We start from the raw sequence: 115,343 nt of genomic DNA on the forward strand, positions 1-115,343 counted from the left end.
AAGCAAGAATTGGTCTACTGGCCCAATGGAAGGGACTTGGAAAGTCCCCCTTTTATGAGGCCGCGTCCTATGATATACAAGAATAATTTTAACCTATTTAAATAACCAAATGATGTTATATCTAATGAAAACCCTCGCTAAAACTGTCCTTGCAGGAGTTCTGTTCTTTGGTGTGAAAGCTACCATGGCGCAGGATGGCACGATGTATCCACTTGACAACCCAGAGGAACCCAATGCCATCCCACTGGGTACAGGAGGTGTAGAAGACCAACCTGCTCCGGAGAGCTGGTTTCGTCAATGGGGCGACCCGATGGCCAGAAATATCAGTACCGCCACCCTGACCCCTTTCTTACCCGAACCCGGCAAGGCTAACGGTACTACAGTGATCGTAGCCCCGGGGGGAGGCTTTAGATGGCTTTCCTTGGGTAATGAAGGCTGGGAAGTGGCAGAAGCCCTTGCTGAGCAGGGGATCACGGCATTTGTGCTCAAATACAGGCTGCACCCGACCCCAGAGTCTTTGGAGGATTTCAGCAATTCCATGAATAGCACCTTTGACGAAGCATCCAAATCGACACAAGACGGAGAAGATCGTCCCCGACCTCGCAGGGGCCTGTCTGATCAACTCGAAGATGCAGAAGCCGCCTATGCCATGATTGTTGAGCGCGCCGAAGAGTGGGGAGTAGACACAGACAGGATAGGCATGATCGGCTTTTCGGCAGGAGCCGGACTTACCATGCACAGCACACTCAACTCAGAGACCATGGATTTGGCATTTATCGGCCCGATCTATGGGGGGATGGGAGAAGTAGAGGTGCCAAAGAATGCACCACCCATGTTCAATGTAATTGCCAGTGATGATTTTCTGTTCAACGGGCAATTTGGTGTGATCCGCTCCTGGTATGAAGCGGGTATACCGGTAGAATTTCACCTTTACCAAAATGGAGGTCATGGTTTTGGGCTAGGAAACCCCGATCGTACCAGCAACCGTTGGTTTGAGGCTTTTATATACTGGTTGGATGTGAATGGCTTTCTGAAGGGGGAGGACAGGTGAAAACTGAAAACCAGAGACGGAGACTTGTTTTTGGCTGGAAAAAGGAGAAGTTATTTGAATTGGTCAAAAGGCTAAAAAGAGAACAATATCCTTATCAATAGCATCGGGATGCAGGGGCATTGGTTTGTAGGAACTTTTGAGGAAGGCATCCGTAACACGCTGGATTTGTAGAGACAGTTGAGTGGGTGGAATTCAGATAACACATATAACAGGATAATTTACCGTTCGCATCAGTAAAAAGTAAAGTCTCCTTTCCGAATAAATAAAACTTGATCAATAACTAATAAATGAGTTAAAATGTGGACAAAAACTAAATTTATATTTGCACTTTTAATGGCTCTTTTGTTTTCGGTGTCTTTTCTTTTGGCAAAAGAAAAGACACCGAAAACAAAGGGAAAATTCAGAGTAATGGTGCTGTCGGACTTTCCTCCAATAGGTGTGGTAAAAGGTGGCGATGATGTTCCTAACACCCAGAAAAGTGATCCAGATGATATGCAGTCTATTGTTCGTTTTCTACTTTATTCCAATGAATTCGACGTAGAGGGTTTGGCTGTAACGGCGGGAACCTTTGCCATGATAGCGGACAAAAACAATATGTTGGAGGTCATTGATGAGTATGAAAAGGTTTATGATAACCTGAAATCATATGACCCAGATTACCCCACCGCTGACTATCTACGCTCTGTTACATACGAGGGTAAGGGGAATAACCACGGACTTAATATTAAATGGGGATGTGGAAAACAAGATTATACAGATATTATCGGGGAAGGGTTGGATAGTGAAGCTTCCAATGCGATTATAACTGCTGTCGATAAGCCTGATAAACGTCCGTTGTGGATTGGTGTTTGGGGTGGTCCAAGGGAGGTCGCTCAGGCGGTTTGGAAGGTGAAGAATACGCGCAGTGAAGAAGAGTTAGAGGTTTTTATCAGTAAGCTTAGGGTTTTTCTGATTGGATGTCAAGACGCCACGCATAAATGGCTAATGAATGAATTTCCAGATTTGTTCATTATAGCGTCTGAAAAAACCTATCAGGGAATGTTCGGTGGAAATGACCCATTGTCAGATCTTGCTTGGGTGAACCAACATATCCGTTTTAATCACGGTCCACTTTGCGATGTTTACCCTCATGAAGGAATAGGAAGTACCGGTGTTTGTGAAGGAGACTCTCCAGCTTTCCTTTATTTGGTTAGTGCAAATCGGGGCATCAATAATCCCGAAGATCCGACACAGCCTAGTTGGGGGGGACAATACGTTCGCAAAGAAGATTCCAACCATTTCGTGGATGGCCCTGGAAAAAACAGTATATCAATATGGCGCAGAGATTTTCAAAGGGAATTTAAAGAACGGGCAGACAGGTGTACTGTTTTAAAATCAGAAAAAAGTATGATGAAGCCACGTATTATCAATACCACAGACCTGGGAGCCGATCCCGATGATGAGCAATCAATGGTGAGGCAATTGATTTGTTCCAACGAGTTTGATATAGAGGGGTTAATTGTTTCAACTGGTTGTTGGAAGAAAACACAGAGCAACACCAAAATGCTGGACAAGATTATAGAGGCTTATGGTGAGGTCTATTCAAACCTTACTGTTCATGCTGAAGGATACCCACAACCTAAATATTTAAAATCCATTTCAGTTATGGGGCAAACGGGGTATGGAATGAGTGATGTAGGAACAGGGAAAGACAGTCCAGGGTCTGAACTGATTATTGCATCCGTAGATAAAGATGATCCTCGCCCTGTTTGGGTAATGGGATGGGGTGGAATGAATAATGTCGCTCAGGCTATTCGGAAAGTGCGTGAGACACGTTCATCTGAAGAACTGACAAAATTCTTAAGTAAACTAAGGTTATTCGATATTTTAGGACAGGATGATGCCGGAGCATGGATTGCAAAGAACTTCCCTGGTGTTTTCTATATCCGAGCAACGGGTGTGTATGGCTGGCTACCCCAAAAAAACAGTGATTATTATCGCGAACAAATCCAGAAAAAAGGTGCCTTAGGCGCTGTGTATCCCGATACGAAATATGCTCCAGAAGGAGATACGCCGGCTTTCATGCATGTTTATCCCAATGGATTAAACGACCCTGAAATAATTGACCAAGGAGGGTGGGGAGGCCGTTTTAGCTTTGATAAAGTGGAAGGGATACGAAGCATGTCGGAAGTGGCTAAAATTGATGAACATGCAGAATCAACATTTGACCCATATTATATGTATGGAAATACAGAAGAAGGTGTTCAGGCCATAAAGAGATGGAGCAATGGCTACAATAACGATTTTGCTGCACGCATGGATTGGAGTATTACCAGTAACTACCAAGATGCAAACCACCATCCCATTGTCGTGCTGGATGGCGATAAGACCAGAAAGGTACTTTATAGGACAGTTGCCGCAGGTACAACCATAACATTGAATGCAGCTGGTTCCAGTGATCCTGATGGTGACGGTCTGCATTATAAATGGTCCTTTTATAAGGAAGCAGGCTCCTACAAAGGGGCTCTAACCATAAAAAATCATACTTCTTTAAAAACTGATTTGGAAATCCCCCTAGATGCAAAAGGAAAAAGTATTCATATTATTTTGGAAGTATATGATGAAGGAGAACCAAACCTGTATGCCTATCGCCGATTGATTTTAAATGTAAAGCCAAGTAAATGACGAATAGCTATAATAAATTGACTTAATTTAAATAGCGTCCTAAATAAAAAATGAGAGGTTCTATTTTTTGCCCAAAATAGTTATTTGGGTTTGCACCAAAAAACACGAACCTCTCATGTTTAATATTACATTGTTTTCACAGATTATTAAAAAGATAGACCTATCAATTTTCAAGAAGTTGGTCAAGGAAAAGCAAACCGATAAGGGCTGCAAGGGATTTGACAGCTGGACGCACCTTTTCTCGATGTTGTTCTGCCATTTTGCCAAGAGCACCTCGGTAAGGGAGATTTCCAACGGACTCCGGTCTGCCACTGGGAACCTTAACCATCTTGGCATGGCCAGAGCCCCCTCCAAATCAAGTATCAGCTATCAGAACAAAGGAAGGGATTGGGACCTGTTCAGGGACATTTGCTATTCCCTGCTGGGAAGTTTAGTACATCATTGTCCCAATTAAATTTGGAGGGGACAATGATGTATGGCACCCAGCGTTTTAGTAGAAATCCCTAGAATGCAAGGAAGAGGTACCGGTGCTATTACTCCAGATGGACCAAAGCCAGGGTTTCCCAACCGCTGAGTTCTTTATTGTGCCCAACTTTATCCATGGCCAGGGCAATTTTGTTCTTGAATGCCCAACAGGTTTCCCTCCTTAGGTCCAAGATTCCCGATAGTTCGTTTAGGGTAAGCTCTACATCCTTTCTATTGGAGAGATAAAGGATATAAAAGGCCTTTTCGATCGGAAATTTTAGTTTATGGAACAAGGTGTCTGCGGTAGGGGATTCATAATAATTACAGTTTTTGCACCTGCGTCCATGGTTCCTGCTTTCGGTGGATTTATTGTAGCCACACTTTTTGCAGATGAATTTTTGTTGCCATTTTAGTTCGGATAGGAACTTCAGACAAGTCTCTTTGTCTGGAAAAACTTTTTTGAAATCCTCAAATTCAAAACCTTTCATCAAGGCCATGTCCTTGGTGATTTCTTCCACATTGTTACGAAGCTTATCGTTGTTTTCTTTTAAGTATTGGTTGATATTCGAAATCTGTGTATTCAGTTCTTCAAGCTTGAGGTTGGTGGTCTGGAGGGTGACATTCTTTTGGGCAAGGTCAGAGGCCATGTTCTCGATTTCTTCTGTTCGCTCTTTTACCTTTTGATGGAGCTTGTTGTTCATTTCATAAGTAACCCGGTTTTTTTCTTCCAGAGCAGTCGTTTTTTCCAAGTTGGCCTTTTTATACTCCTCCTGTAAATACTTGATCTGGTTAAGGATGGAAAGTGAAAAAAGGACCATTTCAACAATGATGACCGGGTGGACAAAATACCAGTTCAATATGGGGTCATTAAACAGGGCGAAGGCACGGGTATAACTATGGGCAATGATCAGGAAAAGGCAAACATAGGCCAACGTGTAGGACAGTGAAAACCTGCCTATGGAAAGAAGTGATCTTAGGCCAACGGTGAACGGTACCAATAAAATCAAAAAGGAAATGATCATATACGGTATGGCATCCATGACCAGTCCGTAGTTTTGGTTTAAGAACATGCCCACCATGATGGCAATGGCCGCCAACGTCAGCGATCTGAGTTTTGGGTTTTCCTTGTATTTTTTGACAAAGAAATAAGAGAACAGCAAGGTGGAGATAATGACAAATAACTCAGTTAGGCTACTGAAATTGGTGATAGTGTTTATACTAGGGACTGATGGCCAGAGGTATTGAAAACCTAAGCCGTCCCTGCCCAGAGAAAACCAAATGCTGGAAAAAATCAAAATAGAGGAGAACAGGTAGAGGTTCTTCTTTAACTTTACCACCAGGTATAGGTGAAGGGTGAGAATGAGCAGCAAAATGCCATAATAGAGCCCCAAAAAGAAGTATTCATTAAGGGAATGGGTAATAAATTCATCATTGGTGCGAAGATGAAACGAAAAGGTCAATGGGTAGCTTCTCCGGATTTTTATATAGTAGGTTTTAGTCTCCCCGGGACGGATGTTGAGAAAATAATTGAAGTTTTTATGCAGGATATCCCGGTCTCCAAAGGGGTAGTCGTAGCCTGCTTTCATCGGGAAATAGCCCTTGTCCCCTTGTGGAGAAAAAAAGGTGATCTCATCAAGGTCGTATCCCCATGATTCGAAATACCAACTGTAATGGTCGTTCTGTTGGTGATTGGCCACTGTCATCCGTATCCAAATAAAATCAGCAATGTTCTCATAGACAATATGGGGATCCGATATTTGCCTGAACTTTTCTTGAAAAGCAGCAGAGGCTACCTTTTTGATATCCAGGGTATTGGTGGTGTCGACGAAAAAATCAAGACGTTGAATGATTTCAGGAATCCATTTGGAATCCTCTTGCAAATCAATCACTGATGGTTCTTGGGCAACTGCATTTGCGGATACCAGTGAAAACGATAGTAGAAATATCCATAGAAAATGAGTGAGTAGTCTAATCACGGTTATTGTGCTGGGTTGATTAAAGAAATTGGTATTGAATATAATGATATCTACTATTTCTACCTATGTTATTTTGCCTTTAGGTAAAAAAATCCTAGCAACTAAGCTTAAAAAGGCAATTTGGAGCCGGGTGAAAAAGGCAGCTCAGTTTGAGCGGATCGGTTTTATTGAGGTGGTTCTATTTTTAAAGTGTTAATAATCAGTTGTTTGATTTATCCGCAATGGCGATGGGTCGCTTTATCTGTCTTATCCGTGGTCTTTATTCACATTTTTCCTTTTTAGGGCTAGGCCAGAGCGGCCAATGATAGCATGATAGAAGGCTATTTTTCCTTCATGTAAACGATTTTAAAATTGTAAAATACTGGAAATGAGTGTTTTGTAACGGTTTAGTGGGTTTTATTATAAGCTGGCGAGAAAGTATATTTGATCATGCTTAAGAAGGGCTATCCTGATTAAAAGAGCATATGCCCGAAACAACCTATTTTGATAATGAAAATATATACTATCCCTATCTCGATGTCCGTCATATGGTATGGCATCTTTTTGTCCCTGTTCAATTTAGACCATCCACCTGGGATCAAGGATTTGTTTACCAGTGATTTTTATATCGGAGCGGCATTATCCGGTCGTGATGTCCAAAGTCAAACCAAAGAGCTGATGGTACCACTCAGAAGTAATTTCAATAGCCTCAGTCCTGAGAATTTATTGAAATGGCAAAGCATCCACCCAGAACCTGAACGATTCAATTTTGATCTTGCTGACCGATACGTGGAAATGGGAGAAGGGCTGGATTGCCATTTGGTAGGCCATACGCTGGTGTGGCACAAACAAACACCTCAGTGGGTTTTTCAGCATGAAGATGGGACGGTCAGGTCAAAAGAGGAGCTGTCTTCCCTCATGGAAAACCATATCCAAGTGGTGATGGGCCGCTATAAAGGAAGGATTGACACATGGGATGTGGTCAATGAGGCATTTACAGATGATGGTCAATTTAGACAATCCACCTGGTTCAATGTTTTGGGGGAAGACTTTATCAAATTGGCCTTCCAAACTGCACATGAAACAGATCCGAAGGCGGAATTGTACTATAATGATTATAATGTTTGGAAACCAAAGAAGACTGATGGCATCTTGGCTTTTACTTCGAAAATGCGTGATGAGGGAATCAACATTCATGGTATTGGCATGCAATGCCATTTGGGCTTGGAGTACCCAACCTTGGATCAGCTGAAGGAGACTATCGAGAAAATTGTGGATCATGGATTTAACATTTCCATAACAGAACTTGATATCGACGTATTGCCCAACCCCAGTGGTCGCCAAGGTGCTGATATAGATGCCAACTTTCCCTATGAAGCCCAATATGACCCCTATAAAAATGGTTTACCCAATGAGTTGAAAGAAAAGTTGGCCAATAGGTACCGGGATATTTTCAGGTTGTTCTTGAAATATAGAGACCATATAGACAGGGTGACCTTTTGGGGCGTAAGGGACCAGGACAGTTGGCTGAACAATTGGCCAATTCCAGGCAGGACGGCTTATCCGTTGCTTTTTGATGAAGACTACGGGTTGAAAAATTACCTTTTAGATATATTGGTAGACCTGAAGGAAAACCCCTAAAAAAGTGCCAATCCAACAGGTTTTTCAATCCCATTGCTCTTTTCAGGAGAACAAAAAAATCAGTTTGATTAAGCAGGGAACTTATGCTGGACAATTGGTCCGCAATAGATCCATTGAAATAATTTCCGCAAGCGCAATTTTAATAATAAGTGATTTAAGAGTGGAATTTAAAATTTATTATAATATATCATGATAAAATCAAATTATTGTTTCATTCCCAGTAAGCCTTTTATACTTAAAATTCTATTTAAACAGGTTCCATACATTGGCGTGATAGCTGCCACGGTGATGGCTTGCAATAACAAACCTGTCAAACAGGGTACACAGAATAAAGTGGATTCTACGGAGGTGACCTACCTTAATGAACCGCTGATACATTCGTCTTATACTGCGGATCCATCCGCTCACGTATTTGAAGGTAAACTATTCATCTATCCTTCTCACGATGTCGCTTCAGAAGTAGAAGAAGACGATACTGGCGGGCATTTTAACATGCAAGATTACCATGTTTATTCTATGGAAAGTCCCTCAGCAGCGGTAGTGGATCATGGTAAGGTGCTGGATGTGAAGGAGGTAAAATGGGCCAAAAGGCAAATGTGGGCTCCGGATGCAGCCGAAAAGGACGGGAAGTATTTCCTGTATTTTCCCGCTAAGGATACGGCCGATATTTTTAGAATTGGTGTTGCTGTCTCCACCAGCCCTAGTGGCCCTTTTGAGCCTATGGACAAGCCTATATCAGGTAGCTTTAGTATTGATCCTGCCGTATTTATGGATGACCAAGGGGAGCATTATATGTATTGGGGAGGAATTTGGGGAGGTCAGCTCCAAAAATGGAGAACAGGGAAATATCTCTCCACCAGTGACAGCCCCTATGCAGATGAACCTGAAGATCATCAGCCAGCGATTGCTCCTAAGGTGGCTAGACTGGCCAATAACATGGTGGAGTTTTCTGAAGAACCACGAGATGTGATTATTTTGGACAAAAGCGGAGAACCTATTGTGGCGGGAGACCATGATCGGAGGTTTTTTGAAGCAGCATGGGTGCACAAGCATGCTGGAACCTATTATTTTTCCTATTCTACAGGAGATACGCATAATATCGTTTATGCAACAGGAAGCAGTCCTTATGGTCCATTTACCTATCAAGGAGTATTATTGGAGCCCGTCCAGGGATGGACCAATCACCATTCCATAGTGAAAGTAGAAGGTCAGTGGTACCTGTTCTATCATGACACCCAATTGTCTGGAAAGACCCATTTGAGGAATATCAAAATGACACCGTTGGAGCATCAGGATGATGGAAGTATTGCGACAATAGACCCTATGGGTGGATAACGTTTGTCATGGATGATTTACCGAGGTAGGGTAAGTGTGTCGAACAAAATTAATATGGAGCGCACCCGCTAAAGTGCTACGTTCATATTAGGGGTTTATTAATCACGAAAGCCAGGAGGGAGTCCTTCCTGGTTTTTTTACTTGGTCGTCGAAAAAGTTTTCAAATGAGTTGGAGTGGCAGATTATATCCTTCCCGGCCAGTGGGACCAGCTATGGAATCGGTATCATGGACAAGGAGACAGCACCGGCAATATCGGCCGGATGGCGACTGACATGCCGGGATTGGAGGGGGACGAGCGCATACAGGCCATCGTGAACAGCTATGACCAGCTTCACCACATCGTGCAGGCGCATGGCCTGACCTCGTAAATAGTAAAGCGCTAGGAAAGTAATGGAGCTAAAACAATGAGATTATTTTTGATGTTTATCATGGGCGTTGCCCATGGGTGTTACGCCCTTTCAAGGCTTTTTTTGCTACTTGTCTATTCCAATATAAACGAAAAATCAGCGCAAATCATAATCATCTGCGTCATCAGCGTTCCATCAGTCCCCCAGCTCTTCTGCTTGATCTCGAATAGGTCCCATTTTCTTTGGAATTGCATGAGGTTTTTTGCTATATAAAAAACAAAAAACCCTTCAAATCATACGATCTGAAGGGTTTTGGTGGTAATTGTATCCACTTTTGTCGGGGTGGCAGGATTCGAACCTGCGACCTCCTCGTCCCAAACGAGGCGCGATGACCGGGCTACGCTACACCCCGAGATATTAAAAAAAGGATCCTATTCAGAATCCTTTGTAGAGAGTGGGGGATTCGAACCCCCGGTACGGTTTGACCCGTACGACAGTTTAGCAAACTGCTGGTTTAAGCCACTCACCCAACTCTCTAAATTGCCCTTAAAACATGTGCTGTTTTCCCTAAAGGCGTTGCAAATATAAAGGATAATTTCTCACTAAAGCAAACCCCATAATCCAAAATAATGGGATATTTTGAATGTTTTTATACCTTGAAGACTTAAGTTTCTGTCATTCAATAAGAAAAAATTATAATCTTTTTTATGAAAAAAATGCATATCGATTTTTTTTAACCCAGATTATGCATTAGGAATCGTAGTGAGAGCTGAAATTGCAAGAAAATCAGTTAGTTTGGAGGCATTAGCGTAGCACCGCTACGGTTATGCCGAAAACTAAAGTGAAACGGCTGATTTTGAAGCAGTTTAAGGTCGCAACAGATAGGCTAATGCATATTCCGGGTTTAATGGAAGTAGAGAAGGTTCTTTTTTTACTATGGATGTTTTTTCCTTTTTCGCAGAAAGGAGAATGGTCGGATTTTACAAAAATCCCTAGCCTCCAGAGAGAGGAAGGTTTTGTCTGTAGCCCACATCCTTTACAACTTATGGTTTAATCATTGACATGAATTTACTTACGCCTGAACTGGCAATATCTTCAATGGTAATTAAATTGTGGACATGGCCTATATCTGGGATTTTGACGTCTATGATATACTTTGGAATGTCTTTGGAGGTGTATTGAATCAGGCCGGCAGCAGGGTATACTAGCATGGATGTACCTATTACCGCAAAAATATCAGCTTCCTGAGCTGCTCTTGTGGCGGTATCCATCATCGGCACCATCTCTCCAAACCAAACGATAAAGGGTCTTAATTGGCTCCCTTTTTCACATTTATCGCCTATCTTTATTTCCCAGTGGTCAACATCATAGATCAATGAAGGGTCAAAGGTACTTTGGGATTTGAACAGTTCACCATGCAGGTGGATGACATTGGATGATCCGGCACGTTCGTGCAAGTTGTCCACATTTTGGGTGACGATGGTGACATCAAAATCTTTTTCGAGCTTTGCTAATCCATAATGGGCTCCATTTGGCTTTACTTCCATGGCTTGTTTTCTTCGCTGGTTATAAAAATCAAGTACCAGTTCTTTGTTCTTTTGCCAACCTTCCTGAGTAGCGACTTCCATCACATCATGTCCCTCCCAAAGCCCGTTACTGTCCCTAAAGGTCTTGATACCGCTTTCTGCGGATATACCAGCTCCTGTCAATACTACCAATTTCTTTTTTGCCATAAATAATACGTCTTCCGTGGTTCTTTTATTCATCCATTAGAATAGCTACTCTATTCAGCTTATTCATTAGGTTATTGGGCTTCCTTAAGAAATGGACTATCTGCCATCAAAAACTGAGGCTTTTACCCGATTTATGGCTAATACATATTTCGGGTTTAACCCGGATTATGCGTTAGGAATCGTAGTGAGAGCTGAAATTGCAAGAAAATCAGTTAGTTTGGAGGCATTAGCGTAGCACCGCTACGGTTATGCCGAAAACCAAAGTGAAACGGCTGATTTTGAAGCAGTTTAAGGTCGCAACACCTGTGCGCCGTGGCGTAGATAGGCTAATGCATATTCCGGGTTTAACATCCTCATGGCTTTTTAAGTTACTTATTTTGGTGATAAAGCACCAAAAAATAACACGGCAAACTTGCATAAAACAAGCTGTTGACCCTCGGCCAATGTTAAGATCCAACTCAGGTGGTTTTTGGTACAGAAATGAAAGGGGGGCGAAATAATATGGACTTAACCCGGGTTAAAACAAAAAAGCCGGATCGAGACTGATCCGGCTTTTTTTACTTTTTCTTTTTAGCGTACCTGCCTTTTTTCTTTTCAGGCTGGTTTTCTATGATTTCAATAGTTTCTTCATAGCTGAGATCTTCCGCTACCTTATCCTTGGGGATCTTAAAATTATTCTTGGCAAATTTGATATATGGTCCCCACCGTCCATTGAGGATTTGAATCTCTGGGTTTTCCTCAAATGTCTTGATGTGCTTCTTGGCATCGGCTTCCCGCTTGTCCTTGATGAGCAGGATAGCCTCTTCTTCGGTGATACTTAGCGGATCATATTCTTTGCCTAAAGATACAAATTTACCGTCATGGCGTACATAAGGCCCAAAACGACCAATGGCCGCTACAATCTTTTTGTCTTCAAACATCCCAACGTCCCTAGGCAATTTGAACAGTTCCAAGGCATCTTCTAGGGTGATATTTTCAATGAATTGCCCTTTCCTGAGACTTGCAAATTGCTTTTCCTCATCATCTTGTTCGCCAATCTGCACAAGAGGACCAAATTTACCCAATCTGGCAATGATCGGCTTGCCGGTTTTGGGGTCCTTTCCGAGTTCCCTGGATGAACTTACATTGGCGCGTTCTACGGTTTCGGCTTCTTCGACCGTGTTATGGAATTTGCTATAGAAGTTTTCGATCATATTGTCCCATTGCTGGGCACCATGCGCTATATCATCAAATTCCTTCTCTACCTTGGCTGTAAATTTATAGTCAATTACATTAGGAAAATGCTCCACTAAGAAGTCGTTGACTACCATGGCGATATTGGTAGGGAATAGCTTGTTTTTATCGGAGCCGTAGTTTTCAGTTTTTTCGGCTTTGCTAAATTCTCCGTCCTTGATCACCATCTCCGTGTAGTTCCTGGGTTTGCCATCTCTTGATTCCTTGATGACGTAATTCCGCTTTTGGATAGTGGATATGGTCGGGGCATAAGTAGAAGGACGGCCGATGCCCATTTCCTCAAGTTTCTTTACCAAGGACGCTTCTGTGTAGCGTGCCGGAGGTCTTGTAAAGCTCTGGCGGGATTTCATCTCGATAAGATCAAGGTCTTGACCGATGGTCAATGGCGGCAAAAGTCCTCTGTTTCCATTGGTTTCTTCCTCTTCTTCATCATCGGTACTTTCAAGATATACCTTTAAGAACCCTTCAAATTTAATCACCTCACCACTGGCACTGAGGGTAAGGTCAGAATTACTGATGCCGATAGTTACCAAGGTTTTTTCCAACTGCGCATCAGCCATCTGTGAAGCGATAGCCCGTTTCCAGATCAGTTCATAGAGGCGCTGCTCATTTCTCTCTCCAGAGGTTTCTTCGTTGGCAAAATTGGTCGGCCGGATAGCTTCGTGAGCTTCTTGGGCACCTTCTGACTTTGAAGTGTATTTTCGCGATTTATGATATTCCGGTCCAAAAGCAGACATGATCTGGTTTTGGGCACTTTCCATAGCATCTTGGGACAAGTTCACACTGTCCGTTCTCATGTACGTGATCTTACCCGCCTCATACAGTCGCTGGGCCAAGGTCATGGTCTGGGCTACAGAAAAACCCAGCTTCCTACTCGCTTCCTGCTGAAGGGTGGAAGTCGTAAAGGGTGCCGCTGGAGTCTTTTTGGTAGGTTTTTTCTCTAAGTTTTTAATGGAAAATTCTGCACTGAGGCAAGCTTTCAGAAATTCTTCTGCTTCCTCTTGGGTTTCGAATTTTCTGGGCAATTCGGCATTGAGCACCTTGCCATTGACATCAAAAATAGCCGTCACCTTATAGGATGACTTAGATTCAAACTTATCAATTTCACGCTCCCGCTCCACGATAAACCTCACGGCTACCGATTGGACCCTGCCTGCCGAGAGGCCCGCTTTTACCTTCTTCCAAAGGACGGGCGAAAGCTCAAATCCTACTAACCTGTCCAGTATTCTCCTGGCCTGTTGCGCATTGACGAGATCAATATCTATGCTCCTCGGGTTTTCGATTGCTTTGATGATGGCATTTTTAGTGATTTCCCGAAAGACAATTCGTTTGGTCTTCTCATTGTCCAGTTTTAACACCTCCTTTAAGTGCCATGAAATAGCCTCTCCTTCACGGTCATCATCACTTGCCAAGTAGATGGTTTCGGATTCCTTCACCATTTTCTTGAGTTGCTTGATGACTTCTTTTTTATCGGAAGTTACTTCATAGGTTGGTTTAAAGTGGTTTTTTATATCAATAGCCTTGTCTCCTTTTGGAAGGTCACGCACATGTCCGTAGCTGGATGTTACTTTATAATCTTTTCCTAGGTAGCCTTCGATGGTTTTGGCCTTGGCCGGAGATTCGACAATGACTAGATTTTTTGGCATAATGGTTTTACTTTACTTGAAGTGCCGGGTGCTATACCTCAACAAAATTCAAAAATAGAAGCGATTATATTCTCCTCCAAATAATAATCCATCTCATATTGCTTTTGGCACGGTTATTTTATAGTAATTTTATAATAATTTTTAAATCTAACCTTTACCCAAATGACTAAAACACTAACGTTATTAAGACATGGAGAAGCGGAGTATGGCAATGGTCAGTTAGATGATAGAGGGCGCAAATTAACTACTTCCGGTAAATTAAAGCTCGAAAGGCTCACAAAAGTTTTGGCGGAACGTAAAACGGTCTGTGATACTGTATTTTACAGTCCTGCTGTCAGAACCCGTGAAACCACCGAAATAATCCTAAAGGGACTTAAGTCCAATGAATCTAGTATATATGATGCGTTATACCTTGCTGATAGCACCACTATCATTGACCTACTGGGAAGTACCTCTCCTGAAAAAAACAGTATATTGGTAGTCGGCCATAATCCAGGCATAAGTGCTCTTCTTTCATTTCTTACCAGCGAATATCACGTGAGTTTGCTTCCCGGGATGATGGCTGTTTTGGAATTTCAAGTGGATGCATGGGAGATTGCTCTCAATAGAGGAATGGGGAGCCTTGTGGAAATACTTCAATAAGCTTATTCCCTCCAAACAAACCAGTTTTTGGTCGATTATACTATTTTATAAAATTATCATAAATATTGTTTTATCAGTTGGCTGAAAACCAAATTTAAAGTAAATTATAACTATGATCAGCTTTCGTGAATGCCATTTTTGCTGCAAGTTTTGGAAGCTAGAAATAAAAAATAAAGATGACTACAAAGAAACAAATCGTAATTGATGGGTTTGATCCCAATGGTGTAGCTTCGCAAGGAAGTATTTTTGGATTGCCATTTGATGAAGAAACAGCATCGGTGATTATTTTACCTGTACCCTGGGAAGTGACCGTGTCGTATTCACCTGGTACCGCAAATGGGCCTGAAGCAGTTTTGAAAGCTTCTTCCCAAGTCGATTTATTCCAAGATGATATCGTGGATGCATGGACCATGGGGATCCATATGCTTCCCATCCCCGAAGAGCTATATAGTAATAATACAAAATACAGGATACTGGCAGGCAATTACATAGATTGGCTCGAAAGAGGTGCTCCAAAGGAAGAAAATGAACGCTTTGGAGCCGTACCTTCATTGATAGACAAGGCGTGTGAAAGCATGAACGAATGGGTCTATACCACGGCCAAGGAATTCCTTAACCAAGGTAAGTTATTGGCACTGGTAGGAGGGGATCACAGTACTCCATTAGGCTATATTAAGGCCTTATCCGAGAAGTATTCCAGTTTTGGTGTACTTCAGATCGATGCCCATGCTGACCTGAGAAAAGATTATGAAGGCTTTAGCTATTCCCATGCCTCAATCGCTCACAATTTCCTTAAGATTCCACAAGTGGAGAAGTTGGTCCAAGTAGGAGTAAGGGATTACTGCGAAGAAGAAGCTGATAGAGTAGATGGGGATGATAGGATTACTACTTTTTATGATCATCATCTTAAGGAGCAACTGTATGAGGGTAAAACCTGGAGAACAATTTGTGATCAGGTCATCGCTTCATTGCCAAGGGAAATCTATATCACCATCGATATCGATGGTTTAGATCCTAAACTTTGTCCTAATACTGGTACTCCTGTCCCTGGCGGTTTTGAAATTGACCAAATCGTGTATTTGATGAAATTAATTGTGAAATCTGGCCGTAAAATCATAGGCTTTGACTTGGTGGAAGTGTCACCTGCCGAGGATGAAAGCGAATGGGATGGCAATGTGGGCGCGCGGATACTTTATCGAATGAGTAACTTGATGGGGGTATCACAGGAGAAATTATGGTGGAAATAGCGTGACCAGAAATTTAGCTGTTCATTCATTTCTTCCTTATTCATAGCCGGTTACCAATTAGCCCATCCATGGTAAATCATATAGCCAAAATTATTTTTTCAAAAGGATTGCAAAAAAACAACTTTGTTTATTTCTTTGCCTTCCCAATTGGCGATATATATCGTATTAGATGCGGACGTGGCGAAATTGGTAGACGCGCTGTCTTCAGGCGGCAGTGCCTTCGGGCATGAAGGTTCGAGTCCTTTCGTCCGCACAAAAAAACCTTTCTGAAACCAGAAAGGTTTTTTTGTGCCTTACACGCTGCTTTTTCGTAAATCTTTACGGATCAAGCAGAAAAGGGGGCAAGCAATATTCCCTATTGATTATTGGAATAAAGCGCTAGGAAGGTGATTGCCGCTAAAACCAGGAGATTACTTTTGATGTTCACCTTGGGTGTCGCCCATGGCTATGGATGTCACTCCTTTTCAGTGCTTTTGTTATACCTATTGGCTTTTCAAGTGTAAGAAAAAAATCAGCGCAAATCATAATCATCTGCGTCATCAGCGTTCCATCAGCCCCTCAACTTTTCCGCTTGACCGCAGAAGTAGGCATTATTCTCCTGTATCAGTAAAAAGAATAGTTATTGGTCACTAACCGGAATTGGTTCATTACCTTATAAGTAGCTCTGGTAAGATCAAGGTTAATGCTTGGGGAGTTAACATCAAAATCTGCCGCTGTATAGCCTTGCCAAATTGTTTTGTTCTTTTTATAATCTATCACATAGATGATTAACATCCCTTCGTTTTCATAGTATTTGATGTTTTCATAATCCTCACCTTTTTTGCGGTCTTCCTCATCATCTTCTTCAAGCTCCTTCTCTTCCTTTAGTTGCTCCTCTTTCAATATTTCCAAGCCCCTTGCCGACAGCCAGTTATCAAAGTCAGGTTGGACATATCCTCTATAGCGGATTTGATTGATGAAAAGTTTATAATAAATAAGGATATCAGGCTGTTCTATTTGATGGTGAAAGCCCTGTGAATTGAGGCGGGAGACGATGGTTTTGTCAATGATAGGAATGTGCTTTACCGAATCAGTCCCAGTGTCCTCCATAAAGGCAAAGGTTTTGTATTTCTTGAAATTTCCACGGTAATCATAATCATATTCTGCCACAAAATCCTTTGAGGAGAAACAAGCCGTAAACAAAAACAGCGTCAAACAGATGCATAGGTGAGCTTTTTTCATTTGTTAACAATTTTAATTTTCAATTTAAACCATGACAAATACTAACAGTTTTAGTTTTGGTTCTAATTACTAGTTGAAAAAAATCTATTTGATGTCGGAGAAATAAAGCTTATTTGGGTAGTGTTTATTTTACCTACTGAATATTAGTGAATTAGCGGGTTATATCAAAATTTAAAACCATCTAAAATGCCAAAAATGTTTATAATTATGCAATAAGTTTAAAAATATTAATAGTAAGATAACACCAGAAAGAAGTGTTTTTTATTATGTAGGGAAAAGACAGGTATTAAACAGAGTTTGGTTTTACACACCATCACTGCGAGAGGGCTTGGATTCTAAACGAATAGTAGCTAACGTATTTGACGAGCACAATAGTCACATAGGAGGACACAATTGGGGAAATCCCATAATCAATTTGCCCGAGAGCAAGGCCTTGGGGAATGTGTCCAAAGTCACTCTCCTTACGCAGACTGAAAGCCTAATTCATCAACCGGGCTAAACTTCCTCTTCTGGGCGAAAACGCATATATTCTGGGTAGGGAAAAGCATGGATAAACTCTCCCTGTTCGATTAGATGTTGAATTTCTTGCCAGTGTTTGGGGGCAAAAAGTAGCTCATGGAAATCCAGAAAATGGGGTTTTACATCTGATCTTCCTATCATAAACCTCCTAAAGTCTTCAGGAAAAACATCATTTTTGGCGATTTCGTACCAAGGCTCTGAAGCATAGATCTGATCGAAGGTAACTGGCTTTGGTTTGGCCCGAAAGTTCATTTTGGTCAAAAACTCGATTTCATCGTAATCATAGAAAATCACCCTTTTTTGTCGGGTTACACCAAAATTCTTGGTCATCATATCTCCAGGGAAGATATTGGCTTTTGCTAATTGTAAGATGGCATTTCCGTATTCTTCGACGGCGATTTTGGCATCTTCCAGGTCGCATGTCTCTAAGTACATATTGAGTGGGGTAAGCCTACGCTCTGTGTATAGGTGTTTGATAACCAGCGTGTTTTCTTTTATCTCTACAAGTGAATTTACGGTATTGCGCAGCTCCACCAAAAGATCCGGATGTACACGATCCAATGGGATCTGGAAATACTCAAATTCATGGGTGTCAGCCATCCTTCCTACACGGTCATGTAAGGAAACCAACCTATATTTCTCTTTGACCTCTTTACGGGTCATGTTTTTTGGTGGATCAAAATTATCTTTAATGACCTTAAAAACAATGTTATAGGAGGGGAGGGTGAATACCGTCATTACCATGCCCTTAATCCCCGGAGCTACAATAAACTGATCATTGCTGACGTGGAGATGATTGAGAAAATCACGATAAAATTCCGTCTTTCCGTGTTTATTAAAACCTATTGCATTATACAGTTCATAAACTTTCTTATGCCGAATGACCGAGTTGAGAAAAGCAACGATTTGGGAGGGGATCTCAGTTTCCACCATAAAATAAGAGCGCGTATAGCTGAATATGGCACTCATTAAATTAGGGTCAAAAATCAGCGTGTCCACATAAATACCTCTTGGACCATTGAGAAAAGGAATGATAAATGGCATCCATTTACCGCCTAAAAATGTCCTCCCAATAAGATAGGCTGCTTTGTTTCGATAAAAAACCTGTTTCAATACTTGTGTGGTCGTATCATCGGTAATCTGATACCTGCTCAAGATGACTTCCCTTATACTTCGGACCAAAAATTGTACATCTTTTTCTTTTTGGTAATAAGGAACTTGAAAATCAAAGTCCTCCAGTATTTTACGGATGATTTTTTGTACTCCCCAGTGGGATGGGTAATTGTAGAAAAGGGGCTCTTGTGAATGGATTTCGCAGCTGTCATAGCCTTCCAATACAAACATCAGTTCTTCATCAATAGAAAGATCGACTACGGCCTTTCGGATTACTGAATTATAAAAAGATTCGGCCAGTTCTTTGTCTTTTCTATCGTTGATTTTTTGCGAAAAGACCGACTTTACCTCAAACCAAAACTGCCGGTTCTTGAGATACTCTCCATACTTTTCCTTACATGAAAGCACGACGTCATTAACACAATCCTTATAAAGACGGAGCCGCTGTCTGTGATTCAGCTGTACACCGTCCCAATCTCTCTCCCTAAAGTAGATAGGGGCACGTTTGGTATGCTCATGAAAGGCTGTAATATATTTTATGTACGCATTGACAATTTCTTTGACAACAAATGGCGGGGTATATGTATCCATTATGGTTCTTTTCATAATATTATGCTGCATTTAAATATAAGGAAAACTTCTATAAACCTCCCTGATCACCAAGGATTGTACAGGGCGAACGCATTTAAAAAAAATGTTCCTATTTGCATTTATATCTGCCGTTCCTACGGAACTTACCCTTTTGTGTGTAATCATTTTTGGTGCAGGTGGTCACCTGCAACTTCTATATGACCCTCCGCCAAAGGCGGATGAGGCAGGATGCTCAGTTGCTAACACATATTCGGGGTTTAACCTCAACCAAATCAACTAATCATTCTTTCAGCCCATCCCGCCATTCGGTAAGATAGGCTACTGCGGTTTCCAATGTATAAATCGAGGCAAAGTGCCAGCGGCACGATAAATTTAGTAACCTGCGGATTCATCCGCAGGAGCTTAAACTCTCCTCTACCTCCCGAAGGAGTGCCAGCGGCACGGATGATAGCTATGCCTACACGAAAAGGGTTTCCCTTCAAAACACTAAACGCGTTTGCCCTGAGGGATTGTAACCTCATTTGATGTTTTATTTTCGTTTGTTTTTTTGACCATATTCCTTTGCGGAATTTTTATAATTTCAGTAGATTTTGTAAGGAATTAACATAAAGTTAATGAGTTGATTTTGTATTTTACCATCGTACTTCAAAAGTACATTATGCTAGCGTAAAGCCAATTGCAATCGTTTGTTTGCATATTGAGAATTATTTTTTACCTTTCCGTAACATTATTCAAGTACTTTGGATAATTCAACAATAGGTTTAATAGGTTTGATAGTAAAAAAAAGGTCCGTGCATTGTTCGGACCTTTTTTTATGAAAAGGTGGTCAATCCAATGGGGTAACAAGCTGGTTTTGGGGACCAAACAATATTTCTGGGGGAGGAGAAATTTCTAGTGCTTTGCGAATTATTATTTCTCTACAATTTAACCCGGATTATGCATTAGGAATCGTAGTGAGAGCTGAAATTGCAAGAAAATCAGTTAGTTTGGAGGCATTAGCCTAGCACCGCTACGGTTATGCCGAAAACTAAAGTGAAACGGCTGATTTTGAAGCAGTTTAAGGTCGCAACACCTGTGCGCCGTGGCGTAGATAGGCTAATGCATATTCCGGGTTTAACCAAGAAGAAAGTGTCCTCCATATAAAAAAACAGCGCAAATCACATTGATCTGCGTCACCTGCGGTCTATCAGAACCAACCATAAGCCCCTAACTTTTTCGCTTAAACCGTTTTTGGGATACAGGTGTATGCTCATGGCAACACTGAGAATAGATAAACTATGACACAGGAGGAAGTAATAGACAAATTGGCTCTGCGTATCAAAACACCGCTTCCAGGAAAGGCAGGCCAGATCAAGATGGCTCCGAAGCCTATGGATGAAGCCCGATTTGCACAGGAGCAAATCGACAATGCACGCATAGGCGCTGTCCTTATCCTGCTCTATCCCAATGGGAAAGACTGTATGGTGCCTTTTATCAAACGTCCTGATTATGATGGGACCCACGGAGGACAAGTTTCGCTTCCCGGTGGAAAAAAAGAACCTACGGATGCCAACCTTGAGGAAACGGCTTTGCGGGAGACAGAAGAGGAAATCGGTGTACCCGCCACTAAGGTAAAACTACTGGGCAAGCTCTCTAGGCTTTACATTCCACCAAGTAATTTTCTGGTAACACCTTTTGTTGGCTACGTAGACGAATTGCCCCTATTCACTCCTGACCCAAGAGAAGTGGCCAGAATTATCCATTGTGATTTTAAGACGTTGGTGGACAATAGGATACGTAAGGAAACGACCATAAAGGTACGGGGAGATTTTATGCTTCAGGCACCGTATTTTGACATTGACAAGGAAGTGGTCTGGGGTGCCACAGCCATGATCTTAGCTGAATTGATGATGATCTGGGAAAAGAAAATCAATGACTTTAACTAGAAGGAGAAAAGAAAATCCATAGGATACTTATTGGCGGGTATTTTTTTTTATAATGGGTTTTATTTCTTTTGTATTACCTTTCGCTTTATTAAGAATAATATTTCATGCAGGAAGCCACTCCCTTGATCACCAATGATGCCGTAGTACTGGGTATATTGATAAGTATTTTAGCTGTTGTTTTTGGAACTGCAGCAAGCAAGCATCCTTTTTGGCAAAAGTTCTATAGGGTGGTGCCTACGGTATTACTATGTTATTTTCTTCCCTCCATATTAAATACATTAGGGATTATCTCCGGTGAAACTTCGCAGCTGTACCAGATTGCTTCCCGCTATTTGTTGCCAGCTTCATTGGTTTTGCTGACCCTAAGTATAGATTTTAAGGCCATTTTAAGATTGGGGCCTAAGGCACTTACCATGTTTTTGGCCGGTACAGTGGGGATCATATTGGGAGGTCCATTGGCGCTATTGGTAGTGGGGTTCTTTGATCCCAGTGTGCTGGGTGGGGCAGGTCCTGATGAGGTGTGGAGAGGGCTTTCCACTATTGCGGGTAGCTGGATAGGAGGAGGAGCTAACCAAACTGCTATGTTGCGGACGTTTGAGCCAAGTGGAGAGCTGTTTAGTCAGGTCATAGCAGTAGACGTGGTCATGGCAAATTTATGGTTGGCCTTTTTGCTTTATTGGGCAGCCAATCCTGATCGAATTGATCGGTTGTTTAAGGCGGACAGCTCAGCCATTCAGGCACTACAGGAAAAAGTAGAAGCTTATCGCGGAAGCATTATGCGTATTCCTTCCATGACAGATACATTGATGGTATTGGGAGTTGGGTTTGGCATTACGGGGCTAGCACATTGGGTGGCAGATATTGTCGCTCCGTGGATAGGTGGTAATTATCCCTCCTTGGAAAAATATTCGTTGGATTCTCCCTTCTTCTGGATCGTGATCATAGCGACCACTTGTGGTCTGGTATTATCATTTACCCGTGCGCGTAATTTGGAAGGGGTAGGAGCAAGTCGCTTAGGAAGTGTATTGCTGTACGTTTTGGTGGCCACGGTGGGCATGCAAATGGACTTATTTGCTATTTTGGATAATCCTACCTTGTTTTTGGTGGGTGGTATTTGGATGCTTTTCCATATTGTCATTATGTTAGTGGTCGCTTATTTTATCAAGGCACCATTTTTCTACGTAGCTGTAGGCTCCCAGGCAAATGTGGGCGGTGCAGCATCAGCCCCGATTGTAGCTTCGGCTTTTAACCCTTCATTAGCTCCTGTGGGGGTTTTATTGGCTGTTTTTGGGTATGCAGTGGGGACGTACGGAGCTTATTTGTGTGGATTATTGTTACAAATGGTATCCAATCTCTAATGGCCAATGGGACAGTTTCGGAAATTCATATTTGTATGTACAGGATCTGACTGTAAAAAGAACGGTTGCAAGGGATTGTTGAAGGATGTCAAGGAGCTGACCAGACTGGATACCCACAAAGGAAAATACAAAATAGTCAAGACCAAATGCATGGATTTTTGTAAAACTGGTCCTGTTGTAGTGGTCAATAACGAGGTGATCAAGAAAGGAACCCGTGAAAAAATCCATCAGGTGCTGGAAGGAAAACAGTTGGGAAAGCCTTAATAATGAAAGCACCAAAAAAAGCTCCTTTCGATAACCAACGAAAGGAGCTTTGTGTCCATTGGCCCCTTGGTTTTAGTAGGGTAAATAAACTATTGTTTAGGTTCTACGAATACGGCAGTACCGCTGGCAGTCACCATTAACATACCGTCACGGATAGTCTCATAATCCAAGTCCACACCTACGACAGCATTTGCTCCCATGGACTTGGCCTGCATTTCCATTTCCATGAGTGAAGTTGATTTAGCTTCTTTAAGTACTTTTTCATAGGTGCCTGAGCGCCCACCTACAATATCCGTTATGCTGGCAAAAAAATCCCGGAACACATTGGCACCAATAATGGTTTCCCCAGTGACAATTCCACAGTATTTTTTTATTTCATGTCCTTCCACGGAGGGTGTTGTCGTCGTAATCATGCTATTGATAATTTTGTTTGTTAGAAAGATGATAAATTAAACAAGACAGTTAATATACTAGAAAATATTCGAAAAAAGGTGCGCTTTTGAAGGTAAATCTCAATGTGTCCACCATGACTTCGTAACTCATTAAATCAACCATTAAAATAAAAAATACTGGTTTTAACTATTAAGGACAGCGTGATCTGGTAATATCTTCCAAGATTGGGTACATAATCCTTGTAAAAATGATAGCCATTCCGTATTAAAATTTTATTTTTGACCTGAAATTTGACCAGATGAGGACGATAATTGCCATTCTTATCCTGTTTTGCTTTACCGAGCAGGCTTGGGCCCAACAACATAAAGGCTACCAACGTACCAGTTTTAATGCGTACTATGGTACTTCTGGTGCCAATCTGCAAGGGCTGGACGAGTTATTGGAGAATCACGGACAAGCACCTTTGCCCAATAGCTATAATACCTATGGTCTTAGCTATCAAACACGTTTTAACGATTTTATCATCGGGGCCGAGATATACCAAAACAATGGGATAGAAACCCCATTTAATGAATACAATATCGATTATCGGACTACAAGGGCCTTCTTGAACTTTGGCTACAGTTTTACTGAGGAAGGGAAGTTTCACCTTATCCATTATATGTCTATCGGTATGGGGTATTTGAATTTTGAAATGCTTAACGACCGAGAAGGTGAGTCAATGGAGGAGTTCCTGAAAGCTCCTGCCCATGGTTTTATCCTAAGACAGAATGACATCAACAAAGGCAGTCAGTTCATGGGAGGCTTTCTGACAGAAATCGGTTTTGAGCTGGGCTATGACCTTGGGCTGTTGCCTAGTGAGGAAGTGATTACCCTGATAGCTAAAATAGGCTATTCCTTTAATCCATTTGAAGAATCTTGGACCATTAATGGGATGACATTCGATGACCTACAGAGCGGAGCTTTTGTACGCTTGGGAGCGGGGCTTAGCTTACCGGAGAAGAACTATTTTTACAGAGATGCTTCTCTTGGCATCCATTTGATTACCGGAATACATTTTACAAAACCCAATGACCTAAACCAACACCTAGAGAACAACGGGTACCAGCAATTGGATGGGATTCCAAAAAATATAGGGATCAAGCTACTCGGTGAAAACAGAGGATTTCTCTATGGCATTGACTTGTTTAATCTCAACATGGAAGGAGAGGCCAATCAAGATTACGGGCATAGTTTGAGCAGCTTGAGAATATACGGGAGTCTAGGGGGGAAGCTCTTGGACATCTATAATTGGGAAGTGGGCGCCCTTGGTGGTATCGGCTACGCCAATGTACGTTATAGTTTATTGCATAAGCGCAAGCTATCATTCCCTGATTTGATAGACTTGCCAGATTATGATGGAGAATTGAGAAATGGAGGAATAATGGCCAAGCCTGAAGTGTACCTTTCCAAAGTATTCCCACTTTCAAAAAAGACAAAACTGTCCTTAGTAGGTACCGTCTACGGTGGGTATGAGATACCGCTTGGAAGCTATGAATTAGGTGGAGTAAGTATGTCCAATTTCATGGCCAATCCCTATCTACAGTTGGGCGTAGGCATCAGACCATAATACATATTCCGGGTTAAACGGGGGCTAAGCCTATGGTGTTCTATGATCTACCTGGTTATCCAAATAAATGAGCCGCCTTGCCATCTGGGCTAATGTGTCAGTCAAAGATACAGGTCTATATTTCCCGAAATAAATTCCTGAATTTGCAATTTTTTTCCACCAATTCATGTTAACTTTGGACTTGCTTATCGAGAAAGACTGAGGGAAGGGCCCTATGACGTCTTAGCAACCTGATCAGACAAGGTGCTAACTCCCATCCTGAGCTTGTCAGGAAAAGATGAGCGGTAGATAATCACCTGCTTTTCTATCGGTTCTTTGCTCGGTACAGCTTTTAATACAAACAATGAGCATGAATACACGAACTGATATATTACTTCAGCAAATTGAAAAAAAGATTCTCATCCTAGATGGAGCGATGGGAACAATGATCCAGCGGTACAAACTGGAAGAAGAAGATTTTAGGACACCTGCTTTAAATGGGCATCATAAATCCCTAAAAGGGAATAACGATCTACTGTCCCTCTCCCGGCCAAAAATCATTCGGGAGATCCACGATACCTACTTGGATGCTGGGGCAGACATCATCGAAACCAATACGTTCAGCAGTACTAGCATTGCGCAGGAGGATTATGATCTTTCACATTTGGCATATGAGCTCAATGTGGAAGCTGCAAAAATCGCTAAAGAGTCGGCTATGGCCTATAGTCAAAAGACCCCAGAACAACCTCGTTTTGTGGCGGGAGCTGTAGGGCCTACCAATAGGACGGCTTCTATCTCTCCAGATGTCAATGATCCCGGTTATCGGGCAGTTAACTTCGACCAACTTTCGGAAGCTTATGCAGAGCAGATAAAAGGCCTTATTGACGGAGGTGTTGATATTCTGTTGGTAGAGACGATCTTTGATACGTTGAATGCCAAAGCTGCGTTGTTTGCCATTCAGGAGGTCTTCGAGGAAAAAGGGCTACCATTGGCACCAGAGGATGGTGGGATCCCTGTCATGATCTCTGGCACTATCACGGATGCTTCAGGAAGGACCCTCAGTGGACAGACCACCGAGGCATTCTTGATTTCAGTATCGCATGTTCCACTAATGAGCATTGGGCTTAACTGTGCCCTAGGTGCCAAAGAGCTCAGGCCTTACTTAAAAGTATTGGCCGAAAAGGCACCATTTTATGTCAGTGCCTATCCTAATGCCGGACTTCCCAATGAGTTTGGGCAATATGACCAGACCTCCCAAGAAATGGCCGATCAGGTAGAAGAGTTTCTGAAAGATGGGTTGATCAATATTTTAGGGGGGTGTTGTGGCACTACGCCCGAACATATCCGTGTCATTGGCGAAGTAAGTAAAAAGTACCAGCCAAGAAAATTAGCATTTACATTAGAAGAAGAATAGTGGGAATGGATAATAAAGTTAACAACAGCCAGCTCAAATTATCGGGGCTGGAGCCATTGGTTTTTACTCCGGAATTGAATTTTGTCAATATCGGTGAACGTACCAATGTAACGGGTTCGAAAAAATTTGCCCGTCTGATCCTAAACGGGCAGTTTGACGAAGCCCTGGAAGTAGCGCTGGACCAAGTGAGGGGCGGAGCGCAGGTATTGGATGTGTGCATGGATGAAGGGATGCTGGACGGTGAAGCCGCCATGGTAAAATACCTGAACCTCCTGGCTTCAGAGCCTGAAATCAGTAGGATCCCCATCGTAGTCGATAGCTCTAAGTGGAACATCATCGTCGCTGGATTGAAATGTATCCAAGGCAAGGGAATCGTCAACTCCATCAGTTTGAAAAATGGAGAGGAAGAATATATTCACCAAGCAAAGACCATTAAAAAGTTTGGTGCAGCGGTGGTGGTAATGGCCTTTGATGAAGATGGCCAGGCAGATACCTATCAGCGGCGAATAGATATATGTCAAAGGAGTTATGATATTCTGGTAAATGAGGTGAAATTCAATCCTCAGGATATCATTTTTGATCCCAACATATTTCCAGTGGCTACTGGAATGGAAGAACACCGCAGGAATGCCATTGACTTTTTCATGGCCACAAAGTGGATCAAAGAAAACCTGCCAGGTGCCAAAGTGAGTGGGGGAGTCAGCAATGTGAGTTTTTCTTTCAGGGGAAATAACCCTGTCCGTGAAGCCATGCATGCGGCGTTTCTGTACCACGCTATCCAACATGGCATGGACATGGGGATTGTCAATCCGGCAATGCTGGAAGTATATGACGACATCCCCAAAGACCTGTTAGAGCATGTGGAAGATGTGTTGTGGGACAAAAGGGACGATGCCACTGAGCGCTTGCTGGAGTTTGCAGAAACGGTCAAATCATCCGGTAAAAAGGAAGTCGCCAACGAATCTTGGAGATCAGAACCGGTCCAGAAGCGCATGGAGCATTCTTTGGTAAAAGGCATCATTGATCATATCGAAAGTGATGCTGAAGAAGCCCGCCAACTTCTAAAAAGTCCTTTGAAGGTCATCGAGGGGCCATTGATGGATGGTATGAATGTGGTGGGTGATCTTTTTGGTTCTGGAAAGATGTTTTTGCCCCAAGTGGTAAAATCAGCACGGGTGATGAAAAAAGCAGTGGCTTACCTGGAGCCATTTATGCCAAAGGCCGGAGATGCGGATTTTAATGAAGAAAAGAGCTCGATCAAAAAAGTACTGCTGGCCACGGTAAAAGGTGACGTCCATGATATAGGCAAGAATATCGTAGGCGTGGTCTTGGCCTGTAACAGCTACCAGATCATAGATCTTGGCGTCATGGTAGATGCGCAGACGATCATTGATGAGGCCATTAAGAATGATGTAGACATTATCGGTCTGAGTGGATTGATTACGCCGTCATTAGATGAGATGGTGAATGTGGCATCTGAGATGGAAAGACAGGGCATGAAGCTGCCATTGCTGATCGGGGGCGCTACGACAAGTAGGATTCACACTGCGGTAAAAATTGATCCTGTGTACAGTGGCACAGTGGTTCATGTACTGGACGCTTCTAAGTCCGTGCCCGTGGCCGGAGAAGCGATCAGTGAAGATACGAGGGAAGCCTATCACCAAAAGATCAAGGCTACTTACGCAGAACTCAGAGAAAGCCACCAAGCCAAACAAGAAGCCAAAAAACTGGCAACTTATGAAGAGGCCAAGGCGAATCCAGTGCCTATTGATTGGAAAGATTATGAACCTGTAAAGCCTGCGAAAATAGGCAAGACTGTTCTTGACTTGGATTTAAGTGTATTGAGAAAATACATCGATTGGACTCCGTTTTTCAGCACATGGATGCTATCTGGAAAGTACCCAAAAATCCTAAAAGATGAAGTAGTGGGAGTCCAAGCCCAAAAGCTATTTGATGAAGCGAATGCCATGCTTGACGAGGCCATTGCCGAAAGATGGCTTAAAGCCAAGGCGGTAGTTGGCCTATATCCTATAAAAAGAACAGGCGATGACCTCGCAATTTTGGATGAACACGGGCAGGAATCGGGGACCTCATTCCATTTCTTGCGCCAGCAAGGCAGAAAAGGTAAAGGTGTACCCAATCGCTCATTAGCAGATTATCTACATCCAGAGAAAGTGGATTATTTTGGTGGCTTTGCGGTTACCGCAGGATTGGACATGGATCAAAAGGTCAATGCCTTCAAAGCAGAAGGGGATGACTATAACGTGATCATGCTTAAGGCGATTGGTGATAGACTTGCCGAAGCAGCAGCAGAATATATGCATGAAGTGGTAAGGAAGGACCTGTGGGGTTATGCCCAAGCAGAACATTTGGACAATGATCAATTGATCAAAGAGTCCTATACTGGGATCCGTCCGGCACCGGGATATCCTGCTTGTCCGGAGCATTCCGAAAAAACGACACTGTTTGACTTACTAGAAGTAGAGGAGCGCATTGGAATTAAGCTTACGGATAGCTTCGCTATGGTTCCCACGTCTTCAGTGAGTGGATTTTATTTTGGCCATCCGGAAAGTAAATATTTTGGATTGGGCAAGATCGGAGAGGATCAGGTGGAGAGTTATGCCAAACGAAAGGGCGTATCCAAGGAACAGGCAGAAAAATGGCTTTCACCTAATTTAGCCTATACTCCAAGACTTAAGCCAGTAATGGAATAACCCCTAATTTATAGTAAAAAACACCAATACAGCCCGGTTTCCCAATAAGCCGGTGCTGTGTTACACTATATCAACCATAATTTAACCGATGAAAGTAACTGAACACATCAAGCAAGCCAAAAGTACACTTTTCTCTTTCGAGATTTTGCCTCCTCTAAAAGGGCAAAGTCTTAATGACATGTTGGATGGTATTTCTCCCTTAATGGACTTTAATCCCCCCTTCATAGATGTTACCTATCATCGGGAAGAGTATATTTATAAAAAGCATTCTAATGGACTTTTGGAAAAAGTAAGTACCCGAAAACGTCCAGGAACAGTAGGGATCTGCGCGGCCTTGATGAACCGCTTCAACGTAGATACGGTGCCTCACATATTATGTGGTGGGTTCAATAAAGAGGAGACTGAAAATGTCCTTATTGATCTGAATTTTATTGGCGTAGAAAATGTCCTGGCACTACGGGGGGATGCACCAAAATCCGAAGGAAGATTTGTCCCCGAAGAGGGAGGTCATCATTATTCCAATGAGTTAGTAGAACAAATCGTAGGCATGAACCATGGCCGTTATCTGCATGAAGAAACAGAAACAGGTTTCCAGACTGATTTCTGTGTTGGAGTGGCCGGGTATCCTGAAAAACATTTCGAGGCACCAAGTTTTAAGTTTGATCTGAAATACCTAAAAGCAAAAGTCGATGCTGGTGCTGAGTACATCGTGACACAGATGTTTTTTGACAACCAGAAATATTTTGAATTCGTCAAGCAGGTAAGGGAAGCAGGGATAACCATCCCGATTATACCAGGTCTCAAGCCGATTACGACATTAAGACAAATCACGGTCTTGCCAAGCATTTTCTTCTTGGATTTGCCGGATCAGTTGATGGATGAATTGGAAAAATGCAAGGATAATGCGGCGGTCCGCCAAGTAGGTATCGAGTGGGCCATTCAGCAAAGTAAAGAATTGGTCGAGTTTGGCGTGCCTTGTCTACATTACTACACCATGAGCAAAGCCAGCACGGTTCACAAAGTAGCCAGTGCCGTTTTTTAGTGTAAGGCCTATGCTGAAATTGCCACGTAATCGCACTTGGTAAATTAAACCCAGCTTATGCATATTTCGGGTCAAAATGTCAACAGCACGGAATAGTATGTAATCCTGCAGAATTATCTACAGGATTACATACGTCTGCTACCTTCAGAGGTAGTGTAAGACCGTAATAAATAGTCCAATGGGTATTGCAGGTTTTTTGAATAAGGAATATAGGATTAACATTGACAACTTTCGATTTCGATATATTTTTTTGATTATACGCTTTCATGCCAGTAGTTTTTATTTCTCGCGGAACGCACAGAAAACCCAGAATGAAACAACGTTTTTATGAGATTTCCATGGTTTCTGTGAGGACCTATTTCATATCAACGTGATTACTGGTATCATTGAGGATATACCTATTTTTTTTTCTACAGATAGTAAAGGGTACTTTCTTTAACCCGGATTATGCGTTAGGAATCGTAGAGAGAGCTGAAATTGCAAGAAAATCAGTTAGTTTGGAGGCATTAGCGTAGCACCGCTACGGTTATGCCGAAAACTAAAGTGAAACGGCTGATTTTGAAGCAGTTTCAGGTCGCAACAGATAGGCTAATGCATATTTCGGGTTTAACCCGGTTTATGCATCATTTCCTTTCATTTTTTATATAAGCGGGAGATAAGTTTTCCAAATTGTTGTTATATTGGACATTAATATTATTAATCTATTAAGCCTATATGTTACCCAATAAGTTCGTGATTTCTGCTGTAGTGGCAGGTAGTATTTTGCTGTTTAATGCAAAAAGCATTGTATATTCTGATTCATTTGAGCCATATAAGCAGGAAATCCCTCATACTGATCTGATTTTTGGAATGGCTCCTATTCCTGCTGGAGAATTTGTAATGGGTAGCCCAGGGGATGAGGAAGGAAGGAAGGAGGATGAAGGGCCACAGCGAACCGTTTCGGTGGATGCATTTTGGATGGGGACGCATGAGATGACTTGGGATATTTTCGAATTGTTTCTAAACAAAAATTATGAGGCTTCTATAAGCCAAAAAGAACTATCACCAGAAGTGGATGGGTTGACCAGACCTTCCACACCGTATTTGGACATGACATTTGGGATGGGCAAGGAAGATAAACCCGCCATTGGCATGACACAGTATGGTGCCATCCAGTTTTGTAAGTGGTTATATACCAAAACAGGGAAGTTTTACCGGTTGCCGACAGAAGCGGAGTGGGAGTATGCCGCTAGAGCTGGTGCCAGTACGGCCTATTTTTTTGGAAATGAAACGTCAACCTTAACGGAATATGCCTGGTTTGCTGAAAACAGTGAAGAAACCACGCATAAAATAGGTCAAAAAGCAGCTAATCCATGGGGGCTGTATGATATCTATGGCAATGTCATGGAATGGACCAATGATGCCTATGTACCACAATACCCCAAAATCGCAGAGGTAGATAACAACCCAAGGGCTACTTCTGACGAATTGTACCCAAGGGTAATCAGAGGAGGAAGTTACATCAGTGAAGCTGATGAACTACGAAGCAGCAGGCGTTTTGCTTCCAATGCTAAATGGAAACAAATCGACCCACAAATCCCAAAAAGCCGCTGGTGGTTTCCTGAAGCTCCTTTCTTGGGGATACGAGTGGTAAGACCACTTGAGCAGCCTTCAGAGGAGGAGATCATGGCCTATTATGACCAAGCACCTATTGATGACTATTAATCACGTAAAACCTAATAAAGTACAATGAACCTAAAAAATAAAAACCAACGGAGGGATTTTATCAAGACTTCTGCCCTAGTAACAGGCGGCATGATGCTCAGTCCATTTTCAATTCCTGGTGCTCATGCAGCAGGAAGCGACGAGATAAAAATCGCCTTGATCGGATGTGGTGGCAGAGGAACTGGAGCAGCTTTCCAGGCTTTTGGTACCGATCAAAATATAAAATTGGTGGCCATGGCCGACGCCTTTAGAGATAGGCTGGATGACAGCTATAAAGCCCTGTCTTCTAAGATAGGCACCGAAAAAGTAGTGGTGACGGAGGATAAAAAGTTTGTGGGCTTCGATGCCTATAAAGATGCTATAGCGGAAGCGGACGTAGTGTTATTGGCTACTCCTCCGGGTTTTAGACCCATCCATTTTGAGGAAGCGATCCGTCAGGGCAAACATGTTTTTATGGAAAAGCCCGTGGCCACAGATGCCAATGGCATCCGAAGAGTAATAGCTGCTGCTGAGCAGGCAAAAGCCAAAAAACTCAATGTAGTCGTAGGCCTTCAGCGGCGGTATCAAGACAACTACATCGAAACCATCAAGCGTATCGAAGACGGAGCAATTGGCGACATCGTCGGCGGGCATGTGTACTGGAACGGGGGAGGAGTATGGACCCGAGCCAGAACACCGGAACAGACCGAGATGGAATACCAAATGCGGAATTGGTACTATTTCAATTGGCTTTGTGGAGATCACATTTCAGAGCAACATGTTCACAATATCGATATTGCCAACTGGGTAAAAGGAGGGTATCCCGTAAAAGCTGAAGGTACCGGAGGCAGAATGGTCCGTACAGGGCTGGATACAGGTGAGATTTTTGACCACCACACCGTTCGGTTTACCTATGCAGACGGCACGGTGATCGATAGTGAATGCCGCCATTTCCCAGGAGCTTTTAATAAAGTAGATGAAGCGTTTACAGGAACCAAAGGAAGGGCCTATATGAATGCTGGGAACGTAGGGAAGTTAACTGCCCTTAATGGAAACTCCCTCTATGATCATGATGGAAAAGATAATATCAATCCTTATCAACAGGAGCATAATAAACTCTTTGCAGCAATCATAAAGGGAGAGTATGCTTATGAGGATGCCACCAGGTCAGCGATGAGTACCATGACATCCATTTTAGGAAGAAACGCTACCTATTCCGGAAAAGAAATCTCTTGGGACGAAGCCTTCAATTCTAAAATAGATTTGATGCCCGAGAAGTTTGCTTGGGATGCCATGCCAAAAGTATTACCAGATGAAAATGGACTCTATCCTCATGCCGTCCCAGGGCAGACCAAGGTAATCTGAGATAGCCCAAGACAAGGACATTAAAGTTAGATTGATCCCGGATGATTCATTTCGTCCGGGATTTCTTTTTGATAATCAAAAAACGATTAAATTGCTTATACGGTTATTCGAATAATAGGATAAGCAAATTGATACCGAGTATGATAGTCTAAGGTATAAAACGGGTTGACTTGTTTTTTATGACGGGTGTTTACGGTTCTTAAGGATCAAGCAATATTTCTGGGGGGATTTTCGACGCACTTTCTTAAAACCGGAATATGCAAATCAGCGCAAATCATAATCATCTGCGCCATCAGCGTTCTATTAGCTACACCCCCTTACTTTTCTGCTTGATCCGTTCTTAATCTTAGTGAGCCACAGATTCAACTTTAGTCGTCCCTCAGTACAACTGAAGGGACAACCGAGATAACTGATAGTAAGCGGACTATGGAAGGTTACCTGGTAGGCAGTAAATCAAAAAATCAATCCATACCCACTAAAAAATCATGCCATGACCCCAAGGAGCCACGGCATGATCAAAATACCAAATACTAAGTACTTTATACTAAATACTATTTAAATAGTAGGCTCATAACCCTTCTCATAATCCCTTGACCACAGCTTTTTGGCTGCTTTGCTATTGGTGATATGGCCATTTTTGGAGTCGCATTCTAGGACATCTCCTGTACGTGAGGCGATGTTTGCCAAGTGGCAAAGTAAGGTGCTTTTTGCTCCTTCATCAATTGGGGAATTTTGTTTTTCTTTTCCTCTGATGGCCTGGAAGAAATTGTACACGTGTGTAGTAGATACATCTCCACCACCACCAAGGGCAGTACCTGCTTCAGAGCCAGCACCATAGTTTTCCTTCACCAATTTACCACCTCTATCGTACTGCTTATAGCCATTTCTGTCGATGAATGCAGAACCTTCCGTACCGTAGATAATTGTTCCTCTGCCGCCACCATAGGTTTTCATGCTGTTCCGGCTTTTTCCGTCCCATTGGATGGTCTTGTTGCCTTCAAACTTGAATACCGCATCCATGGTATCGTACATCGTCCAGCCATCCTCTGGCCAATGGTATTTGCCGGAATCCACCATGACGCGATTTGGAAAATCTACTTGAAGTGCCCATCTGGCAATGTCCAATTCATGCGTGGCGTTATTACCGGTCTCTGCAGTACCAAAATCCCAACCGTACCAGTGCCAGTTGTAATCCCAAGTGTCATGCATATATTCTTTACGTGGAGAAGGGCCTTGGAAGAGGTCCCAGTCCAGGCCTTCAGGCACGGGAGCTTTTGAAGGATTTACTACCTGTCCCCTGGCATTGGAATAAAAAGCCGTTGCTTTATAGGGATTTCCTATTTCACCATTGTGAATCGCATTGATGATTTCCTGCGATGGAGAAGAGGACCGCTGTTGGTTACCCATTTGAACCACCTTGTTGTATTTCTTTTGGTACTCTACGAGCAATTCACCTTCACGGGGATTGTGACTACAAGGTTTTTCTACATAGACATGTTTTCCAGCCTCTACGGCCATCCAAGTACCCGGAGCATGCCAGTGATCAGGTGTGGCATTGATAATGGCGTCCACTTCTGGGTCTTCAATGACCTTAAATATACTGTTTTCCAGTTTTGGTGTATGGTCAATGCGTTTTTCGAAACTCTTAGCGGCCTTTTCCCTTTGTGATTTCATAACATCACAGAGATAGACCAAGTTGACATTGGAGATCGGGAGGGAAATAGGGTCATAGTATGCCCCCAGTCGCCTTCCAAGGCCGCAAATGGCCACATTGATCCTGTCATTTGCGCCCATGATTTTGCCATAGCTTTTTGCACTGAACCCTAGTGCTCCTAAGCTGGATATCCCTGCGGTAGCGAGGGCAGATTTTTTTATAAATTCTCTTCTATTGTTATTCTTTTTCATAAGGTTTTTAGATTTTCTTTAGATTAAATTGGGTAGGGTCATCGCTAAAATCAAATGACCCTGCAAACGCAAACTAGCGACAGGGTCATTTGGAAGTTAGCTTACAGCATTGATTGCTAGTGGTTTATTTTAAATCTTTTAACTTGATGCTTTTGAAGCTTACCAAGTTGCCATGATCCTGGAGAAGGATATGTCCCTCTTCGGCCTCACCAAAATCTTCCCATTTGGCATATTTACTGCCAGCTACCAGTTCACGGTAAGCCTCAGAACCTCTTTCATATTCAAGGACTTTGATGCCATTCAAGTAATGCTCCACATGATTGTTTGGATATACGACTACACGTCCTTGGTTCCATTCACCGATTTTCTTAGTGAACCTAGACTGCTTATCAGCAGTGATAAGGTCATAGAGGGAAGACAATGTTCTATTGCCGTTTTTGCCTTTTTTGGCATCTGGGTGTTTTTCATCATCTAGGATTTGATATTCCAGTCCTATAGCTGATCCGGAAGTCTTCTCATCCAATGTCACAAAGTACTTCACTCCACTATTGGCCCCTTCAGATAATTTGAACTGGAAAGACAAGTCGAAAGCACTGTACATGTCTTTTGTGACAATATCCCCGTATGATTGGGATTCGCTGCCGTCAGATTCTGCAATAGTCAGCACACCATTATTGATCGTCCAGCCTTTAGAAGGAAATTCATCTTTATTGGTGGATTTCCAGCCATCAGAATTTTTTCCGTTAAAGAGCAATTTCCAGCCATCTTGTTTTTCATAGTCCGTAAGCGTATTGTCTACAGTACTGACTACATAATGTCCTTTTTCAAAAGCCTTTGGCTCCAGATTTTCCGTTTGGACCTTAATGTTCTTGAAGTAGGTTTTTCTACCGGCATGGTCAGGATTACCTCCAATGCCGTGTACTTGAAGGCCAATAAAACCTTGGCTATCCATATCATCCACGACATAGGCAACGGCCTGGCCATTTACCCACGTTTTGATCTCATTGCCGATAGCCTCGATCCGATAGTGGTTGTATTCGCCTAGTTTAAAGGCTTTTCTTGCTTCTGGATGGAGTGTCAATGGATATAACCAACCTCTTCTGGCTTCATCATAAATGCCTCCAGACCAAGCTCTCTCTTTAGGGTCCGCCTCTACCTGATAGCCAAAAACACGGTTTTTGTCCGCATTGTACTGGCCGCGTGTCATGACACCCGAATTGCTCGTTTCATCCTCAATTTTAAGATCCAGCTCCAAAATGTAGTCGTCGTACACCTCTTCTGTTGACAAAAATGTATTGGGGGTGTTTACTTTAGAAATACCAACAATGGCATTATCTTCAATGACAAATTCGGCCTCTCCGCCCAGGGCTTTCCAGCCTTCTAGTGACTCCCCGTCAAAAAGAGAGGTCCATCCATCTTCAGAGGTAGTACTTTCCTTCTTTTGGTTACAGGAAAAACAAATTATTCCACTCAAAACAAGTGCAAATGGAAAAGATAATTTCTTAAACATGTTTATCTCGGTTTTATTGATTTTAGCAAGCTAAAAATGAGGATTTAATCTTTGCTTGTCAAATATTGTAAGTAGTTTAATTACGAAATCGATTCCGAGAAGGAGAGGGGATAAGCTCCGAATGTAGTACGCTTAGCTCGATTATAAAACCGTCTTCCTACAGCCGCCACACCAAGCCTGTTTGAAGTGCCCTAGCTACTGAACACGGGCAATGAAAATAAATTTTCATAAAGGGAAATTGAACTGACCCTCTGTGATGTACCTACGGCACATTATAACGGACTGGTGCTCGTAGCTGTTACCAAGCTTTCATACCTACGGCATGATGCTTTCAAGTCCATGGTAACCTCCGTTCGATTATAAAACCGTTTCCGTACAGTGGTAGGAACATCTTAGCTGTTCGGGATTTGCAATCCCGAAGCGGGATAATGGGGATTTGAAATCCCCTAGGCCATTTGAGAATAGCGCGCTGGTGTTTTGCAAACAACGTAAAGGTTAGCCGAAGTAAATCATACGGAACCATATTTACCCTGTTGCCAAAAGCATTACCTGATCCTAGGATGCAAGGGGGACAACAAAAAAACGCCCGAAGGCGTTTTTTTTATCTCTGATCCAAAAAGCTAGTTTATCACAATGACACGCCCCTTTTCCAAGGAATAAAGTCGTCTTGGTTGAGTGTCTGTGCTTTGGCTTTTTTATTGCCGCTGGCCACTTCGATGATGTGCTCAAGGATTTCTTCACCCATCTGATCGATGGTCTTATCTCCAGAGATGACGCCACCAGTATTGATATCGATGATATCGTCCATTTTTTCGGCCAAAATATGATTGGAGGAGACTTTTAGCACAGGCGTTACAGGGTTTCCGGTAGGGGTGCCCAGTCCAGTGGTAAAGAGAATGACATTGGCTCCCGAACCTGCCATGGCAGTGGTGCTTTCCACATCATTTCCTGGGGTACACAGTAAGTTTAGGCCAGGTTTCGTTACAAACTCAGCATAGTCGAGTACATCCACGATAGGAGAGGTTCCTCCTTTTTTGGCAGCACCAGCTGATTTCATGGCATCGGTAATCAATCCATCTTTGATATTTCCAGGACTGGGGTTCATGTCAAAACCAGAACCAACGGCCTCCGCTGAAGCGGCATAGGCCCTCATGAGTGAAACAAACTTGTCCGCTGATTCATCTGTTGTGCACCGGTTGATCAACTCTTGCTCTACCCCACAAAGCTCGGGAAATTCCGAAAGAATGGTTTTGCCTCCAAGTGCCACTACCAAATCAGAAGCATGCCCTACAGAAGGATTGGCAGATATGCCAGAAAAACCATCCGATCCACCGCACTCAAGCCCCACAGTGAGTTTACTCAATGGCGCAGGTTTACGCCCTTGTTGGTCAGCGTCAGTGAGGGCAAGGAAGGTTTTCTGAATGGCATTGGTCAATAAAGTGTTTTCGGTTCCTTCTTCCTGTTGTTCAAGGATAATCACTGGCTTTTTTAAATCCGGATTGATCTTATCCAGTTTTTCTCTCAGGATAGCAGGTTGGGCATTTTGGCAGCCTAGGCTGAGGATAGTAGCTCCAGCCACGTTGGGATTATTGATATATCCGGCAATTAATCCACACAGCATCTCAGAATCTTGTCTGATACCACCACAGCCAGCTTGGTGTGTGAGGAATTTGATGCCATCTATGTTTTGAAAAATACGGGACGCTCCATCTTGCTCAACAGTATCAACAGTTAACTCAGCAATTTGCTCTTTTTTACCTTGTGTATAAAGGTCTTTCATTTGTTTCACGAAACTCTTGTATTTATTGGGCTTCGCAAAACCCAATTCTTCTACAAAAGCATTTTTCATGATTTCAATGTTTCTATTTTCGCAGAACACCAGCGGTATGACCAGCCAGTAGTTAGCTGTTCCGACTTGTCCATCTTCCCGGTGATATCCCATAAAAGTGCGGTCAGCCCATTTGCTTACGTCAGGTGCACTCCAAGGCTTGAAATCCCTTTCACCAGTAAACGCTGATGTCTTGTGGGCTACATTTTGGGTGGTCAGTACTTCACCTTTGGCGATGTGGTTCATGGCCTTCCCACAAATGATACCATACATATAAATATCCTCATCGGTAGAAAACTCCTGTTCGGCAAATTTATGTTTGGCTTTAACGTCGTGTGTCAGTGTGATATCATTTCCTTTATAGGTAATGACCTCGCCAGCTTTTAGGTTTGCCAGTGCCACTAGCACGTTATCTTTTGGGTGAATCTTTAAGATTTTATGTAACATGTGAGTTAAATTTTATTATATTGCGCAATCGATTGCACAATTTAGACAAAATTTAATTAATGCAAATGAATATTTCGGTTTTTTTCTTAGACAAATGTGTTTTGAAAGGCTTTTTTCAAATTTTCGTCGCCGCTGGCCTGTTCAGTTTAATGAAATGGCGAAAAAAAAGGCCAGTTAATTTGAAAATGGACAGGAAAATTTTTTTAGGAAATTTATTTGGGTTTAATTCGGTGAATGAAAATTATTATCTTTCATGCAATGCGTTTAGCATGGATAAATCTCTTTAATTCAAATTTATTTTGAACGAGGGGACTCAATTCTTATTACTTCTGCCCGAACCATATTAAATTGTTAATTCAAAGCAAACATATATAACCAAGTAACTAATAACCGATAGATGAACAAACGAGTAATTACTCTCGGAGAAATTATGATGCGGCTTTCTACTCCGGGACACGAGCGATTTGTAAGCAGCAATAATTATAACGTTGTTTTTGGAGGTGCTGAGGCCAATGTAGCCATATCATTGGCCAATTGGGGGGTGTCAACAGCCCACGTCACGGCTTTTCCTAACCATGACATAGGAAAGGCAGCCACTCAATATTTACGCTTTGCCGGACTGGATACACAGTATGTGTTTTTTGAAGAAGGTAGGATGGGGCTGTATTTTGTCGAAAACGGTGCCATGCAGCGATCGTCCAAAATTATCTACGATAGGTTTGATTCCGTATTCGCCAATTTTGACGGTAAAGCGATTGATTGGAAGGAAGTTTTTGACGGAGCAGACTGGTTTCATTGGACTGGGATCACTCCAGCCATCTCAGCTTCGGCAGCAAAGATATGTGAAGACGCTGTAAATGCCGCCCATGAGATGGGGATCAAAATCAGCGGAGACATCAATTACCGTAGAAACCTCTGGCAATATGGCAAACAACCCTTGGATATTATGCCAGGCCTCATAGCGAAAACCGACTTGATCATAGCCGGTTTGACCGATTTTGAGAACTGTATGGATATCCATGAAAAAGAGTATATAGCTGCATGTAAAAAAGCACAGGAAATATCTCCGTCCATCAAGTATATATCCACTACCCATAGGGACAATATCAGTGCTTCCCACAATAAGCTATCGGGAGTATTATGGAATGGAAAAGAGCTACTCAATAGTAAAAGTTACGACATGACACATATCGTAGATCGAGTAGGAGGAGGAGATGCTTATATGGGAGGATTGATCTATGGTCTCCTGAAAGGAGGAGATCAAGATGCTCTGGAGTTTGCCGTGGCAGCTTCTGTATTAAAGCATTCCATTCCAGGTGATGCCAATTTTGTGTCTGCTGATGAAGTGGCCCAATTGGTAAAAGGTGAAAATGTTGGGAAATTATTACGATAGATTAAAATAAGCTTATATCATATGAAATTCAGCAATAAAGAAATTATTGAAGCTATGGAGACCACAGGGATGATCCCTGTCTGTAACCATAGCGATGTAGAAGTGGCAAAAAATGTACTGGACGCTTCTTATAATGGCGGTGTAAGGGTATTTGAATTCACCAACAGGGGTGAAAATGCCCTGGAAGTTTTTAAAGAATTAAAAGCCTATTCCAATAGGCACAGTGGGCTTATTTTAGGTATTGGAACAATCTTTACGCCCAAGGAAGTGGAAGATTTTATAGAAGCAGGTGCTGATTTTATTGTCTCACCGGCCCTTATCCCCAACGTAGCCGTAACCGCTACTAGAAACAACACCCTTTGGATCCCCGGCTGTGGTACGGTCACAGAAATCTTCAATGCCCAAGAAATGGGAGCGCAGGTCATCAAAGCTTTCCCGGGCAATGTATTGGGAACATCATTTATTTCTGCTGTTAAGGCTGTATTACCTTCCCTTAAGATCATGCCAACTGGGGGTGTGGAGCCTACCAAAGAAAACCTCTCTGAGTGGTTTGGGGCAGGAGTGACTTGTGTAGGAATGGGCTCACAACTATTTAAAAAGGACTGGATCAACCAACAGAAATTCGATGCACTGGAAAAGCAGATTTCAGAAGCACTGGATATCATCCAAGTCATTAGAAATAGCCAATAAAAATGAAGAAATCAAACAATTATCATAGACCCAATTTTCTTGTTAGTTTATTGATTTGTAGTTTCTTGGCTGTCTTTATTTCGTGTAAGGGTTCAGGTGGAAATAAAGTGATCAAACTAGGTCACGGTTTGGATACCAAACACCCTGTACATGAAGCCATGCTCTATATGGCCGAAAGACTAGAAGAAAAATCTAACGGCAAATTGACCATGAAGGTGTATCCCAATGCCCAGTTGGGCAATGAAAGGGAACTAGTAGAACTGTTACAGATCGGCAGTCTCGGCATGACCAAAGTGTCATCAGCGGTAATGGAGAGTTTCGCTCCAAAAATCCAAGTGCTGAGCCAACCTTATCTTTTCAGGGACAATAAACATCGCGAACGTGTACTGAATGGTGATATCGGCAAGATGTTATTGAATGAAGGTACCCAGTTTTGGCTGAAGGGACTGTGTTTTTATGATGCAGGATCAAGGAGTTTTTATACCAAGGATAAACCTGTGGAATCCCCAGAAGACCTGGTAGGTAAGAAAATCAGGGTGATGGAGAGTAATACGGCCATTAATATGGTGAAGAGTTTTGGAGGATCGCCCACGCCGGTTTCTTGGGGGGAGCTGTATACGGCCCTGCAACAAGGCATCGTAGATGGTGCAGAAAACAACCCACCCAGTGTAATAAGCTCAAGGCATTACGAAATCTGCAAGTACTATTCACTAGATGAGCATACAGCGGTTCCGGATATGTTGATGGTCAGTACCAAGGTATGGGACAGGCTTACCGAAGAAGAGCAGCGTTGGCTGCAGGAAGCAGCAGATGAATCGGCTACGTTCCAATACAAGATTTGGGCAGAGGCGGAAAAAGAAAGCATGAGACAGTTGGAAGCGGAAGGGGTTACCATTACTCGTCCAGACAAGGAGCCATTCAGAAAAGCCGTGGAGCCAATGTACGAACAGATCAAACAGACACAGCCTGAAATGTACGAGATTATAGAAAATATTAGAAACCATGAATAACCATAGCAACTCATTAAAAAACAGGATAAACCATAACGTGGGGTATTTGCTTATGTTTATCATGTCCCTGATGGTGATCAATGTTACCTGGCAAGTACTTTCGCGCTATGTGTTCCAGTCACCAAGCTCTTTTACAGATGAACTGGCCAGGTTTTTATTGATATGGCTGGGGATGCTTGGGGCTGCATATGTCGCTGGACATAATGAACATTTGGCTATCGATATATTGCCCTCAAAGCTTACAGGTAAGGCCAAGAATAACCTGATGTTCTTTATCCATATTATCATCATCGCCTTTTCAGTTCCAGTCATGATTTTTGGCGGAAGTAACCTAGTGTATATCACGTATATCCTAGGGCAAAAATCAACCACTTTACAGATTCCATTGGCTTATGTGTACACCATTATACCTATCAGTGGAATCCTGATATTGATTTACCAAGTGGCTGACATCAGACTTCTTCTTCAACAAAACCCAAAAACGTAATCATGGAATATATTACTATAATCATATTAGTACTGAGTTTTATTACCCTTATGGGCTTAGGGGTGCCGGTAGCTTGGAGCCTTGGCTTTTCGAGCTTGCTGACATTAATGGTGACAGTGGCCGCAGTGCCATCCATGACGACCATTGCCCAAAGAATGGGGGCTGGATTAAACAGTTTTTCTCTATTGGCCATTCCCTTTTTCATATTGGCCGGAGAGATCATGAACAAAGGCGGAATTGCCAATCGCTTGATTAATTTGGCCAAAGCGCTTACAGGAAGATTACCGGGAGGATTGTTGTATGTAAATGTTATAGCAGCCATGCTTTTTGGTGCTATTGCCGGTTCTGCTGTAGCTGCAGCCTCGGCATTAGGAGGTATTTTGGGCAAGAGAATGGATGATGAAGGTTACCCAAAAGAATTAGGGGTAGCGGTAAACGTAACTTCATCTACCACTGGACTAGTGATTCCTCCTTCCAATGTATTGATCGTGTACTCTTTGGCGAGTGGTGGTGTATCTATTGCAGCCCTTTTTGTTGCTGGTTATATTCCCGGCCTGTTTATGGGACTCTTGTTAATGCTCACCGCAGCTTATTTTATCAAGAAAAAGAAACTTCCTGCTGGAGAGCCTACTTCCTTTAGAGAGTTGGGAAGGGTGTTTTTCTCTGCAGCACCTAGTTTGACTTTATTGGTAATTGTGATAGGAGGGATTGTCATGGGTGTTTTCACAGCTACAGAAGCATCTGCTATTGCTGTTTTGTACTGCCTTGGCCTTTCATTCTTCTATGGAGAGCTAAAAGCCAAAGACCTGCCCGCCATACTGCTCAAATCATCTGCCACCACAGCAGTGGTAGCGATGTTGATTGCCACGTCTATGGCCATGTCTTGGGTAATGTCCAGTGAAGATATTCCCCAGTCGATCAGTGCAGTGTTATTGTCCTTAAGTGATAATAAGTTCGTCATTCTGATCATCATTAATCTCATCCTCTTATTTGTGGGGATTTTTATGGACATGACACCGGCAGTATTGATCTTCACGCCTATATTCTTGCCTGTAGTGACCGAACTGGGCATTGATCCGGTACATTTTGGGATCATTATGGTGCTTAATTTGTGTATCGGTCTGTGTACCCCTCCTGTGGGATCCGTGCTCTTTATTGGAGTAGGTGTCGCTAAGACGTCCATTTCACATGTGGTAAAACCTTTACTGCCTTTCTTTATAGCCATGATTATTGGTTTGGCCATTATTACCATTTGGCCACAAATGACCCTTTGGCTTCCTAGCTTGTTTGGGTTATAGTCCTTAACAATAATCTTATACTATAAATAAGAGGCTGTCTTTTTTCCTTCATTGAAGGAGAAGGACAGCCTTTTTATATTTTTACCCCCAGCTTATTGCGGATCAAGCCATATTTCTGGGGGACGATAAATTTCTTTATTTATCAGAACAATGATACGCCACCAAGGCTCCAAGGCACAAAGCAACTATAAATCCCTTTCAGTACAGGTTTCAGCTTGCACTTGCTGACTTTGGGACTATGTGGCCTTTTTATGTATTCGTGGTTTTACCATTAACAAACTGGCAGTCCCCAACTTTTACGCTTGGTCCCTTATCGCTTATTGAAATGGGGATAAAACCGCAATAGATTTTCGGATGAACAGGACAGATCTTAGCCATATCCCTAGACTTTTGACCTTTTTTAGTACAAATTGAGACAGAATGATTAACTAATTCGTCTATATTTTCGTTAGTTTAAAATAGAATCAAATGCTAATTGTCATGAAAAGACTCCTTTCGATATTTATTTTGCTGTTTGCCGCGGTTCAGTTTACTGATGCCCAGAATTTTCCAAGCCAAGTTTGGCATGATGGCTCAATTTATCTTACCACTGGTGATGTCCACAAAGGAAAGGTAAAATATGACCTAGAAAAAAACATTGTCCAATTACAAAGTGATGGGGTTCATACCTATAACAGTTCCTCCATTTCCCGTTTTGAAATATTTGATGAGTACTATGGAGGCATGAGGTCTTTTTATAGCCTTCCATATGATGTCAACAATAATAACTACGAAGTGCCCATCTTCTTTGAGTTGCTGACAGAGGGGGATGACATCACGTTGCTGTGTCGAGAGTACATCACCACTGACACCAGAAATATGGGAATGTACAATATGTACATGTCTCCAATGTACGGCCCACCAATGAGCACAACGAACAAGCTGGCCTTTGATTACTTTTTCTTGACTGAGGGAAAGATCGTAGAATACAGCCAAAAAAGAAAAGATCTCCTGGGCTATATGGAAGATAGAGAAGATGAAGTGAAGCTTTATATGCGTAAAAACAGGCTTGATTGCGATAGAAGAGGGGATTTGCTACGGATTACGGCCTACTATAATAAGCTGAAGGACGAATAGAACTAAGCCGCTTAGAAAGGAGACTACATAAATAGTGTTAATTTGAAAGAATGATGGATAGAGTGTTCATCATTCTTTTTTTTTGAAGGCTTTATCGTAAATTTGATCCGTGAATTGAGCAGTGAGATAGACCAGGATCATATCCACTAACATCACGGAAACACTAATTTTTATAAAAACAACAGGTAAATGACCAAACCACTCATTTTAGTATCAAACGACGATGGTATCACTTCCAGAGGCATCAGGGTTCTGGTGAATGTGATGAAAAAACTTGGCGAGGTGGTCGTCGTAGCACCGGACAGTCCACAGTCAGGAATGGGGCATGCCATTACCATTGGCAATACGCTGAGATTGGATGAAGAGGAAATTTTTGAAGATGTGGAAGCTTATAAGTCCAGTGGTACCCCTGCAGATTGTGTAAAACTGGCCAAGCATTATGTGTTTAATGATCGTAAACCGGACCTGATCGTCAGCGGTATCAATCACGGAAGCAATACCTCTATCAGTGTGCTTTATTCCGGTACTATGTCCGCAGCAATCGAAGGAGCAATAGAAGGATATCCATCGATAGGTTTCAGCCTCTGTGATTATAGTGCCAAGGCGGATTTTTCACATGTGGAAGAATATGTTTATAAGATTGCCAAGCAAGTACTGGAGCATGGCATGCCCAAAGGAGTTGCCCTTAATGTCAACTTCCCTCCCAAACGCAATGAACCGCTTAAAGGCATTAAGCTTTGCCGTCAGGCAAGAGCCAAGTGGCAAGAGGAGTTTGACGAGCGCTTTGATCCCAATGGCAGGAAGTACTTCTGGATGGCGGGAAATTTCGTGAATTTTGACAAAGGCGAGGATAACGATGAGTGGGCCATTGCCAATAATTATGCTTCGGTGGTACCTTGTCAGTTTGACATGACCGCCTATCACGCCATCACTCAGATGAATGAGGAGTGGGATTTGGATGTGGAATAGGAGTCCAAAGTGCCCCGTACAAGGGCTACAAAGCTGAATGAAGTTTAGAACAGGTTCAATATTTTCCTTTTGAACCTGTTCTATTTTTTTTGCCCTGAACTTTTTCAGAGGTAATGTGGGGTTAAAATTTCAACGTATTTGGCAAATATTTCGCCACTAGATCCTCGTAGTAAGGCCTTAAGGCTTTGGCATCAGGGGGAACGGGTACTTTGGAATACAGGTCATAGGGATTGAATTTATGGACCCATTCAAACAGCTTCTTGTCATGATCGCTCAGTAAGTGGTCATAGGCATTTTCTTTATGCTGGGCATAGAAGGAGTGATACCGGATCATATAGAGGGCTTGTTCGGGCAAGTGGTCTTTTACCATCTGATAAAGGTATTCATCATGTCCCCAAGACATTTTTACATTATCCAGGCCGCAATTGGGACTGTATAGGCCATACTTGGTGTTCAGTTCAGGGTTATGCTGATCGGGGTTGAGGTCAAAAAACTCCGGGAAAACAATTTTGTCCGAAAACTGGCATCCCACGGGAAAAGTGTCGCCCACCACAGCCCATTGAGGCTCCCCGAAGAGACATAGTACCTTGCCAAAATCATGGATAAAACCAGTCAACACAAACCAATCTGGATGGCCATCTGCACGGATGGCTTCAGAGGTCTGGAGCAGGTGCTGCAACTGGTCCAAATCTGTATCGGGGTCAGAATCATCTACGAGGGTGTTCAGAAAATCAACCGCCTCCCAGAAACCCATTTCTTTTTTATTGAACTGTAGGAATTCTTCCTCTTTTTTGACCACAAAATCATAGGTCTGGTATTGGTGGTTGAGCTTATAAAACTCCTTCACGGTGTCTTGTCGGCTTCCATCATTATAATTTCGGTATTGCTCCTTTGATTTGTCATGGTCAGAGGGGTCTGGGTAGCGCTCCAGCAAGTCCTTTTCCCAGTCTTCAATACTTTTCAATGGATTCTTATCAGATATGTCTTTTAAATTCTTCATAGGTCTATTGCGTTGTCATATAGCATTGTACCAATTTACATATGAAAGCGATCACTTACAATTCCCGCTGATTTACCCCTGCCTATAAGAAAGGACAAAATAGGTCTTAGAATGCATTTGAAAGGGGAAAACACGAACGAAAACCTTTGCATAACAAAGTGCATAATCAGGCGCAGCACTAGCCCCAAAGTACCCACAGAAGTGTCACTTGGTCCTGTTTTGCCACGAAGCCACAAAGGCACTAAGAAGAATTGTTGTATTTAGTATCCAGTAAAAAATGGAAAACATAGGTTTTTTGACTAATGATGGAACGCTGATAACGCCGATCAGACGGATTGTCACTGATTATTTTTATTTTACAACTAGCTACTATTGTGACAATGTTTCCTACTGTGCCCTATGTGTCTATGTTGTTCAAATACATCATGCTCTAAAGAATAGTATTGTATTTAACCACATAGGAAGATAGAATGCATAGGTTTTTTGGCTAATGATGGAAAGCTGATAACGCTGATCAGACAGATTTTCACTGATTTTTTTAGGTTCACAACTAGCTACTATTGTGCCCTATGTGTCTATGTTGTTAACCATAAATCGTAGTCTAAAGACGGGTATTGTATTTAACCACATAGGAAGATAGAAAACATAGGTTTTTTGGCTAATGATGGAACGCTGATAACGCCGATTAGGCAGATTTTTACTGATTTTTTTTTCTTTTACAACTAGCTACTATTGTGCCCTATGTGTCTATGTTGTTCAACTACATCATGCCCTAAAGAATAGTATTGTATTTAACCACATAGGAAGATAGAAAACATAGGTTTTTTGGCTAATGATGGAACGCTGATAACGCCGATTAGGCAGATTTTTACTGATTTTTTTTTCTTTTACAACTAGCTACTATTGTGCCCTATGTGTCTATGTTGTTCAACTACATCATGCCCTAAAGAATAGTATTGTATTTAACCACATAGGAAGATAGAAAACATAGGTTTTTTGACTAATGATGGAACGCTGATCAGGCAGGTTTTTACTGAATTTTTTAGGTTTACAATTAGCTACTATTGTGCCCTATGTGTCTATGTTGTTCAACTACATCATGCTCTAAAGAATAGTATTTAACCACATAGGAAGATAGAAAACATAGGTTTTTTGGCTAATGATGGAACGCTGATAACGCTGATTAGGCAGATTTTTACTGATTTTTTTTTCTTTTACAACTAGCTACTATTGTTCCCTATGTATCTATGTTGTTCAACTACATTTGGCAGATCCCCTAAAATATCAAAAACTGGTTTTTAAAAGAATAATAGGAGTTTTTTACCTGAATTAAGTGATTTTTGCAAAAATAGTACGTGTATAGGGAAATATAATACACAGTATAATTTAATCTTTTATTTGAAAAATGCAAACTTACCCGTGCTGTATGGTCATCACAGCACAGTACAGATCAGTTACGCTGATCTTCCTCTCTATCTTACAAACATAATTTTGACCCTGAACTAATAGTAGAAAGTAAATTTTATTAATCGGTTACTTTACATAATAACGTGTTAGTCTAACACTTAATTGTGTGGGGCCGATAAAAATTAGCAACCCAATTTAATAACCTAACCCAAGTCAAGATGATCAAAAGGATTACTTACTTTTTTTCAGCTTGCTTTCTGCTATTTGGATGTAGAGAAGTAGGCTGGGAAGAACATTATGAACGCCCCGAGTGGCTCAAAGGCAATGCCTGGGAATTGCTGGAAAGCAGGGGGGATTTTACCATCTTTCTGGAGGCCGTAGAAAAAGCCGGCTTCAAAAGTTTAGTGGAGGGAAAAGGGATCATTACGGTGTTGGCACCGCCTGATGATGCTTTTGAGAAGTACTTCACTGAAGAGGGCATAGGGTCTGTCGATCAACTCTCAGAAGCTGAAGCAAAGAAGTTGGTGGGCTACCATTTGGTCTATTACTCATTCTCCAGAGAACGATTTGCCAATTACCGTCCGGAAGGACAAGCTGTAGAAAAGCCCGCCATGGCCGGTTTGTATTACAAGCACCGCACCAAAAGCCGGGATACCATTTCAGTAGAAATGGATAAGGTGTCGGGAAAAGAACGCACTATTTTTCACAAAGAACGTTTTGTTCCTGTTTTCTCTTACAACCTATTCACTTCCAAAAACATCGATGCTGCGTCCAACTACGAGTATTTCTATCCAGAAAGCACGTGGACTGGCTCCGGTGGCTTTAATGTTTCCAATGCCACGGTCAGTGAATATGCACTGCCTACCGATAATGGTTACGTGTATATCATGGACAGGGTGGTAAAGCCCTTGGAAACTGTATATAATGAATTGGAACAAGAAATCAATTACAGTGATTTTATTAAAATCTATGATCGGTTTACCAGTTTTTGGTATGATGATGCCACTTCCAAGGCCTATGCGGATGCTGGAGATTCACTTTATGTGAAAATGCACAATGGTTTGCCGGAAATTGCTTCCGAATGGTCTTATAATGGCGGGGCTGGATTGGTGGATTATGCAAACCTGGCAGCCCTTTCGGCCAATGCCTATAATGTTTTTGCTCCCAACAATGCAGCGTTACAGGCGTTCTTTAGCGAATACTGGTCAGCGCATTATGCTTCGCTTGAGGAAGTGCCTTTTGTACCGATCAGGTTATTGCTGAGCAACCACGTCTATACTGGAAGTATTGTCTTTCCATCTGAAATCGAGCGCGGTGATATCCAAAGTGTCTTTGGCAATACCATTCAATTTGATCCGGCACAGGACGTGGAAGCCAAAGGCATCGGCGTGAATGGGGTGTACTATGGATTGAACGAAGTGATCGTGCCAGAGCTATTCCGCGGAGTGATCGGTCCACTGCTGCAGCAACCTGAATACAGCATTTTCTTACAGATGCTTTATGACTCGGGCAGCCTACAGGCTTTCCTCGGTGATGCGCTCAGGTTTACGGTTTTCATTCCTACCAATGAGACCATTCTCAGCACCATTTACGGTGGAAGTGAAATCTTCTGGAATGAAGGCAATCCCCTGCAGTTTGGAGATGAAGCCATAGAGGTCGAAAATGCCGATGGCATCCTTGTGCCCATGAGTACCGGCGCCATGAGGGCTTTTGTGCAGAACCATATTGTGACTGAAGAGATCACGGAAATTTCCGGAACCAACGTGTACCGTACCCGCAACCCATTCAGTTACCTGTATATCACAGACCAAGGGGTGGCTTCATCCAATAATTATAACCTCGGGGAATTTGCCCCTGCGACTACCGTCTCCGGCGAATGGAACAACGGAAAGGCCTATGAGGTAGAGCGCTCGCTCATCCGTGAAGAAGGCAGCTTCAAGTACATCATTGCATCGGCCAGTTCTGGAACCAGTACCATTCAGGAATTTTCGGAATTCTCCAAACTGCTGTCCCAAGCTGGTTTGGTGGAGCCCAATAATGAATTTGAATTCCTATTTGGCGACAACTACATGCTCTTCGCACCGACCAATGAAGCCATTTTGGAGGCTAAAGAGCAAGGACTGATCCCAGAAGGTGAAGATGAGTTGGAGGATTTTCTGCGGTATTATTTTGTACCGGCCAGTATCAATAGCTACAGTGACTATGCCTTCCCAGGAATGGGAGTGGAAGGTGCGCTGACAACAGCCCAAGAAAACGGGGACGCCTTCAGCCAACTGACACTTATGGACAATGGTACAGGCCTTCAGCTAAGGTCTGCTTCTGGAGAGACGGCCAGCGTGGTCAGTACATTTCCAAGAACTTATGTGGATGGCGCTGTCTATCAGATCGATAAAGTGCTCAATTCAGGACAATAAACCCTCAATACCAGTTTTATGAAACTAAGATATATCATTAGCTGTCTGCTAATGCTGCTCATCGTATTGCCTTCTGTGGCACAGGAACAGCAGCAACAACAGACCGTTTTGACAGGAAAAATAACCGACATCGGTGGGGAGCCACTCATAGGAGCGAGTATCTTCATCGAAAATGAACAGCAACGTAATTTAAACGGTACCATTTCGGACGAAAATGGTAATTATCGCTTGGCAGTACCACAGGGTAATGGCCTGAAAGTGGTTTTCTCCTATATCGGTTTTAAAACCAAAAAGGTGACCATCGGTAACCAAACCACCATCAACACCAAACTGGAAGAAGATGCCTTCGAATACGGCTCTGCTGAGGTCGTGGCCGAGCGTGTCCAGACCAACTCGCTGGGCATCAGTCAGCGTGAGCAAGTGTCTTCCAGCCAGCGTTTTGATGTGGAGCAATTGGAGGAAGTGCCCATGACCTCTATCGAATCAGGGCTGCAAGGAAGAATGGCCAATGTGGACATTATTTCAGGTGCTGACCCCGGGTCAAGAAGTACCATCCGTATCCGGGGAACCTCTTCCCTGAATGCCAATTCTGAACCGCTGATCGTGGTGGACGGGATTCCTTACCCGACCAATTTTGGCGATGACTTTAACTTCGCCACGGCCAATGACCAGGACTTTGGGGCCTTGGTCAATATTTCTCCCAATGACATAGAATCCATTGAGGTGCTTAAGGATGCGGCCGCTACGGCTATTTGGGGTTCTCAGGGCGCCAATGGGGTGTTGGTGTTCAAGACCAAAAAAGGAAAAAAAGGAAAGACGCGGTTTTCTTTCTCTACCAAATCGGAAATCAAGAAGGAACCCAATACCATTCCGCTGCTGAATGGATCACAGTATGTCAGCTTGATGCAAGATGGGATTTGGAATTCCATCAATGATATCGGCTATCAATCTGGTTCTGCCTATACGAACCTGTTGTTTCAGTCGTCGGAAATCAATTTTGACCCAGAGTGGGTTTACTTTGATGAATACAACCAAAATACCAATTGGGTCAATGAAGTAACCCAGCTGGGCTATTTCTTGGACAATAACTTTTCCCTTAGCGGTGGCGGTGACAAGGCTATCTACCGTGTGTCCGTCGGCTACCTGCGGGATATGGGAACGACCATCGGTACTTCACTGGACCGGTTCAATTCCATGGCGAGTGTGACCTATAATTTCTCCAGCAAACTGAGCGTGAGTGCGGACATGAGCTATTCCCAAAGTATCAAGGATGCCAACTGGACGGAAAATAAGTTCCCGTCTGCCCGTGCCATGGCCATGCGTAAAATGCCCAATATGAGCCCTTATGTCTTGGACGACGTGGGAAGGCGGACTTCGGAATATTTCACGCCATTGGAAAACTTCCAAGGGAGCTTTGCGAATAACAAAATGTACAATCCAGTGGCCTTGGTGCATGAATCGAGCAATCAAACCATCGCAGACAATGCCCGGGTGATCTTCCGATTGCGCTACCAGTTTAACCCAGACTTGCAGTACCAAGGGACGGTAGGTTTTGATACCAGAACCAATAAAAACACCAGTTTCCTGCCGCAGTCTGTCACGGGCGTACTTTGGACGGATCCTTATTTCAATAGAAGTGCGGATATGCTTTCGGATCAGCTGTATATCAATACCGAAAACAAGCTGATCTATAACAAAGCCATCAACGATAAAAACCACATCATTTTGAGTGGCTTGGTGCAGACCAACGAGGCCCGGAGTTTTGGCTATGTCAGCCAGACCAGCGGTAACGCCTCCGAATCCTTGAATGACCCGACAGATGGTGGTGCCGTTTCCAAGATGGAATCTGATAATTCGATGACCAGAAGAATGGCGACCATTGCCAATGCGCACTATACCTTTAATGGCAAATACATCATTTCGGGTGGCTACCGCTGGGAAGCCAATTCCAGCTTGGGGGCCAATAACCGTTGGGCAGGATTTCCTTCGATCGGTTTGGCCTGGCATTTTGGCGACGAGCCATTTATGAAGGATATAGCAGGTATAGAGCTTGGGAAACTAAGAGCCAGTTGGGGCAAAAGCGGTAACCCTCCGGGAGGGGCTTTCCCTTACATCGGTACCTTTAGCCCGATTACTCCGGGCTATATCGACATGGTGGCCATTTCGCCTGCCAGCATGCAGCTGGAGAACCTGCGCTGGGAGACCATCACGCAATCTAATATAGGTATTGACTTTTCTCTGCTTGAAGGAAGGCTTTTTGTCACTGCTGAAGTATATGACAGACGGACGACAGACCTCCTGCAGAAAGACTACAGTTTGCCTTCTTCCACTGGTTTCTCAGAAGTGAGGTACTATAATTCCGGAGAAGTGTACAACAGGGGCTGGGAAATGATCTTTAACTATGACGCGATCAAGCGAGAGGATTTAGGGATCTCCTTTAACTTCAATATTGCCCGTAACCGCAACAAGGTGGAGCAGCTTCCCGACAATATGCTTTTTGAAAACTATGATTTCGATAATGGCGAGTACGCCCATAAGATCGTGGAAGGCAATCCTATCGGCTCATTTTATGGATATCGCTATGAAGGCGTCTACCAAGATGGTGAGGAGACCTATGCCCGAGATAATGAAGGCAACCAGATGTATGATATCGATGGCGAATTGGTGTACATGCAAAACGGAAACCGACGCGTGTATCCTGGTGATGCCAAATATGAAGATGTGAATGGAGATGGGGTCATCGACCAGTATGATATCGTGTACTTGGGCAACGCCATGCCGTTGTTTACCGCTGGTGGTGGCTTCAATATCCGCTGGAAGAATTTTATGCTGACGACTTTCCTGCACGGAAGGTTTGGTCAGAAGATCGTCAACCAGACACGGATCAACACTGAAAACATGTACGGTACCTACAATCAAAGTACCGCAGTACTTCAGCGCTGGAGGCACCAAGGTGATGAAACGGAGATTCCTAGGGCACTGTATAATGAAGGCTATAATTACCTAGGCTCCGACCGCTTTGTGGAAGATGGTTCATTTGTGCGGTTAAAGACCGTATCGCTACGGTATTCCTTGCCAAAAGCTTGGCTGTCCAAAAACAATATCGAGCGGCTGGATGTCTTTTTTACCGCACAGGACCTGTACACGTGGACCAAGTATTCCGGTCAGGATCCGGAGGTAAATCTTTCCAGCAATATTTATATGCTCAGTGTGGATGGTGCATCTACGCCACGACCTAAGCGGTTTGCACTGGGTATAAATATGAACTTTTAATCCGAAGGAATCATGAGAAAGACATATATATGCTTACTGGCAGTATTAACATTTGCCGTCAGTTCATGTAACGATTGGCTGGAATTGCAGCCAGAGAACAATCAGGTCAGTGACGAATACTGGACCAATAAAGAAGAAGTAGAGGCCGTCCTGGGTGCTGGTTACGTACGGCTTCGCGAGACGATGGAACAGCAGTTGGTATGGGGCGAAATGCGAGGAAATGGCCTTACCACCGGCAGTGGAGCCATATCGGCCGATATCTTCAGAATCAACCAATGGGACATCCTTCCCGGTAATGACTTTGTCAAATGGGACAAGTTTTACCAAGTGATCAATTACGCAAACATGGTCATCAAGTATGCTCCTGAGGTAGTGGAGAAGGATCCTTCCTTCAATGAAAACGTGATGCAATCTTACCTTTCGGAGGCCTATTTCCTCAGGGGATTGGCGTATTTCTATTTGGTCAGAAACTTCCGGGACGTCCCCTTGATCACGGAGCCTTATATGGATGACCAGACTGCTTTTGAGGTAGCGAAGTCACCTTCCAATGAGATTTTACAGCAAATTAAAATGGACCTGGAAGGTGCTGTGGAATACGCCAAGGAAGTGGCGCCCACCGTATGGGAAACCAAAGGCCGTGCGACCAAATGGTCGATTTATGCCACCCTAGCCGATGTTTACTTGTGGACTGAAGAGTATGACAAGGCCGTAGCGGCCTGTGATGCAGTGATCAACAGTGGTCAACTGGGTCTTTTGGAAGGCGTGGTCAATAACAATAACAATTGGTACCGCATCTTCAGCGAAGGAAATACCAACGAAGGGATTTTTGAAGTACAGTTTGACTTTGACAAGAGTCAGACCAATAACCTGGTCTCCTGGTTTGGGACTAACCAACGGTATAATGTCACCGAACACACCGTTAGCTTGTTTGCCGATTCGGATGAAGATATCCGGGGAGAAGGATCCAGTTATTTGGACGGGGATTTCAGTGTTTGGAAGTACTTGGGTTCGGAAGCAGAGACAGGCATTCCAAGAACCTATAGTGACCAAAACTGGATCATTTACCGCATTGCTGAAATTTACCTGATGAAGGCAGAGGCCATGGTCATGAAAGGTGCGGGCAGCTATGATCAAGCCGTCGAGCTGATCAATCAGGTACGTGAGCGCGCCCAGATATCAGCACCGGTGTCTGCAGTATCCACGGAGTTGGAGATGCTGGAACTGGTCATGGAAGAGCGGGGAAGGGAGTTTGTCGGAGAAGGCAAAAACTGGTACGATATCCTTCGCGTGGCGAGCAGAAACGACTATGAGTACAAGGATTACCTGATCACACAGGTATTGCTGACGGCTCCTGCGAGTTCCGCTCCCATTATCCGCTCCAAACTACTGGATGTGAACAGCCATTACCTGCCCATTCATCTTGATGAGTTGGCCGCCAACAGGCTGTTGGAGCAAAATCCCTATTATGATAACCTAAACTAACCTCGCCATGAACATTAAAAATAACGCTATCATATACCTTGTGGGGCTGGTCATGGCACTGGTCTCCTGTTCGGATCCTTATGAGGATACCACGTTTACTGCTTACGAAGAGCTGCCCATATCCTTGCTGCTGGAATCACAGCCGGAGAAATTCTCCATGTGGGTAGCACTGATGCGACATGCAGACATGTACAATACGCTAAATCTCAAAAGTACCTATACGGTGTTCGCACCAACCAATGATGGGGTGCAGGAATATTTGGATGCCAATGGATGGGCTGATGTGACGGACATACCCAAAGAGGATGCTACCTATTTGGTAAAGTACCATACCATCAATCAGGTGAAAATCGGCCAAAGCCAATTTGAAAACGGTGTCATCAATGACCGTAATGCTACTGATGACAACCTTTCGATCGAATTTCGCGAAGGCGGGCTAAATGCGATTTACCTGAACGGAGCATCACGGATCGTGGACTTGGACATCGAGGCGACCAACGGTATTATCCATGGACTGGAGGATGTGCTGGTGCCCGTGACGGCCACCATCATGGACCGATTGGGAGATGAGCGCTTTTCTATTTTCCGAGAAGCAGTGGAAGCCGTGGGAAGGACCGATATGCTCAATACCATCGTGATAGAGGAAACCGATGTGACCGGTAATCCCTTGGAATATAGGATTCGAATGACGGCTTTTGCTGTGCCTGATGAGGTGTATGCCCAAGATGGAATCATGGGACTTGCCGACCTAATTGAGAAATTGGAGGTCGAAGGAGACCAGTACACCGATCCGGAAAATGGGCTGCGGAAGTACGTGGATTACCACTTGCTGTCGCAGGTAAGGTCTTTTGCGGATTTAGGTGATTTTCCGGAAGGAGAAATTTCCATGAACATCAACACGCTGGCTACCAATGAACTGATCAATATCGCCGACCGCTCAGGAAGTCTGGTCATGAACTATGATACTGCTGCCAACAGAGGCGTGTCCTTTATAGAGGAAAATATCAATTGCAAAAACGGTGTCATGCATGAAGTGGACCATTGGATGCCGCTTTTTACGCCAGAGCGGGTGACGGTGATATGGGACTTGACGGACTATGCTGACCTGCAAGCCCTCTGCGACCAATACCAAAACAGCAGTCTAAATTCGACTTACACGCGGACATTTACCCAAGAGGAGTTGAGTTGCTATACTTGGAAATCCACTCCGGAGTATCGACCAAATGCAGTCGCCTACCGCAATAATCGTGGAGCAGACGGAATCTGGTATGCAGATGCGGTCAACCACGACCACATAAGACTGGATTTGGGTCAATCCGGATGGATCGAAATGGAAACGCCCGTACTGATCAAAGGAAGTTATGAAATCACCATGACCTACCTCAGTTATACCGAGTCTGAAAATACAGGTTACCTGCAATGCTCCATGGATGGCAAGCGACTGGGCAGCCAGTGGCCTGTATCCAATAGGCGCTATGACAGGGCATTGGAGAGGAGGATGACCAGCTCGTTCACCTTTGATGAAACCGGCAGTCACACCTTGAGGATTGTGGCCATTGACGGTGAGTTACTTACACTTGATCACATCAGATTTAAACCTGTTGACTAACAATGAAACCCATGAAAAATTTTAAATACATACTTGGATTGCTTGTCTTGCTTTGTGTGGCATGTGAGGAGACATGGGACGAGCATTATGGACTGGAAGGGACAGATGAAACTGCCCAGGTGGTTTCCGAGCTCAATCTGCTGGATTACCTAAAAGCAAATCCTGACTATGCCAAATTTGTGGAGGCTTTGGAAGAGCAAGGTATCGCCGAGGAACTGACCAGAGATCAATATTTGTCCGTTTGGGCAGTGAATAACGAAGGAATGGAAGCTCTCCAGCAGATGGACATGGAAGCTGAATTTGTCCTGCGCTATCATATCAACAATTTGACCTATGATATGAGCAAACTGCGGGATGGTCTTCGACTTCGGTCACTTAACGGGAAATACATTCCAGTGACCAAAAAAGTAGAAAATACCATTCAAGTGGCGGATGCCACCATCACCAATGGAAACCAGTTTTGCCAAAACGGAGTAGTTCATGAAATCAGTGAACTGATGGTGCCGGATGAGAGCATTTATAATTATGTCTACAAGCTTTCGGACGATTTCTCCATGATCAGGGATTCTGTATTTGCCGCCAATGATACGGTATTTGATGCGCAAAACAGTATTCCGATTGGGGTGGATAAGTCAGGAAACACCATTTACGATTCGGCTTTTGTCATTGAGAATCCGATTTTCGAGGAGGTTGACTTCAGGTCAGAATTTTCTCAAGTGACCATGTTTGTGCCTAGTAACCAAGTGGTGGCCAATTGCTTCGATAACCTTCAGGGGCTTTATGACCAGTTTGGCAAGCCATTTACCAGAGAGGATTCGCTGACAGCCTGGAACTGGATCATGGATGCTGTCTTCTACGATGAGGTAGTGGAGGATTATGGCACAGAAGAGGATTTGATATCGGCATTTGGTGCTCGATGGAAGACTTCTGTACAAGGCGTGAACACCCAATACAAGCGGATGAGCAATGGCCGAATCTATGATGTCAACTTCCTAAAAATCCCCAATAACGTCCATATATCGGCGATCAAGCAGTTGTTTTACTATTATGAATTTGTACCTGATGAGCAGCGAGATGAACTCTTCACCTTCCACAATGCCACAGAGATCAGGGCACAAGGAACGGATAATTATTCATTCCCTAGTCTCAATGTTTCCGGTACCTACACCATTCTAAGGTTGTTTGGTGACAATATTCCCGGTCAACCTTTGGCAGTGGACTATACGCCAGTGAAGCTGGATAGAAATGAGGACGGTACCACGTCTGCTTCTGTAGTGGAGGTTCCGCCAGGTGAATATAACCTCTACATGGGCGTCCAGTCCAAAAACCATCCGTTCTTGAACGTTTACATTGATGACCAATTGGTCGCTTCTGAGCTAAATGTGGAGCCTTCTTCACCATGGAACTATGACCGTAGCACCAATACCGTTTCCGGTACCAAATGGGATGGCCTCGGCGGCTTGGTCGGCGTGGTGAACATCGAAGGTGATGAAATACGCACATTCAAGATCAGGGTAGAGGTGGCTTTGCTGGGAAAATCCTCCAGAGAAGAAATGAAGCTCTACCACTGGGCACTTGTACCCACCCAAAATAACTATTGATGAAAATGGAAGGAACAATGATAAAACAACATAAACTAGCCTTGATGTTGGCCTTGATGATGGTTATCGCCTTTGGGGCCAATTCCCAGCAAGTGCTAAAAGGAAAGGTGAGCAGCCCCTATGGGAATGAACCTATCAGTGACGCTTATATTTCCATAGAAAATAAAGAAAATACCGCCCAGACAGATGGGCAGGGGACATTCAGTATCGAACTGGACGAATTGGAAGGGAACCTGATCGTTTGGTCACCAGGGTTTCAGGAGCAGACCATTCCACTTTTGGGAAGGGATTATATAGAAGTGATACTGCTTCCGCAGCGAACAGACTACTATGAAGTACCGGCAAAGAATGATGAGCAGGGCAGCATGAAAGGAGAGCTGCTTCCTTCTGAGCGCTTCAAGCCTAGTGCCATGTATGTGGAGGATGTGCTCCAAGGGGCTTTTCCGGGACTGAATGTCATCAATAAAAGCGGCATGCCCGGTGAAGGAGCCTATGTCAATTTAAGAGGAATCCGTTCCCTGACCGGTAGAAATGCGCCGTTGATCGTCATCAATGGTATGCCTTACCTGCAGGATTTGAACAATTCAGCAATTATCAAGGGCTATTCGCCAAGTATGTTTAATGTGATCAGTGTCGATGATATTGACAATATCAAGTTGGTCAAAGGGAGTGCAGCATCACGCTACGGCTCCATGGGCTCCAATGGCGTCTTGCTGATCGAAACCAGTTCTCCGGAAGACATGGAAACGGTCATTGAGTTTTCAGGACAATATGGTATGGCCTACAACAACAAAAGGCTGCCCGTGCTGGGAGTAGATGACTTCAAGAGCTATATCGGAGATGTGGGACTTACCCGCTATGAAGACATGGGAGACATGCTGGACCTCTTTCCTTTCTTGCGGGATGATCCTGACTATTACTACAATTTCCTGTATAACAATGATACCGATTGGCAAGATTTGATCAATAAATCATCTTTTGTCACCTCTAATCACTTGCGTGTAAAGGGCGGAGATGCCATTGCCAAATACGACCTGTCGGTAGGGGCGAGTAATCAGGGAGGTACCTATGACAATACCAACTTCACCCGCTATACTACTCGACTAAATGCCCAGATCGAGCTAAGTCAACGGTTCCAATTGGTGACCTCGATGGGCTTGACCTATGGTAATAGCAAGTTGCATGAGCAGATTCTCTCTGATGCTACCAATCCTCTAATGGCGGCTTTGTACAAGGCGCCGATCTTGAGCCCATATAAGAAAGATGAATACAATAACCAGCTACCGGCTTATGATGCTGTTAGGCAGTTTGGGGTCTCCAATCCCTTGGCAGTAGTGAATGATACCAAGATGGAGTCGGACAATTTTGATGCTTTCTTGAATACCGGGTTGAATTTTGAGGTGAACGACCATACGAAAATGCAAGCGGTATTTGGGTATTATTCAGGGTACAAGCGGCAGTCTGCCTTTATCCCTGGTAGGTCCAGCCAGACCATCACCCCCCAAGAAGAGGGCGTGGCACTTAACACCGCCAGAGCAGGCACCGGCAAAGTCTCCAATTTATTCTATAAAGTCAATGCAGACATTGTGGAGGAACTGGCAGGCAACCCATTGGAAGCGGGAATAGGTTATCAAGGGATCATGACCAGACAGGAGTTTGATGGGGGATTTGGGCGGAATACCAGCTCGGATTTCTACAAGACGCTTTCTTATGTCGATGCTGAAGGAAGATATTTTTCAGGCTATTATGATTCCTGGAACTGGATGAGCCTTTATGGTTATGCCAAATACACTATAGGGAATCAGTGGATTGCCTCCTTGAATGTGTCTGCTGATGGTGCTTCCTCTACGGGAGCCGATGCGTCCAGGTTTGGGGTATTTCCAGGATTGGAAATGACCTGGCAGGCAAAGAACAGTCCGTGGCTGAAGAATAGCCACGTTATAAATCAATTGGATGTGCATGTGGGCTATGGGCTTACTGGAAACAGTCAATATCCTTCTGGCCTGAGCCGTCAGTTTTATACCAGTCAGGCTTACCGTCAGTTGGCGGGAATCGTAAATGGCAATGTGGCCAACACCAGCCTTGGAAGAGAGCGCAACCAAAATTTCGATGCAGGCATAGATGCTGGATTCTTCGATCGACGACTTGTAGCCAGCCTAAACGTGTACCAGACGATTTCTTCGGACGTGGTTTTTCCCCAAAGTATTTCCTCGGTATATGGCATTGACGAAAGGTATGTCAACGGTGCCAAGCTGGAAAACAAAGGGATTGAAGCAGCACTACAGTTGCGACTGGTAGATAGCAGGGATGTGAGCTGGAGCGTAGGCGGTACCATCAATAAAAACCAAAACAAGATTACAGAGATGGAAGGTGCCGATGGCGCTGTCATCCGTGAGATGGATGGTGGAAAATGGGCCGTTTCTTCCGCAGTTGGTGAAAACCCTTACAATTTCTATGGATTTGTCTCCAACGGCGTGATCAGTACGCAGGAAGCTGCCGACGCCTTGGGCTTGGTGGATTTTAAAGGAGACCAGTTCAATGCCGGAGACATCCAATTTGAGGATTTGAATCAGGATGGGGTCATTGACGATCAGGATAGAACCATCATCGGTGATGCATCTCCGGATTTCTTTGGCAGCTTCTTTACGCAAGTGAGGTACAAGAAACTGTCGCTATCTGCGCAGTTTACCTTCAGTGCTGGAAATCAAATCTATAACGGCGTGAGAAGGGAAATGGAATCGTTGAGCGATTTTAGGAACCAGTCATTGGCGGTAGACAAGAGATGGCAGACGGATGGCCAGCAGACCGATATTCCCAAGGCCAATTACGGTGACCCGATGGGCAACGGCCGCTTTTCCGATCGCTGGATAGAAGATGGATCATTCATGCGGCTCAACAACGTCACACTGAGCTATCAGCTGGGCAAATGGAGCTTTTTTGAAGGCGGTGAAGTGTACTTGGCAGGAGAAAACCTCCTGACATTTACGGACTATTTAGGGCTGGACCCAGTGGTATCCTATGCTTATCAGCCGGCCTGGCAAGGAGTAGATTATGGTGCTATGCCGCTTCCATCTACCGTGAAATTTGGTTTTAACCTACAATTTTAATGACATCAGCTATGAAGTATAATGCTTTTTATAAATACACCTTACTCTTGGGCTTATTGGCCTTTGGAAGCTGCGAAAGCTACTTTGAGACCGATACAGATGACATGCTCTTGGAGGAAAATTACATTGGCAATACCAATGAACTGTATTCTGGATACATGGGCATTGCGGCCAAGGTGCAGACAGTCGCCGATAAGGCCATCTTCCTTTCGGAGCTGAGAGGGGATTTCCTCGAGCCGACCGACAATGCTCCTCAGGAATTGTGGGAAATCTATAACCATAGCAGCAGTCCCGGCAACAGCCTAGCGGATCCCAGTGGATACTATGACGTGATCTCCAATGCCAACAATTACATCAAAAAAGCCTTCGAATACAAACAGGCCAATCCCAATGCGGTGGAGGATGCTGTTTTTGAGCCTTTGGTGAGTGGAGCGATCCGCTTCAAGGTTTGGGCTTACCTGATGCTGGGCAAGCTGTATGGCGAGGCAGTCTACTTGGATGAACCATTGACAGAAGAAGCCGACTTTTCAAAGTATCCCACCATGGGATTCGAAGAACTTATCGGCCAACTCATCAGCCTGATGGAAGGCGGGGTCAATGGTATAAACGGTAAGCAGGTGCTGATCTGGTCGGACCTGTTGTTTCCTGGTGTGAGTACTTCTGCACAGGACCTTACTTGGAACATGATCTGTCCTTCTCCAGAGCCACTTCTCATTGAGCTTTACCTTTGGAATGGCAATTATGAGCAGGTGGTGAATTTGGGCATGTCTTTTATCTATGATGAGGGCAGTGGCCGGTATAAGCTCGGCAATGATGATTATAATGGGGAGTGGATCCAGTTCTTTTACCGTGACCCGATCACCAAGACCCGGGAGCTGATCAATATTGTTCCTTTTGACTACCAACGTCAACAGACCAATAGATTGATCGAATATTTCTCCAATACGGAGCCCAACAAGTACTACTTGCGCCCAACAGATGCCGCTATGGAGCGTTTTCAGCAGCAGGTGAGGCAGGATGGAGTCACCATTGGAGATAATTATCGGGGGGAAAATTACACCTACTGGAGACAGAATGGCGAGTGGGTCGTCCGTAAGTTTTCACGTGCGCACGAGTCTGCCGACAATATCTACAAGAATGATGTCCATGTTGTGCTATATCGTGCTGGCGATGTTCATTTGTTCATAGCCGAAGCGCTTAATCAAATGGAGAAATTCAAGGAAGCAGAAGCATTCCTGAATGACGGAATCCAAAATTACCTATCCAAAAATGAAGGGAACCTAGCGTATCCTCTGGACAATGAAACGTATAATTCTGCCCTCAATGTCAACTGGGGAGTAAGAAGGAGAATTGACCTAGGGCCAGTCTTTCCGGAAGGCTTGAGCAAGGATGAACTGGATACACCAGAGAAGATCGAAGAATATAAAAAAGGCTTGGATAGTTTGCTCTTGGAAGAAACTTGCATGGAAAGTGCTGGGGAAGCAAGGTCTTATTTTGCCATGATCCGGATGGCCAAGCGGTGGAATGATCCAAGCATGCTGGCAGACCGGGTCAGTGCCAAATATCCGGCAGGCAAACGAGAAAGCATCAAAAACCTGCTGATGCAGCCAGAAAACTGGTTCATTGACTATGATTTAAATCAATAAGATTAAACCCGGATTATGCGTTGGGAATCGTAGTGAGAGCTGAAAGTGCAAGAAAATCAGTTAGTTTGGAGGCATTAGCGTAGCACCGCTACGGTTACGCCTCCAAACTAAAGTGAAACGACTGATTTTGAAGCAGTTTCAGGTCGCAACAGATAGGCTAATGCATATTCCGGGTTAAACCAAAAGCTCACATTAATGCCTTTAGTAACTCAGTTCCGCCCAGATTGACCGTTGGTTGAATTTGGGCGGAGTTGAAAGGTCATTGCAAAATGACTCGACACTAGGGGTTTGTTAATCCAGTACAGGATCGGGTGATTTTTTGCCCGGTCTTGTCTTTTTTAGTAGTGAGATGTGAGGTATGAGTCTTGAGTCCCTGCGGGGCGAGGAGGTAGCTGGGTTGTGCTGGGTCTCTGCCCCAACACGTTGAAGAATTGAGACTCTGACTCCCCGGGTTGTGCTGGGTCTCTGCCCCAGCACTGGCAAGCTTTGAGTCTCTGACTCAATTAACCCCAGTAACTCAATAACCCAATCATTAAGTAACTGATAACTAAAAATTCAAGCGATAATGAACAAAATAGTACCATTTGTATTGGCCTTTTTGGTCACCTCCCTGACCTATGCGCAACAATTGGCCTTTCCTGGGGCGGAAGGTTTTGGGAGGTTTGCCACAGGAGGGAGAGGTGGAACCGTGTACAAAGTAACCAATCTTGATGATTCAGGGCCCGGCTCTTTTCGTGATGCTGTCAGTGAGCCCAACCGCACGGTGGTATTTGAAGTGGGCGGGATCATCAGGATCCAGTCGCGGATAATAGTTCGGGAAAACATCACCATTGCTGGCCAAACGGCACCTGGCGACGGGATTACCATCTATGGCAATGGACTGTCCTACACCGAAGCAAATAATACCATTACACGTTACATCCGTGTCAGGATGGGCAAAGTGGGTGATAAAGGTAAAGATGCCGTAGCCATAGCCACGGGGCATGATATGATCTTTGACCATGTCTCCATTACTTGGGGAAGGGACGGTACCTTCGATCTGAACGGGGATGTGAAGGAGGTGACTTTACAGCACAGCATTATTGGACAGGGACTACAGACGCATTCTACAGGAGGGCTTATCCAGCCTTCTGGCGGGGTATCTATCTTAAACTGCCTCTGGATCAATAACCACACCCGTAACCCCAAAGTAAAGGGTACCAACCAGTACGTCAATAATGTAGTGTATAACTGGGCAGTGGCGGGCTATATCCAAGGCGGAGGATCAGCACGATTGTCCCATGCCAATGTTATTGGAAACTATTTTATCGCCGGTCCCGAAACAGGCGATACACCACCATTTAATCGATCCAACGAGAACTTTCACCTCTATGCCCGTGACAATTGGTATGATGGAAACGTGAATGGCCAATTGGATGGTAAAGTAGTGGAGAAGACAGTCTACGAGCCAGTGACCTGGATGGAGGCACCTTTTGATTATCCTGAAGTCACCATAAAACCCGCACTGACAGCTTATCAAGAAGTAATGGAAGGGGTAGGGGCATCGCTGCGCCGAGATGAGGTGGATGAATTTCTTATCAAGGACTTAGCGTCGCTAGGGAAGACAGGAAGAACCATCAGTGATGAAATGAACTTGCCCATGAAAGGCCCCGGAAAAGTAAAGGGTGGCAAAGCTCCAAAAGACCGTGATGGTGATGGCATGCCTGACCGCTATGAAAAGCAACAAGGGCTTGATCCCAAAGATGATAGCGATAGGAACAGGACAGATAAGTATGGTTATACCGCGTTAGAAAACTATCTTAATACTTTGGTAAACGATCGGCAGATAACCTTCAATGAATAGCATCAAACGATTGATTTATTATACTGAATATTAGATAGTTAATACTTGTTAATTGAACAAGGTTCAATGGATTGGTTTACCGATTGACTAGCGTTTAAATAAATACAAAAAGACAATAGTACCCTCATGATCAAATTTTCTTTTTCCCCTTCCTTTCGCACGTGGTGTGTGTTACTGCTTTCAGGAATAGCCGTTTTTGGCTGTGCTGGTAATGATGAACATAATGAAGAAAACTCCGGTGGTGGCATTGACCGGTTTGCTTTGGTAAATCGCCATAATGTGGAGCTGGAAAAACCAGATACCTTGGCCTCACTCAGTGTCGGGAATGGTGAGTTTGCCTATACGGTGGATGTCAGTGGGCTGCAGACGTTCCCTGAATATTATGAAAAGGGCGTTTCCCTTGGCACGCAGAGCCAATGGGGTTGGCATGCCTTTCCCAATCCTGACAACTACCGCTGGGAAGAGATCTTGCGGTATGACACATCGGCCATTGGTCAGGTGATTTCGTTTCCTGTTCAGTGGAAAGAGGGCAGGAAGAAGAAAGTTACCGATTATTTTCGTACCAGCCCTCATCGGTTGCACTTGGGGATTATTGGACTGGAAATCACCAAAGAAGATGGCTCAAAAGTAATGGTGGACGACCTGCAGGATGTCCATCAGGAGCTGGATCTCTGGAAAGGAAAGATCACTAGTGAATACAGTATAGAAGGACAGCCCGTGAAGGTGGAGCTGTATGGGCATCAGGAAAAAGATGGTATCTCAGCCAAGATCAGTTCTCCTTTAGTGGCCAGTGGAAAATTAAAAGTGAAATTCAGGTTTCCTTACGGTTCGGGATGTCATGTTTGCCCGGGATATGATTGGACACAGCCTGATAAGCATGATTCTTATCTGGAAGTGATGCGGCCAAGTCAGGTACGTATTTCCAGAACGCTGGACAGTGCCAAGTACGTGACAGATGTGAGCTGGGAAGGGAACGGCGCCTTCGAAACGGCAGCAAAGCATACGTTTTTGCTGAATGCCCAAGAAGGACAAGAAACCTTGGAGTTCACAGCATTGTTTTCCGAAGAGGGAGAAAGCGAACTGCCTGACTTTGGCTCGACAGCTAAGAGTAGTGAAGCTGGCTGGGAGGAGTTTTGGCAATCGGGTGGAGCTATTGACTTCTCGGAATGTACCGATGAGCGTGCCAATGAACTCGAAAGGAGAGTAGTGCTTTCCCAATATTTGACGAAAGTAAACTGCGCAGGTTCCCTGCCGCCCCAAGAGACCGGATTGACCATGAACAGCTGGTATGGCAAATTCCACATGGAAATGCATTGGTGGCATGGTGCCCATTTTGGACTATGGAACCGCATCGGATTGATGGAGAAGAGCCTTCCGTGGTATTTTAGTTCGCTGGAGAAAGCCAGGGCCACCGCCAAACGTCAAGGTTATGAAGGTGCCAGATGGCAAAAGATGACCGATCCCTATGGAGATGAGAGTCCTTCCAGCGTAGCACCTTACCTGATCTGGCAGCAGCCACATATCCTCTACTTTGTAGAGCAAATTTATCAGGCACGCCCTGAAGCAGCCACATTGGAGAAGTACAAAGAACTGGTGTTTGAGACAGCTGAATTTATGGCCTCTTTTGCCAAGGACAGTAAAGGCGATGGCAAATACCATTTGATAGCACCGCTGATTCCTGCGCAAGAACTGTTTCCTGCCAATGCCACTGATGACCCGCCATTTGAGTTGGCCTACTGGCACTATGGGCTGAACGTAGCCCTTGACTGGCAGGAGCGTCTTGGTATGGAAGAAAATAAAAAATGGCGTGAAGTACTGGACAATTTGGCGCCTTTGGCGATCAAGGATAGCCTGTACTTGCCCAGCAGTACCCATCCAAGGGCTTATGAGGACGATTTTTACCTGCATGACCATCCTGTCGTGCTAGGTGCATATGGCATTCTGCCCAAAACAGAAATGATCGACACCACCATCATGAAAAATACCTTGGAGAAGATCCTGAAAATTTGGAACTGGGAAACTACCTGGGGCTGGGATTATCCGATGATGGCCATGAATGCTGCCAGATTGGATATGCCGGAGACGGCTTTGGACGCCCTGTTTATGGGAGAAGAGAAAAATACCTATTTGCCCAATGGGCATAATTATCAAGATAAAAGGCTTAGGATTTACCTCCCAGGAAATGGCGGCCTGCTGACCACCGTGGCCATGATGGCTGCCGGATGGGAAGGAGCTCCCGACAGACCAACTCCCGGATTCCCGGACAATGGCAAATGGAACGTGAAGTGGGAAGGATTGAGGGAGATGCCGTAGGTGAGTTGTGAGACATGAGTATTGAGACTTGAGATATGAGAATGCTGGGTTGTGCTGAGGCCTATGTTGGGGTTGTGCTGGGTCTCTGCCCCAGCACGGGCAAGCTTTGAGTCTCTGACTCAATTAAACTGTTCAAGATTTGTAATCTTACCACTTGACAACCTTCAAAACATTTAACAAAACAATTGAACCATTACCATGAAAAAAATAAGCATACTGCTAATCGTCTCCGTGTTTTTTGCGCAGCTGACTTTCGGTCAAGAAAGGCCGATTTCCACAAGCTTGGATTGGTCAGAGCGGATGGCACTATCGGTGATGAAGCGCAATCCTGAAGCGTGGCAAGTTGACTTTATGGACCGTCCGGTGTGGAGTTATCCACAGGGGCTGATGTTGCATGCTTTTGAGGAGCTGTGGAAAGAGACTGGCGATGATAAATATTACGAATACATCAAAGCTTATGCGGATAAGTTGATCGATCCTTCCGGTGAGATCAAAACCTATAAGTACGAGACGTACAATATTGACATGATCAATTCCGGAAAATTGTTGTTTAACCTTTACAATAAAACGGATGATGAGAAATACAAAACGGCGATAGAAACCCTGAGGAAGCAGTTGAGGTACCAACCAAAGACCAGCGAAGGTGGTTTTTGGCACAAGGCACGGTACACCAACCAGATGTGGCTTGACGGTGCCTATATGGGTACACCCTTTTTGTTGCAGTATGCGCAGGAGCTTGATGATCCGGCAGCTTTTGATGAGGGAGTATTACAGCTGGTGCTGATGGAAAAACACCTGCGCGATCCCAAAACCGGCTTGCTTTACCATGGTTGGGATGAAAGCAAATTCCAAGCTTGGTCCGATCCTGAAACAGGCCGATCTCCCAATATCTGGGGCAGGGCAATGGGTTGGTATGCCATGGCCGTGGTAGATGCATTGGATTTTCTACCAGAAGAACATTATGGACGGGTGGTGCTGAAGGGCATCTTACAGCGTCTGGCCGTGGCTGTTCGTGAGCATCAAGATGCAGCAAGCGGCTTGTGGTACCAGGTGATTGACCGAGGTGGGGAAGAAGGCAACTACCTGGAGGCGTCGGCTTCAAGCATGTTTGTCTACGCCCTTGCCAAAGGCGTAAACCAAGGCCATCTAGACCCTTCTTTCAAGCAGACGGCAGAGAAGGGATTTGATGGCTTGGTGGATCAATTGATAGAGGTGAAGGAAAATGGAGAAGTCAGTCTGACACAGGTTTGTGCTGTAGCAGGGCTTGGCGGAAGTCCATACCGCGATGGCACTTATGACTATTACGTCAATGAAAAAATCCGCATCAACGACCCCAAAGGTGTAGGGCCTTTTATCATGGCGGCCCTGGAGCTGGGGAGATGATTGTAAAATTTAGATTGCTTTTAAAGATCATAACGAATAAATAAAATGAACATTACCAGTAAGTTTTACATTTTAGGTTTGGCAGTAGCCATGTTGGTTGCGTCCTGCAGCCAAAAGTCGGAAAAGAAGGAGGATCAGACAGTAGCGGAGACTGGTCCATGGGCACAATTGGATTCCATCCGGGGCTTGATCACCGTACCGGAATTTCCCGATAAGGACTTTAATATTACCGAATACGGTGCCGAGGAAGGTGGCAAGGCATTGAATACCGAAGCCATTGCGGCGGCTATCAAAGCATGTAACGAGGCCGGTGGCGGACGAGTGGTCATTCCCCAAGGCGTTTATTTGACTGGTGCGGTGCATCTGCTGAGCAATGTGAACCTGCACCTGAAAGAAGGCGCCACCTTGCGGTTTAGCCGTGATCCCAAAGATTTTTTGCCCTTGGTAAGAAGTCGATGGGAGGGAATGGAGCTAATGAACTATTCTCCTTTCATCTATGCTTATCAGCAAGAAAACATTGCGATTACTGGCAAGGGAGTACTGGATGGCCATGCAGATATGGAAAACTGGTGGCCTTGGTGTGGTGCCAAGCATTTTGGCTGGAAAGAAGGTATGGGAAGGCAGAATCCTTCCAGAAAGCTGTTGCATGAAATGGTGCACGATCAGGTGCCGTTGGACGAGCGGATTTTTGGGGAAGGGCATTATATGCGTCCACAGTTTGTCCAGCCTTTTGAATGCAAAAATGTTTTGATCCAAGATGTGAAGTTGATCAATGCCCCGATGTGGAACCTCCATCCGGTGTTGTGCGAAAATGTGACGGTAGAAAGGGTAAAGATAGAGACCCTTGGGCCAAACAATGACGGCTGTGATCCAGAAGCATGTAGGAACGTATTGATCAAGGATTGCTACTTTGACACTGGAGATGACTGTATCGCCATCAAATCTGGCCGAAATGAGGACGGAAGGATTCCGGGCATTCCATCGGAAAACATCATCATCGAAGGATGTGAAATGAAAGAAGGACACGGTGGTGTGGTGATGGGAAGTGAAATTTCCGGAGGTGTAAGGAATGTCTTCGCCCAAAACCTGGTAATGGACAGCCCCAACCTCGACCGGGTACTGCGCATCAAAACTTCGTCAAAAAGAGGCGGTACCGTGGAGAACATCTACATGCGTAATGTGGTCGTGGGCACTTACCGCGAAGCTGCTGTCCGCTTTAATATGTTCTATGAAGAAGAAGGAGAGCATATCCCTACCATCAAAAATGTCATCGTCGAAAACCTTCAAGTAAAAGACGGAGGAAAATACGCCGTCATGGCCAATGCCTATGAAAGTTCGCCAGTGACCAACTTTCAGATGATCAACTGCCGCATTGACGGAGTAGATGAGGTTTTTAACGTAAATCACATGGAGGATGTCAAATTTGATAACGTCCTGATCAATGGCGAAGAAGTGCACTATGAAAAGTAATGGTGCCGGACTAGGGAATATTTGGTTGGTAACCACATAGATAGTGCAGGGCAACGATGTTTGGCTAATGATGGAACGCTGATAACGCTGATCAGGCAGATTTTCACTGATTTTCTTAGGTTTATAACTAGCAGCCAATCGTGACAGTATTTCCTATTGTGGCCTATGTGTCTATGTTGTTAATTTTAAGACGGGTATTGTTTTAACCACATAGGCAGATAGAAGACATAGGTTTTTTGATTAATGATGGAACGCTGATAACACTGATCAGGCAGATTTTCACTGATTTTTTTGGTTTTACAAGTAGCAGCCAATCGTAGCAGTATTTCCTATTGTGGCCTATATGTCTATGTTGTTCAACTACATTTGGCATCTCACCCAAGAGCAGCTATCATAAGTGGTGGTGAGTTAAAAACTCAATTTTCGTGGTTCCGCAGCACAGCTGCTGGAACAACAAGTTACTACTGTGCCCTATGTACCTATGTTGTTAACCATAAATCGTAGTCTAAAGACGGGTATTGTATTTAACCACATAGGCAGATAGAAGACATAGGTTTTTTGGCTAATGATGGAACGCTGATCAGGCAGATTTTCACTGATTTTCTTAGGTTTATAACTAGCAGCCAATCGTAGCAGTATTTCCTATTGTGCCCTATGTGTCTATGTTGTTCAACTACATTTGGCATCTCACCCAAGAGCAGCTCTGAAAAGTAGAGGTGAGTTAAAAACTCAATTTTCGTGGTTCCGCAGCACAGCTGCTGGAACAACAAGTTACTACTGTGCCCTATGTACCTATGTTGTTCAACTACATCATGCTATAAAGAACGGTATATTGTATTTAACCACATAGGAAGATAGAATACATAGGTTTATTGAACGTGAAACATAAAAGCCCTCTCCCGGAATGGAAGAGGGCTGAATTATACAACCGATTTGGCTGTATAAGATAAGCAACGTTTTCTTTTATCGACCTTAGTCTATTATATAACGCAGCCAGGTATCCTTTTATTATATGACGTCTAATTCATGGCCTTGGCCACCTCGATGATGTGCTCACTGGGAACCTGACGTATTCTTTTGGTCCTTAAGTACCTTCCCAGCTCATACTCATCATAATGCGGACTGTCGGGGTCAAAACTACTGATCCGGACACGTCCCCTGGAGTGGATAAAGGAATTATTGCCAATCCACATGCCCACGTGCACAATCCTTTCTGGTTGGTCTTCAGTTGCTTTTCTTCCAAAGAACAATAAATCACCTACTTCCAGCTTATCCCAGTTTTTCTCCGTATCCACCAACTCTCCTTCATTCACTTGCTGGGATGCATCTCTTGGAATGACTTGGCCATTGAGGAAATAGATGGTTTTGGTAAATCCACTACAATCCACCCCCTTTATCGAAGTACCGCCCCAAAGGTAAGGTACTCCCATCATGTTTTTAGCTGTACTGATGAGGTTATTATCGCTTAATGACCGACTACTGATCCATTCTTCAAAGGGCATGGCCACCTCTTTTTCCAAATAGCCCGACCGACCATCGGGCAAGGCCACTTGGTAGTACTTTCTGTCTTCTCCAAGTAATTTCAATAAATTACCTGCAGTAAGGTCACTGACCATCATGGATTTATCCTCACTTTCATAGACATAGCCCAAGAGCCCTGTAAAAACCAATTTTGGGCTGGCTTCCCATTGATTGAAAGCATTCTTGTCCATGAGCGTTATACCTGCTGCATCCACCCAAGAAATGTACTTGTCTGGCGTCTGTACCAAATACCAACTGCCGGCTTTCTTCAGAACACTTACGGGAGTTCCCATCGTGGCTTGTGTGGCCAGCTCTGCCGAATGCTTGGGTGCACTTCGGATATTGGCTACAGAAATGGTCACCACACCGTGCGTTTTGCCCTCTAGGGCTGCATCAGGCAATTGTTCGACCACATTGGTGTAGGGAATACCAGCACTGTCCAGTTTGGCTGTCAATTCCCCTAATGCACGAGGAAGGTTCGTTTGCCCTTTTAAGGAATCATTGCTATAGGTGATATCAAATAGAGCAACACGCTTGTCTGGCGCATGGGATTCCTTTACCTGTGATATCAGGGGAGTAGCAGAATGGCTTTCCTCGTGATCAGGCTGACATCCTGAAAAAACACCTGCAACCAAAAGAAAGCAAGTTCCTAGGAATAATTTTAACTGTTTCATCTTCTTATAACCGTTGGATAACAACTACTAAATAAAACAAATCCCCGGAAAGTTCACCGGGGATTCTTCTTATTCTTCCAAACCAGGGCTTCTTTCGAGGAATTCTTGATAGAGACGGATGTGTCTACTGGTCATGGGGATTTTGTATCCATCTATAAATACATGGATAATCTGTGTCTTTGGCTCGAATGGATCGCCATCGGCTACGAATACGGTAGCACTTTTCCCTTTTTCAATCGACCCAAGGTGGTCATCCACCCCGAAGATTTCAGCAGGCACAATGGTGATGGCCTTTAATGCTTCTTCCTTGCCCATTCCATAGGCAGCTGCAAACCCCGCATTAAAAGGCAAGTTTCGAACATTTTCCGTGTCAGAGGTCCTGATAGCTACTTTTACTCCAGCCTTGAGCATTTTGCCAGGGTTGGTATAAGCTGCGTCATACCGATCCGAAGACCTTGCCGGCAAGGCCAATACAGGGCCAGTGATCACAGGAATACCGGCATCAGCGATTTTTTCTGCCACTCTGAAACCTTCCGAAACACCGGTAAGAACCGCTTTTTTTACTTCTTTCTCTTTTATCCACTTGAGGGCTGAAAGAATATCATCGGCTTTGTTGACTTCTATCAGCAGCGGCAATTCACCACGAACTGCTTTGGCCAACTGTTCCATTTCTGGATAATAGGTCAATTCGGCATCGGCTTCCTCAAGCTTTGCATAGGTAGTGGCCCTGTCCCAGATATCGTTGATATTTTTCATGGCCTCTTCTGCATCTTTCTTGATTTCTTCATCTGATCGCCGATCCCATCTTCCCCTTCTTGCTGAGGTAGGAAAGTTCATGGGGATACCTTTAAAGCCAGTGTACATTTGATCAGGTGTGTAGCCATTGAGGTTGATCAAGGCAGCAGTACCGGGAAATAACCCTCCGGAAGGAACAGAAAGGGCAGTGGTAACTCCACTGACACGAGTCACCGGTATAGCCACTGAATTAGGGTTGATGGCAGTAAGTGCTTGCATGTTTGGAGTGACATTGCCTATTTCGGCATAGTCTTGGGTTTCGGCCAAAGAGCCTACTTCCACCAATCCCAACCGGGTACCACTGTCTATCATGCCAGGATAGATGTATTGGCCATCGCAATCCAGCACAGTAGCACCAGCGGCATCCAGATCAGTACCAATAGCGACTATTTTACCGCCTTCGAGTAGGACACTGGTGTTTTCTAAAGTGCCATTGGTGACCGTGACCACTGTACCACCTTGGAGCAAAAACTTGCCATTCTGTGGCTTTAATACTTCCCCTTCTATCTGGCCGTAAGAAACCACCGGAATAAGGAGAAGCAATAGCAAGTATATCGTTAAATTAAATTTCTTCATATGCTATTTAATTATCTTAATATCAATGAGTTAAATTAGTGAGAATGTGTGAAAGTAGTACCTTCGGTAAAGAGCTCGACTCCGTGCATACAGCTCTCTTCTTCTGCCTGTAAATAAACAGGTTCTACCATTTCTGTAGGGCTTACCTTCAGCCTTTGGTCATCCTCATCTTCATTGATGTCAAAGTATTTTACTCCATCTACGAAGGTCATTTGGGGAACAGCATAGACAGAAAGGGGATGCTCATCAAAAATCACCAAATCTGCTTGTTTGCCTTCCTCTATTGACCCTACATATTCATCTATTCCGAGCTGCTTAGCTGGATTAATAGTGATCAGTGCAAGTGCCTGTTCATCAGTCAGGCCACCGTAGCGTTGCGTTTTAGCAGCCTCATGGTACAAATGACGGATCAGTTCGTCAGAGTCTGAATTGATAGAAGTGACGACGTCATTTTCTGTCAGGATAGCGGCATTATAAGCAGTGGAATAATATACCTCAAACTTATACGCCCACCAGTCACTGAATACGGAAGCTCCCATGGTGTATTTGGCAAGTTCTGGCGCCACCTTAAAGCCCTCATTCACGTGAGTAAAAACCAGCTTGTCCACTCCGAAGTCCCTGCATACATTGATCAGCATATAGATCTCATCTGCTCGGTAGGAGTGACAGTGGATGATGATCTTTCCGTCCAGAATATCCGCTAAGGTCTGTAAGCGCAGGTTATATACAGGAGGAACGGCATTACTGTTTTTTTGATTTTTGGAACTGTTATAGTTTTTCCAATTTTCTTTGTACTGCAAGGCCTCATTAAAGCCATTTCTGATGACGGCTTCCACGCCCATCCTCGTTCGTGGTTGGATGTTTTTACCCCTTCCATGTACCCTGGTAGGGTTTTCGCCCAGGGCAAACTTGATGGTTCTTGGCGCCTCTTTCATGACGATGTCATCAGGGTTTCGGGTGCCATAGCGGTATTTCATGGTGATGCTTTGACCGCCAATGGCATTGGCTGACCCATGGAGTCCATGGGCTATGGTGGTACCTCCCGCAAGGGCCCGATAGATTCCTACGTCAAATGGATTGATCACATCGGCAATGGACACTTCTGCAGTTATCGGGGCGGTGGCCTCGTTTACCACATCCAAGGCCAAGTGGGAATGGGCATCGATGATCCCGGGCATCAGGTATTTTCCGGATGCATCGATCGTCTCCACCTTGGAGGAGGCCGAAAGGTCTTTGCCTATCTTTTTTATCAAACCATCTTGCACCAGCACGTCGGTGTCTTCAAGTGTCCCCTGTGTGACAGTGAGCACGGTGGCATGCTGGATTAAAAGACTGCCTTTGGGGGTTTGTGCATCTACTTGCTGCGCTCCTATTAATAGCAGGGCGCTTATGATATAGGTTAATTTCCTCATTTGCTTCGTCATTAGAATTTAAGATCAGGTACTTTTTTGGCGGTAAGGGAGAAGTTGCCCATGTCCCTGATACTGATGGTACCGTTAAAATCGGCTCCGTCTACCTTTCCTTTTGTACTGACGGTCAGTTTTTGACCTTGAACCGTAATGGAGAAAGTAAAGCTCAGGTCTTTACCATTATAACTGATGTTTTCCAGTTCTCTGGTGATGGTTCCGCCTCCATTGGGGTCATCTACATCGATTTCTCCTGATAGGTTACCTGATTTATCAGAAAATCTAATTTCTCCAGAGGAGGTGCCACCTGGAGTTTCTGAAGTATAATTCCATTTGCCTGTAAGATTTTTAGCCTCCCCATTTCCTTTCTTGGATTTGGTGACATCATACTCAAAAAGGTATCCATCTGCCATGACATAATTGATCTTCGCCTCTTCCGAAAAAATGCTGTCCGTAGCAATGACCAAGTTGGCGAGCTTTCCTTTTTCGATTGTCCCGGCAAAATTGTCGATCCCCAAGATCTGGGCAGGGTGGGTGGTCAAGGCAGCCAAAGCTCCCTCTTCGCTCAAGCCATGGGAAATCATCAATCGCAGGTTTTTCAACGCATCTTCTTGTTTGACATGATTGGACGAAAAACCAAATTTAACACCGGCTTTTTCAAACTTCCCAGCATTGGCCAATGAAGAATTATAGGCTTCTACAACCCGCTTATGGGCTGACTTGGCTGCTTCTGTAGCTTCTTTTAGGTCCGCTTCGGCGGCTTTGTCATCCGGGAGGTCCAAGGAAAGAACCACTTGGGCATTTGCCTCCAATAGTTCCTGGGCCAAGTTGCTTCCTTCTTCTAGGTCAGTGATGACCAATTCGAAGCCCAGTTCTTGCTGTAGCTTAAGTACCCGTCGGATTTCCAGTTCCTCCTTGGCCTCAAAAATCACCGGTACCTGTTTATTGATCACGGGATAGAAAGCTTCCAGACTTTTGTTTTTTTCCGGTCTACTGATGCCATTGGTATTACTAGCAAACAGTTGGGCATGTTGGTCTTTCAGCTCTGCATTTTTGTACAGTTCCCTGTATTTGGCCATCAGTCCGAGGGTAGTGCCCGGGTATACGCCGCGTACGGTTTCGAATTGGGCATAGAGACCAGTGGATTCGTCCAATACATTGGTCGATTCGGTCGCTCCATAGACCACTAGTGCTGCATTACCGGGAAGCATCTCACCCTTGGGCAAAAGCTGCGCAATGGTAAAGCCGACTTTTCTCCAGTCACCGACACTGCCGTCCGAGATGTCCCAATAGTCCAGTACGGACCGCTCAGGGGTTATGCCTGCGACATCGTTTGGTGGATTGGATGGGTCAAAGTTTTCGGGTTTCTTTGCTTCCTCAGGTTTTTCGACGCCTGCTTGACTGCCCATGTCAATAAAGCCGGCATAGATGAACAAAGAATCCCCTTCGATGATCTTTGCATCCACTGGGATGGTTTCATTCTTTCCGATGGCCTGGATCAGGCCATCTTTGATGATGATAGTGGATCCGGAAAGTTGCTTTCCTGGTTGGGTGGTGATGGTGGCATTGGTGATGGCGTAGGTACCTGTCACTCTTCTGTGTCCAGTATGGTCACTTTGGCCATGCACCAAATGAATTCCCATCAGACAAATCCCCATCATTAAAATGGTCAATCTTTTAATCATACACATTTGGGTATAATAGTTCTGGTATAAAGTTAATATTGTGGAAAACTAATAAAAGATTCCACATTCTAAGAAGGATATTCTTTGAAAGGTTCTATTATTTGACATAATCAAAATTTACCTATACCGATTGGATTCCTAAAAGCATTATTTTTTATTCAAATTACATTTATTATGGAATAAAAGAATAATCTGATTTTTTGTCATTTTATGAATGGTAGTTTAAGTTAGAATTGTACAGAAAAGTGCATACTTTTAGGAAAAGTAATAAGCACAAAACCCAGCATGAAGGATATTTTAGTAATAGAAGACGACCAACTCATTTTGAAAATGGTTGAATTTCGATTAAAAAAAGAAGGACATAAAGTGGTGATCGCTGAAGATGGTAATAAAGGGCTTGATGCATTAGATAATTGGGAACCGGATTTGATAATTACTGATATTATGGTTCCCTATAAAAGTGGTATAGAAATCATTGAATTTGCTAAGAATAAATACCCAAAATGTCCAATAATCGTTCTGAGCGCACTGGGAGATGAAGAGGGCACTGTCATGGAAGCCTTTAACATGGGCGTTGCTGACTTTGTACCAAAACCCTTTAATCCCAATGAGCTTGCAATTCGCGTAAAGAGACTGTTCAATTAGTAATAACTACCTTATTGGGGAATATTTTGATAAAGATTAAAATATTGTTCATAATTTCTACGGTCTTTATAGCAAAGACGATGTCTGCTAGTGCTTTTCAGCTAGAGGATTCTTTGCGCACTACTGCTTTTTTGCAGCAAGTGGGCAAGGTGGAATTGATGAGCTATCGTCTAGGCTACACGTTGGCTGGTGAAAATAGCGAAAAGCTATCTGGTGAATTTCTTGACTATAACCGGGTATTGGCCTTTAGAGACTCCGTAGAGGAGGAGGGAAGCAGTCGTAGTAGTATCCATTACTATATTTCCGAAGAAGAAAAGGATATCCAGTCCATTACAAGCTATATTGATATTATCCGAAAAAATGACCTGTATATAGCCCAGCAAGATACAGGAAATGTCGATGAGGGAAATAGCCTGATTATTGAGGCCAACAAGCTTGGTTTTAAGCCATTTTATAAGTTCAGAAGAAGGATTTTGACGGATATCAAGTTCATTATCTTCATCGGGATTTTGGCCTTGTTTATTATTACCTTCTTTGTACTGTTGTTTTTTATCATCATCGTGAGGTCAAGGAATGCACGGAAGGAAAGACAAGTAAAGGAATATGAAGATACCTGTAGAGAACCTCTTTCTACCTTCCTTTTTGCCTATGATGTGGCAGAAGTAAAACAACTCACTTATGAGGAGATCAACGTCCTTTTCGCTACCAATGACTTTAAAAAACCGCTCTTCAAGGACACCCTGATCAAAGAAATCGTTAACCTGAACAAAAACCTTAAAGGCGATTTCAAAGAAAAGCTCAAAGTGATCTACACTACACTAAAGCTGGATGATCATTCCATAAGAAAACTTAAAAGTAGCAATTGGGAATTGCAGGCTACGGGCACTATGGAGCTATATGAGATGAACATCGAGAAGGCAGTACCTCATTTGGAGAAGTTGCTTGACTCCAAAAATTTCGTCGTGAGGTCCACTGCCGTCAGGGCTTATCTCCAACTGAGCTCCAAAAAAGAGCTCAGCTTCTTAAGCCAACAAAACTACCCACTATCAAGGTGGCAGCAAATGGGGCTGTACAGGGTACTGCGCAATACTTCTTCCACTGGACAAATTCATTTGAAAACATTATTAATGTCTGATAATGATAGTGTTAGGGTGTTTGGAGTGAAGTTGGTTAGACTTCTGGGAAGAATGGATGTCATTGAGAAGCTATCCCAAATGTTTCCCACTGCATCCTTGGAGGAGCAGTATGAAATTATCAAGACGTTCAACTCCCTTTCGGCTCATACAGAAATAGACTTGGTGCATAGGAGTTTTCAAAGTAAAGACATCAAACTGGCTACTTTGTCTGCAGAATTGATGGGGGGCATAGGAAATGAAATATCTGTCGCCTTGCTGGTAGAAAAATTACGCACCGAGACCCCTTTTTCTTTGGAAAAATGCATGATGACGAGTCTGTATAAATTGGATGAAGAAATGATGAACTGGGTGGTCGGTCATTTTGAAAGGCCGCGACTTGAATTGATTAGAAAACATATACAAGATAGTTTGTTGGAAAATGTATAGTCTGTTATTTGAACTTATAGTTGATTTGTTTGGCATCTTCTTTTTGCTGTATGGCTTTGCGGTGATCGTAATATACATGTCGATTACGGCACTCTCAGGTCTAGAGCTAATGGAGCAAGCGAAGAAAAATAAGTTTGTGGATTATAAGGATGTAATTACGACACCCGTAGCACCAGGGGTATCTATATTGGCACCAGCATATAATGAAGGAAAGAGTTTAGTCCAAAACGTAAGAAGCTTGCTATCACTGCATTACAGTAAGTACGAAGTAATTATTATCAATGATGGCAGTAAGGATGATTCCATCGATATTTTGGTGAAGCATTTCGATCTAAAGAAGACGGATTACGCTTTTGATCCCGCCATTGACACACAGCCAGTAAAGGCGATTTACAGGTCCAAGAATCCATCCTTCAGTAAACTTATAGTCGTAGATAAAGAAAATGGTGGTAAAGCTGATGCCCTGAATGCCGGTATCAATGTCGCCAATCAGGAGTTGATTGCCTGTATTGATGTTGATTGTATATTATCACCTGATAGCATCATACGGATGTTACGTCCTTTTCTGGAAGAGACCAATAGGCGGGTGATTGCCGTAGGCGGGGGCATCGGAATAGCCAATAACTGTGATATCAAGGATGGCACAGTGGTAAAATACCGCGTGCCCAAAACCCTGCTTGGGAGATTTCAAGTGGTAGAGTATTTTAGGAGCTTTTTACTGGGAAGAATGGCTTGGTCAAGAGTAAATGGGCTATTGCTGATTTCTGGAGCTTTTGGTTTTTTTGATAAAGAACTGGTAAAAAAAGTGGGGGGCTACTTTCCAAAAACAGTTGGTGAAGACATGGAATTAGTGGTGAGGATGAGGAGATACATGGAAGAACAGAAGGTTCCCTATAAAGTGGCTTTTGTCTCGGACCCGTTATGTTGGACCGAGGTTCCCGAAACAGAAGAAGTACTGTCCAAGCAACGTAATCGATGGATGAGAGGGACGATCGAAACCCTCCAACTGCACCGAAAAATGCAATTGAACCCGAAATATGGGGTGACAGGAATGATTAGTTTTCCTTTCTGGACATTGTTCGAAAAAAATGCTCCTATCATAGAGTTTTTGGGATTGATTTATACTTTCATTCTCATTTGCATGGGAGAATTCAGTGCTGTTTATTTTATCAGCCTGTTTGTCCTGATTTATTTCTTTTCGGTCATGTTGTCGTCGTTCAGTATTTTATTTGAAGAGCTTTCATTTAAGAAATATCGCGGAAAAGGTGAGTTAAGAAAGTTGATCATTACCGTCATGAAAGAGCCGTTCTTTGTCCACCCCAAACTGATGCTATGGTGTATAAAGGGGCACTGGAACTTTGTCAAAGGAATAGGTGGCTGGGGCGAAATGGTCCGTGCTGGATTTAATAACGTCAAATAAACACTCCTCAATTCAAGTAATTATGAAAACCAAGGTATTTATTTTACATATAATCTGTTCATTGGCCATTATGAACGTCCATGGTCAGACGAGTTTTGACCCTGACAAAAAATTCTTGGAGGCAAGGCAGTTGGCATTTGACGGGAAGCGGGATGAAGCCATCGAGCTAGGGCTAAAAATAGTCGAAAAGTACCCGGGCTACAGCGATGTGTGGATACTCCTAGGCCGGGTAAATGCTTGGGAGGGAAAATACGATACGGCATCGGTATATTTTGAAAAGGCGATCGAAATAAGCCCCGATTATGAGGATGCCTATAACGGGTATTTGGATAATCTTTTTTGGGCGGAGCAATATGACCAAGCCGAAGAGGTCCTTCAGCGTGCCGAAGAGCAATTTGGCAAAAGTTCCTCATCTGCCTTGACCTACCGCAAATCAAGGCTGCATTACTACCGAGAGGAATATGAAGAAGCCTTGGAAATTGCGGATAAGCTGTACGAAAATGAAGCTGACATAGAGGGATTGCTCAGCTATATCAATAACCTCCGACGATTTACGAGAAACAGCGCTGTGGGGCTTACAGTGGATTATGATAGTTTTCAGGGGGAGATTTCACCCTGGCAAACTTACGCGCTTTATGCCCGTACCCGGTTGGGTTTTATGGGTAGTGTGATCGCACGTGCCACACATTCGCACCGATTTGATGGTTACGGCACCCAGTATGAATTAGATGCCTATCCGAGCTTGGGCAAAAATTCCTATGCCTACGTAAATGTTGGTTTTTCCAATGCGTCGTTTTTCCCCGATTACCGATTTGGAACATCCATATACTGGAGTCTGCCTAAGGCTTTTGAATTCGATATTGGATACCGGCATTTAAAATTTTCAGAAATTACGCACATCCTTACAGCGTCTGTAGGTAAATATACGGGCAACTGGTGGTTAAATCTCCGTGCAAACCATGTGCCTTCGAGTTCTGGAGGTTCCATCAGTGGCAATGTCCAGGCGAGGTATTATTTTAAGGGTGCCGAAGATTACCTGATGGTGCAGTTCAGCACGGGAGTGAGCCCGGATGAAGAGGATAGGGACTTACAGTCTCAATTGCTGGATTCCTATAGAGGAAGAGTAGGCTATCAACAGCTTTGGACACCAAGGTGGATGGGGTATGCTTTTTTAGGTTATTCTTATGACGAGCTTAGCCCAGGAAACTACCGGCCCAATCTCAATATTTCTTTTGGTACAGAATTTAGATTTTGATGACTGAAAACAAAGGCGCTTATCAATTTAATAAAGATGGTATCCTGCGTATCATCAGGTCGGTATTGGTGGTGGTTATTCCATTTGTCGTTATTCCTGGGGTGAGTTATTTGGTTTGGCTCGTGAGCCCCGCCATTCAGAAAAACGTTTTGGTCATTGACAAAACCGTTAGCGATGAAGAGCGACAAGAACACCGATCCATTTTCTGGGCCTTAAAACACCTCCGTTACCAAAAATCAAACGGAGAGGATTATCATTACAAAAAAGACTATTTCGGTTATTTCCCAGATTATGAGGAAGACAATAAAGCAAAAGGCCTAGAGAGGCTAACTCCCCATCAGCTTGATTCAGTAAAAAGATCAGCTGATGTGGTTTATCTTGTTGACAATTACGGGGTTTATCGTAGTGATTTTAATAAGAGCGAAAATGGAATTTCTCCCAAAATTTACGGCGGATTGACCAAAACTGATGTAGAGCTACTTCGCTATTCTCTTGAGAAGGGCAAACTGGTATTTGCTGAATTTAATAGTATGGGTGCGCCTACCAGTAGACAAATGAGAAGTGAATTTGAAAATCTGCTTTCTATCAAATGGACAGGATGGATAAGTCGGTATTTCGATGAAATGGATACCGTTATCAACAAAGAAATTCCCCAATGGCTAATTGATAATTATATCGAACAGCATGAAGAGGCCACGTGGAGTTTTGAAGGAGCAGCACAAATCTTTGTGAGTGAATTTGGTCAAATAGAAATAATGGAAGAGGGCGTGGACATCAATTTTAAAGTCCCGAAAGTTGTTTCCCCATTAAAAAGCCAAACTACTTACGGCTTGCCAAAAGAAGCGAATTATCCCTATTGGTTTGAAATATTACGAATAGACCGCACGTATGAAGTGTTGAGCTATTTTGACCTTGGTCCCACCACAAGTGGAGTTAATAAGTTAAAAGCCATGGGGCTGCCGCGGTATTTCCCAGCTGCGATCACCCGCCCAATGGGAGAATCAAGAGTGTATTACTTTACGGGAGATTTTGCGGATAATCCAGTAAATATAGAGACGGCTTCCTTTTTTGGTATTCCTACATTGTCCAAAATCGTCAATGAAAAAGATGATTACTCCAATAGAACCTCGTTCTTTTGGAACTATTACCTACCACTAATGAAACACGCACTGAATGAACATAAATAGCTTGGGGGATTTGAGGTAAATAAATCTCCACAATAGCTTTTAGGTAAATTTTATGGACCCCGCTTTATAGTACTACAATTTGATTATACGCTTTCTTGCCAGTAGATTTTATTTCTCACAGAACACCCAGAATGAAATAAGGCTTTTCTGAGATTTCAGTGGTTTCTGTGAGCACCTATTTACCATTTCTATAATTACTGGTGTCATTGCGGATATACATATACTACAATGATAATTTGCATTTAGAAAACAATTTCCTTGCATTCATCAGCGTTTTTGTTCAGTATAGTGGGGTGTATTGATGAATTTTGATAGATGAAAAAAATCGTAGCCTTTTCTTTTTGGTTTATTACTGTTTTTTCGGTGGCAAATGCCCAAGCGATCAAAGTGGCCGAGCAAATCGGTGAAAGCCAACTTTCTCCATTAGCAGACCAAAAGCTAATGGTCGTTGATTTTTGGGCGAGTTGGTGTGCGCCGTGTATTCCTGCTACCCGTCAAATGGAAATCTATCAAGATCTCTTTAAAGATGAAATCTATTTTATAGCCATTTCTGATGAATATTATGGAACCATTACCAACCATCTAAAAAAGCATCCAATCAAGTTGGCGGTTTATCAGGATGCTGATAACTATACTTTCAGAAAGTATAATGTAACCGCTAGGCCTCATGTGGCCGTGATCAATACGAAGGGAAAGCTGATGTGGGAAGGAAAGCCAGGTGACTTAAGCCCCGAAAGACTACAAAAGTTACTTAAAAATGAGCGCAATAGGCAATCTGCACAATTGGCTTCCATAATTGAATATGAGTCAATAGAAGCGGAAACTACTGAGGTGGAGGAAGTGACGGAACTGGAAGTCGATTTCTGCAATGGCGATTGTACTGAGCAATTGGAAGTATATGGCGATTATGTTGATTATCAAGGGAAGCTATCACATCTATTGGCCACCTTATTTGGAGTAGCTGATGCAGAAGTCATCATGGAATACCCAGATATCAATATCAATGCTAAGGTGCCGTATTCCCAATGGAGTAATTACCCGGAACAAGTAGCAACAGAAGTTACGGCTCAGTTTGGCTTAGAGGTATTGCAGAGTACAAAGGAAATGGATTTTCAGGAGTTGGTGCTAGTGGACAAAACCAAACTTTGGGACGATACCCAGATCAATTGGGGAAATGAAGACAATAAGGTCCTCGTGGGCACGAGTAGGATAGAGGCGGACGATATAAGTTTGGCGGAATTGGCCACATTACTTTCTAAAGAAAAAAAGGACCTATTCATATACAGGGGAGAAGATGCCTATCAGAGAGATTGGGATTTTCACTATAAGTACAGTAACCTGATGAAGAGCGAACTGCACGATCAGTTTGGTATTGACCTTCGCCCGATGCGGTCTACGATTCCTGTTTTGCTGGTACGTTGACTTGGTTTGGCATAGTGTCGGGATCCAAACAGGGCTTAAAGGGAGATTTGAGGGTTGGAAAAGGGTGTGACATTTTTAACCCGGTTTATGCATAAGGAATCGTCATCGCCTGTCCCGATAGCTATCGGGAAGGTTTGAAACTGCAAGAAAATCAGGCTGTTTGGAGATTGAGGCATCCGCCGCGGCGGATGGTGAAATCGAAAACAGCAGCGAAGCGACTGATTTTGAAGTAGGTTCATACCGCAATAGATAGGCTAATGCATATTCCGGGTTTAATACTAAAATTAAGTCGAGCTCAGGTTATTATAAAAAGAAAGACGGCATCAAAGCTATTTTTGATGCCGTCTTTTATCTAAAGAATTTGAATTTTTCGAATAGTTAAGATTATTGAATAATTCTGAATTCTGTTCTACGGTTAGCTTGGTGTTGCGCATCTGTACAGTCTACACCGTTAGCGCATTTGTTTACCAATCGGGTTTCGCCATAACCCTTAGCCTCTAATCGGTTTCTATTGATACCTTTTCCTACCAAATAGTTCACCACAGATTGGGCTCTCTGCTGGGAAAGCGACAAATTGTAATCATCACTACCACGAGAATCTGTATGAGACATGATCTCAATTCTCAAAGCAGGACTATCCCTCATTACGGAAAGTAAGTTTTTATCGATGATATCTACTGATTTTGGTGTGATTTTGGCGCTGTTCAGCTCATAAAGTATGGGCAGTATATTGGCAGATCCTACCAGTTCACAGTTCACTTCTTCCCAAACGGTCATTCCTCCTTTTTTCACAAGTACTGATTTGTTGACAGTCTTGGTCACCGCAGGGATCGTTTTCTCTTCTACTCTGGCAGGTTGGTCCACCACTTGGCGGGTAATGGTGGAATATTTTGCAGGAATATCGATTTCATCAACTCTTGCAGGAGTTTTGATCACTTCTTTTCTGTAGACGGCTTTAACTTCGGAAGTCGAGGTAGAAGTTGTACGGGCATCTGAATTGAGTGTTTTGGTCGCAACTGCTTCACTTTTAGAAGGGTATTCTACGTAGCAGGCCACCATACAGTCCTCCTTATTGGCAGAAGGGCAATCTTCCAATATGCGGTATTCCCATCTTCCTACTTCTGGATAGGTTTCTATCTCTTCTAGGTCATCCTGAAAGGTGGCTGGTATTACCTTAAGGTTTTTTGCCTCTTCTTTCGAAATATATGGCACCTCCACTGTTTCATAAACAGCAGGAACATAGTTTAACTTCTTTGATGCTTCCTTGACTTCCACTCGCTCTTCCACGGTTTTGAAAGTGGCGGGATAAGTCGTTAGTACAGTATGCTGTGGTTTGACCATTACCGTAACTGTTTCTTCCCTGAATTCATCAGGCGTGATACATTTTACATAGCACTTTCCTGGGGATGGGTTTTCGGTTGGGGGGGCACTACCAGAGGGCTGTTGGTCCTGGGCTGCTACAAATCCCACTTGAAAGATAAAGCAGCATAGAGACAATTTAAAAATCTTCATTTAAATATATGGATTGGTTTAAAACTGTTTGAAGATAATAAAAATTGGTTAATTATTATTATTTAAATTTTAATTTGGCTATTTCAAACTAAAGTAAGTAATTAATAACATTTATATGCAAAATAGTAACCTATGTGAACTATAGTTTAATTATATGGATACACTATTATCAATGAGTATCGTGTAACAACACTTTCGGTTCAATTGATGTAAAAAATATTCAAATAGTTCTATAAATAGCAACAACTTGAGCTCGACTTATTTTAAGTATTAAAAGCGTCATACGAACCCTTTTTAGGAGGATGTGGGTTGGAAAAGGGTGTGGCAACTCGCCGCGGCGAGCTGCCACGGCTTCCATCCCTTAAATCTCCCCCTAAGCCTCGCAGTGCATGTTCCGACCACTGTACGGAAACGATTTTATAATCGAACTGAGGTTATAAAAAGAAAGACGGCATCAAAGCTATTTTTGATGCCGTCTTTCTTCTAAATGATTTGAATTTTTCGAATAGGTAAGATTATTGAATAATTCTGAATTCTGTTCTACGGTTAGCTTGGTGTTGCGCATCTGTACAATCTACGCCGTTAGCGCATTTGTTTACCAATCGGGTTTCGCCATAACCCTTAGCCTCTAATCGGTTTCTATTGATACCTTTTCCTACCAAATAGTTCACCACAGATTGGGCTCTCTGCTGGGAAAGTGACATATTGTAATCATCACTACCACGAGAATCCGTATGAGACATAATCTCAATTCTCAAGGCAGGGCTATCTCTCATTACGGAAAGTAAATGTTCATCGATAATTTCTTCTGATTCTGGTGTGATTCTGGCACTGTTCAGTTCATAAAGTATGGGCAGTATATTGGAAGATCCCACCAATTCGCAGTCCACTTCTTCCCAAACGGTCATACCACCTTTCTTTACCAAAACGGTTTTGGTCACCGTTTCGGTTACGGCAGGAATGGTCTCTTTTTCGACACGTGCAGGTTGATCTACTACCTGTCGGGTAATCGTAGCATATTCAGCAGGAATTTCGGTTTCTTCCATCCTGGCAGGAGTTTGGACTACTTCTTTGGTGTAAGTGCCATTTTCTTCCGGGATCGAGATAGGAGATGTGCTGGCATCAGCATCAAGTGTTTTGGTCTGTACTGTTTCACTTTTAGATGGGTACTCGACGTAGCAAGCGACCATACAGTCCTCTTTATTAGCTGAAGGGCAATCTTCCAACATTCTGTATTCCCATCTACCTACTTCAGGGTATGTTTCAATTTCTTCCAGGTCATCCCCAAATGAGGCTGGGATTACTTTTAGGTTTTCAGCTTCCTCTTTTGAAATATAAGGAACTTCCACGGTCTCATAGACCGCTGGCACATACCTGAGTTCCTTAGATGCTTCCTTGACCAAAACACGTTCTTCTACGGTTTTGAATGTGGCAGGATAAGTTTTTAGCACAGTGTATGCTGGCTCCACTTCCACTGTTACGGTTTCCTCTTTAAATTCATCAGGTGTGATGCATTTTACATAGCATTTTCCTGGGGAGGGGTTTTCGGATGGGGGCTCATTTCCCGGTGGTTGGTCTTGGGCTGCTACAAATCCAACTTGAAAGATAAAGCAGCATAGAGCCAATTTAAAAGTCTTCATTTCAGTATAAGGGTTGGTTTAAAACTATTTTAAGGTAACAAAAATTTGTTAATTAATATTAAATAAATTTTGTTTTTGTAGTACTAATTTTGGTGATTAAAAACAATTATATTCAAAATAGTAGCCTTTTACCCTCAATTTTTGGTTATTTAGATACATATTTACCATATAATCCCATCTTAAAATACCTTTATCAGAATAGGAATTCAGCTTCATCAAAAAAATTATTTAAATAGTTATACCCTATTTTTTACCGGGTTTACACCATACCCCGCTTTACGGCCTGTTATTTTTGATGTGCTGTCCCTACCTCAACTCATTGGGAAATGTCCCGAAAATGCTAGCAGGTTCATAGCTATCCTTGTTATCACCTACGTTTGGATGCGTGTACATTAGGGAGACTCATTTTTTACTCTACGGTTTTGTGAAAACCAGTTTTTTATTTAATAATTATTTGTTAGGTTTAAATGTTTAAACATATAAACATTACAATAATCCCAAAAAACTATGAAAACACATTTATGCTTGTGCACAAAACATGAGGCGGTGTGGAAGGTCCCTGTGGCCTGCGTCGCTATTATGTTTTTGCTGCTGTTTCAGATGAGAGGTTATGCCCAAGAGCAGGGCACAACCTACAAAGGTGTGGTGTATGATAATGCCACCAAAGAACCACTCCCGGGAGTAAACATCCTGGTGAAGGGTACCGGGCAAGGAGTCGTCAGTGATATTGACGGTAATTTCAGCATTACTGTTGATTCGCCTGATCCGGTTTTGATCTTCAGTTTTATCGGGATGGAAACCCTCGAATATCCCCTTACAGGACAGACCACACTCGAGATCAATATGGATCCCAGTGCGGATAGCCTCGATGAGGTGGTCGTAGTGGGCTACGGTACGCAGAAAAAATCTGACCTCACCGGCTCTGTAGGAGTAGTAGGGGGAGATGAGATCCTAAAAGCACCCGTGGCAAATGCCTTACAGGGTATGAAGGGAAAAGTAGCCGGTGTTAATGTATTTTTGAACTCAGGATCACCTTCCTCCAGCCCTAGGGTACTCATCCGCGGATTAGGAACCATTAACTCCTCATCTCAGCCGCTCTATGTGGTAGATGGCGTGGTCATGGAGAACATCGAATTCTTGAATCCCAATGACATCGAGAGCATGGAGGTATTGAAAGATGCTTCTTCCACAGCAATCTATGGTGCGCGAGGTGCCAACGGTGTGGTAATGGTCACAACCAAAAGAGGGGCCAAAAACACCGGTACCACGATTGGATATGATGGTTATTTCAGTGTAGGAGTACTTCCCAAAAAAATGGACGTGCTCAATGCGGAAGAATTTATGGAGGTACTGGAACAAGGATTTGCCAACCACAGCAAATACCGACCGGATTCTCCCATTCCTGACTTTACCACAAACGATCCGAACCTTTTTGATGAAAACGGCAATCCGCTATATGATACCGATTGGCAGGAGGAAGCGACCAGAACGGCCCTTTCCCATAACCATCAATTGTCCTATCGTTCCAAGGCAGAGAAATCTTCTTTTGGTGCATTTGTCAATTATACCGACATGCAGGGCATAATGCTGAACAATTATCTGAAACGTGTAAATGGTAAGTTTGCCTTCGATGCCGATCCAAAAAAATGGCTTTCGGTGGGACTGAACCTATTGGCCAATAGCACAACAGAGAACGTATTCGAGGAAAGTGGCGGCCACCAGATGCCAAGACGTTCTATGATCGAGATGCCTGCGATATTTCCGGTCAAGTTTCCTGATGGCACATGGAGCAATTCCAGCATGGTCGAGGATCCCTACGGACTGGAAGCCATTCCCAATCCTGTACACGTATTGACCACACAGGACAGGTTGAGAAAAAGAACCAAACTGTTCGGGAATATCTATACGACCTTCCATATCCTTCCCGGACTGGATCTTAGAACCCAATTTGGCTTTGATAAAAATGACTTTAATGAGCAGATTTACAGTCCAACGGACCTGATCAATATCTCCTCCCCAAACGGCTCTGCTTATTTGGGCAATGAAAGAGTGCTGTATTGGCAGCAGGAAAATTACTTGACCTATACCAAGGACTTTGGTGACCATGGGATAAATGCAATGGCTGGGCTTAGCTGGCAAAAAAGAACATCAGAATATTTTAATGTAAGTGCCACTGGATTTTCTGATGATACCTTTAAGTTTAACAGAATGCAGTCGGCCAGTCAACCGGGAACGCCCAATTCAGGATATGATGAGTGGAGCATGAACTCCTATTTTTTACGAGGCAACTACAACTATAAGAGCAAATACCTGTTGACCTTTACTGGAAGGGTGGACGGTTCGTCCAGGTTCGGTGAAAACAACAAGTATGGCGTGTTCCCATCCGTTGGTGTGGGGTATGTGCTTTCAAAAGAGCCTTTTATGCAAGGCCTGTCCGGAACGGTAGATGAGCTTAAGATAAGGTCAAGTTACGGGATTACCGGAAATACCGAAATCCCTACTTACCAGTCCTTGGGTACGGTCTCCACTGGTACCTCGCTGATCAACGGATCCAGGGCCCCCATCAGCTATGTCAACCGGCTTCCCAATCCTGATTTGGAATGGGAAAAGACACGCCAATTTGACATCGGTATGGACCTGACACTTCTGGAAAGGGCATTGGTATTCAGTTTTGATTATTATCATAAACTGACCACCGACCTGTTGCTGGACAGACCAGTTCCTTCTTCTACCGGTTTTGCTGCTGTCAGGGACAATATCGGGTCGGTATCCAATAGAGGGATTGAAGTGTTGGTGAGGGCCTTTCCTGTAACCAATGCCAATTTCAGTTGGGAATCTACCCTGAATTTTTCCTATAACGAAAACCAGATCGAACAGCTTGGTGAAAATGACGAGGATATTTTTCCTGGTCCCAACTGGGTTTCTGGTAGCCAGACCATTTTGCGTGTGGGTGAGTCCCTGAGTTCATTCTGGGGCTACGAGCGATTGGGTACCTGGGGTACGGATGAAGCAACGGAAGCAGCTGAAGTGGGAGCCATTCCAGGCGAAGCTAAGCGGAGTGCAGAAAGAAAGATTATTGGCAACGGCCTTCCGCATTGGACAGGAAGCTTTATCAATAATTTCTATTATGGCAATTTTGACCTGACCTTGGACATTCAGTTTGTGGCGGGCGTGGATATCCTGCAGCAATTTTTCCATTCTACCCAAGACCGTACCGGTTATGCCAGCGGCCTGAAAGACGTGCTCTATGATGCATGGACAGAGACCAATCAGAACACCATGGTGCAACAGATCAGGAACGGGCCTTATTCAGGGCAAAACAGTGAGGTGGACAGCCATTGGGTGGCCGATGGCTCTTATATCCGGGGTAACCTGATATCGCTGGGTTACTCATTTGACCAGTCCCTGTTGGACAGGATCGGTATGAATAAGCTGAGGGTGTATGCCAGTGTGCAGAATGCCTTCCTTATACATTCCGATGATTTTAAAGGATATGACCCTGAAGCATCTTCTTGGGAAGGTAACCAATGGGGTCAGAACATCTTCTTTTTCCAATATCCTCGGCCAAGGACCTTTACCCTTGGATTGAGCCTGCAGTTTTAACCAAAAAATTAATCTTATGAAAAAGTTATCGATTATATACTTGGTGGCAGTGGTGCTTTTATCTTCCTGTGAAGGCTTTTTGGATGAAAAGCCCAAGGATGAAGTAGCCTCTAACCAATATTTTGCCCGGCCGGAACATGCCCGGGACGCAGTAAACGCATTGTACAGGACTGGAGCCATGCAGCTTTTTGAGGCCAATGGCTCTTATGCTGGGGCAAGGATCATGTTCGGTCCTTATTTGTCCGGATTTGTGGACAACGAATACAAAGGACAGGAAGTACATGTACAACGGGGACAGACCATGACCTATGATGGCTTGAACCTGTCGAGCTACTTTAATTCCATGTGGTCGGACATGTACACAGGTATATCCAGGGCAAACAATGCCATCAAGTATATCCCAGAGACTCCTGGTCTTTCGGAAAGTGAGATGAACAAGTACATGGCGGAAGCCCGTTTTTTCAGGGCGTTCAACTATTATTACTTGGTAAGGATGTTTGGGGCAGTGCCCCTGATTACCGAACCCTATGAAAGTCTGGAAAACCTGTTTCCCGAGCGGACAGCACCATCGGAGGTCTATGCGCTGATCACCGGGGACCTGGAGGCTGCCATTTCTAGTGGGGGACTTGCGAATGTGGCCATGACAGCCAATAGTGGCAGAATTTCCGCATCGGTGGCCCAGATGGTATTGGCCGAAGTGTATTTGACCATGAGCGGTGAAGCAGTTGGAGATGACAACTATGCCAATGCGGCACAGGTCGCTAAGGCGATAGTGGCTTCCGGGCAGTATTCACTGGTCCAGCACTCTTGGAACGGTGGACAATTAGCTGAAAACGGGTCTGCCTATAACAAACTAAAGGACAGTGAACAGGTTCCTGGCGAGTATATCTACTATTACGAGTATGAGATAGGCATTGCCAATAATATCTATCCAAGCTGGTGCTATCCTTCTACTATTTCGCCTCTATTGGCCTATGCTATCGCCAATAATGCCTATGGGCCGACCAATGACCTGGTTGCTTCCTATGATCCGGAAAATGACCTTCGGGTGCAGGAAAAGCAGTATTTTCATTCCTCTATCGAATTGGACGGAGAAACGGTTACCTTCCAGCGGGCTCCCTACATGTGGGAGAATAAGGAAGCTGCCTACGAAACAGCACTTTCTGGACGTGATATGCCGATCTACACTTATGCCGATGTGCTATTGATCGGTGCCGAGGCCATAGCGCGGTCCGAAGGCGTGACCAGTGAAGCGGTGGACTACCTTGCCCAAATCCGCGAAAGGGCTTACTGGAACAGTTCTCCAGAAGCCATAAGAAGCGAGTTGGCCTCCATGTCCACAGACCAATTTGTAGAGGAAGTATGGAAAGAGAGGGTGAGGGAGCTTGTATTTGAGTTTCCTATTTGGTTTGATGTCATGAGAACGGGTAAATTCCCTAGGCCTGTTGGGGATGGAACTGGAGACATCATGTTTGTCGATGCGGTCGGTGCTACCAACTTTTTTAACGGTACCATCAAAGAACAGAACATGTTGTATCCTCTGCCCGAGCAGGAATTGCAGCGTAATCCTTCGCTGGAGCAAAACCCTGGTTATGCAAATTGATGAATGAACTATAAAATGGCTGTTCCGAAGCAACTATTGATGCTGCACGGAACAGCCATTTCGTTATTTTCTTTATGGCATAAAGCTTTTGGGGTAGCGGGAAGCTGTCCCTTTGTAGACAATCGAAATACGCATAAATCACTATAATAATGAACAGATTGAGCAATCAGCCACAGGTACCCGTTCAGGAAACGGATCGACCATCGCATTCCTACACTTTATTTCCTTCTTTTGACTTGGGCTCCTCACGGATTGGCCAAGGTTACGAAAGCCTTTTTGACCAGATCAATGCCGGACAGGTCCTGATCATGGATGGCTATGTGGGCGTGGACTGGCAGGAAATCAGCACCGCCCTAAAGCAATATCTGACCAATCAAAACTTGGCGTTTGAGTTGATAAATATGGCCGATTTCTATAAGCCAACCAATGAGATTCTTGAAATGATCGCCCCGGATTTAGGAGGAGACGATCCGGTATTCGGAAAGAAGACCCAGCGGTGTATGGCCGATTATATAGATGGGGAAAAACTGGATACCTTAACGCCTGCTTCCGACCAGATCACGGTCATTTACGGAAGTGGTGCTGCACAGGTGGGGATCAAGGGAACATTGGTTTATTTTGACCTTCCTAAGAATGAGCTTCAATACCGTATGCGTGCTGGGAGCGTCCACAACCTTGGTTGTAGTGGGCTCCAAAAGAATAACAAGCAAATGTACAAGCACTTTTTCTTCGTGGACTGGGAAATCTGTAACCGAGAGAAGAAGGCCCTTTTTGCCAAGGTGGATTATATAGTTGACCAGCAACGCCCTGATCAGCCGACTTGGATGAGCGGGGATGATTTTCGGCAAGGGCTGGATGCCATGTCCACGTCTTACTTTAGGGTGCGACCGTGGTTTGAGCCAGGCGTTTGGGGAGGCCAATGGCTTCGTGAGCATATCCCGGAACTTCCACAGAATGAACCCAACTACGCATGGTCATTTGAGATGATCGTTCCCGAAAACGGGGTGATCTTTTCCTCTGACGGAATTCTTTTGGAGCTATCCTTTGATTGGTTGATGTACAAGGCAGGAAAAAATGTCTTGGGCAAGGCACACGATCGCTTTGGAGATGATTTTCCTATCCGGTTTGACTTTCTGGATACCTTTGACGGGGGCAATCTATCCTTACAGTGTCATCCAACTGATAAGTATGCAAAAGCCCATTTTGGTGAAAAATTCACCCAAGATGAGACATATTATATCATGGATAACCGTCCAGGCGCCAACGTTTACCTAGGCTTTCAGGAGGACATCGAACCGGAATTATTCAGAAAGGAGCTGGAAAAATCCATTCACGAGAAATCTGAATTGGAAGTAGAGCAGTTTGTCCAAAAGCTTCCAAGTGAAAAGCATGGGCTATACCTAATACCCAATGGTACCGTCCATTGCTCAGGAGTGGACAACCTGGTGCTGGAGATCAGCGCCACTCCGTATATCTATACCTTCAAAATGTACGATTGGCAACGATTGGACCTAAATGGAGAGCCTCGGCCTTTGAATGTGGAGCGGGCCTTTGATAATTTGGATTTTGAAAGAAAAGGGGAAGAAGTCCAACGTACCCTCATTTCGCATCCTGAAGTGATCGAAAGTGGATCGGATTGGCAATTGGTGGAATTGCCTACGCATGAACAGCATTTTTACAAGATCGTGCGCTATGAATTTGATACCGAAATTTCAGTTCCCACACATGGACAATGCCATTTGTTAATGTTGGTCGAAGGAGAAAGCATTTCCCTGTCCACTGAAAATGGTAGGCAGGCCACGTTTCATTACGCCGAAACATTTGCCGTTCCTGCTGCTGCCAACAGCTATAAATTGAAAAACCATGGCTCCTCTCGGGCAATGGTGGTCATTTCCTATGTGAAGGAATCGGCTTGTTAGGTCGAAATGACCAATATGATAATAAATGATAACTAAAGTCTTTTTATGAATCAGATGATAAAAAGTGTGGCGTTGCTGCTTATGGCATTAACGGCACACTCTCAGCTACTATTGGCTCAGCAATATGAAGTATTTCAACTTGGAAGTGCCTCCGATAGCGGAGATGGTTTTGCGCTATATCCCGGAGGATACAAGGATTTTATAGCCCAGGATTTTGGATTTGAGGATCGGATGTTTTGGATCGGCAGGGATGATCCACAAACTGATTTTCCTTATGTCCTTCCAGGTCCAAAAGACGCATGGGGAGGGACAGGACACACGGCAGGAATTCGTTCCCATTTTCTGAACCTAGCCTTCGAGCTCGATGAGTTCCAACCAACCACCGGGCAGCTTAGGATAGACCTTGCGGATGCCGATTCATTACATGCCGCCCTACTGAAAGTCACTGTCAATGGTAAAGGATACCATTACCAATTAAAACCAGGAAAGGGAACTACCCTTGGAAACCAAGGGGGCGAAAAAGGAGAGGAACAGCTGGTCACCATTGATCTGCCTCAAGGACTCTTGAAAAGTGGTTTGAACAAAATTACGCTTACCACCCTTGAGGGTAGTTGGTTGGCTTTTGATCAAGTGGCTCTTTTTGCTTCCAGTCCTTTGGAGGTGAAAAAAACCAATAAGGCAGTAGTGGGGGACATACGACCTGCTAACTATCAAACAGAAGGAAGCTCAGGGCTGCATCAACCCCTGTTGGTGGCCGCCTATCACCTTGATGGCGCTCCAGAGATGGTCGTTGAGCTGGATGGTGCTGAAATCCTGCGCCGAAACCTGGTGCAGGGGGAATATTTGCTGGAAGCTCCCATGCCTGCTGTCCAACAATCTAAGGAGAGCCAATACAGCATTAAGCTGGATGGCAATACGGTGAAGGAAGGTACAGTCAAAAGAATGCCCCAATCTACGAGGAAATGGAGCCAATATGTCAATACTCTCATAGGAGCAGGACATTCCAGGTGGATGATTGCACCGGGGCCTTGGATGCCTTTCGGGATGGTAAAGCTAAGCCCGGACAACCAGAACTCCGGTTGGCAGGCAGGTTATGATCCTACATTCGAATCGATCGGTACTTTTAGCCATATCCATGAATGGACCATGGCCGGTCTGGGAACCTTCCCGACCACAGCAGGCCCGATACAGACTACCGTTGGTGACCAGAGCGATGTCCAGTCAGGATACCGTTCTTCGTTTGACAAACAGACGGAGGAGGCTGGGATTGGTATGTACAAAGTTCATCTGACCGATACGGATATCTGGGCTTCCCTGACATCCACAGAGAGGGCGACGATGCAGCGATATGACTACGGAAAAGGGGAGCGCGGCAGGATCATGATCGATCTGGCCATTCCTTCCGAGTACCGCTACCAGATAGAATCCTGCGAGATTACCCGTGTTTCTCCTACACGGATAGAAGGCAAAAGCCATCAGCTGACGCCAAATGCATGGTCCAAGGGAGTGGGACAGGATTATATTGTCCATTTTGTCATTGAATTTGACCGTCCAATAGATCGGTTTTCCCATTGGAAAGACGGTGAGATCAGGCATAACAGTGACCTTGCAGCCGATAAGCCGAAGAATGCAGGCGTCTTTGTGGAGTTTGATCTCGAGGATTCGCGTAGTGTAAAAATGAGAACGGGAATATCCTATGTGAGCATCGAGAATGCTGCTAAAAACCTTTCCACAGAAATCTCGACCCCTTTTGGCTGGGACTTTGATGCGGTGGTGGCCCATCAGCAAAACACTTGGGACAAGCTGCTTGGAAGACTCAAGGTAAGCAGTAATGATGCAAGGGAAAAGGAGCGCTTTTATACCAATATGTACAGGGCTTTGGCCAGTAGGAATACCTTTTCTGATGTGGACGGACGATGGAGGGATGCCGATGAAAATATCCAGCAGCTAGAGCGTTCAGATGACTTGGCCCTTGGTTGTGATGCTTTTTGGAATACCTTCTGGAACCTTAATCAGTTTTGGAACCTGGTGACGCCCGAGTGGAGTAACCGTTGGGTGCGGTCTCAGCTAGCCATGTACGACAATGCCGGATGGCTCGCAAAAGGCCCTGCCGGAATGGAATACATCCCCGTGATGGTGGCCGAGCATGAAATCCCCTTGATTGTGGGGGCTTACCAAATGGGAATCAGGGACTATGATGTGCAAAAAGCCTTGGAAGCTGTAGTAAAGATGCAGACCACAGAAGCCACAGAAGTAGGAGGTGGGTTTGCAGGAAACAGGGATTTGATGCACTACCTCGAATATGGCTACGTGCCCCATGACCTGGGAAGGTTTTCCAATTCCTTGGAATACAGTTTCGACGACTGGACTGTGGGGCAGTTTGCCAAATCCCTAGGAGAGACCTCCATCTTTGAAGAATTTGACCAAAGAGGAGCTTGGTGGAAACATGTTATTGATCCCGAATCAGGCTATGCAAGGATGAAAAATGCCAAAGGAGAATGGCTGGAAGATTTTGATCCATTTCGCTCCGGAGCCAACCACCACTATGTGGAAGGAAATGCCTGGCAGCTCACTTTTTTCGTTCCCCAAGATGTGCCTGGCCTTATGGAGGCTGTTGGAAAGGAAAAATTTCTCGAAAGACTGGAATGGGGCTTTTCGGAAAGCGACAAGTGGCGGTTTAATGGCCCCAATGACCAATACTGGGATTATCCTGTGGTGCAGGGAAACCAACAGTCCATGCACTTTGCCTTCCTGTTCAACTATGCAGGCAAGCCTTGGCTGACCCAAAAATGGAGCAGGGCTATCATGGATCGGTATTATGGCCATGGCGTTACCAATGCCTACCTAGGCGATGAGGATCAGGGCCAGATGAGTGCTTGGTTTATCATGGCCTCCTTAGGCTTGTTCCAGGTGGACGGAGGAACAAGGGCAAACCCCATCTACGAAATAGGAAGCCCACAGTTCCAAGAGGTGGAAATTGATTTGGGTGAACAATTTGGAAGAGGGGAGACCTTTACCATCAAGGCCATCAATGCCAACAAGAAAAACATTTATGTACAAAAAGCTACCCTCAATGGTCAACCGCTCAACCAATTCTGGTTTGATGCTGCAGCACTTCTCAAGGGAGGGGAATTGATCTTAGAAATGGGAGATACACCGAACAAGGGTTGGGGAAATACAACATTGCCCTATTAACGACGGTAATGCCCCAACCTATTTATAATCAAAGTTAAATAACAATAACCCAAAATTTCCATGAAGAACTACTTGGCATTGACCCTACTTCTATTGCTTGCCCTAACTGTTCATGGGCAAATCAGCGAAGAAAATAATGACAAGCTTTCGAATAATATTGTAAGCAATGAAAAATTCGAGAAAGTAAAGAAAATGGCCTTAAAAGTAGTCTCCGAAGGCTTTAATGCAGGTGATGGATACAGGGAGGTCTGGATCAGGGATTACAATACTTTCATTAACATCGCCACCAAGGTGTACCCGAAGGAAACGCTAAGGGAAAACCTATTGGTTTTTTTCAGGATGCAGGCAGATGATGGGAATATCATCGATGGTTTTACGCCAGTGGCGTCCATTGGGGAAGACGACACCGATTTTAGTTATTCTGAGCTGGAGCCAAGGTATGCTGGTCACAAAAATACCGTGGAGACAGACCAAGAGACTTCTTTGGTGCAAACTGTCTACAAATACATCAAGGCCACCGGTGATTTTTCACTGCTTTCAGAAAAGGTAGGGGACAAAACGGTGGCCGAACGGCTGGAGTGGTCCATGGATTATCTGATGGAGCACCGCTTTGACAGGGAGCATGGCCTGCTCTGGGGCGCGACTACTGCCGACTGGGGAGATGTGCAGCCAGAACATGGATGGGGAGTGGATATTGATAAAAACACCCATCGGGCCATTGATATTTATGATAATGCCATGATGGTCATTGCCTTGGCCAACCTAATGGAAATAATGCCTGAAAGCAGGGAAAAATGGGCAACCATCAAGCTGCAACTGGAAAAAAATATCCGAAAGCACCTCTGGGACGCAGAAGCGCAAAAGTTCATTCCCCATATCTATCTGGAGGGTTCACCTTTTCCAGAAGACTTCAAGGAGAATGAGATTTTTTATTTTGGCGGCACTGCTATCGCCATCGAAGCGGGATTGCTGACACATGAGGAAATCGAACATTCCCTGAATCAAATGGTTTCTCTGGTGAAACAAGCCGGTGCACCCTCTATCGGATTGACAGTCTATCCTCCATATCCGGCAGGCTATTTTGCCAATAAGATCATGAATCCGGAGTACAGCTACCAAAACGGAGGCGACTGGACTTGGTTTGGAGGAAGGATGGTCCTGGAATTGGTCAAAAATGGATTTGTCGAGGAAGCATACAGGGAAATACAGCCAATGGTCGATAGGGTAATAGAAAACGATGGCTTTTACGAGTGGTATTCGGTCGATAACCAGCCACGAGGGTCAGGGACTTTTAGGGGAAGTGCCGGAGTGCTCTATGATGCCATAGTTGCCCTACAAGAATCCAATAATACAAAAAACTAGCATAATGGGAAGACCGACAATATTGGCAGATGGGGAGAAAATGCTGCAGGTTGGAGTAGATATCGGTGGAAGCCATATTACGGCTTGTCTTTTTGATGGCGAGCGTCAGGAGCTTCTGCTGGAGTCCATGACCACGCGGCATCCCGACCCAAATGGAACAGCCAACGAGCTCATAGGAGTATGGGCTGAGGCGATTGAGCTGGCCATAAAACAATCCAATGCACCAGTAAGAGGGGTTGGGATTGCTGTTCCAGGGCCATTTGATTATGCGGAGGGGATCAGCCTGGTCATCGGGGTAAATAAATTTGAATGTATTTATGGTGTCAATATCAAAGAGGAACTTTCTCAACGCCTGAAGTTAGAAAAATCCCAAATTAGATTTGTCAATGATGCATCGGCATTTGGCATTGCAGTGACCAAGGTAGGTCTTGGCAAAGGTGCAAATCGCTGTGTGGCCTTGACCTTGGGGACAGGGCTTGGATCTTCGTTTTTAGTTGATGGCGTGCCGGTACTATCAGGTGATGAGGTGCCCGAAAATGGTTGGTTATATAATGGTGAATTTCAAGGGGAAATGGCGGATGACCATTTTTCAGCCCGTGGTTTGGTGGGGCTATATAAGTCCCTTGGAGGAAAGGAAGCGTCTACTGCTTTGGACGTTTTTACCCTTGCCAAATCTGATCCACTGGCCCAGAAAACCTTTGAATTGTTTGGAAGTAGATTGGGCAGTTTTCTTGATCCATATATCCAAAGATTTGGTGCCCAAATACTTGTGTTGGGAGGAAATCTATCACGATCCTTCGCTTTGTTTGAGCTGGATTTGCTGAAAGAACTGTCCATAGACAGTGTAGTGGTTTCCCCAATGCTGGATCACGCCCCATTGATCGGTGGAGCCATGCTTTTTGAGGAGGAATATTATGGAAATTTAGCACAGGTAATAAATAGGATGAAATGAAAGATATAAGCTCACAAACACTGCCATATGGTAAAATTTTACCAGTGCTGCTGAGTTTTGTGGTAATGGGATTTGTGGATATTGTTGGGGTTTCGACAGGGTACGCCCAGAAGGAGTTTGACCTCAGCCCAGAAATGGCACAATTGATTCCTTCCATGGTTTTTGTCTGGTTTTTTGTGCTGTCGGTTCCCATTAGCATACTCCAGAATAAGGTAGGAAAAAGAAAGGTCCTGCTCGCCGGAATTGGTGCCACAGCATTGGGAATGGCCATACCATTTGTCAGCTTTAGTTATGGCATATTCCTTTGCTCATTTGTGTTACTGGGAATTGGCAATACCTTAATTCAGGTTTCTTCCAATCCTTTGCTGAGAGAGGTAGTTACGGCAGAGAAGTATCCCAGTATTCTGAGTGTGTCCCAGTTTATCAAGGCCATTAGTTCCTTGCTGGGGCCATTGCTAGTGGCTATGCTGGCATCCAGGACTGGTGATTGGAAGAATGTATTTTTGGTATATGGTGCGGTAGCGATCTGTACTGGAGCATGGCTGGCCAAAACCCCCATAAAAGAAACCCACGAGCAAGCTTCTGCGGGATTTAAGGATTGCTTTAGGTTATTGAAAGATCCCGTGATTGCCTTTATGGTGTTTGCCATATTTTTGACCGTTGGGATTGACGTGGGCATGAATACCAATATCCAAGGCGTTTTGGTTTCCAAGTTTGATCTTACGTTGGAGGATGCATCGTTAGGGATCAGCCTTTATTTCTTTTCCTTGTTGGTCAGCCGCTTGCTGGGGGCTGTGATCTTGGGAAAAATGAGCCATGTGAAGTTTCTCAAGTGGTCTGGATGGCTTACGGTGATTGCATTTGTATGTCTAATGGTGTCTCCTAGTCTTGAAACCACCTTGGCATCCATCATACTAGTAGGATTGGCCTCGGCCAACCTGTTTCCGTTGATCTTTGCATTGACCATCAACAGGACCCCCAAAAGGAGCAATGAAATATCGGGACTGATGACGATGGCGATAGTTGGTGGGGCGGTGGTTCCGTTTATCATGGGGCTTATCCAGAAATCAGCAGGAGTGGATTTTGTGTTTCTCGTCCCCGCTATTGCAGCGGTGGTGCTGTCGTTTTCTTACCTAAAGTTCGGAAAATGAAACAGCAGGAAGCAGCGCCTGATGGAAGGAGGCTTTGATTGGGGGCACTAGTGGCCTTTCGGATGGATGGCCAGAAAAAACAATAAATGGATTTAATGACAAATTGCTTAATTTTGCTTTTTGGTTGCTGTCGCAATGACGGCAGATAATTAAAAATTAAACAGTATCAAGAAGTCTATGGAGGTAAGGGGATTTGAACTAGACCATAAGAGTGCCATTCCGTATCACGTGCAGTTGGAAAAGTATTTGAGGGCACTGATAAAGCTGAAGGAGTATGCCTCAGGGGAATCATTGCTGCCCAAGGAAGAGAGTATGGCCAAAAGGTTTGGCGTTTCTCGCAATACCGTAAGACAGGCCATAGATAAACTGGTGCAGGATGGTTTGGTGGAAAGAAAAAGGGGAGTAGGATCCAAGGTGGTCGCCCAGAATATTTCCACACGACTAGACCAGTGGATTTCCTTTACCAAAGAAATGCGGGACAAGGGCATAGATGTGGTGGAATATGCCGTAGAAATTGATTTTGTTAAGCCGGACAAGGATACTGCAAGGGCTTTGAATTTGGGGACAGATACAGAAGTTTGTTGTCTCAAGCGGGTGAGAGGTGCTGAAGATGCCAAATATTTGTTCAGTATTTCCTATTTCCACCCCCGGATAGGCCTGACAGGATCCGAGAATTTTTACCAGCCGCTTTATGAGATGTTGGAGAAGGAATGTCATATAGTGGTAACGGTGTCCAAAGAAAAGCTGAAAGCCATCGCCGCTCCTGCCGTTATCGCCCATGCATTGGATATCAAGAAAGGAGATCCCGTCCTGAAGCGGGAAAGGGTCGTGTTGGACAGGGGAGACAGGCCAGTGGAGTACAACCTAGTGTATTATGCCACAGATTATTTTTCCTACGATATTGATATCAAAAGGGAACTGTAAGGATCTATTAACCTGAGTTCGATAATAGAAATGATCATCAATTTGGGAACAGTACCTATGTCACTGTTCGGGTACTTTATCCACCTTCTAATACCTAGCTAATTCTCCTAATGGAGCATCCCGTCTCCTTCGTCCACTCCATGAGCGTAGCCGAAGGGGCGGTTGAGGTGATTAATCCTTCTCCTTGCGTCATTCGAACGCAGTAACAGTTGAGTGAAACAACCTGTTTTTTAGAGGCGGGATTTGATTCGTCCTATTTGCTAGACATTCTTTTTATTGAGCTGTTTAATAATTGTAAACCATAATATTATGTTTAATTTTGTTTAAACATATGCACATACTAAATATTGTATATAGCAATTAGATAACCTGAGATTAAAGAACAATAAACCATTGTAAAAATGAAAAGCATTACAAATTTTGGTGTTTTACTGTTGACATGCCTGCTGCTTGGTACGGCGTGTAATTCTTCGTCAGATTTACAGGAGAAGGAGCATTCGGAGGGAGTTTCCTTTCTTGAATTTGTAGATCCCAATATTGGGTCAGTACATAGTCGTTGGTTTTTTTATACTCCTGGAGCCATGCCGTTTGGGATGGCTAAATTAGGACCATCTACCAATGGAAGTTATGGGAACAAAAGTGGTTGGGAAGCGGTAGGATATGATGGCAGGCATGAGAGTATTGAAGGTTTTGCAAACCTGCATGAATTTCAGGTCGGAGGGTTTCTTTTTACTGCCACTACTGGTAAGCTACATACCGTACCGGGAAGCCTGGAAAACCCCGATGAAGGTTACCGTTCCCGGTTTGACAAAGAAGATGAGGTGGCCACACCCGGCTATTATAAGGTCAAGCTGAAGGACTATGACGTCACTGCTGAACTGACCGCGACCGAAAGAGTAGGGTTTCATAAATATACCTTCCCAAAAACCGACAGTGCTTATATTGTTCTGGACATCGGCAATCAATTGGGAGAAAGTGGTAAAGTAAAGGATGCCGCTGTCACCTTTAATGATGACAATACCATCGAAGGATGGGTGATTACCTATCCGGAATATGTAAAAAAATACCAGCCTGATGGAGAAGTGAAAATGTTTTTTTCTGCGGTTATTAACAAAACTCCTGAATCGGTAGGTGCTTTTAATGGTGACAACAGAAAAGAGAATCAACATCACACGACTGGAGTAGGAGCAGGGCTTTACATGGCCTTCGACACCCAAGAGGGTGAGTCCATTGAAATGAAAGCTGGGTTTTCCTACACCTCTCTGGAAAACGCAAAAAAGAACCTACTTGCAGAAGCAAAAGACCTTGATTTCGAAACCGCCAAAACACTGGCCCAAAAAAAGTGGAATGAAGAGCTTGGCAAAATCAAGATTTCCGATCCTTCAAAGGAGAATAAAACCAAGTTTTATACAGGCCTTTACCATGCGCTTTTGGGAAGGGGATTGGCAAGTGATGTAAATGGCCAGTTTCCTGAAAATGACGGCTCCATTGGGCAAATTCCGTTGGATGCAAATGGTGAGCCGGAATTTGATTTTTACAATACGGACTCTGTTTGGGGGGCATTTTGGAACCTTACGCAATTGTGGACCCTAGTGTGGCCAGAATATTACAACGATTTTGTACAAAGCCATTTGGCCGTTTACAAAAACTCCGGATGGATGAGTGATGGGCTGGCCAACAGTAAATTTGTTTCCGGTGTCGGGACCAATTTTGTAGGGCTCGTCATAGCAGCGGCCTATCAGGCCAATATCAGGGATTATGATGTGGAATTGGCTTTTAAAGCAGCTTATGAAAATGAAGTAAAATATGAAAATAGAAATGAGGGAGCGGGCAAAACGGACTTGAAGCCCTTTGTAGAAAAAGGCTTTATTCCCTATCAACCAGGCTGGGATACTTCACCTGAAGGCTCGGCATTTTCTGTTTCACATGCTTTGGAATATAGCTATAGCAGTTATGCTGTCGCCCAATTTGCCAAAGCCCTTGGTAAAGATGCCGAGTATAATGAACTGATGCAGTTATCCCACAACTGGGAAAAAGTATATGATGAAGCAATAGACTTTGTAAGGCCAAGGGTGGCCTCTGGGGAGTTTATGAAGGATTTTGACCCTTTTGCTCCTTGGGTAGGATTTCAGGAGGGCAATGCCTGGCAATACACTTTTTATGTCCCCCACACTCCTGAAGCACTGGTAGAAAAAATGGGAGACGAAAAATTTGTCAACAGACTGGATTCTATTTTTACGGTTTCCGAAAAGACAGGCTTCGGGGGAGAGGATATCGATGCCTTTGCTGGATTAAGTTACCTATATAACCAAGGCAACCAGCCCAATTTGCATATTCCTTGGCTTTTTAACTATACAAGCCAGCCATGGCTTACCCAGAAATGGGTGAGACGTATCTGTGATGTATTTTATGGAGTGGAGGAAGTACATGGATATGGTTTAGGTCAGGATGAGGACCAGGGGCAGTTGGGAGCTTGGTATGTCATGGCTTCTATTGGCCTGTTTGATGTCAAAGGTTTGGTAGAAATGGGGCCTTCTTTTCAGTTTGGCAGTCCCTTATTTGATGAGGTGGAGATTACTACCACCAATGGTAAGTCCATTCGGATTACTACCAAAAACAACCGAGAGGACAACGTGTTTATTCAATCCATTAAATTGAACGGCAAGTCTTACGATCAATCCCAAATAAGCCTTGATCAGTTAAGGGAAGGGGCTCACTTGGAAATGAACTTGGGAGATACTCCCAATAAGAACTTATTTGAAGACTTGTAACGGTTGATCATGGGAAAGTGATTAAAACGTTGGTGTCAAATGAATGGGAAATCATCATCCAGGTGAATGGATTGGATATAAGATGAGGCAATGATTGCTGCACGAAGTTATTTTGGCACTAAATCTTTACCGTCAGAAAATGTCAGGCATTATTGCCATCAGTGTTGTCAAATGTCCTTTTCGTGATTTCATGTACGACCCTGTCCAGCTCCTTGCATGAACTGCCTATCCAGTCGATGATTTGTTCGGTGCTAATGTCCTCTCTGTTGGTTTCCTTTGCTAGTGCTGTCAGTCCCATAATCCTAGAAAGGGGAGCCCTGATCTTATGGGATTGAAGCCAGGCTATTTCACGAAGGTTGTCATTTTGCCGTTGTATTTGCTCCAAGTGAGTCCTAGAGGCGGTGACATTCAGAACAGAACCTACCGAACGTATTGGTTTGCCCATACTGTCTCGGAGAATCAGGCACCTGTCCACAAAATAACCAATATGCCCATTTGCTAAAGCCATCCTATATTCCATCTTCCAGGAATTGACGGATTCATCGTCAAGGGCTGCTTCATAAGAACTCCAAACCTCCGCAGCATCGTCAGGATGGATTTTTTGGAACCATGAATTTGCTATTGAGAAAGGTTCCTGTTCCCTATAACTGACTTGCTCATCAAAACCAGTGCCTCGGGTAATGTTATTTATGCTATGGTTCAATTCCCATATCATTTCATTGCTGACTTGCATGGCCAGTTTAAAGCGGTTGTTGCTTATAGACAGTCGTTGTTCATACTCCTTTTCTTCCGTGATGTCCCGGATAGTGCCTTCGATACGGAAGGGACGTCCCTGTTGGTCCGCAACCAACCTGATTTCCTGTTGCACCCATTTGATCTTTCCCTGCGCATCGATGATGCGGTGTTCATATCGATTGACTTTTCCCGGTTTCCGTTTTTGGTCTGGATCATTTTTGATCAAGTGCCGGTCCTCTGGATGAAATGTTTGGATTAGGTTTTCCATGTTGGGAATGAAGTTTTTGCGGGTATAACCGTAAATTTTGTACGTTTCATCACTCCATTCGGATATGCTTGAATCCAGGTCACGGCTCCAGTAGCCCAATTTCCCTATTTTTTGAGCCGTCTTTAATTTGGTGTAGGCATCCTTTAGGTGCTCTTCGGCACTTTTCTGCGCGGTGATATCCTTGGCCACTGCTATAATCACTTTGGATGCTGGTATTGTCTTCCCTTTCCAGATCATTGTTTTGACCTTGCCTTCTTTTGTCAGTAGCCGGGTTTCCAGTGGCTTCGAAGTGTTTCCTTGTATGAAAGCGGCCATCTTTTTACGTGATTGCCCGTGGTCACTATTATCGACAAAATTCAACAGGGGTTTTTGCAGCAATTCTTTCTTATCGTACCGTAATAACCGCCCCAAGGCACTGTTGTACTTTTTGACATATCCGTCATAACCTATTACACATAAGGGGCCTGGAGAAAGGTCAAAAAAGCTTCTATATTCCTCTTCAGTCAATTTTTGTTGGATAACAGCTCCAATGGGTTTAATGACCTCTTTTAACAATTGTATTTGGTCACTGAGCAATTCGGCTCTTTTATGCGAAAAGGCCACAAAGACAGCCAGAAATTCATGGCGATAGGTTATGGGAATGGCAAATGCCGATTGTAGCGGTGTAAGCCCGATCTCTTCTGCCCGGATGAAATTAGGTTCCAAAGAAAGGTCGTCCCATACTTGGATAGCATTACGAGCCCAAGTGACTCCAGGCAGCCCCTGACCTTTGGAGAGACTGTCCATATTGTTTTTTCTGTACAGCTGGCCAAGTTTTGGGTCTGCGTGGTATTTTGAAACCAAATTTAAATGCTGACCATCCTTAGATAGCAGATACATTTCGCATAGATCGATATTGGGAAGACCGGTTACCCTTTCCAGTGCATGGGCCATACCTTTATACAGAGCCCCTGGCTGTCCTATCGAGTTGGTCATGGACGCTACCAGCTCACTGGAAATGCGCTTTTCGATTTCTTCGTTGACTACTTGGGTGTTGGCGATAATCCCGTTGATGGCAGGATCGTCCAAGTGATTGGTGATTTCAGTATGAAGCCAAACCCAGTTTCCCTGTGCGTTCATAAAGCGATAGGGGTCTATAGTGACATGGTGCTTGGTGGCGATTTGCTCAAATTGCTCTTTGACCCTAGGAATGTCATCGGGATATATAAAGTCAAATGCATTTTTGGTATAGAAATGTTCCGGAGGAATTCCCAATATTTTTTGGCTGGTAGGGGCTACATATTTATAGTTACCCATATTATCCAGTAGGCCGATTAAGTCCGTGCCATTTTGAACCAATGACCTGAACCTAGTCTCGCTTTCGACCAGTTTTTCATATGCAGCAGAATCTTTTATGGCGTAGGAAAGGTTACTGATAAGACTATGTATCACTTGTAAATCCATCTCCTGCCATTTCTTTTCTTGTCGGTGGTCCTCAATACCGAAAACCCCGATTAGCTCCTCTTCCAAGAACACCGGATATAGCAGTAGCGATTGGACCTTATTCGTTTCCAGTACCGATTTTGCTTCAGGTTCTGTGATTTCAGAAATAGTGGCGACGAATTTTTTCCCTTTTGCCAGGTAATCGCTATAAAAACAAGAATTCCTGATTTGGGATCGTGACAGTCCTATTGGAAGCCTGCTATTGGTTTTGTTGTCCCTTGTCCATTTTATGCACTGGCCATTGTTTGGTTCGGACCCTTTCTGGGGTAAAAAGTACGCTCTGTCAACCTTCAAAAGGTCACCGATGATGCCAAGGCACTTTTTGAGCGCATTGGGCCAGTCCTTTGTCTTGAGAAGGATTTCCTGAAATTCTCCAATTGCCGCTAGGTAGGTTTTTTGGGTTTCGATGCGTTGTTGTTGATTAAAACTGGCTGTTAGATCTATGGCGGACACAATCTCCGCTTCACTGCCCCGATATACAATGCGATTGCTTTTGATCTTCACCCGGATGATGCTTCCATCCTTTTTCCTATGCCTAAACCACCTTTCATTATTGGGTTTGATGCCCTTTCTTACCTGTTGGACGGCCTTTTCAAGAAGAGCAATGTCTTCCTTGGGACGAATCTCCTTTATGGTCATGCTCAGAAATTCCTCCTCGGAGAAGCCATAATGGAGGATTGCTTCTTTATTGACAGCTAAAAACTCCAGGGTATCGAGGTCATAAATCCACATGGGAAATGGGGATTGCTCAAAGACATGCTGGTCCAGATTCCGTGGTGTTTGTGATGGGTTTACCATGGTTTTAGGTTGTTGTTTTGGGACTATTTCTCTTGGTAGTTAACTGTCATTGTTTTCTAATATAATGTAATTTATACCAAAGAACATAATGATATCAAATGTGTCTGTCGGTTTTTATAAGCCCAATACTTTTTTTACGCATGGTGGAAGGGCGATTGGAAAATTGGTAAATCAATCATTATTTATACTAAACCCGAAATATGCATTAGTCTATCTACGCCACTGCGCACAAGTATTTCGGTCTGATCCGTCCGGCGGACAAAATCAATCGCTTCGCTTTAATTTTCGGTTCTATCTGGCTGTATAGAGCTGTCTTTATGATTTACTTCCCCCGATACAGAAAGTATAACTTACTGACAAACAATTCGTCAATTATACTACGGTACAAATAACGGTATAGAATCAAGGATCATGATAAACCTCAATATTTCAGGTTCCTGTTCAGTACACTAATCACCAATTTCTTCACCGTTTCCATTTCTTCAGGTCTACTTGAAGCGATAAATAAGGTCAAGCTGGCAAGTGCATCATTGCTGATTATTGGTTTCCTATTTTGGGTGTGGAGTAGGTCATTCGACTGTAAAAAGAGGAGAAAGCAGGCTGCAGCAATTCGTTTATTACCATCTACAAAACCATGATTCTTCACGATCAAATATAGAAGCGTAGCTGCTTTTTCTTCTAGGGTAGGATAGAAGTCCTCTTCCCCGAAGCCTTTGCTGATCTGTGCTATTGCGCTTTCAAAGCTTCCGTCTTTTTCTTTTCCAAATACACCAGATTCAAAATCTGATCTCATCGATTTTATTATCTCCTGATATTGAGATAATTCAGGATAAGTTGCTTTTCTCTTGCTTAAACCTTTTTTATCTAAATTTTCGTGATCGTAATCATCAAGCAATTCTAGTCCTTTTGCGAATTGATTCAGCCAATCTAAATCAAAGTGTTGGACTTCTTCCTTTTGCTGAATTGCTCTGCTTAAAATCCGTATTCCATCTTTAAGGGTTTGGACTTCTTGTTGTTTTTGAGCGAGTCTGTTTTCATTTATAGCGTAACCTTGGATAAGATAGTCTTTTAAGCGTTTGGTAGCCCAGATCCTAAATTGAGTACCCTGTTTTGAGTTCACTTTATAGCCAACAGATAAAATGAGATCTAGATTGTAAAACTCAACTTCCCTTTCGACTTTTCTTTTACCCTCCATTTGAACTGTTGCATTTTTTGCAACAGTTGACTGTCTATCTAATTCACCTTCCTTATAGATATTTCTAATGTGCCTAGAAATAACGGACTTGTCACGATGAAACAAGTCTGAAATTTGCTGTAAAGATAGCCAAAAGGTATCTCCCTCAAATTTCACCTCAATTTGGGTCTGCCCGTCGGTTCCCTGATATATTTCAATTTGGTTTTCCATTTCTACCACAATTGTCTCCATGGGAGTAATTTACTCAAATTTTAAAAAAGGTTTAAGATCAAATTTTTTAAACTGAAACGAGTTGCGAGTTTTAGTAAAACCCTTGGTTATTCCATCGAAATCATCAGGGCCGCAAGTAAGAATTTGTTATACAAATACACAACTTGCAAAGACCACTCCAATGCTGACTTCCGAGCTTCCTTGCTTCCTGCAAAAGGATCGTTTCAATATGTGTTTCAGTTAATGTATTTACCTATTGGTATATTTCAATATTTGATTACCAAAAAGGCAAGGCAATTGAAATAGAAAGGGTAGTCCAGCTTGGAAACATGGACGATTGGCTGACTATTTTCAACCTTTATGGATATGATGGTGTGAGGGAAGAAATTAAGGAAATCCCCTACCTCAATCCTAAAGACATGAATTTTGTACACATTATTTTTGATCTCCCATTGAATGAACTGAAATGTTTTAAAAATAGCCTATCAGGAGAGCGCCACTGGTCTAACTAATGAAATCCTTTTATCCCAGACTATTTACTTCCCGATACAAAACTTACTGAAAATATTCGCCAACAGATCATCGGTAGTAATTTCCCCGGTGATTTCTCCTAAAAAGTGCAAGGACCTGCGAATGTCCATGGCCAAGAAGTCATTGGTGATTTCAGCATCAATTCCGTTAAGCACATCCAATAAAGACTCCCGGGTTTTTACTAGGGAATCATAGTGGCGAATATTGGTCACCACTGTATTTCCTGTCTTGAATTTATCCAAATTGACCAAATCGAGAATATTGGTCCTTAGCGCCTCCAGGTTTTCCTTTTGACCAGCTGAAATGAAAATGGTATCCGGATGCTTATCTTTTAATTCGGTGATAAAGCCCTCAGTCGCTTTGTCGATTTTATTGGCCACCTTTACAAAAGGAACTCCCAGGTTTTCCAACTTATTGATGTCCCTATTGATCTCCACCATATCCGTATCACTAAGGTCAAATAGATAAAGGATCAATGAAGCTGTTTTCATCTTTTCCTGTGTCCTGGATACGCCCATGGCTTCTATCGTATCGGTCGTCTCTCGTAGTCCTGCCGTATCGATAAACCTAAAAATAACCCCTCCAATATTAATTTCATCTTCTATAAAATCCCGTGTCGTACCAGCTATTTCTGAAACAATGGCCTTTTCTTCGTTGAGTAGGGCATTTAGTAAGGTAGACTTCCCTGCATTGGGTTTTCCGGCGATAACAGTAGGCACGCCATTTTTGATCACGTTACCCAGGTCAAAACTGCTAATCAGCTGCTCCACTACTCTCAATAGCTTTTCTACCAATTGCTGTAGGTCGTCACGACTGGCAAACTCCACGTCTTCCTCCACAAAATCCAGCTCTAATTCGATCATGGAAGCAAAATGGATCAGTTGATCCCTTAGTTGTTTGATCTCTCCACTAAAGCCTCCTCGCATCTGATGTAGTGCTGCTTGGTGGGAGGCTTCACTGTCCGAATGGATCAGGTCAGCCACTGCTTCAGCTTGAGCCAAGTCAAATTGTCCATTCAAAAATGCGCGTTGCGTAAATTCACCGGGCTTGGCAGGCCGGGCACCTTTTCTTATCAGCAGCTTGATGACCTGGTTAATGATATAAGAAGAGCCATGCGTGGAGATCTCCACGACATTTTCTTTGGTAAATGATTTGGGTGCCACAAATAATGAAACCAGTACTTCATCGACTATTCTTTCCCCATCTCTGATGGTACCAAAATGGATAGTGTGGCTTTGTTGCTCCTCTAAGTTCTTACCACCAAACACTTCATTGGTAAGCTTGATGGCATCTTTGCCGGACAGACGTATAACGGCTATGGCACCCACTCCCTGTGGTGTGGCCAAAGCAATGATGGTATCTGCTTTTTCGCTGATGGAGAAACTCATTGACCTAGTTTATAAATGGAGCCCCAAAGATACAAGACATTAGGGGAAATGCCGAATGGAAGCTTTACCTTAATTAGGAAACGGGATCTGAAAATACCCTGATCTATGCTTACGAAGGACTACTCCTCGCCAGTAAACCGCTGAAGTGTGGCTTTTAGGTCACTGATAAAGGCGTCTGGCTTCCTGTATCCCGGAAGTTGGGTGATATTTTCCATTGTAGCATCTATGATGACAAAGTTTGGGTAGGAAGTTACGCGCATGGCCCTTGCCATACTGGCTTCGGTATATTCTTCCCCTTTAAAGTCAAACGTCTCCTTGGAATTTTCTGCATCTAGCTTCACCGCATAAAAATTTTCATTCAAATAGCTGATTACTCGATCATCGGTGAAAGTTTCTTTATCCATTTTTTTGCACCATCCGCACCAGTCGGTATATACATCCACGATCAGCATTTTTGGGTTTTCCTCACTTAGGGCTGTCGCTTCTTCAAAACTATACCATTTAATCGCTGACTTTTCCTGTGCATAACTCCAGCTTCCTATAAGTAGGAGAGCCATAAGCATGATTGATTTCTTCATTATATGTGTCTTTGCTTGTCTGAAACTAAGTTTAATTGTCATAACTTTTTAGTACGAAATTATCCCTTTAAGGTTATTGTGCCTGTTTCCACTTCCTGTGGTATTATAAAAAAAGAAAAGTCTTCGCTGTCTATCTAATGGTTCTTCCTAATGAAGTAAGCAGAATTTGGAAATTGGGCTCCAAGGATAGGGGCACTAACCCATAAACAGGCATTGTGCATTAAGAAATTAAAACCATAACGCTTTCGATGACCGACCTCTAACTAGAAAACCTACTTAACTAAACAGAATTGAACCTACCTAGGTCATAGAAATTAACTCTTGTCCGAATAGGCTCCTGAAGAATAGGTAAGCTCGTAACTGTGGGTATAAATTTCAAATATTACTCCAAAAGGATCTTCTACATAAACCATTCTATATGGCTTATCATCAGGGTAATATGACCGTATGGGCATTCTTTGTTTACCTCCGGCAGCCACAATTTTTTCTGTGAGCCCTTCTATGTCTGGATCTTGAATACAAAAGTGGAACAAACCGGGTTTAAAAGGGTCAAACGTCACCTTGTGCTGGGCCGTAGATGGGAAAGAAAACAACTCAATGCCTATTCCATCAGAAGTCGATAAATGGGCAATTTCAAAACTCGACCAATCTGGACCAAAAACATCAAGACACATTTGTCCAATTGCCGTTTCAGGTTCGTTTTTTACTACTGACGGTGGCATAATAACATACCATCCCATTACTTCTTCATAGAATTTTACAGCTTTCTGTAGATCAGGAACTGTAATTCCGATGTGAGAGAATGCTTTTGGATACTTCATGTTTTTCGTTGGTTAGATGTGAAGATGAAATGAGTAATTGTATCACGGGTAGTCATTTTCCATTCTACTTAAGACAGCCCTTTTCTGAAAAAGAGTTTAACATCTTCCAGCGAAAGGTAAAGACACGGAACGATTACCAGGATTATGGAAGTGGCAAACACGATACCGAAGCCGAGTGAAATGGCCATAGGAATCAAATAAAATGCTTGGCTGGAGGTTTCAAGAATGATAGGGGTGAGGCCGCCAAATGTGGTCAATGTGGTCAAGACGATAGGTCTAAACCGCCGGAGCCCCGCTTCATGGATAGCATCAAAAGCTGACATTTCTTTTCGTCTCTTATTGGCAAAGTCCACCATGATCAGAGAATCGTTTACTACTACACCAGCCAAGGCTATCATTCCCATCAAGCTTACCAGCGAAAGATCGTAGCCAAGTAATATGTGACCAATTACTGCCCCCACTACTCCAAACGGAATGGCCGCCATGACAATGAATGGCTGGGTGTAATTACCGAAAGCTAGTGCCAAAAGTGCGTAAATAAGTAGCAGGGCCATGGTAAAGGTTCCCCACAGGGAATCAGTGGATTCGCGCATGTCAGCCTGACTTCCTTCAAATGTCCAGGTGAGTCCAGGAAAATCTGCACGTAGTTGGGGAAGGACGCTTTCATTAATGGAGGCCAATACACGACTGACTGCATTGGAGGGTTCTACATCCATGCCTACATTGACCACACGACGACCATCTCGGCGATTGATGGAGGTAAATGCTTCTTGCTGAACCACCTCTACCACATCCATTAGGGGAACTTCTACGCCCTCTTCTGTTCTGATGATAAAGTCTTCTAGGTTTCTGATATCCTTACGTTCCTCCAAGGGCAGTTTTACTCGTATTTCCACTTCGTTATTTCCTCTTAGTTGCCGCATGGCCAAGGCGCCAAAAAATGCATTTCGAACCTGTCGCCCTACTTCAGAGGAGGTAAGCCCTAGGTTTCGGCCTTGGGGCAATAGTTTGAAGTCATATTGGATCTTTCCTTTGTTATAGTTATCACTTACGTCTCGGGTGTTTTCGAAGGTATTCATCTTTTCCACAAAAGCCTTGCTTGCTTTTTCCAGCACGTTGATGTCAGTATGGCTCAGGTCTACACTGATCGCTTGACGTGCTCCCCCCGGTCCGCGCTCTGCTTCAAAAGTGATCTGGTCCACACCACGGATGTCGCCGATATTGTCCCGCCAGAGGGCGATGATCTCCCGAGCGGTGATGTCTCGCTGGTCTGGTGGAAGCATGACGATTTCCACATCGATGAAGTTTTGGCCCCTGACATTGGTCTTTACTCCTTCGGCCACTTCGTACAGGTTATGCTCTTCAAACATCTTTCTGGTAGCCGTGGTTACTTCCTCTGCCACGGCAGCTGCTTGATCTGGGGTGGTGCCCACTGGAAGCCTTATTCCAGCTTCTATTTCATCTGCTGCTACTTCAGGCATCAAGATAATCCCCATATGATCGCTGAGTCCGTAGCCACCTACTACCACCAATAAGCCTACGGCAATGCTTAATGTGATGTATTTAAACTCCAGGCATTTATCCAAGAATGGATGGTAATATGTCTCGATTAACCAGTCAAATCCTTTGGCGAATTTGCCTTGGTAATTTTCCAATTTTAGAATAAGGCCTTTTTTCTTTCGCCGTTTGATATGTCCCAAATGGGAGGGAAGGATAAAAAGCGCTTCAATGAGGGATACACTGAGGATGACAATCACCACTGCTGGCAATGGCCACCAAAATTTGCCTGTTTCCCCTGGAATATACAACAGCGGGAAAAAGGCAATGATTGTCGTAAGTATGCTGAACAAAACGGGCTGGGCCACGTCTTTGGTGCCTTTGATAGAGGCCTCCATGATGCTGTATCCCTTTTGTCGGTATTCAAAGACATTCTCACCTACCACAATGGCATCATCCACCACAATGCCCAGCACAACAAGAAACCCAAACATCGAGATCATGTTTACACTCACTCCGATGAGCGGTAAGAAAGTAATGCCGCCGATAAAGGAAATGACCATTCCTATCATTACCCAAAATGCCAAGCGGTATTCCAAAAACAAAGCTAAAATCACTAAAACAATCACCACAGCCATTAAGCCGTTCTCTGTAAGCAGGGAAAGACGCTCCCTGTAGTCTTCGGCCCTGTTGCTATCAATCCGGTAAT

74 protein-coding genes, 3 tRNA genes and 1 riboswitch (2 of these 78 cut by a window edge) are annotated in these 115,343 nt (G+C 43.8%); of the genes, 53 read left to right on the forward strand and 24 right to left on the reverse strand.

Annotated elements, in window-relative coordinates; translation table 11 throughout:
- The 4 genes from DN752_RS23725 to DN752_RS23745 form a co-directional block, all read left to right on the forward strand.
- Nucleotides 1-58: the final stretch of a hypothetical protein gene (locus tag DN752_RS23725; RefSeq protein ID WP_112786272.1), read on the forward strand. It extends 242 nt beyond the left edge of the window; only the last 58 of its 300 coding nucleotides appear in the window; its start codon lies off the left edge, out of view; it ends in the stop codon at nt 56-58.
- A gap of 54 nt (nt 59-112) precedes the next feature.
- Nucleotides 113-1,051: an alpha/beta hydrolase gene (locus tag DN752_RS23730; protein ID WP_112786273.1), complete on the forward strand. Its 939-nt coding sequence runs from the start codon at nt 113-115 to the stop codon at nt 1,049-1,051.
- 363 nt (nt 1,052-1,414) lie between these two features.
- A complete protein-coding gene (locus DN752_RS24800; RefSeq protein WP_211324093.1) occupies nt 1,415-3,715 on the forward strand; it encodes a nucleoside hydrolase-like domain-containing protein in 2,301 nt (766 codons plus the stop codon).
- A gap of 115 nt (nt 3,716-3,830) precedes the next feature.
- Nucleotides 3,831-4,169: a DUF4372 domain-containing protein gene (locus DN752_RS23745; RefSeq protein WP_245949397.1), complete on the forward strand. Its 339-nt coding sequence runs from the start codon at nt 3,831-3,833 to the stop codon at nt 4,167-4,169.
- A 79-nt stretch (nt 4,170-4,248) separates the two neighbouring features.
- On the opposite strand, the gene DN752_RS23750 is transcribed toward DN752_RS23745, so the two are convergent.
- Complete coding sequence (locus DN752_RS23750) at nt 4,249-6,156, reverse strand: 7TM-DISM domain-containing protein (RefSeq protein WP_245949398.1); 1,908 nt, start codon at nt 6,154-6,156, stop codon at nt 4,249-4,251.
- 489 nt (nt 6,157-6,645) lie between these two features.
- On the opposite strand from DN752_RS23750, the gene DN752_RS23755 reads away from it, so the two are divergent.
- The 3 genes from DN752_RS23755 (at nt 6,646) to DN752_RS23765 (ending at nt 9,480) form a co-directional block, all read left to right on the forward strand.
- Complete coding sequence (locus tag DN752_RS23755; protein ID WP_112786274.1) at nt 6,646-7,776, forward strand: endo-1,4-beta-xylanase; 1,131 nt, start codon at nt 6,646-6,648, stop codon at nt 7,774-7,776.
- A 288-nt stretch (nt 7,777-8,064) separates the two neighbouring features.
- Complete coding sequence (locus tag DN752_RS23760; protein WP_112786699.1) at nt 8,065-9,111, forward strand: glycoside hydrolase family 43 protein; 1,047 nt, start codon at nt 8,065-8,067, stop codon at nt 9,109-9,111.
- A 174-nt stretch (nt 9,112-9,285) separates the two neighbouring features.
- Complete coding sequence (locus DN752_RS23765) at nt 9,286-9,480, forward strand: hypothetical protein (RefSeq protein WP_112786275.1); 195 nt, start codon at nt 9,286-9,288, stop codon at nt 9,478-9,480.
- A 316-nt stretch (nt 9,481-9,796) separates the two neighbouring features.
- Here DN752_RS23765 and DN752_RS23770 read toward each other — a convergent pair.
- From DN752_RS23770 to topA, 4 genes are all read right to left on the reverse strand, one after another.
- Nucleotides 9,797-9,871, reverse strand: a tRNA-Pro gene (locus tag DN752_RS23770).
- Nucleotides 9,872-9,907: 36 nt separating this feature from the next.
- A tRNA-Ser gene (locus DN752_RS23775) sits at nt 9,908-9,996 on the reverse strand.
- Nucleotides 9,997-10,502: 506 nt separating this feature from the next.
- Nucleotides 10,503-11,192 carry an SIR2 family NAD-dependent protein deacylase gene (locus DN752_RS23785; protein ID WP_112786700.1) on the reverse strand — a complete coding sequence of 230 codons (690 nt, stop codon included), beginning with the start codon at nt 11,190-11,192 and terminating at the stop codon, nt 10,503-10,505.
- Nucleotides 11,193-11,749: 557 nt separating this feature from the next.
- Nucleotides 11,750-14,071, reverse strand: coding sequence for a type I DNA topoisomerase (gene topA / locus DN752_RS23795; RefSeq protein WP_112786278.1), 2,322 nt, complete (start codon nt 14,069-14,071; stop codon nt 11,750-11,752).
- Nucleotides 14,072-14,233: 162 nt separating this feature from the next.
- Between topA and DN752_RS23800 the strand changes: the two genes are divergently transcribed.
- From DN752_RS23800 to DN752_RS23810, 3 genes are all read left to right on the forward strand, one after another.
- Complete coding sequence (locus DN752_RS23800; RefSeq protein ID WP_112786279.1) at nt 14,234-14,713, forward strand: SixA phosphatase family protein; 480 nt, start codon at nt 14,234-14,236, stop codon at nt 14,711-14,713.
- 176 nt (nt 14,714-14,889) lie between these two features.
- Nucleotides 14,890-15,960 carry an agmatinase family protein gene (locus DN752_RS23805; RefSeq protein WP_112786280.1) on the forward strand — a complete coding sequence of 357 codons (1,071 nt, stop codon included), beginning with the start codon at nt 14,890-14,892 and terminating at the stop codon, nt 15,958-15,960.
- Between the two features lie 171 nt (nt 15,961-16,131).
- Nucleotides 16,132-16,213, forward strand: a tRNA-Leu gene (locus DN752_RS23810).
- 350 nt (nt 16,214-16,563) lie between these two features.
- On the opposite strand, the gene DN752_RS23815 is transcribed toward DN752_RS23810, so the two are convergent.
- Nucleotides 16,564-17,181, reverse strand: a complete 618-nt coding sequence (locus tag DN752_RS23815) for a DUF4136 domain-containing protein (protein ID WP_112786281.1) — start codon at nt 17,179-17,181, stop codon at nt 16,564-16,566.
- Between the two features lie 495 nt (nt 17,182-17,676).
- Nucleotides 17,677-19,419 (reverse strand): bifunctional isocitrate dehydrogenase kinase/phosphatase, encoded by a 1,743-nt coding sequence (aceK, locus tag DN752_RS23820; protein ID WP_394337164.1) that lies wholly within the window; start codon nt 19,417-19,419, stop codon nt 17,677-17,679.
- Between the two features lie 1,262 nt (nt 19,420-20,681).
- On the opposite strand from aceK, the gene DN752_RS23830 reads away from it, so the two are divergent.
- The 3 genes from DN752_RS23830 to DN752_RS23840 all read left to right on the forward strand — a co-directional run bounded on the left by DN752_RS23830 (nt 20,682) and on the right by DN752_RS23840 (nt 22,951).
- On the forward strand, nt 20,682-21,329 hold the full coding sequence (locus tag DN752_RS23830) for an NUDIX hydrolase (RefSeq protein WP_112786283.1): 648 nt from the start codon (nt 20,682-20,684) through the stop codon (nt 21,327-21,329).
- 104 nt (nt 21,330-21,433) lie between these two features.
- Nucleotides 21,434-22,687 (forward strand): DUF819 family protein, encoded by a 1,254-nt coding sequence (locus DN752_RS23835; protein ID WP_112786284.1) that lies wholly within the window; start codon nt 21,434-21,436, stop codon nt 22,685-22,687.
- Nucleotides 22,688-22,693: 6 nt separating this feature from the next.
- Nucleotides 22,694-22,951, forward strand: a complete 258-nt coding sequence (locus DN752_RS23840; protein WP_112786285.1) for a (2Fe-2S) ferredoxin domain-containing protein — start codon at nt 22,694-22,696, stop codon at nt 22,949-22,951.
- Between the two features lie 89 nt (nt 22,952-23,040).
- Here DN752_RS23840 and DN752_RS23845 read toward each other — a convergent pair whose 3' ends face one another.
- Complete coding sequence (locus tag DN752_RS23845; RefSeq protein WP_112786286.1) at nt 23,041-23,364, reverse strand: YbjQ family protein; 324 nt, start codon at nt 23,362-23,364, stop codon at nt 23,041-23,043.
- A 278-nt stretch (nt 23,365-23,642) separates the two neighbouring features.
- On the opposite strand from DN752_RS23845, the gene DN752_RS23850 reads away from it, so the two are divergent.
- The 6 genes from DN752_RS23850 (at nt 23,643) to DN752_RS23875 (ending at nt 33,150) form a co-directional block, all read left to right on the forward strand.
- Nucleotides 23,643-24,953, forward strand: a complete 1,311-nt coding sequence (locus tag DN752_RS23850; RefSeq protein ID WP_112786287.1) for a hypothetical protein — start codon at nt 23,643-23,645, stop codon at nt 24,951-24,953.
- Nucleotides 24,954-25,135: 182 nt separating this feature from the next.
- A riboswitch (SAM riboswitch) is annotated at nt 25,136-25,237 on the forward strand.
- 65 nt (nt 25,238-25,302) lie between these two features.
- Nucleotides 25,303-26,346: a homocysteine S-methyltransferase family protein gene (locus tag DN752_RS23855; RefSeq protein WP_112786702.1), complete on the forward strand. Its 1,044-nt coding sequence runs from the start codon at nt 25,303-25,305 to the stop codon at nt 26,344-26,346.
- A 5-nt stretch (nt 26,347-26,351) separates the two neighbouring features.
- On the forward strand, nt 26,352-29,060 hold the full coding sequence (gene metH, locus DN752_RS23860; protein ID WP_112786288.1) for a methionine synthase: 2,709 nt from the start codon (nt 26,352-26,354) through the stop codon (nt 29,058-29,060).
- An 88-nt stretch (nt 29,061-29,148) separates the two neighbouring features.
- Nucleotides 29,149-30,102, forward strand: a complete 954-nt coding sequence (gene metF / locus DN752_RS23865) for a methylenetetrahydrofolate reductase [NAD(P)H] (RefSeq protein WP_112786289.1) — start codon at nt 29,149-29,151, stop codon at nt 30,100-30,102.
- Between the two features lie 714 nt (nt 30,103-30,816).
- Complete coding sequence (locus DN752_RS23870) at nt 30,817-31,806, forward strand: formylglycine-generating enzyme family protein (RefSeq protein WP_112786290.1); 990 nt, start codon at nt 30,817-30,819, stop codon at nt 31,804-31,806.
- Nucleotides 31,807-31,830: 24 nt separating this feature from the next.
- Nucleotides 31,831-33,150, forward strand: a complete 1,320-nt coding sequence (locus DN752_RS23875; protein ID WP_112786291.1) for a Gfo/Idh/MocA family protein — start codon at nt 31,831-31,833, stop codon at nt 33,148-33,150.
- A 555-nt stretch (nt 33,151-33,705) separates the two neighbouring features.
- Here the strand turns inward: DN752_RS23875 and DN752_RS23880 are convergent.
- The 3 genes from DN752_RS23880 to DN752_RS23890 all read right to left on the reverse strand — a co-directional run bounded on the left by DN752_RS23880 (nt 33,706) and on the right by DN752_RS23890 (nt 38,840).
- Nucleotides 33,706-35,055: a Gfo/Idh/MocA family protein gene (locus DN752_RS23880; protein ID WP_112786292.1), complete on the reverse strand. Its 1,350-nt coding sequence runs from the start codon at nt 35,053-35,055 to the stop codon at nt 33,706-33,708.
- Between the two features lie 124 nt (nt 35,056-35,179).
- Entirely contained in the window at nt 35,180-36,565 is a 1,386-nt protein-coding gene (locus DN752_RS23885) for a 3-keto-disaccharide hydrolase (RefSeq protein WP_112786293.1), read from the reverse strand.
- Between the two features lie 628 nt (nt 36,566-37,193).
- A complete protein-coding gene (locus DN752_RS23890) occupies nt 37,194-38,840 on the reverse strand; it encodes a UxaA family hydrolase (protein WP_112786294.1) in 1,647 nt (548 codons plus the stop codon).
- 397 nt (nt 38,841-39,237) lie between these two features.
- Between DN752_RS23890 and DN752_RS23900 the strand changes: the two genes are divergently transcribed.
- From DN752_RS23900 to surE, 7 genes are all read left to right on the forward strand, one after another.
- A complete protein-coding gene (locus DN752_RS23900) occupies nt 39,238-40,233 on the forward strand; it encodes a sugar kinase (protein WP_112786296.1) in 996 nt (331 codons plus the stop codon).
- A gap of 21 nt (nt 40,234-40,254) precedes the next feature.
- A complete protein-coding gene (locus tag DN752_RS23905; RefSeq protein WP_112786297.1) occupies nt 40,255-40,923 on the forward strand; it encodes a bifunctional 4-hydroxy-2-oxoglutarate aldolase/2-dehydro-3-deoxy-phosphogluconate aldolase in 669 nt (222 codons plus the stop codon).
- 2 nt (nt 40,924-40,925) lie between these two features.
- On the forward strand, nt 40,926-41,933 hold the full coding sequence (locus DN752_RS23910) for a TRAP transporter substrate-binding protein (protein ID WP_112786298.1): 1,008 nt from the start codon (nt 40,926-40,928) through the stop codon (nt 41,931-41,933).
- Nucleotides 41,926-42,420 (forward strand): TRAP transporter small permease, encoded by a 495-nt coding sequence (locus tag DN752_RS23915; protein WP_112786299.1) that lies wholly within the window; start codon nt 41,926-41,928, stop codon nt 42,418-42,420. Before DN752_RS23910 ends, DN752_RS23915 begins: the two co-directional genes overlap by 8 nt.
- 2 nt (nt 42,421-42,422) lie before the next feature.
- Nucleotides 42,423-43,718 (forward strand): TRAP transporter large permease, encoded by a 1,296-nt coding sequence (locus tag DN752_RS23920; RefSeq protein ID WP_112786300.1) that lies wholly within the window; start codon nt 42,423-42,425, stop codon nt 43,716-43,718.
- Between the two features lie 480 nt (nt 43,719-44,198).
- The gene (locus tag DN752_RS23925) at nt 44,199-44,834 is read left to right on the forward strand and encodes a hypothetical protein (protein ID WP_112786301.1); all 636 of its coding nucleotides are present in this window, start codon (nt 44,199-44,201) and stop codon (nt 44,832-44,834) included.
- A 189-nt stretch (nt 44,835-45,023) separates the two neighbouring features.
- Complete coding sequence (gene surE / locus DN752_RS23930; RefSeq protein ID WP_112786302.1) at nt 45,024-45,803, forward strand: 5'/3'-nucleotidase SurE; 780 nt, start codon at nt 45,024-45,026, stop codon at nt 45,801-45,803.
- A gap of 121 nt (nt 45,804-45,924) precedes the next feature.
- On the opposite strand, the gene DN752_RS23935 is transcribed toward surE, so the two are convergent.
- Nucleotides 45,925-46,803 carry an inositol oxygenase family protein gene (locus DN752_RS23935; RefSeq protein ID WP_112786303.1) on the reverse strand — a complete coding sequence of 293 codons (879 nt, stop codon included), beginning with the start codon at nt 46,801-46,803 and terminating at the stop codon, nt 45,925-45,927.
- A 1,625-nt stretch (nt 46,804-48,428) separates the two neighbouring features.
- Here DN752_RS23935 and DN752_RS23940 point away from each other — a divergent pair.
- The 11 genes from DN752_RS23940 to DN752_RS23990 all read left to right on the forward strand — a co-directional run bounded on the left by DN752_RS23940 (nt 48,429) and on the right by DN752_RS23990 (nt 70,351).
- Complete coding sequence (locus DN752_RS23940; RefSeq protein ID WP_112786304.1) at nt 48,429-50,624, forward strand: fasciclin domain-containing protein; 2,196 nt, start codon at nt 48,429-48,431, stop codon at nt 50,622-50,624.
- A gap of 18 nt (nt 50,625-50,642) precedes the next feature.
- Nucleotides 50,643-53,897: a SusC/RagA family TonB-linked outer membrane protein gene (locus DN752_RS23945; RefSeq protein ID WP_112786305.1), complete on the forward strand. Its 3,255-nt coding sequence runs from the start codon at nt 50,643-50,645 to the stop codon at nt 53,895-53,897.
- Nucleotides 53,898-53,909: 12 nt separating this feature from the next.
- Complete coding sequence (locus DN752_RS23950) at nt 53,910-55,379, forward strand: RagB/SusD family nutrient uptake outer membrane protein (protein ID WP_112786306.1); 1,470 nt, start codon at nt 53,910-53,912, stop codon at nt 55,377-55,379.
- A gap of 7 nt (nt 55,380-55,386) precedes the next feature.
- On the forward strand, nt 55,387-56,988 hold the full coding sequence (locus tag DN752_RS23955; protein WP_112786307.1) for a fasciclin domain-containing protein: 1,602 nt from the start codon (nt 55,387-55,389) through the stop codon (nt 56,986-56,988).
- 11 nt (nt 56,989-56,999) lie between these two features.
- On the forward strand, nt 57,000-58,589 hold the full coding sequence (locus tag DN752_RS23960) for a fasciclin domain-containing protein (protein WP_112786703.1): 1,590 nt from the start codon (nt 57,000-57,002) through the stop codon (nt 58,587-58,589).
- Nucleotides 58,590-58,606: 17 nt separating this feature from the next.
- On the forward strand, nt 58,607-61,696 hold the full coding sequence (locus DN752_RS23965) for a SusC/RagA family TonB-linked outer membrane protein (RefSeq protein WP_170134472.1): 3,090 nt from the start codon (nt 58,607-58,609) through the stop codon (nt 61,694-61,696).
- The gene (locus DN752_RS23970; protein WP_245949399.1) at nt 61,696-63,342 is read left to right on the forward strand and encodes a RagB/SusD family nutrient uptake outer membrane protein; all 1,647 of its coding nucleotides are present in this window, start codon (nt 61,696-61,698) and stop codon (nt 63,340-63,342) included. Before DN752_RS23965 ends, DN752_RS23970 begins: the two co-directional genes overlap by 1 nt.
- Nucleotides 63,343-63,907: 565 nt before the next feature.
- Nucleotides 63,908-65,185 carry a pectate lyase family protein gene (locus DN752_RS23975; RefSeq protein WP_112786308.1) on the forward strand — a complete coding sequence of 426 codons (1,278 nt, stop codon included), beginning with the start codon at nt 63,908-63,910 and terminating at the stop codon, nt 65,183-65,185.
- A gap of 126 nt (nt 65,186-65,311) precedes the next feature.
- A complete protein-coding gene (locus tag DN752_RS23980) occupies nt 65,312-67,498 on the forward strand; it encodes a glycoside hydrolase family 65 protein (protein WP_112786309.1) in 2,187 nt (728 codons plus the stop codon).
- A gap of 198 nt (nt 67,499-67,696) precedes the next feature.
- The gene (locus DN752_RS23985; protein ID WP_112786310.1) at nt 67,697-68,881 is read left to right on the forward strand and encodes a glycoside hydrolase family 88/105 protein; all 1,185 of its coding nucleotides are present in this window, start codon (nt 67,697-67,699) and stop codon (nt 68,879-68,881) included.
- Between the two features lie 45 nt (nt 68,882-68,926).
- The gene (locus DN752_RS23990) at nt 68,927-70,351 is read left to right on the forward strand and encodes a glycoside hydrolase family 28 protein (protein WP_112786311.1); all 1,425 of its coding nucleotides are present in this window, start codon (nt 68,927-68,929) and stop codon (nt 70,349-70,351) included.
- Between the two features lie 1,019 nt (nt 70,352-71,370).
- On the opposite strand, the gene DN752_RS23995 is transcribed toward DN752_RS23990, so the two are convergent.
- From DN752_RS23995 to DN752_RS24010, 4 genes are all read right to left on the reverse strand, one after another.
- On the reverse strand, nt 71,371-72,546 hold the full coding sequence (locus DN752_RS23995; protein WP_112786312.1) for a C40 family peptidase: 1,176 nt from the start codon (nt 72,544-72,546) through the stop codon (nt 71,371-71,373).
- A gap of 69 nt (nt 72,547-72,615) precedes the next feature.
- On the reverse strand, nt 72,616-73,917 hold the full coding sequence (locus tag DN752_RS24000; RefSeq protein WP_112786313.1) for an amidohydrolase family protein: 1,302 nt from the start codon (nt 73,915-73,917) through the stop codon (nt 72,616-72,618).
- A gap of 35 nt (nt 73,918-73,952) precedes the next feature.
- Nucleotides 73,953-75,329, reverse strand: a complete 1,377-nt coding sequence (locus tag DN752_RS24005; protein ID WP_112786706.1) for an amidohydrolase family protein — start codon at nt 75,327-75,329, stop codon at nt 73,953-73,955.
- An 11-nt stretch (nt 75,330-75,340) separates the two neighbouring features.
- Nucleotides 75,341-77,008 (reverse strand): amidohydrolase family protein, encoded by a 1,668-nt coding sequence (locus DN752_RS24010; protein ID WP_112786314.1) that lies wholly within the window; start codon nt 77,006-77,008, stop codon nt 75,341-75,343.
- A 285-nt stretch (nt 77,009-77,293) separates the two neighbouring features.
- Here DN752_RS24010 and DN752_RS24015 point away from each other — a divergent pair, with 285 nt between their 5' ends.
- From DN752_RS24015 to DN752_RS24040, 6 genes are all read left to right on the forward strand, one after another.
- Nucleotides 77,294-77,653 carry a response regulator transcription factor gene (locus tag DN752_RS24015; protein WP_112786315.1) on the forward strand — a complete coding sequence of 120 codons (360 nt, stop codon included), beginning with the start codon at nt 77,294-77,296 and terminating at the stop codon, nt 77,651-77,653.
- A 44-nt stretch (nt 77,654-77,697) separates the two neighbouring features.
- Nucleotides 77,698-79,215, forward strand: a complete 1,518-nt coding sequence (locus DN752_RS24020) for a HEAT repeat domain-containing protein (RefSeq protein ID WP_162633349.1) — start codon at nt 77,698-77,700, stop codon at nt 79,213-79,215.
- Nucleotides 79,208-80,635 carry a glycosyltransferase family 2 protein gene (locus DN752_RS24025; protein WP_112786317.1) on the forward strand — a complete coding sequence of 476 codons (1,428 nt, stop codon included), beginning with the start codon at nt 79,208-79,210 and terminating at the stop codon, nt 80,633-80,635. The genes DN752_RS24020 and DN752_RS24025 overlap by 8 nt, the downstream gene beginning before the upstream one ends.
- 22 nt (nt 80,636-80,657) lie before the next feature.
- On the forward strand, nt 80,658-81,890 hold the full coding sequence (locus tag DN752_RS24030) for a YaiO family outer membrane beta-barrel protein (protein WP_112786318.1): 1,233 nt from the start codon (nt 80,658-80,660) through the stop codon (nt 81,888-81,890).
- Entirely contained in the window at nt 81,890-83,077 is a 1,188-nt protein-coding gene (locus DN752_RS24035; RefSeq protein WP_112786319.1) for a hypothetical protein, read from the forward strand. The genes DN752_RS24030 and DN752_RS24035 overlap by 1 nt, the downstream gene beginning before the upstream one ends.
- A gap of 315 nt (nt 83,078-83,392) precedes the next feature.
- The gene (locus DN752_RS24040; protein WP_112786320.1) at nt 83,393-84,499 is read left to right on the forward strand and encodes a TlpA disulfide reductase family protein; all 1,107 of its coding nucleotides are present in this window, start codon (nt 83,393-83,395) and stop codon (nt 84,497-84,499) included.
- Between the two features lie 384 nt (nt 84,500-84,883).
- On the opposite strand, the gene DN752_RS24045 is transcribed toward DN752_RS24040, so the two are convergent.
- Together DN752_RS24045 and DN752_RS24050 are read right to left on the reverse strand one after the other, a co-directional pair.
- The gene (locus tag DN752_RS24045) at nt 84,884-86,011 is read right to left on the reverse strand and encodes an OmpA family protein (protein WP_170134473.1); all 1,128 of its coding nucleotides are present in this window, start codon (nt 86,009-86,011) and stop codon (nt 84,884-84,886) included.
- Nucleotides 86,012-86,526: 515 nt separating this feature from the next.
- Nucleotides 86,527-87,651 (reverse strand): OmpA family protein, encoded by a 1,125-nt coding sequence (locus DN752_RS24050; protein WP_170134474.1) that lies wholly within the window; start codon nt 87,649-87,651, stop codon nt 86,527-86,529.
- A 507-nt stretch (nt 87,652-88,158) separates the two neighbouring features.
- Here DN752_RS24050 and DN752_RS24055 point away from each other — a divergent pair.
- The 9 genes from DN752_RS24055 (at nt 88,159) to DN752_RS24095 (ending at nt 105,131) form a co-directional block, all read left to right on the forward strand.
- Nucleotides 88,159-91,254, forward strand: coding sequence for a SusC/RagA family TonB-linked outer membrane protein (locus DN752_RS24055; protein WP_211324094.1), 3,096 nt, complete (start codon nt 88,159-88,161; stop codon nt 91,252-91,254).
- Between the two features lie 16 nt (nt 91,255-91,270).
- On the forward strand, nt 91,271-92,857 hold the full coding sequence (locus DN752_RS24060) for a RagB/SusD family nutrient uptake outer membrane protein (RefSeq protein ID WP_112786321.1): 1,587 nt from the start codon (nt 91,271-91,273) through the stop codon (nt 92,855-92,857).
- Nucleotides 92,858-93,006: 149 nt separating this feature from the next.
- Nucleotides 93,007-94,776, forward strand: coding sequence for a class I mannose-6-phosphate isomerase (locus DN752_RS24065; protein ID WP_112786322.1), 1,770 nt, complete (start codon nt 93,007-93,009; stop codon nt 94,774-94,776).
- A gap of 45 nt (nt 94,777-94,821) precedes the next feature.
- Complete coding sequence (locus DN752_RS24070; RefSeq protein WP_112786323.1) at nt 94,822-97,971, forward strand: GH92 family glycosyl hydrolase; 3,150 nt, start codon at nt 94,822-94,824, stop codon at nt 97,969-97,971.
- A 60-nt stretch (nt 97,972-98,031) separates the two neighbouring features.
- Nucleotides 98,032-99,333: a GH36-type glycosyl hydrolase domain-containing protein gene (locus DN752_RS24075; RefSeq protein ID WP_112786324.1), complete on the forward strand. Its 1,302-nt coding sequence runs from the start codon at nt 98,032-98,034 to the stop codon at nt 99,331-99,333.
- 4 nt (nt 99,334-99,337) lie between these two features.
- On the forward strand, nt 99,338-100,285 hold the full coding sequence (locus tag DN752_RS24080) for an ROK family protein (RefSeq protein WP_112786325.1): 948 nt from the start codon (nt 99,338-99,340) through the stop codon (nt 100,283-100,285).
- Complete coding sequence (locus DN752_RS24085) at nt 100,282-101,436, forward strand: MFS transporter (RefSeq protein ID WP_211324095.1); 1,155 nt, start codon at nt 100,282-100,284, stop codon at nt 101,434-101,436. The genes DN752_RS24080 and DN752_RS24085 overlap by 4 nt, the downstream gene beginning before the upstream one ends.
- Before the next feature lie 177 nt (nt 101,437-101,613).
- Nucleotides 101,614-102,360 (forward strand): GntR family transcriptional regulator, encoded by a 747-nt coding sequence (locus DN752_RS24090; RefSeq protein ID WP_112786326.1) that lies wholly within the window; start codon nt 101,614-101,616, stop codon nt 102,358-102,360.
- A 401-nt stretch (nt 102,361-102,761) separates the two neighbouring features.
- Nucleotides 102,762-105,131 carry a GH92 family glycosyl hydrolase gene (locus DN752_RS24095; RefSeq protein WP_112786327.1) on the forward strand — a complete coding sequence of 790 codons (2,370 nt, stop codon included), beginning with the start codon at nt 102,762-102,764 and terminating at the stop codon, nt 105,129-105,131.
- 142 nt (nt 105,132-105,273) lie between these two features.
- Here the strand turns inward: DN752_RS24095 and DN752_RS24100 are convergent, their stop codons facing one another.
- Nucleotides 105,274-108,414 (reverse strand): PAS domain S-box protein, encoded by a 3,141-nt coding sequence (locus DN752_RS24100; RefSeq protein ID WP_112786328.1) that lies wholly within the window; start codon nt 108,412-108,414, stop codon nt 105,274-105,276.
- 421 nt (nt 108,415-108,835) lie between these two features.
- The gene (rhuM, locus tag DN752_RS24105; protein WP_245949400.1) at nt 108,836-109,840 is read right to left on the reverse strand and encodes a RhuM family protein; all 1,005 of its coding nucleotides are present in this window, start codon (nt 109,838-109,840) and stop codon (nt 108,836-108,838) included.
- Between the two features lie 248 nt (nt 109,841-110,088).
- On the opposite strand from rhuM, the gene DN752_RS25385 reads away from it, so the two are divergent.
- Nucleotides 110,089-110,331 (forward strand): DUF6922 domain-containing protein, encoded by a 243-nt coding sequence (locus tag DN752_RS25385; RefSeq protein WP_394337176.1) that lies wholly within the window; start codon nt 110,089-110,091, stop codon nt 110,329-110,331.
- Nucleotides 110,332-110,355: 24 nt separating this feature from the next.
- Here the strand turns inward: DN752_RS25385 and mnmE are convergent, their stop codons facing one another.
- The 4 genes from mnmE to DN752_RS24130 form a co-directional block, all read right to left on the reverse strand.
- Entirely contained in the window at nt 110,356-111,738 is a 1,383-nt protein-coding gene (gene mnmE, locus DN752_RS24115; RefSeq protein WP_112786330.1) for a tRNA uridine-5-carboxymethylaminomethyl(34) synthesis GTPase MnmE, read from the reverse strand.
- 119 nt (nt 111,739-111,857) lie between these two features.
- Complete coding sequence (locus DN752_RS24120) at nt 111,858-112,316, reverse strand: thioredoxin family protein (RefSeq protein WP_112786331.1); 459 nt, start codon at nt 112,314-112,316, stop codon at nt 111,858-111,860.
- Nucleotides 112,317-112,630: 314 nt separating this feature from the next.
- Complete coding sequence (locus DN752_RS24125) at nt 112,631-113,137, reverse strand: lactoylglutathione lyase family protein (protein WP_112786332.1); 507 nt, start codon at nt 113,135-113,137, stop codon at nt 112,631-112,633.
- A gap of 68 nt (nt 113,138-113,205) precedes the next feature.
- A protein-coding gene (locus DN752_RS24130) for an efflux RND transporter permease subunit (RefSeq protein WP_245949401.1) crosses the window boundary here: on the reverse strand, nt 113,206-115,343 show its 3' portion. Its footprint extends 958 nt past the window's final position; the window shows 2,138 of its 3,096 coding nt (coding positions 959-3,096); the start codon falls outside the window, past its right edge; its stop codon occupies nt 113,206-113,208.

Source organism: Echinicola strongylocentroti (assembly GCF_003260975.1).
In the GTDB taxonomy this organism is placed as follows: Bacteria; Bacteroidota; Bacteroidia; order Cytophagales; family Cyclobacteriaceae; genus Echinicola; species Echinicola strongylocentroti.

What these genes read in the sequence shown, in the direction of transcription:
- DN752_RS23990 (WP_112786311.1), top strand. Translation starts at nt 68,927, where the DNA reads ATGAACATTACCAGTAAGTTTTACATTTTAGGTTTGGCAGTAGCCATG.
- DN752_RS23950 (WP_112786306.1), top strand. Translation starts at nt 53,910, where the DNA reads ATGAGAAAGACATATATATGCTTACTGGCAGTATTAACATTTGCCGTC.
- DN752_RS23805 (WP_112786280.1), top strand. Translation starts at nt 14,890, where the DNA reads ATGACTACAAAGAAACAAATCGTAATTGATGGGTTTGATCCCAATGGT.
- surE (WP_112786302.1), top strand. Translation starts at nt 45,024, where the DNA reads ATGACCAAACCACTCATTTTAGTATCAAACGACGATGGTATCACTTCC.
- DN752_RS24025 (WP_112786317.1), top strand. Translation starts at nt 79,208, where the DNA reads ATGTATAGTCTGTTATTTGAACTTATAGTTGATTTGTTTGGCATCTTC.
- DN752_RS24035 (WP_112786319.1), top strand. Translation starts at nt 81,890, where the DNA reads ATGACTGAAAACAAAGGCGCTTATCAATTTAATAAAGATGGTATCCTG.
- DN752_RS23920 (WP_112786300.1), top strand. Translation starts at nt 42,423, where the DNA reads ATGGAATATATTACTATAATCATATTAGTACTGAGTTTTATTACCCTT.
- DN752_RS24125 (WP_112786332.1), bottom strand. Translation starts at nt 113,137, where the DNA reads ATGAAGTATCCAAAAGCATTCTCTCACATCGGAATTACAGTTCCTGAT.
- metF (WP_112786289.1), top strand. Translation starts at nt 29,149, where the DNA reads ATGAAAGTAACTGAACACATCAAGCAAGCCAAAAGTACACTTTTCTCT.
- DN752_RS23975 (WP_112786308.1), top strand. Translation starts at nt 63,908, where the DNA reads ATGAACAAAATAGTACCATTTGTATTGGCCTTTTTGGTCACCTCCCTG.
- DN752_RS24060 (WP_112786321.1), top strand. Translation starts at nt 91,271, where the DNA reads ATGAAAAAGTTATCGATTATATACTTGGTGGCAGTGGTGCTTTTATCT.
- topA (WP_112786278.1), bottom strand. Translation starts at nt 14,071, where the DNA reads ATGCCAAAAAATCTAGTCATTGTCGAATCTCCGGCCAAGGCCAAAACC.
- DN752_RS24045 (WP_170134473.1), bottom strand. Translation starts at nt 86,011, where the DNA reads ATGAAGATTTTTAAATTGTCTCTATGCTGCTTTATCTTTCAAGTGGGA.
- DN752_RS23755 (WP_112786274.1), top strand. Translation starts at nt 6,646, where the DNA reads ATGAAAATATATACTATCCCTATCTCGATGTCCGTCATATGGTATGGC.
- DN752_RS24000 (WP_112786313.1), bottom strand. Translation starts at nt 73,917, where the DNA reads ATGAAGAAATTTAATTTAACGATATACTTGCTATTGCTTCTCCTTATT.
- DN752_RS23985 (WP_112786310.1), top strand. Translation starts at nt 67,697, where the DNA reads ATGAAAAAAATAAGCATACTGCTAATCGTCTCCGTGTTTTTTGCGCAG.
- DN752_RS23995 (WP_112786312.1), bottom strand. Translation starts at nt 72,546, where the DNA reads ATGAAACAGTTAAAATTATTCCTAGGAACTTGCTTTCTTTTGGTTGCA.
- DN752_RS23970 (WP_245949399.1), top strand. Translation starts at nt 61,696, where the DNA reads ATGACATCAGCTATGAAGTATAATGCTTTTTATAAATACACCTTACTC.
- aceK (WP_394337164.1), bottom strand. Translation starts at nt 19,419, where the DNA reads ATGAAAAGAACCATAATGGATACATATACCCCGCCATTTGTTGTCAAA.
- DN752_RS23935 (WP_112786303.1), bottom strand. Translation starts at nt 46,803, where the DNA reads ATGAAGAATTTAAAAGACATATCTGATAAGAATCCATTGAAAAGTATT.
- DN752_RS24040 (WP_112786320.1), top strand. Translation starts at nt 83,393, where the DNA reads ATGAAAAAAATCGTAGCCTTTTCTTTTTGGTTTATTACTGTTTTTTCG.
- DN752_RS24075 (WP_112786324.1), top strand. Translation starts at nt 98,032, where the DNA reads ATGAAGAACTACTTGGCATTGACCCTACTTCTATTGCTTGCCCTAACT.
- DN752_RS24065 (WP_112786322.1), top strand. Translation starts at nt 93,007, where the DNA reads ATGAACAGATTGAGCAATCAGCCACAGGTACCCGTTCAGGAAACGGAT.
- DN752_RS24085 (WP_211324095.1), top strand. Translation starts at nt 100,282, where the DNA reads ATGAAAGATATAAGCTCACAAACACTGCCATATGGTAAAATTTTACCA.
- DN752_RS23830 (WP_112786283.1), top strand. Translation starts at nt 20,682, where the DNA reads ATGACACAGGAGGAAGTAATAGACAAATTGGCTCTGCGTATCAAAACA.
- DN752_RS23945 (WP_112786305.1), top strand. Translation starts at nt 50,643, where the DNA reads ATGAAACTAAGATATATCATTAGCTGTCTGCTAATGCTGCTCATCGTA.
- DN752_RS23785 (WP_112786700.1), bottom strand. Translation starts at nt 11,192, where the DNA reads ATGGCAAAAAAGAAATTGGTAGTATTGACAGGAGCTGGTATATCCGCA.
- DN752_RS24030 (WP_112786318.1), top strand. Translation starts at nt 80,658, where the DNA reads ATGAAAACCAAGGTATTTATTTTACATATAATCTGTTCATTGGCCATT.
- DN752_RS24050 (WP_170134474.1), bottom strand. Translation starts at nt 87,651, where the DNA reads ATGAAGACTTTTAAATTGGCTCTATGCTGCTTTATCTTTCAAGTTGGA.
- DN752_RS23840 (WP_112786285.1), top strand. Translation starts at nt 22,694, where the DNA reads ATGGGACAGTTTCGGAAATTCATATTTGTATGTACAGGATCTGACTGT.
- DN752_RS23845 (WP_112786286.1), bottom strand. Translation starts at nt 23,364, where the DNA reads ATGATTACGACGACAACACCCTCCGTGGAAGGACATGAAATAAAAAAA.
- DN752_RS23900 (WP_112786296.1), top strand. Translation starts at nt 39,238, where the DNA reads ATGAACAAACGAGTAATTACTCTCGGAGAAATTATGATGCGGCTTTCT.
- DN752_RS24090 (WP_112786326.1), top strand. Translation starts at nt 101,614, where the DNA reads ATGGAGGTAAGGGGATTTGAACTAGACCATAAGAGTGCCATTCCGTAT.
- DN752_RS24070 (WP_112786323.1), top strand. Translation starts at nt 94,822, where the DNA reads ATGAATCAGATGATAAAAAGTGTGGCGTTGCTGCTTATGGCATTAACG.
- DN752_RS23965 (WP_170134472.1), top strand. Translation starts at nt 58,607, where the DNA reads ATGATAAAACAACATAAACTAGCCTTGATGTTGGCCTTGATGATGGTT.
- DN752_RS24095 (WP_112786327.1), top strand. Translation starts at nt 102,762, where the DNA reads ATGAAAAGCATTACAAATTTTGGTGTTTTACTGTTGACATGCCTGCTG.
- DN752_RS23905 (WP_112786297.1), top strand. Translation starts at nt 40,255, where the DNA reads ATGAAATTCAGCAATAAAGAAATTATTGAAGCTATGGAGACCACAGGG.
- DN752_RS23760 (WP_112786699.1), top strand. Translation starts at nt 8,065, where the DNA reads ATGGCTTGCAATAACAAACCTGTCAAACAGGGTACACAGAATAAAGTG.
- DN752_RS23815 (WP_112786281.1), bottom strand. Translation starts at nt 17,181, where the DNA reads ATGAAAAAAGCTCACCTATGCATCTGTTTGACGCTGTTTTTGTTTACG.
- DN752_RS24120 (WP_112786331.1), bottom strand. Translation starts at nt 112,316, where the DNA reads ATGAAGAAATCAATCATGCTTATGGCTCTCCTACTTATAGGAAGCTGG.
- DN752_RS23875 (WP_112786291.1), top strand. Translation starts at nt 31,831, where the DNA reads ATGAACCTAAAAAATAAAAACCAACGGAGGGATTTTATCAAGACTTCT.
- mnmE (WP_112786330.1), bottom strand. Translation starts at nt 111,738, where the DNA reads ATGAGTTTCTCCATCAGCGAAAAAGCAGATACCATCATTGCTTTGGCC.
- DN752_RS23800 (WP_112786279.1), top strand. Translation starts at nt 14,234, where the DNA reads ATGACTAAAACACTAACGTTATTAAGACATGGAGAAGCGGAGTATGGC.
- DN752_RS23855 (WP_112786702.1), top strand. Translation starts at nt 25,303, where the DNA reads ATGAATACACGAACTGATATATTACTTCAGCAAATTGAAAAAAAGATT.
- DN752_RS24080 (WP_112786325.1), top strand. Translation starts at nt 99,338, where the DNA reads ATGGGAAGACCGACAATATTGGCAGATGGGGAGAAAATGCTGCAGGTT.
- DN752_RS23910 (WP_112786298.1), top strand. Translation starts at nt 40,926, where the DNA reads ATGAAGAAATCAAACAATTATCATAGACCCAATTTTCTTGTTAGTTTA.
- DN752_RS23890 (WP_112786294.1), bottom strand. Translation starts at nt 38,840, where the DNA reads ATGTTACATAAAATCTTAAAGATTCACCCAAAAGATAACGTGCTAGTG.
- DN752_RS23960 (WP_112786703.1), top strand. Translation starts at nt 57,000, where the DNA reads ATGAAAAATTTTAAATACATACTTGGATTGCTTGTCTTGCTTTGTGTG.
- DN752_RS23870 (WP_112786290.1), top strand. Translation starts at nt 30,817, where the DNA reads ATGTTACCCAATAAGTTCGTGATTTCTGCTGTAGTGGCAGGTAGTATT.
- DN752_RS24100 (WP_112786328.1), bottom strand. Translation starts at nt 108,414, where the DNA reads ATGGTAAACCCATCACAAACACCACGGAATCTGGACCAGCATGTCTTT.
- DN752_RS23835 (WP_112786284.1), top strand. Translation starts at nt 21,434, where the DNA reads ATGCAGGAAGCCACTCCCTTGATCACCAATGATGCCGTAGTACTGGGT.
- DN752_RS23915 (WP_112786299.1), top strand. Translation starts at nt 41,926, where the DNA reads ATGAATAACCATAGCAACTCATTAAAAAACAGGATAAACCATAACGTG.
- rhuM (WP_245949400.1), bottom strand. Translation starts at nt 109,840, where the DNA reads ATGGAGACAATTGTGGTAGAAATGGAAAACCAAATTGAAATATATCAG.
- DN752_RS23745 (WP_245949397.1), top strand. Translation starts at nt 3,831, where the DNA reads ATGTTTAATATTACATTGTTTTCACAGATTATTAAAAAGATAGACCTA.
- DN752_RS23980 (WP_112786309.1), top strand. Translation starts at nt 65,312, where the DNA reads ATGATCAAATTTTCTTTTTCCCCTTCCTTTCGCACGTGGTGTGTGTTA.
- DN752_RS23850 (WP_112786287.1), top strand. Translation starts at nt 23,643, where the DNA reads ATGAGGACGATAATTGCCATTCTTATCCTGTTTTGCTTTACCGAGCAG.
- DN752_RS23925 (WP_112786301.1), top strand. Translation starts at nt 44,199, where the DNA reads ATGAAAAGACTCCTTTCGATATTTATTTTGCTGTTTGCCGCGGTTCAG.
- DN752_RS23940 (WP_112786304.1), top strand. Translation starts at nt 48,429, where the DNA reads ATGATCAAAAGGATTACTTACTTTTTTTCAGCTTGCTTTCTGCTATTT.
- metH (WP_112786288.1), top strand. Translation starts at nt 26,352, where the DNA reads ATGGATAATAAAGTTAACAACAGCCAGCTCAAATTATCGGGGCTGGAG.
- DN752_RS23955 (WP_112786307.1), top strand. Translation starts at nt 55,387, where the DNA reads ATGAACATTAAAAATAACGCTATCATATACCTTGTGGGGCTGGTCATG.
- DN752_RS23730 (WP_112786273.1), top strand. Translation starts at nt 113, where the DNA reads ATGTTATATCTAATGAAAACCCTCGCTAAAACTGTCCTTGCAGGAGTT.
- DN752_RS24005 (WP_112786706.1), bottom strand. Translation starts at nt 75,329, where the DNA reads ATGAGGAAATTAACCTATATCATAAGCGCCCTGCTATTAATAGGAGCG.
- DN752_RS24010 (WP_112786314.1), bottom strand. Translation starts at nt 77,008, where the DNA reads ATGATTAAAAGATTGACCATTTTAATGATGGGGATTTGTCTGATGGGA.
- DN752_RS23880 (WP_112786292.1), bottom strand. Translation starts at nt 35,055, where the DNA reads ATGAAAAAGAATAACAATAGAAGAGAATTTATAAAAAAATCTGCCCTC.
- DN752_RS24015 (WP_112786315.1), top strand. Translation starts at nt 77,294, where the DNA reads ATGAAGGATATTTTAGTAATAGAAGACGACCAACTCATTTTGAAAATG.
- DN752_RS23885 (WP_112786293.1), bottom strand. Translation starts at nt 36,565, where the DNA reads ATGTTTAAGAAATTATCTTTTCCATTTGCACTTGTTTTGAGTGGAATA.
- DN752_RS24055 (WP_211324094.1), top strand. Translation starts at nt 88,159, where the DNA reads ATGAAAACACATTTATGCTTGTGCACAAAACATGAGGCGGTGTGGAAG.